Genomic DNA, 112596 nt, shown 5'->3' with positions numbered 1-112596 from the left:
CTATGACGCGATGAGCGAGGACCAGATCGTGCCGGTGGCCATGGACGGGAGCCACGAGGGGCCCTTCCTGCCCTCGTCCGAGTGGCGGATGCACCGCGACATCTACGCCGGTCATGCGGACGCGGGCGCGGTGGTGCACCTGCATTCGCCCCACGCCACGGCGCTGTCCTGCCTGCGCCGCGACATTCCGCCGTTCCACTACATGATCGCGGTCGCCGGCGGAACGACCATGCGCTGCGCGTCCTATGCCACGTTCGGCACGCAGGCTCTCTCCGAGGCGATGCTTCCCGCCCTGGAGAACCGCAAGGCCTGCCTGCTCGCCAATCACGGCATGATCTGCTTCGAGCGCACGCTCGACAAGGCGCTGTGGCTCGCTGGCGAGGTCGAGACGCTCTGCCGGCAGTACATTCTCGCCTGCCAGGCCGGAACGCCGGTGATCCTCTCCAACTCCGAGATGGCCGACGTGCTGGATCGCTTCGCGACCTATGGCCGGCAGCCGGCGCGCGAGAGCTGATTCCGGAAGACGGCCGACCGAGGGTCATCGCGGCGGTTTTCGCCCTAGCCGGCAAACAAATGCGCACTCAGCGCGCTTTTGTGGACAGCTCCCGCGTTTCGCGCTATCGGAAGTGCATGGACCACGACACGCCCCCTCGCGCCCGGAGCGCGACTTCTCCCGCCCGCGAGGTCGAGCTGAAGCTCGAGACCGACCGCACCGCTCTCCAGCGCCTGAAGAAGGCCGCCCCGCCCCCGGGCTTCACGGTCGCGCGCGCGGTGACCAAGCCGCTGCAGTCGATTTATTTCGACACGCCGGACCTTGCCCTCAAGACGGCCCGCTGGTCGCTGCGGGTGCGCAAGACGGGCGGCTCCTGGGTGCAGACGGTGAAGGCCGGGACCGGCGTGGTCGGCGGCCTTTCGACACCGCGTGAGCACGAAGTGCCCGTGGCCGGGCCGATGCCCGACCTTACCCGTATCGACGACGCGGACCTGCGCGAACGCCTCTGGCGGCTCCTCGACGGCGCCGTTCTGGATCCGGTGTTCGAGACCGCGATGACGCGCACGAAGCGGGTGTTTTCCGGTCCCGACGGAGCGGTGGTCGAATGCGCGCTGGACGCGGGCGAGATTCGCGCCGGCGAGCGCAGCCAGCCGCTTTTCGAGGCCGAACTGGAACTCAAGGACGGCTCGGTCGAGAGCCTCTTTGCCCTGGCGGAAGGGCTCGCCGGGCTTGGTTCGGCCCGCCTGTCGCGCTTCACCAAGGCCGAGAGGGGCTACCGTCTCGTGGCTGGTGAAAACGGCCCGGCCGAAGCCTTCAAGGCCGAAAAGGCCGGCGTCACGAGCCGCGATACGGTCGAGGACGCGTTCCGCGCCATCCTGCGGTCATGCCTTGTCCAGATCGCGGCCAACCGGGACGCGACGCTCGACAGCGATGCCCCGGAAGGCCCGCACCAGCTTCGCGTCGGCCTGCGGCGGCTGCGCAGCGCGCTCAAGGTCTACGGCAAGGCACTCGCGCCCGAGACCCGCGAGCGGCTCGACACCGACGCGCAGGATCTCGCCACCCGGGTTGGCGCCCTGCGCGACCTCGACGTGCTGGCCGCGGAGATCGTCGCTCCGGCCCTTGCCGCGGCCCCCGACGAACTGGCCGAGCCGGCGCGCGAGCGCCTGTCACGGGCCCTGGCCGCCCGCCGGCTTGCCACCCGCCGCGACCTGCGCGCCCACCTCGAGGGCCCGGCCGTCAACGCGCTGGTCTTTCATCTGGGACAGATCGCGGAAGGAGAGGCCTGGCGCGAGGCGGCCCGCGCCGCCCATGGCGTCGAGATCGACGCGGTATGGGACGCGCCGCTGGCGGGCTTTGCCGCGAAGGCCATGGCAAAACGCTGGAAGGCGGTCGCCCGGCTTGGGGCACGGCTCGACGAACTCGACCTCGAAGAGCGCCACGACATGCGCAAGGCGCTCAAGAAGCTGCGCTACACGCTGGAGTTCTTCCGTCCCGTCTTCGACCGCAAGACGCTGAAGCCCTTCCTGTCGCGGCTCAAGCGCCTGCAGGATGTCTTCGGCTATCTCAACGACGTGGTGATGGCCCACACGCTGGTGCGCCTCGTCGCCGAGGAGGCAGAAGGCGACACCGAGCCGACGCTTGCCGCCGGCTATGTGCTCGGCTGGCACGACGCGCGCGCCGCCCATGCCTGGCAGGACACCCGCGCCCTTTGGGACGACACCCGCGCCGCCGACCGTTTCTGGACGTCCTGACGCCCGAAAAGATGGGACGCGACGAGGGCGTCCGCGCCGCGCCCGTCAAGGGCTTTGCTGCGGCGCGTTCTGCTGCTGTTGCTGTTGTTGCTGCTGGCGCTTCCCGCCACCAAGACCGAAGGAGCCGAGGAATCCCTGCGGCAGGCCGAAGCCCTGTTCGACCGCGTCGAGCACCTGCTCGTCGTCGACCTCGCCCTGGATCACCTTTTCCACGTCGATGTGCGTATTGCCGCCGGTCGCCCGCTTCAGGGCATCGTTCGCCGCGCCGGTAAGCGCGTCCTCGACGGAACCGCCTCCGGCCTGGTCACGCGCCGCGCCAAGCGACTTCACCAGTCCGCCACCCAGCCCCTCGAGCTGTTTCAGCGCCGCCTGCGGGTTCTCCAGGATGCCCTTCACGTCCGGGTAGATCTGCGGCCGGTCCCAGGACCCGCGCACGATCACGGGAACGCCGAGCCCCTGCAGGTCGCGGCTTTCGCCCTTGCCGAGCGGCACCGGCGGCGCGCCGTCGAGCGTGGCCACCACGCGCGGTTCCAGCCGCCAGTCGAGCAGTTTCTCCGGAATGTCGATGCGGCCGGACCCGGTCATGCGCACCAGCGGTCCGACGAGCGCGAGATCGTCCGAGGTGGCGATGCCCCGCGCGACCTCGAAGCCCGCCCCCAGTGCGGAGAAGTCGGTCTTCTGCGCCGGGTTTTCCGACCAGCCCAGCAGCGTGTCGACCGTCAGGCCGCGCACCATGCGCGGAATGTTGATGCCCCGGATCGCGCCGTCGGCGAAATCGAAGCGGGCCGTGCCGGCAAGGCTCGACACGATCTCGAACATGCTCGTGCCGCGCGCCACCAGATCGCTTTCCAGCGCCAGCTTGCCCTGCAACCAGTCGAAGCCCGCAAGCGCCGACAGGAAGGGATGCGCGTTGACGCCGCCGATGCGGAAGGAGCCGGAGAGCTCGGGCACCGCACCGCCGCCATCGACGGTGAGACGCCCCTGCCCCGTGCCACCGTAAAGCGTCAGTTCGCCGAGATCCGCGGTCAGCTTGCCGCCGGCGATGGTCACGTTCAGACGGCTCGGGCCGATCTCCACCGCGCCGAAGGCGATCGAGCGGGCCGAAAGCGTCAGGTCCGCATCGAAGGCGGACAGGCCCGAAAGGTCGATCGGCGCCCGGCTCCAGCCGCGCGGCTCGCCACCCGGCACCCGCGGGGCCTCGGCGGTCGTCGCCGGTGCCCCGGCCGCATCGAGATAGGGATCGAGCCCCAGCCGCTCCAGCGACAGGCGGGCGGTCAGCTTCGGCTTGCCGGCCACCGACAGCGATCCCTCGCCCTCGCCGCGCGTGTCGTCGAGCAGGATCGAGGCGTTCGAGAAGGACACCGCGTCCTCGCCCGCCGACAGCTTGCCGGAGAAGGAGAACCGCTCAAGCCCCCCGCCGGGCGACAGCGGCGAGCCCAGCCAGGAGGCAAGCCCGCGCAGGTTCGCCGTCTCGATCACCACGTCGCCGTCAAGGCCGCCCGAGGTGCTGAAGGCTCCGTCATAGCCAAGCGTCACGCGACGGCTTGCCAGCCGGAGACGCGTGGGCGCGGGCATGCCCGCCGCCAGAAGCGCGGGCGTGAGCGAGCCTTCGATGCGGAAGGCCTCGTCGCGCCAGGTCAGTCCGCCCGTGAGCGTGACCGGCGTGTCCAGCCCGGAAAAGTCGACGGCAAGTGCCAGGCCACGGATGGTGCGCGCGCCCGCTTCCTCGCCAAGCGCGCCGGGCACGGGAAGGCCCGAGACCTCTCCGCCGGCCAGCGTCAGGCGACCGGACAGGTCCGCGCCCGCCAGAAGGGTCGCGGCGTCCGCGCCCCGGCCGGCAAAGCGCACCTGGCCGCCCAGGGTTCCGCTGGCCTGCTCGCCACGCCCGGCAATCGCCAGAATGTCGGCAAGCGGCACGCCGTCGAGCGTCAGGTCGCCGGAAACGGCCGGCACGTCACCGGAAAGATCCGCCGCGCCCGAGCCACGCAGCGAGGACGGCCCGAGGGCCGCCGTCAGCGTGTCGACACCGATGCGCTGCGGCGTGGTCGCAAGGTCCGCCGTCAGGCTGAAGGGACCGGGGTCGCGCGGCACGCTGGCCCCGAACGCCTGCAGCGTGCCGGCAAGCGTCTCGCCACCGGCGGACACCCTGAGGGTGCCCGGGCCGGTGAGCGAGGCGGTTCCGGCAACGCGGATTTCCGCGTCCGCGCCCGCAAGGCTCACGTCGAGCTCGCTGCTTCCGCCCTCGGCAAGCGCCAGCGGCGCGGCGATCTGGCCGGCGACCTCGAGCTCGACGCCCTGGCGCACGACCTGCCCCTCCAGGTCCATCGGACCGGTGAGCGAGGGAAGCGAGATATCGAGATCGATGCCCTCGAGCATCGGCGTGCCGTCGGCCTGCAGGAGGCGGCCATCGCGCACCGAAAGCCGGTCGACGCCGATGCGTGCCAGCGTCGCGGCACTGGCGCCGGCTCCGCCGTCGGCCTCGGAAGCCTCGGCGTTGGTCTCGGTGATCGCCTCCGTCGCGGCGCTCCAGCGGTCGGCGGGAAAGCCCGGTGAGGCCGGCGCGGTGGCGGCCTGCTGCACGGGCGCCTGGCCGCCGCCGCCGAGCGTCACCACGGGGCCCTCGAGGCTGATGTGGGTCAGTCGCGCGGTGCCGCCGAACAGGGTCGACCAGGCGAGACCGAAGTCGACCGCGTCGACACGAAGCATCTCCTGGCCGCCCGCCGAGGCGACGCCGACGTTTTCCGCGCTCAGCCCGAGCCCGGGCAGCAGCGACAGGCCGACCGGCCCGTCGAGACGCAGGCGCAGGCCCGTGCGGCTCTCGATCTGGGCGACGAGTTCGGCCCGGATGGCATCCTTTGGCAGGAACCACGGCACGACGACGGCCGCCGCCAGCACAAGAACCAGGACGGTGAAAACGAGACCGGCAAGACCGACCACCACGCGTTTCACGAAGAGGCACCCCTTTTTCGAATCACGGGCAGTATGGGCGATTTGCCCGGCCCGAACGACCGCAACGCGTGCAGACTTCCCCAAAAGCGTGTCCACAGAATGGCCGCGACGCACCCTGCACGGTTCGTCGGCATGGACTTTTTCCCTCCGATTGCCGATGTTTCCCGCTGACGGGATGCGCGATCGATCGCTGATCGCGCTCCGACCGGAATGAGGAGGGGCCATGTTTCCGGCGCTCAAGCGGTTTTTGAAAAGCGTTGTGACCGGCGAGGCCGACGAACGGACCTTTGCCGAGGACGATCACCGGCTCGCGGCGGCGGCGCTTCTGGTGCACATCATCGCGGTGGACGGCGTCGTCGACGACAGCGAGCGCGAGGCCCTGTCCGAGGTGCTGCGCATCAACTACCAGCTCACCCCGGACATGACGCGCGAGCTGATCGAGTCCGCGACGCGGCGCGATGCCGAGGCCGTCGACCTGTACGGCTTCACCTCGGTCCTCAAGCGCACGCTCGATCTCGACGGCCGGCTCAAGGTTCTGGAGATGATGTGGGAACTCGTCTACGCCGACGGCACGGTGCACGAGTTCGAGGACAACACCATCTGGCGTGTCGCCGAACTGCTCGGGATTTCCTCGCGCGACCGGCTGGCCCTGCGCCGCAAGGTCGCCGCCCATGCCGGCCCCGACGACACCTCCGGCGAGGAGGAGAACGGCTGACGGCCCGCCACGCGCCATTGCGGAAAGGGCCCCGCCAACCTGGCCACTCGACCGCGCCCCGGGCCCGCGCTAGAATAACGTCATGATCGTTGACCCGTCGCTTCCCGACCCGCGAGCGCAGGCTGATCGGCCCAAGGTTCTGATCGTCCTGCACCAGGAAACATCGACCCCCGGCCGCGTCGGCCAGGAACTGGTCAGGCGCGGCTTCGCGCTCGACATCCGCAGGCCACGCTTCGGCGACCTGCTGCCCGACACGATGGAAGACCACGCCGGCGCGGTCGTTTTCGGCGGCCCCATGAGCGCCAACGACACCGACGCCTTCGTCTCCCGCGAAATCGACTGGATCGGCGTGCCGCTGAAGGAGGAAAAGCCCTTTCTCGGCATCTGCCTCGGCGCGCAGATGATGGCCCGCCATCTCGGCGCCGGCGTCTCCAGCCACGACGACGGACTGGTGGAGATCGGCTATTACGACATCACCCCGACCGAGAGCGGCCGGAAGATGATGCGCTGGCCGAAGAAGGTCTACCAGTGGCACCGGGAAGGATTCGACCTGCCCGCCGGAGCGGAGCTTCTCGCCACCGGCGACACCTATCCGACCCAGGCGATCCGGGTCGGCCCCGCCGCCTACGGCATCCAGTTCCATCCCGAGCTCACCTACCAGATGATGGTGCGCTGGACGACACGCGGCGCACCGCGCATGGCGCTTCCCGGCGCGCGCCAGCGACGCGACCATTTCGCGGGGCGCTATGTCTTCGACCCCGGCCTCAAGGCGTGGCTCGACGATTTCCTCGATCTGTGGATCGGCCGCGCCGACGCCGGACGGCTCGCGGAGGCCGCCGAATAGGCCTTCCCGCCTGAGTTTCCCCCTGATCCCGCCGCCGCGCGCATCCCCCCAATGAGGGATGGACAGGGATGCGCGTCGCGGGCAGAAGGGGCGCGCTCCGCCGTGGCTGTTTCGGGGCGCACCATGAGACGAGGGCCGGCCCGCCGGCGTGAACGGAGCCTGACATGTGCGGCATTGCCGGGATATTCCGCCCCGAGGGCCTTGGCGAGGGCGCGACCGCCCTGCTCGACACCATGGGCGAGGCGATTGCCCATCGCGGTCCCGATGCGCACGCCACCTGGTCCGACGCGCCCGCCGGCATCGGCTTCGTCCACCGCCGCCTGTCGATCATCGACCTCACGGAGGCGGGCGCACAGCCCATGCACTCGCCCTGCGGCCGCTACACGCTGGCCTACAACGGCGAGATCTACAACTACCTCGACTTGCGCCGCACCCTCGAGGACGAGGGCGCCGCACCCGTCTGGCGCGGTCATTCCGACACCGAGGTTCTGCTGGCCGGCGTTGCCGCATGGGGCCTTGCCGAGACGCTGACCCGCTGCGTCGGCATGTTCGCCATCGCGCTGTGGGACCGTGAGACCCGCAGTCTCACGCTCGCGCGTGACCGGTTCGGCGAAAAGCCGCTCCATGTCGCGGTCCTCGACGGCGAGATAGCCTTCGCCTCCGAACTCAAGGCGCTCAAACGGCATCCGCGCTGGTCCGGCGAGATCGACCGTCAGGCCATCGCGCAGTGCCTGCGCCACGGTTACATTCCCGCTCCCAGGACCGCGTTCACGCAAGCCGTGAAGATCCGCCCCGGCGCCTGCGTCGAACTGAAGGCCGGCGCGCTTTCGCCCGGGACATGGCGCGAAAGCCTCTACTGGGACGCGATGGCGGAGGCCCAGGCGGCGCGCTCCGACCGCTTTGCCGGCACCGGGGAGGAAGCCGTCTCGCGGCTGGATTCGCTGCTGCGCGAATCCGTCTCGCGGCAGATGATCTCGGACGTTCCGCTCGGCGCGTTCCTGTCGGGTGGCATCGACAGTTCGACCATCGCGGCGATGATGCAGTCGCTCAGCACCAAGCCGGTGGAGACCTTCTCGCTCGGTTTCGAGGACAAGTCCGTCAGCGAGGCCGGGTTCGCCCGCGCCGTGGCGCATCATCTCGGCACCAGCCACAACGAGATCATGCTGTCCGGCGACGAGGCCCGTGACCTGGTCGCCACCATGCCGGACGTCTACGACGAACCCTTCACCGACCAGTCGCAACTGCCGACCTACCTGGTCTCGCGCTTCGCGCGCTCCAAGGTCACGGTCTCCTTGTCGGGTGATGCGGCGGATGAACTGTTTGCCGGCTACGGACGCCATCATTCGGTGGCGAAGCAATGGTCCGGCTCCCCCCTGGCGGGTCTTGGCCGGCAGGCGCGCAAGCTTGCCGCCTCCGCCCAGATCGCGGCCCTCGTCGCCCCGGCGGAAAAGCGGGGCCGCAGCCACGTCGGCAAGCGCTCGACGGCAAGTCTCCGCCTCCGTCTGGAAGAGCGAAAGGCACAATACGAGGCCGCCTCGGCCGTTGCCGCCTACGAGCGCAAGTTCACGCTGCTCGACACGGCCGAGCGCCTGGTGCCCGGCACGCATCGCGAGACCCATCCGCTGCTCGCCGAGGTCGAGGCGGAAACCGGGTGGAGCCCGCTCGAGCAGGCGAGCTTTCTCGACCTCACCCACTATCTGCCCGACGACATCCTGGTGAAGGTCGACCGCGCGGCCATGGCGCACAGCCTGGAAACGCGGGTTCCCTTCCTCGATCCGGCCGTCGTGCGCTTCGCGCTGTCGCTGCCCGATTCCGTGCGCCGCATGAACGGGCAGCGCAAGGGCGTGCTCAAGGCCGTGCTCGGCCGCTACCTGCCGACGGACCTCTGGGACCGGCCCAAGCGCGGCTTCGGCATTCCCTCCGCCACATGGCTCGACGGCCCCTTGCGTCCGCTCGCCGAGGACATGTTCTCGCCCGAGACGCTGGCGCGAACCGACATGCTCGATCCCGCGATGGTGCGCGTCTTCTGGGAAGACTTCCTCGCCGGGGACGAGCGCCGCGCCAACGTCGTCTGGGCCATGTTCATCGTCCAGCTCTTCCTGGAACGCCAGGGCCGGGACTGAGCGCCTCGGGCCTGGGCGGGTCGGCCCAATGCCCCCTTACGCCAGCGTGCCGAAAAGCCTCAGCCGGCTGATGCCGCCATCGGGGAAGATGTTGAGCCGCACATGGGTGACGGGGCCGATGTCGGCGAGACCGTCCGCGCCGATGTCGTGGATCGCGTCCGCCGAAAGCGGCGTGCGTGCGATCAGCTCCGGCCAGAACATGGAGGAGGTGACGACCGCCTGTTCCAGATTGTCGGAAAACCCGGTGAGATCAGCAGCCTGGATCGAGAAGCTCTCGGGGAAGTTGCCCTTGTAGAACGCCGTGTCGATGCTCGCCGTGGCAAGCGTCGCCCGGGCGCCCAGCTCCACGATGATCCAGTCGTTGCCGGGCTCGCGGCGCCGGCGCGTTTCCCAGCCGTCGCCCATGTTGACGCCGCGTCCCGGAGCCAGAAGCCGGTGATAGGAACCGTAGTGCGCGTCGGAGAAGGCGAGGATACGGGCACCGTTGAGCGCCGAGGCAAGGTCGAGCGTTTCGGAACCGGCACTGGCGACGAGTTCCGGCCGGCCATGCACGCGCAACCGGGCGACGCCGCCGTCGGGATGAATGTGCAGGCACACATGGGTGAAGCTTTCCGCCGCCTCGCAGGCGAAGAAGTGATGCGCGCTCGCCCCCAGCGCGCTCATCGGCAGCACCTCGACCCAGTCGCTCGCCGCGTCCGGCTCGCCCTCGCTGGCGCAGGCCTCGATGCGGCAGGCGGGGGGATAGTTTCCGGTGAAATGGGAGGTGTCGACGTCGAAGCCCGTGATGCGGCCCCGCGCGGCGAGCTTCACCACGGCACTGTCATGCCCGGGACCGCGCCGGCGGCGGGATTCCCAGCCGTCCATCCACTTCCCGTGATCGTCGTACTTGTCGGCGATGAAGACCGCGTCCGTGTCGGCGAGCATCCGCGACGCATCCGCGAAGAAGTCATCGGTGACGGACACGATCGATGCCCCGAGACCGCCCGAGGCGAGATTGACGTCACGGGTGAAGGCCGGGCGCTCAAGATGGGACTGCTGGATCATGACGGGCTCCTGAAAGAAAGGGAATCGGGGGATTGGGAAAGAAGGTCGGCGAGGCGGAGGCCGGCGATCCGCTCGACCTGGGCGCAGGCGGTGTCGAACTCGCTCGCCCGGTCGTTGGCGACCCGCTCCTCGAAGTTGGCGAGGATTTCCGCCTTTGTGTGCCCCTTGACCGCAAGGATGAACGGAAAGCCGAACCGCTCCTTGTAGGTCTCGTTGAGGTCCGTGAAGCGGGCGCGCTCGGCATCTGTCAGCGCGTCGAGCCCCGCCCCCGCCTGCTCCGCCGAGGACGCGGCGGTCAGACGCCTGGCCGCCGCGAGCTTGCCGGCGAGATCGGGATGGGCGCGCAGCACGGCGAGCCGTTCCTCGTCGCCGGCCGCGCGGAAGACCTCGCAAAGGATCGCATGAAGCCCCTCGGCGCTGTCGGCATCGGGACCAAGACCCTTGTCGAAGGCACGTTCGGCAATGAAGGGGGAGTGCTCGAAGACACCGCCGAAGCATGCAACGAAGCTCTCGCGATCCATGCGGCTCGGCCGCTTGTCCCCGTCCGCCACGGCGTGTCCCTCCTCTCGTGCGATCATGAACGTGTCCGCGTCCGGCGCGTGACCGATCTATTGATAATCCAAAATAATGACCCTGACTTTCAAAATATTCTTGAAAGAATTGTTGCCGTCCCGCGTGCCTCGCACGCACGGCCGGAGGTGGCGGGCCTGACTCGATTTTCCATCAATTTTCGCGCAATTCGACGTCGATTTAGGCACGAGATTGCACGAGCCTGCGTCACGCGCCGGCCGGATCCGGAAGCGGACGGCCCAGCGCGGCCCGGCACCGCTCCGCAACGAAATCGGCGAAGATCCGGATCTTCGGATCCTCGTAGCGCTTGTGCGGATAGAGACAGGCGAGACGCACGGGCAGCGGCGGCGTCTCGCGGCAGACCTCGACGAGCCGTCCGCTCGCCAGATGCTCGGCCACCTCGAAACGCGGCTTGTTGACGATGCCGGCGCCCGCCAGCGCCCAGTCGGTCAGAACGTCGCCGTCGTCGGATTCGAACGGTCCCGAAACCTCGTATCGCTTCGCGCCGCGCGGCCCGCCGAGCGTCCAGTGAAACTCGTTGGCACCAGGAAACCGCAGCAGGAGACAATGATGATGCTCGCGCACCAGGTCCGCCCCGCGCTCGGGGAAGCCGTGCTCCGCCAGATAGGCGGGGCTTGCACACAGCACGCGCTCGCAGTCGTGGATCGCGCGCATCCTGAGTTCCGAATCCGCCGGCGTGCCGAGGACAAACGCCAGATCCAGCCCCTCGCCCAGCACGTCCACCGTCCGGTCCGACAGGCGCAGGCGCACGTCCACCTCCGGATAGTCCTTCTTGAACAAGGGGATGAGCGGCGCGATCAGGCGCCTGCCGATCCCCAGCGGCGCGGCGGCGAAGATCGAGCCGCGCGGATTTCGCGACAGTGCCACGACCGCGCCTTCGGCCTCCTCGATCGCCTCCAGGATCTTGATCGCCCCCTTGTGGAACAACGTTCCGTGCTCCGTCGGCGCGAGCTTGCGGGTCGTGCGGTTGAACAGGCGCACCCCGAGATGCTTCTCCAGTTCCGCGATCCGGCTGGACACGACGGCCGGAGAAACGCGCTGGTCGCGCGCGGCCGCCGACATGGAGCCGAGATCGACCACACGCACGAAAACCTTGAGCATGTTCACATAGGACACTCGACGCTCCGGGGTTCTGGCGGCACCGGCCGCAAGGTCCCGCGAAGCCTGCGCCCGGGCCCGCGTGATTTTCAAGGGTGATTTGAGAGTGCTGGAAAAATTTCCGGGATTTTTTGTAAATCGTTCCTCTGCCACTCTGGCCCGACGATACGATGCGGGACCCGCTTGCGCGGGACGCGCCGGGGCCATGGAGATGGCATGAAACCTGCTGGGCCCGTGCGTGGGCACCGGCCGGGTCCATGCGCCGGCGCGGGCGGACAAGTGTGGGGAGCGACAAGGATATGACTTCGGCGATCATGTGGGACTGGCTGGCCTTCGGCGTGCGCTGGGTGCACGTCATCACGGCGATCGCCTGGATCGGTTCCTCCTTTTATTTCATTGCCCTGGACCTTGGCCTGCGCAAATCGCCGGATCTGCCCAGGGGCGTTCACGGCGAGGAATGGCAGGTCCACGGCGGCGGCTTCTACCATGTGCGCAAGTATCTGGTCGCACCGCCGGAGCTTCCCGAGCACCTGACCTGGTTCAAGTGGGAAAGCTACGCCACCTGGCTGTCCGGTTTCGCGATGCTCTGCGTCGTCTACTACGCCGGCGCCGACCTCTATCTGATCGACCCGAATGTGCTCGAGTTGCCGGTCTGGGGCGCCATCGCCCTCTCGCTTGCCTCCATCGCCTTCGGCTGGATCGTCTACGACCTTCTGTGCAAGTCGCCGGTCGGCAGGAGCACGACCGGGCTCATGATCGTGCTCTACGGCGTGCTGGTCGCCATGGCCTTCGGCTACACGCAGGTGTTCTCGGGCCGTGCGGCGCTGCTGCACCTGGGCGCCTTCACCGCGACGATCATGTCCGCCAACGTGTTCATGATCATCATTCCGAACCAGAAGAAGGTCGTGGCCGACCTTCTGGCGGGCCGCGCGCCGGACCCGGCCCTGGGCGCCCAGGCCAAGCAGCGTTCGCTTCACAACAACTATCTGACGCTGCCGGTCCTTTTCCTGATGCTGTCGAACCACTACCCGCTGGCCTTCGCCACGCCGTGGAACTGGGCGATCGCCTCGCTGGTCTTCCTGATGGGCGTCACGATCCGCCATTTCTTCAACGAGATGCACGCCGGACGCGGCAAGCCCTGGTGGACCTGGCTCCTGACGGCGGCCCTTTTCGCCGCCATCGTTTGGCTTTCCGTCCAGCCCGGCCCGGATGGCGTCCGGGTTCGGGAGGCCGATTACGATGCCCCGATGACCGCGCTTCAGGCCCGTTTCGCCGACGATCCTCACTTCGAGGGCGTCCGCGACACGGTGCTCGCGCGCTGCTCCATGTGCCACGCCCGCGAGCCGCTGTGGGAGGGCATCGCCGCCCCGCCGAAGGGCGTTCTTCTGGAGACCGACCGCGACATCGCCGCCCATGCACGCGAGATCTACCTGCAGGCCGGCATCACCCATGCCATGCCGCCGGCCAATGTGACCTTCGTGGAGCCTGCGGAACGCGCGCATCTGGCTGCCTGGTACGAGAGCGCGAGCCGCTGACGCGGATCGCGCCACACGGCGATGCACATGTGCAACAGCATGGCAAAAACGTCGAGACGTTAGGGTTTTCCGGTCCGGTTGACGCTATAAGGATCGCATGTGGCCCGCGCACGGGCCGTCTTTCGAATTCGGAGTGATCGGACCGCCATGCGCACCGCCCTCAAGACCAGCCTTCTTGCCGTCGCAACCCTGCTCGCGATGGGCGCCGGCGCCAGCGCGCAGGACAGCCTCACGCCGCCGGACGACATGCCGCTGCCCAAGCGCCAGTACGTGGTGGATCTCGGCATCGGCGCGCTTGCCCAGCCCAAGTACGAGGGCGCCGACAAGCTGATGGTCACGCCCATGCCGATCATCAGCTTCGCACGCTTCTACTTCCCCGGTTTCGGCCAGGTGAGCGATGGCGAGATCAAGAAGCGCGGCTTCTTCTTCTACCCGTCCTTCAACTACATCGGCGAGCGCAAGGCCTCCGACTCGGCCCATCTGACCGGCACCAACAAGGTCGACTGGGCGCTCGAACTCGGCGCGGGCGCAGGGTTCCGCTATGACTGGTTCCGTGCCTTCGTGGAGGTCCGCCAGGGCATCAACGGTCACACGGGCCAGGTCGGTCGCCTCGGCGCCGACGTGATCATGAACCCGATGGAGCGGCTGCAGCTTTCGCTCGGCCCCCGCGCCGACTTCGCCTCCGGCGACTACATGCGCACCTATTTCGGCGTCTCGGCCACCGAGGCCGCCGCGCCCGGCAGCGTGCTGTCGGCCTACCGCCCGAGCGGCGGCTTCAAGACGGTCGGCCTGCTCGGCCGTGCCAGCTACGCGGTGACCAACGAGACCTCGCTGCACCTGCAGGCGGGCTGGGACCGCTACGTCGGCGACGCCGCCAAGAGCCCGATCGTCAAGACCGGCGACAGGGACCGCTTCACCATCGGCGCGGGCGTGACCTACCGCTTCGCCTTCGACCTGTTCGACTGATACAGGCCGGGTTCGGGAGGACTTTCCTCCGGAAAGACACGAAAAGGGCGCCCGGACAGGATCCGCGGCGCCCTTTCATGCGTTTTCACCCCTGGCGACTACTTCAGGTCATCGCAGACCGGCAGCGTGATCCCGTAAGGAAGCGTCGTGCTCTCGTCGCCGCATGCGCCCACCATGCGGCTCTGGTCAAGCCCGGTCGCCCCGCGCAGGTTCGATCCGACAAGCCGTGTCCGGCGGAGAAGCGCGTCCTGAAAGTTGGCGCCGGAAAGATCCGCGCCCGAAAGATCGGCGCTGGAGAAATGACCGCCCGAGAAATCGGCATCGCGCGCATTGGCACCGGTCGCGTTGACGCGATCGAAATCACCATTCGGCATCCGCGCGCCGGACAGGTCCGCCCCGGACAGATTCGCCCGTTCGAAATTGGCGCCATCCATCTTCGCCCCCCGGAACGACGCCCCGCTGGCATCCATGCGGATCATCAGCGCGCCGCGCAGATCCGAGCCGTCGAGGCGCGCTCCGTCGAGCCGGGTCTCTATGAGGTCCGCGTCGCGCAGGTCCACCTCGCTCAGGTTGGCGCCGGAAAGGATCGCCTTTTCAAGGTCCACGCCACGCATCTGGGCGCCGGTGAAGTCGGCGCCGGAAAGGTCGGCCCGCTCAAGCTCCGTGCGCCGCAGGTCCGCCCGCCGCAGGTCCGCGCCGGGCAGCACGGCCTCCTTGAGGTCCGCCTCGCGCAGCACCGCACGCGAAAGCTGCGCCTTGTCGAGACTGAGGGCCCTGAGCTCCGACAGCCGCAAATCACAGCGCTCGCACATTCCCGTACGGCGAAGCTGCTCCTGCGGCGTCTCGTCGGCGGCGGCATGGGACACCGCCGCGAACGCGGCAAGCACGACAACTGCCAAGGGGCGGGAGATTTCGCCGATATGCGGGAGCGGCATCACACTCGGTCCTTCTTCGAAGCACGTCCCTGAAATCTAGGACGCCTGGCGCCCCATTTTAAGGGGGCGTGACCGGAAGCCGACCAGCCGTCACCAGGAATACGTACTTCCCGCAGGGGCAGCTTCACGCCATGATGGTCCTGAAAAAAGGCGCCCACGGGAGCCTGTGAACAGTATGGGGCCATCCGCGCTCCGGGGGGACAAGACATGAAACAGTTCAGCCTCGCCACGGTTGCGGTGCTAGCCTTCCTTGCCGCCTTCGCAGGTCCGGATCCGGTCGCGCGGGCGGCAAGCGTTCTCGCCCGCATCGACATTTCCGAACAGCGCATGACGGTCTTCGTGGACGGACGGCGCGCGGCGCGCTGGCCGGTGTCGACCGCGCGACGCGGCTACCGCACGCCGGTCGGGACCTTTCGCCCAGGGAGAATGTACAAACGCTACTTCTCGAAGAAATATCACGGCTCGCCGATGCCGTATTCGGTCTTCTTCTACGGCGGCTACGCCATCCATGGCACCAATGCGATCCGTTCGCTCGGCCGGCCGGCATCCCACGGCTGCATCCGCCTGCATCCCGACAACGCCCGGCAGCTCTTCACGATGATCGAACGTCACGGAAAACGGAATGCGCGAATCGTCATTACCCGGTAACCTTTACCGGCGATCGCCGTGAGCCGCCCCTTTTCGTGAGGGACCGTCTCGCCTAGATTGCGGGAAGAAAGTGCCTCGCCGGACGCTTCGCAGTCGCGAGCGTCGGCGCCAAGTCCCTCGGGACCATGCGCCATGCGAGAGTGCCTGGCGGGACGAAGGAAGACAGCGGGGTCGCATTTGCCGCCTTCCCTCGTCCGCCAATCGCTGACGACGCACAACCTGACTATCAGCGTGCCAATGATGCCGCAAAACCCTTGCCAAATCGTTGGCACGCTGAAGTTCAGGATCTGGTAGGCGAAAGCCCTTGAGACCACCAGATACAGCGCCCGTTAACCCCTCCAAAACCTCTTCCGCATTGCATTTCGCAAGCCCGTCCGCAAAGTCGGGAAAAGGGTAAATCCGCCCTTAACCCTTTTGCCGGTTTTGCCCGGCCCCCTCCCTTGGGCGGAGCGATGCGGGAGGGTGATTCGCGCCTCTGATTCGCATCCGGTTCAGCGCCCGCGAACCGGCGTCCCTTGCCGGCTCACATGAACTCGCCGCGCAGGTTGATTGTGGAGTGATGACCGACATCGTCATAATGGGCCGCCGCCCAGGCCTCCGCCGCACGACGCCCGATGTCGCGCAGATGGGTGAGGAACTCCCACTCCGCGTTCATCTTCGAGGACGCCTGCAACGGCTTGAGTTCGTCGGCGGCCACCCTGTGCAGGCGCACCTTCTGGTAAATTGAGTCATCCAGCTTGCCCTGTTCGATGAGCCGGGCAACGAACTCGATCGCGCGCATTTCCCGCAGAAGCGTCGAGTTGAAGGTGATCTCGTTGAGGCGGTTGAGAATCTCGCGCGCGGAGCGCGGCGTCTCCTCCCGCTCGACCGGATTGATCTGCACGAGGATCGTGTCCGGCGTCCCGGTGGTCCCGAACAGCGGAAACAGCGGCGGATTGCCCATGTAGCCGCCGTCCCAGTAGGGCACGCCGTCGATTTCCACCGCCTGGAACACATGCGGCAGGCAGGCCGAGGCCATCACCGAGTCGCAGGTGATCTCGTCGTTCTCGAAGACGCGGATCTTGCCGGTCTGCACGTTGGTCGCCGCCACGAACACCTTGAGATGATCGCAGGCACGCACAGCCTCGAAGTCGACATTCGCCTCGACGATCTCGCGCAGCGGGTTGAAGTTCAGGGGATTGAAATCATAGGGCGAGGAGAAATGGGTCGCCAGGTCCATCATCAAAAAGCCCGGCGACAGGTCGAGACTCCATTTGCCGAGCGCGATGTCGAGCGGCGAGCGGCGCACCGGGCTGAACCACGCGCCCCGGCTCACCGCCTTCCAGAACCTTGCAAGCGCCTCGCGCGCGCCCTCCTCGTTGCCCTTGTGCAGTCCATCGGCCAGCACAACGGCGTTCATTGCCCCGGCGGAGGTGCCGCTCAGGCCGCGGATGACGAATTTCTCGCTCTCCAGCAGCCAGTCGAGCACCCCCCAGGTGAAGGCGCCATGCGCGCCTCCGCCCTGGAGCGCCAGATTGACCGGCTTGGGCGCGCCGCTCATCGCGGGCCGCCCGTGCCGCGACGCAGGACGCGAACCGTCATTGGGCCACCCAGCCGCCGTCGAGCTGCATCATCGTTCCGGTGATGCAGGAGGCGGCGTCCGAGGTGAGGTAAAGCGCCATGCTGGCCACCTGATCGACGGTGACGAATTGCTTGGTCGGCTGGGCCGCGAGCAGGACATCGCGTTTCACCTGTTCTTCCGTCAGGCCGCGCGCCTTCATCGTGTCGGGAATCTGGCGCTCGACCAGCGGCGTCCAGACATAGCCCGGGCAGATGGCGTTGACGGTGATGCCTTCCTGGGCAACTTCGAGCGCGACCGTCTTGGTCAGGCCCGCGATGCCGTGCTTGGCCGCCACATAGGCGCTCTTGAAGGGCGAGGCGACCAGCGCATGGGCCGACGCCGTGTTGATGACGCGGCCCCAGCCCTTCTTCTTCATCGCCGGAAGCGCGGCACGGATCGTGTGGAAGGAGGAGGACAGGTTGATCGCGATGATCGCGTCCCACTTCTCGACCGGAAACTCGTCGACCGGCGACACATGCTGGATGCCGGCGTTGTTGACCAGGATGTCGACCATGCCGAACGTGTCCGCGGCCTCGGCCATCATGGCGGCGATCTCGTCGCCCTTCGTCATGTCGGCACCGTTGTAAAGGCACTTCACGCCGAACTCGCTCTCGATTCCCGAGCGCTCCTTCTCGATGGCGTTCGCCTCGCCGAAGCCGTTGATGACCACGTTGGCGCCATTGGCGGCCATGGTCCGGGCAATGGCGAGACCGATGCCGGAGGTCGATCCGGTCACGAGGGCGGTCTTTCCGGCAAGCGATTTCTCAGAAGCTGATGCGGTGGTCATTGCGAGTGTCTCCTGTCCAGCAGGCGGCGCGGACCTGCGGTCCGCGCACCGTCGGCCTCGGGCGGATTACGGCCCCGGGGAGCCCCGGGATCCGGCGGGAAAACGTCAGGTCCGGCACCCGGCGTAGCGGCCATGTGCGAAATCCGGAACGGGCGTCTCCATTCAACATGGGTTGGCGCTGCACTGCAACAAGACCGCGCGACGCCTCGACGCAGCAACGAAAAATTATGTCAGATCACATCCCATCACCCGCGTGCGCCCGCCGATGGAGCCCGCGGACAATGCGATTGTCCGCCGGAATTGAGAATGACGGTACAGGGCCACGGGCGCGGAATCGCCCGCTCCGCCCCCGGTACCCGGCGGTTCAGACGGAAGGCTGGGCCGGCATCTGGCGCTCGCGCAGGATGTAGTAACCGCCCGTCAGGATGCCGATCTGAAGCGCCGTTGCCGCGAGCTGCAGAGCGATGGACAGGATGGCGATCGCAACCGCGCCGACGACCGATCCTCCGCCCAGGGCCCCGGCGGCAAAGCCGAGCACATAGTCGATCGCGCCAACCAGAAGTGCCAGCAATACGCCCGCGATCGCCATGGGCAGCCCGAGCCCCTCGCTATCGTAAAACGCTTCCCCAAGGCCCAGCTTCTCGTCGAGCGCGGTGGCCGGCAGGATCAGCGACAGGCGCATCACCGGCGGCAGGACAAGAAAGACCGCGACCGCGCCAACGACCAAAAGACTGGCCCACGATGACGAACTGCCAGAGGTAACGAGCATCGCAACGAGCATGACGATCGCCGCCGGAATGATCACGATAAACATGATGAGAAATGTTTTGCCGATATAGCGCAGCTCACGCCCGCCGAACCGCAAATGCACCGGCCCGGGGCGTTCGCGCAGCAGCAGGTTGCGATGCCAGGCAACGGCGATCGACGCACTCGAGGCGAGCCAGATCAGGGCAATCGGAATGATTGCCGCGGGAACTCTCTCACCAAGCAGTATGATCGCGAGGACCGAAAGCACCGCGATCAGCAGATACCAGGCCCAGCAGATGCGGATAAAGGCATCGAAGTCGGAAAAGAGCGCCTTCAAGGCCCCGGTGAACAGTCGCGTCGTCGTCTGGAAGAACATGAGCCCCCACAATCCCTTCAATATGGTCCCCAGGCTCCGGTCTTAGCCCATTGCCTCACCGCGAACCACCGCGAAAACACAACCCTTGCGCGGAAAATTCAATCCCGTGTCCGGTCGCGCCCCAGACCGACGACCGAGGAAACGGCGCGCCGCGCGGCATGGATGCGGGCGCGCTCGCGGGCTGCCTCGGCACGCTCCACCTCCTGCCGGCGGAGCCCGACTTCCGTCACGAAACGCTCGCGCGCCAACGCATAGCTCGTGGCGTGCAACGAGGAGAAGAGCCAGGTCGCCAGCACCATGATGCCGGCGGGCAGCAGCGCGGAGCGCAAGATCCCGACCCCGCGAAGCGCCGACACCGCCGTCTGCGGCGACAGGAGTTCGGGAAGGAAGAGCCGTGCCAGTTCGCCCGTCAGGGCCACCGCGCCCCACCACAGGCCACAGGCGACAAGGACGGCGAAGGAGATGACAAGCGCGGCAAGCGCCACGGCGATGCCCATGCCGCGCGTAAGCCGCCAGGATGTGCCAAGCGTCATGGGATCGTCGAGCGCGGCCGCGGGGAGCACCAGCGAGAGGCGTTGCACCAGCATGAGCACCACGAAGGGGCTTGCGAAGAACACGAGCGCTCCGAGCGGCCCGGTGGCGGTCGCCAGAAGCGCCGAGCCGAGCATCATCGGAGCGAGCATCAGCACGCCGATGAGCGCCAGCAGGACGATCTTCCAGCCAACGCGAAGATTGCGCGCCCCGAAGGCCAGCACGAATTCGCGCCGTCCGAGCAGAACCCGGCGCAGGTAGGCGACCCCGATGGAAAACCCGGCGATCACGTTGGCGACAATCGCCAGCATCCTGAGCGCGGCCTCGCGCCGCCCCTCGTCGGACACATCCGTGATCGGCTCCGTCATGTAGGAGCCCGTCGTGAAGCCGGTATCGGGGAGAAGCCGCGCGCTGATCGCCACGTTGAGGGCAAGAAGCAGCAGCATGTAGCCCCAGCCGGAGGCGAACAGCGTGGGGAGCCGGTCGCGGGCCAGTTCCAGCGTCCGCCCAAGCACGATCAGGATCATCCGGACCTCCCCGCCACGTTGCCGCAACGCGGACGCTGGGTCCGCAAGCTGATCACAGACATGACGCCTCCACAGCGGCGGATCAAGCCTTCGCGGACCCGCATGGCCTTGCGCACAAGCCTGCCCCGCCCTATTCAATCGGCGAGGCACCCACGACGTGGCGCGCCCCGACGGCCCGAAGACGCCCCGGCGGCACGACCACCCACACGAGTTTGGCTGAACGCATCGTCGGCATGACGGACGGCCAGGGAGTTTTCGACGGCATGACGGGCATGAGCGACAGGGCTGCAAACGGCACGGATGCGGGCGGCACGGGCATGAGCGAGGACTTCGCTCCGGCGCGGCGCCGCGTGTCGGTTCCCGTCCGGGTGGGCCAGGTCACGGTCGGTGGCGGCGCCCCGATCGTCGTGCAGTCGATGACGAACACGGACACGGCCGACGTGGATGCGACCGTCGCGCAGGTTTCAGCACTGGCCCGGTCGGGTTCCGAGATCGTGCGCATCACCGTCGACCGCGACGAAGCGGCGGCCGCCGTCCCGCGCATTCGCGAAAGGCTGGAGCGCATCGGCGTCACCGTTCCCCTGGTCGGCGACTTTCACTACATCGGCCACAAGCTTCTGGCCGACCACCCGGCCTGCGCCGAGGCGCTGGAGAAATATCGCATCAACCCGGGCAACGTGGGCTTCAAGGACAAGAAGGACCGCCAGTTCTCGGAGATCATCGAGATCGCGCTCAGGCACGACAAGCCCGTGCGCATCGGCGTGAACTGGGGCTCCCTCGACCAGGAGCTTCTCACGCACCTGATGGACGAGAACGCGAAGAGCGCGGCCCCGGTTTCCGCTTCCGCCGTGATGCGCGAGGCAATCATTCGCTCCGGTCTTCTTTCGGCGGAACGCGCCGAGGAACTCGGCATGGGCCGCGACAAGATCATCCTGTCGGCCAAGGTCAGCCAGGTGCAGGACCTGATCGGCGTCTACGCCGACCTCGCGCGACGCTGCGACTATGCGCTTCACCTCGGCCTCACCGAGGCCGGCATGGGGACCAAGGGCATCGTCGCCTCGGCCGCCTCCATGGGTATCCTGCTGCAGCAGGGCATCGGCGACACGATCCGCGTTTCACTGACCCCCGAGCCCGGCGGGGACCGCACCCGCGAGGTGCAGGTGGCCCAGGAACTGCTTCAGGTCATGGGCTTCCGAGCCTTCGTTCCGGTCGTCGCCGCCTGCCCCGGGTGCGGACGCACCACCTCCACCGTCTTCCAGGAGCTGGCGCGCGACATCCAGGACAACATTCGCGACCAGATGCCGGTCTGGCGCGAGAAATATCCCGGCGTCGAGGCCCTGAACGTGGCCGTGATGGGCTGCATCGTGAACGGCCCCGGCGAAAGCAAGTTCGCCGACATCGGCATCTCGCTTCCCGGCACCGGCGAGAGCCCCGCCGCCCCCGTCTTCGTGGACGGCAAGAAGGTCACCACCCTGCGCGGTCCCTCCATCGCCGACGACTTCAAGGTCATGGTCGACGACTACATCCGCGCCCGCTTCGGCGGCACGCCGGCGGCCGGCGAATGACCTCCCACCCCGGCCAGCCGGCCCCCCGGCCAGACGTCCTCGTCGTCAACTCCCAGGTCGTTCGCGGCGCCGTCGGCGGACGTATCGGCGTGTTCGCGCTCGAGAGGCTCGGCCATCCGGTCTGGTTCCTGCCGACCGTTCTCCTGCCCTGGCATCCGGGCCAGGGCCGCGCCCACCGCGAGGTGATGCCGGACGAAAGCTTCGACGCGCTTGTCGACGATCTGGCGCGCTCCGACACGCTGGGACGGGTCGACGCCGTGGTCACCGGCTACCTCGGCAGTCCGGAGCAGGCACGCGCCATTGCCCGGCTGGTGAAAGCCGTACGCGAGGCAAATCCGGGAATGCTGCATGTCTGCGATCCCGTGAGCGGCGACGTCAACGGGCTGTACGTCGGAGAGGACACCGCGGCCGCGATCCGCGACCATCTTCTGCCGCTGGCCGATGTCGCCACCCCCAACCTTTTCGAGCTGCAGTGGATGAGCGGCCGCACCATCGAGAGCGAAGCCGAGGCCATCTCCGCCGCGCGCGCACTCGGTCCGGCGCGGGTTCTCGTCACTTCCTCCCCCGCGCTGCGGCGCAACGCCGTATGCAACCTGCTCGTCGGCCCGCGCGGGACCATCGCCGCCGAACACGGGCTGGTGCCCGACGCGCCGAACGGCACGGGCGACCTCATCGCGGCCCTGCTGGCGTCGAACCTGCTTGCGGGCCTCGACGACGAGACGGCCCTTCACAGGGCGGCCGCGGCCGTGTTCGAGCTCGTGGCGCGGTCGGTCAAGCGCGGCGCGCGCGATCTGCTGACCGCCGGCGAACAGGCCTCCCTCGTCCAGCCCATGGCACTCGTCTCCTGCCGGCGGGTGCATGAGGCACCACTGCGTGCCTGAAACGGCCCCCGTGTGGCGCGTGGCCGGCATCGACGGCTGCCGTGCCGGATGGGCCGTGGTCGTACGGGAGAGAACCAGCGACGGAACCCTGCGCCACGAATTCCGCCTCGTCCCGCGTTTCGCGGAAATTCTCGCCGACGAAAGCCTCGCCGTGCTTGCGCTCGACATGCCCATCGGTCTGCCGGATCGGGCCGGGCCGGGCGGACGTGGCCCGGAGCGGGCAGTGCGACCGCATCTGGGCGCGCGCCAGTCCTCGGTGTTTTCCGTCCCCTCGCGCGCCGCGGTGTTCGCCACAGACTACGCCGAGGCGTGCCGGCAGGCGCTGGCCACCTCCGATCCGCCGAGAAAGGTGTCACGGCAGGCGTTCAACCTGTTCGGGAAGATTCGGGAGATCGACGCCGTGATGACACCGGATCTTGAGGCACGCGTCTTCGAGGTGCACCCGGAGCTGGCCTTCTGGCGTCTGAATGGCGAGCGGCCCATGGCCCTGCCCAAGAAGGTGAAATCGGCCGCGCACGGTCCGGGCCTCGACGAACGTTCGGCCCTGCTGGCCACGTTCGGCATCGGGCCCGCTTTTCTCGACCGGAAGCGCCCTGCGGGCGTCGGGCGGGACGACCTCGTCGACGCCGCCGTCAACGCGGTGATCGCGGAGCGCATCTCGGCCGGCAGGGCGGTCTCCTTTCCCAGGATGCCGGAACGCGACGGGCGGGGACTGCGCATGGCGATCTGGGCCTGAAGCGGCACTTGCCGCCCGAGGCCGGAAAGATCAGGGCTTGGCCGCCGGACGCGGCGCATCGGGATCCGCGACACCCGACGGCGCGGCCGAGGCTTCCTTGTCGCCGGAAGAGAAAAACCGCCCGAAGAAGGACCCGGAGGATTTCTCGGGCGTTGCCGCGAACGCCTGCTCGCGCGCCGGAGCAACGGCGGGAACCGCGCTCATCGGAGCGCTTGCCGTAGCGGCCTCAGCGCCCGCCCCCGAACCGGTGGAGGCCGTCTGCGTGGCATCGCCGACGGCAGCCGCGTCATCCTTGTCCGTATCCGCGCCGAAGAAGGACGCGATCGCCTCCTCGCGGCGCTTGGAACGCGCTTCCGCCTCGGCGATGCGGGTGACCTCCGCCTCGTCCTTGAGCTGCTTCTTCTCGACCGCCCGCGCAACGCTTGCCGGAACCTCGAAGGCCGGGCACTTGGCCGTGGCGCGGAAAGGCACGCCCTCCACCAGCGGCACCGCGTCGAACACGTAGCGCTTCTCGCAGACGTCGATCTTCGGCGGGGTCTTGGTCACCTCGAAGTGATCGTAGCCGCGCTTGAGCATCTGCCAGAAGCCGTAGTTCTCGTCATCGCGGTGCTTGGCCATGTTTTCCGCCGTCATGTGGAACGGAAACGCCTGGACCTGGAACGACCGCTGGCCGCCCTTGAAGCTCTCGCGCGCCAGGGCGTAGATGTCCTGGACCTGCGCATCGGTCATGGCGTAGCAGCCGCGCGAGGAACATGCGCCATGCACCATGAGGTTCGATCCGGTGCGCCCGTAGGCGCGATCGAACTTGTTCGGATACCCGAGATTGAACGCCAGATGATAGCTGGAGTTGGGGTTCATGAGCGCGGGCGTGATCTCGTAGAAGCCTTCCGGCGCCTGCCGGTCGCCTTCCTTCTTCTTCGGCCCGAGTTTGCCCGACCACTTGCAGATCTCGAAGGTGTCGAGAAGCGCGTAGCGCCCGGAGCGGGTCTGCTTCCAGACCTCCAGCTCGCTCTCCTGCTTGTAGATCCGCAGCATAATGGGGCTGGAAAGGCTCATGTCGAGCTGGTCCAGCCGCGCCTTCACGTCGCTGCTGACCTGGCGCAGGTGCTTGGGGCCGTAGCCGAGTTCATCCGCCTGACAGCCGGCCAGCACGAGCGCGAGCGACCCCGCGACGATCGCCTTGCGCGATCCGCCACCGATCCGACCCGCCATTGCGGCAACACTCCTGGAAAAACCCATGTCGTTATCGCGCCCTTCGCGCCCCGTCGAACCATTCCGCGACGTGCCCGTCCCCACACATGCTCCCGCATGCGCGATCAGGCTCGACACCCCGGTCGCCCTCCCCTGCCCGAGGGGAAAGCCTGCCGGGTGAATGGTTACTGCAAGGTTACCGCAACCGCAGGGGAACCTTCCAGTCCCTGCCGATCAAATCCCGGATAGCGCTGCCTGACGATTCTGGCGTTTTGGCGGCAAACCGCCAGCCAGGCGTTCCCTAAAGGGTGCGGCCGATGCCGATGAACTTGTCCCGGCGCGCCGCGCGCACCTCGGCCGGATCTATTCCGTCGAACCGGGCAAGCGCCGTCTCGATCACGCCGCCGGCGCGGTCCACCACGATTTCACGCGCGCGATGGGCGCCGCCGAGCGGCTCCTCGACGATCTCGTCGATCACCTTGAACTGCAGCAGGTCCTGCGCCGTGATCTTCATGTTCGTCGCCGCGTCCTGCGCCCGCGCTCCGTCGCGCCACAGGATGGTCGCCGCCGCCTCGGGCGACGCAACGGAATAGATCGCGTGCTCCAGCATGGCCACATGGTTGGCCGTCGCGATGGCGATGGCACCACCCGAACCGCCCTCGCCGATGATGAGCGCGATGTTCGGCGTGCCCAGGGCCATGCAGGCGTCTGTCGAGCGCGCGATGGCTTCCGCCTGGCCGCGCTCCTCGGCACCGATGCCCGGATAGGCGCCCGCCGTGTCGACGAAGGAGATCACGGGCAGCCCGAAGCGCTCGGCCATGTCCATGATGCGCACCGCCTTGCGGTAGCCTTCCGGACGGGCCATGCCGAAATTGTGTTTGAGGCGGGACTGGGTGTCGTTGCCCTTCTCCTGGCCGAGAATGGCAACCGAGCGACCGCGAAAGCGGCCAATGCCGGCGATCACCGCAGCGTCCTCGCCGTAGTTGCGATCACCCGCGAGCGGCGTGAAGTCCTCGATCAGCCCCTTGACGTAATCGATGGCATGAGGCCGGTCCGGATGGCGCGCGACCAAGGTCTTCTGCCAGGGCGTGAGCCTGGCGTAGATTTCCTTGAGGGTCTGGTCGGCCTTCGCCTCGAGGCGCTCGATTTCCTCGTTGACCTGGACTTCCTCGCCGGAAGCCGCCACGGCGCGCAATTCATGGACCTTGCCCTGAAGATCGGCGACGGGCTTTTCAAACTCGAGGAAACTGTGCATCTGGGATCGGATCCGGGCGCTCTGGCTTCATTGTCCTGACGGGCGAAACGGCAACACGCCATGCCTGCCGCATCGCGGCGCGACACTGGCGAGGCCGGCACGTCCTGTCAAGCCGTCGGGGGAGACCTCAGCGCGCGGCCTGGTCCCGCCCCCCGTTGATATCGAGCTTGCGCGGCTCCACGACAAGGGTGCCGTTCTTGGTTCCCATCTCGACGCGGTAGGGAACGTAAACTCCGCCCGACCCAAGCGGGGCAAGCCAGGCTTCCATCTTGCGGTTCTTGGCCATGTACTTGACCGAGGCGACCGAAGGGCGGTGACCGGCGACCGGGATCCAGCGCGCGGAACACACGATCACCTTGCCGTCGTAGCCACGACCCTTCACATCGCGCATCTCCTTGTAGGAGAGCTGGATGTCGAACCGGGTCCAGCCGTCGAAGATCGGGATCTTGCGCTTGCACACGCTCTTGTCCTGGCCGCCCTTGCCCGGAACCGGCATCAGAATCGCGCTGAGGGGGTCAACCACATTGCGGCGGTGCTTCTTGGTGACCTTGATCCGCTCGGCGTTCGGCTTGAAGTGCGGCATGACCCGCATGGAGCGCACCCGCCCGGATCCCTGCTCGAGATCGACGAAGAAGTCGCGGTCCGCCGCCTTGGAGGCCATCTTGTAGCGCGAGGGCAGGACCGACCGTCCGGAAAGCCAGCCGGAGGCCTCCGCCCCGCCCTTGCCGGAGGAGAACAGCGTGCCGATGCCTGCCGGCTCCATGCCGACCTTCGCGGAATAGGCATTGCCCTGAACCACGAGCGACAGCGAGCCGCGCGCGATGGTCAGCCCCGAAACGGAAATATCGTAGACACCGCCCAGACGGTTGGTCTCGGCACTCGCGGCCGGCGCGACGGCCCCCACGGCGGCGACCCCGGCGAGCGCCAGGACAAGGGAGCGCGAGCGCATGCCCGGCGCGCCAGCGGCGCCTGCGAGTACCTGCTTGAACGGGTTGACCAGCTTGAACATCGGACCCTCTCGAAAGGCCGTGACCGCGAAGCGGCCGGACTCTTCAACACGCTTCCGGCCGCCGCGCGTGTGCACCCTGCGCCCCGCCGCGCCCGAACGGCAAAAGCCTTCTGGAGCGCGTCGGCGGACAGACCGGAACATCCGGGATTGTCCGATGTCACGGTAACCGCATGGTTAACGGACTGCAAATGAGGATCCTGGAATGATCGACCGGCACACCACATACACGCCCGCCCCGCATTTCCGGCGATCTTGTCTTGACGGGAACGGACAGGTTCCTTATAGCAAGCCGACTTTTCATCCAGAGCCGCGCGTCTTTCGCCGGACCGGACCCCGGGGTCCGCGGAGTGGAGTTCCTGTTTCAGCGGGAATTTTCTCCGCCGCTCCCAAACCGACCGGAGCGCAGTGACGCGGGTCCGGACGTTACGACAAGCGATCGGCAACGATCAGACGCAGACGAACAGACAAAGAAGGTGTTCCATGGCCCGCCGTTGCGAACTGACCGGCAAGGACGTGATGACCGGAAACAACGTCAGCCACGCCAACAACAAGTCCCGTCGCCGGTTCCTGCCGAACCTGTGCAACGTTTCGCTCATCTCCGACGCCCTCGGCGCGACGTACAAGCTGCGCATCTCCGCGCATGCCCTGCGTTCGGTCGAGCATCGCGGCGGTCTCGACGCCTTCCTGCTGAAGGCTTCCGAGAGCGATCTGTCGCCGAAGGCCCGCATCCTGCGGACCGAGATCAAGCGCCGCCTCGCCGAGGCCGCCTGATCCGGCATCTGTCGGGGCCGTCCCGTACGGCCTCGCGGGATCCTGTTCGAAAGCACTACGCTGGAGGCGCCCCAAAGCGCCTCCTTTTGGCGTTTTCAGGGCGTGATCGCCACTGAGATATTCGCGCGAAACCGCGCACTGACGGAGCTGGAAGTCCATGTCCGAGACACTTGCATCCGCCTTCACCGCGCGTCGCGCGCTGATCGCCGTCGCAGCAATGGCCGCCGTGGTCGTGGCCTCCAACATTCTGGTCCAGTATCCGGTCGAGGGTACGCTCGGCGCGCTGCAGCTCGCCGACCTTCTGACCTGGGGCGCCTTCACCTATCCGGCCGCCTTCCTCGTCACCGACCTGACCAATCGCCGTTTCGGCCCGGCCGCCGCGCGCAAGGTGGTCTACGTCGGCTTCGCGCTCGCCGTGATCCTGTCGATCTGGCTTGCCACGCCGCGCATCGCCGTCGCCTCGGGAACCGCCTTCCTCGTGGCCCAGCTTCTCGACGTGTCGATCTTCAACCGCCTGCGCCGCCTGTCCTGGTGGAAGGCGCCCGTCGCGTCGTCGCTGATCTCCTCGGTGCTCGACACGCTTCTCTTCTTCACCATCGCCTTTGCCATCGCGCTGACTCCCCTGCTCGGTTTCGGCGACGATTTCGCGACCGGGTCGGCCCCCTTCCTCGGCGTCTTCGCGCTTGAGGTTCCGCGCTGGATTTCCTGGGCCGCGGGCGATCTCACGGTGAAGCTTCTGGTCGCCACCCTCCTGCTCCTGCCCTACCGGCTGATGCTGGCATGGTTCGCCACGCTTCCCGCCGAGCCCAGGGGCGCCTGAGGCAAAGGACCTCCGACGGACGCGGATCCGCGACAACAATTCCGATCACACAAAAGGCCGACCCCAAGGGGCCGGCCTTTTTCGTATCGGGCACAGGATTTCTCCGCGCGACGCGGCGGCGCCACCGCTTTCACATGGCGGGCACGGAAAGGCCGCGCCGCCGGCAGGCCGCTGTCACCGTGTTGGCCAGAAGGCAGGCGATCGTCATCGGACCGACGCCTCCCGGCACCGGCGTGATGGCGCCGGCCACCTGCACCGCCTCGTCGAAGGCGACATCACCGACGAGCTTCGTCTTGCCCTCGCCCTTTTCCGGCGCGGGAACCCGGTTGATGCCGACGTCGATGACCGTGGCGCCCGGCTTGATCCAGTCGCCCTTCACCATCTCCGCGCGCCCGACGGCGGCGACCAGAAGGTCGGCGCGCCGGCACAGATCCGCAACGTCGCGCGAACGCGAATGCGCCATGGTGACGGTGCAGTTCTCGTTCTGCAGCAACAGCGCCACGGGCTTGCCGACCAGGATGGAGCGGCCGAGCACCACCGCCTCCAGCCCGGAGAGGTCGGGCCCGAGCGCCTCCTTGGCGAGCAGCACGCAGCCCTGCGGCGTACAGGCAACGAGACCGGTGCGGCCCAGCACGATGCGGCCTGCGTTTTGCGGGTGCAGACCGTCGACATCCTTGGCCGGATCGATGGCGAGAACCACCGCATCGGTGTCGATATGCGCGGGCAGCGGCATCTGGACCAGAATTCCGTCGACGCCATTGTCCGCGTTCAGCTTTCCGACCAGGTCGAGAAGCTCTTCCTGCGTCGTCTCGGCCGGCAGCCGGTGTTCGATGGAGCGCATGCCGCACTCCTCGGTCTGGCGAACCTTGTTGGAGACATAGACCTTGCTCGCCGGGTCTTCTCCGACAAGCACCACGGCAAGGCCGGGCTTCAGTCCGTGGTCCGCGCGCAGCGTCGCCACGGCGCTGCTCACGTCGTTTCGCAGCCGGGCCGCCCGGGCCTTGCCGTCAATGAGGGATGCGGTCATGGAACCTCCGAAGGATGGTCGTGTCGAACGCCGTGGCGCAAAAACCGACCTGCCGGCCCGCCACACAGTGGGGACCCTAGCCGATCGTGCCGGCCTGTTCGGCAAGCCGAGCGACAAGACGTTGCCGCTCCGCGTCATCCGCGGCCTCGAGACGAAACTGCTTGAGCCTCGCGGTGGCGCCGGACGTCAGGCGCACCGCTCGCTTGGCGAGCCCGAGTTCCCGCGCGAGCAATTCCGCGACGGCCGTGTTGGCCGCCCCCTTGTCGGGCACGGCCCGCACCCGGACCTTGAGGACGGCGCGGCCGTCGGCAAGCACCGCCAGACCGTCGATCCCGTCGCGCGCGGCGTTCGGCGTCGCCCGGACAGCGAGCCGCACTCCGTCGGCAACGCTTTCCCATGGCAGCGGATCGCCCACCTGGAACCTCAGAACACGTAGGGGTAGATGTAGTAGGCGATCAGGCGCTGCAGGAGGAAAATCCCGAGCAGGAGCACGATCGGCGACAGGTCCAGTCCACCCATGGCGGGAATGACCCGGCGGATCGGCCGCAGAAGCGGCTCGGTCAGATTGTAGAGCACCTGGCCGATCATCGACACGAACTGGTTGCGTGGATTGACCACGTTGAAGGCATAGAGCCATGAAAAGATCGCGCTGGCGATGATGACCCAGGTGTAGAGATTCAGGATCACGAAGACGACGTCGAGAATGGCGCGCATGAGGCGAAGGGCTCCGGCTCGGACGTGAATGGTCCGACCTGATGTAGCCGGGTGACCGCCCCGCCGCAAGACCGCAGGCACACGCTCATCACTCTCGTCCAGAACAAGGTTGATGGCAGGCGGCACCCGCACCGGAGGTCCCACCCTTGCGCGGGCGAACAGGGCATCTGCGCTCGGGGATCGCACCGGCTCGCCCGGCGTCCACAGCCGCGCCGTGCGAGAGGCCTTGACAGTCCCCCCGCCTCTCCCCTAAAAGCCGCTCACGCTCAAGGAGCGGGGCCGTAGCTCAGATGGGAGAGCGCTGCAATCGCACTGCAGAGGTCAGGGGTTCGATTCCCCTCGGCTCCACCAATTTTCCCTTCATCCAGAAAAATTCTTTTATATCAAACGACTAAGACGTATGGCCCACAGCCTGCGCACCCATGTTCGTACCCGCCTTGCGTACCCATGGCATACGAACGAGACGCACGCGCCTGCGCACGACAACGGGCAGGATTGCCAGCGCCCCGGAAAGCCCTTACGACTTCTGGTCGTTCTGTTTTTCGGTTTCCCGCATGGCTTCGACAAACTTCGATCACCTGAAGGACCTCAGCGGCGAGTTGCACCGGCTCGGCGTGCTTGCCGAGCGCTTCTTCTCCGAAGACGCGAACACGTCGCTGCTGAAAAGCAGGCAGTTCTCGGAGTTCATGGTCAAGGAGATCGCGGCGCTCTCTGGCGCGTATGATCCCAATTCCCGCGAGACCACCAACGACCTCCTGCGCAAGCTGGTTACGCAACAGATCATCCCGCGCGAGGTCGCCGATGTGTTCCATGCGCTTCGCCGACGCGGCAACGAGGCCGCCCACGCGTTTGTCGGATCTGCATCGGACGCGCTTTCGGCGCTGAAGTTCTGTCGCACGCTTGGGGTCTGGTATCGGCGCACCTATGGCCGCGACCCGGATTTCAAGCCGGGTCCCTTTGTGCCTCCAGCAAATCCGCATCAGGCCGATCAGCCACTTCGGCACGAGTTGGAGGACCTGCGCCGCCAGGTCCGGGACGCGGAAGGCCGACTGGCGTCCGCACATGCCTCGGCCGAGGAGCTTGCAAAGGCCAGACAGGCGGCCGAGGAACTCGCCCGGCAGGCCCGCGAGGACAGCGCGATCTGGGAAGAGGCCGCGCTCGAGAACGAGGCATCACGGGCCGCGCTGGAGGCACAGCTCCGCGATCTCCAGGCCAGGGCGGAGGCAGAGCCGGAGCAAGTCCGCCTTCAGGTGCGCCAAGCCGCCCGTCACGCCGCCGGCCGGATGGACCTCGACGAGGCCGATACCCGTCTCCTCATCGACGTGCAGCTCACGGACATGGGCTGGGAGGTCGACACCGAAACGCTGCGACACGCGAAGGGCACCCGTCCGGAGAAGGGGCGCAATCTCGCCATCGCCGAATGGCCGACCGACAGCGGGCCTGTCGACTATGCCTTGTTCGTCGGCCTGGTCTGCGTCGGCGTGATCGAGGCCAAGCGTGAAGCCCTTGACGTGCCCGGCGCGCTGGCCCAGTCCGAACGCTATGCGCGGTCGATCCTGCTCGAGCCCGAGAACCAGCCCGGGGACGCTCCCTGGGCGGATGGCCTGGAAGCCCCTTTTCGCGTCCCCTTCGTCTTCGCCACCAACGGCCGCCCTTTCGTGAAACAGTGGCTGACCCGCTCGGGCATCTGGCATCGCGATCTGCGCCGGCCTCAAAACCACGCCCAGGCCCTGCCGCAGTGGTTCGCACCGCGCGACCTCATGGCGAAGCTTGAAACGGACGTCGATGTGGCAGCGCAAGGGCTGGCCGATGAGGCCTTCGGCAAGGGGCGGCTTCGTCCCTATCAGGAGGAAGCCGTCGCCAGCATAGAAGCGGCGCTGGAGGCTGGCAGCCGGGAGATCCTCGTCTCGATGGCGACCGGAACCGGCAAGACCCGCACCAGCATCGCCCTCATGTACCGGCTGCTGAAGCACAAGCGCTTCCGCCGCATCCTCTTTCTCGTCGACCGGACGGCGCTCGGCAAGCAGACCCAGGACGCATTGGAGACGACCGAACTCGAAGGCATGTTGAACTTCGCGCAGATCTACAAGGTCGCCGGGCTCGACCAGCGCCTGCCCGGCCCGGACGATCAGGTACAGGTGGCGACCGTGCAGTCCCTGATCGCCCGCATTCTCAACGAGCCCGACCCGGCCCAGCGCCCCACGCCCGGCATGTATGACTGCATCATCGTCGACGAGGCCCATCGCGGCTACACACTCGACGCGGAACTGCGCGAGGACGACATCGGCTTTCGCAATCTTGCCGACTACCAGTCCGCCTATCGGCAGGTGCTCGACTATTTCGACGCCGTGAAGATCGCACTGACCGCGACGCCGGCGCTGCACACCCGCGAGATCTTCGGCCACCCGGTCTATCGCTACGGCTACCGTCAGGCCGTGGTCGAAGGCTACCTGATCGACCACCTGCCGCCCAAGCGCATCGTCACCGCATTGTCGGAAGCGGGCATCCATTTCAACGGCGGCGAGGAAGTCGAGATCATCGACCCGCGCAACGGTCAGATCGACCTCTTCAGCCTACCCGACGACGTCGCCCTCGACTACGATCTCGCCGCCTTCAACCGGCGGGTCTATCCGGAAGCCTTCAACCGGGTGGTCTGCCAGGCGATCGCCGCCGAGATCCCGCCGGACAGTCCCGGCAAGACGTTGATCTTCGCCGCCCGCGACAGCCATGCCGACGATGTGGTGCGCCTCCTGAAAGAGGCGCTGGCGGATGAATACGGCGCGGCGGTGGTGCCGGAGGCGATGGTGCAGAAGATCACCGGCCGGGTCGACAATGCGCAAGACCTGATCCTGAAGTTCCGCAACGACGGCTACCCGAAATACGTGGTGACGGTCGATCTGCTGACGACGGGTATCGACATTCCCTCCATCTGCAACCTCGTCTTCCTGCGCCGGGTCAGGAGCCGCATCCTCTACGAGCAGATGATCGGCCGGGCGACGCGGCTGTGTCCGGAGATCGGCAAGGAGCAGTTCCGCATCTTCGACGCGGTCGACCTCTACGCCAAGCTGCAGGACATGACCGACATGCGACCGGTCGTGGTGAAGCCGAACATCTCTCTGGCCCAGCTGGTGGCGGATCTGGAAGCCGCTCCAAGCGAGGAGGACCGCGACTGGGTCGCGGGCCAGGTGATCGTGCGCATGCGGTCGCTCGCCGCGCGGATCGACGAGGACACCCGCGAGGCCTTCATTCGCCACACGGGATCGCCGCCCGAACAGGCGATCCAGGATCTCGCCACGCGACCTGGCGCCGAGCTGAAGGCCTGGCTCGACGCCCACCCCCGGGCCGTGGAGCTGCTGGAACGCCCGGCGGAGCGGCACAAGACCGGTCCTGGACGGGGGAACGGCATCGTCATCGCGCCACATGAGGACGAGCTGCTGCGCATCGAGGAGATCTTCGGCGAGGGCACGACGCCGGAGGACTATATCGAGGGCTTCGAGAGCTTCGTGCGGGACAACATGAACACGCTCCCCGCGCTGGTGGCCGTGACCCAGCGCCCGCGCGAACTCACCCGCAAGGAGCTCGCCGAACTCGCCGGCATGCTGGAGGACCGGCACTTTTCCGAGCGCATGCTCCGCGCCGCCTATGGCCGGGCCCGCAACGCCGACATCGCCGCCCACATCATCGGCTTCGTGCGCCAGGCCGCCCTCGGTGATCCGCTCGTGCCCTATGCCGAGCGTGTGGAAGCGGCCATCCGGCGGCTGGAGGCGCAGCGCGACTGGACGCCGAAGCAGAAGGAATGGCTGCGTCGCATCGGCCGGGCGCTCAAGGACAAGCCCGTCGCCGATCCGTCCCTGCTCGACCAGGGCGCCTTCGCCGACAAGGGCGGTTTCCGCCGCATCGCCAGGGAGTTTGACGACAGGCTCGATGACGTGCTGAAGGATCTGAACGAAGCCATCTGGACCACGCCCGCGGCCTGAGCCACTGTGCCGCCGCGATACGACCACCCATCAGGAAAACGCCAAGCCCATGAACGCCAACGCCATCGTCCAGAAGCTCTGGCGCCTTTGCGCGGTCCTGCGAAAGGACGGCATCACCTACCAGCAATATGTCACCGAGCTGACCTACCTGCTGTTCCTCAAGATGATGGCCGAGCGCGACCGCGAGACCGGCAGCCTGCCGAAGGGGCTGCGCTGGGGCGACCTGGTCAAGGCCGACGGCCTCGCCAAGCTGGAGCTTTATCGCCACATGCTGGTGACGTTGGGCGCGACGAGCACGCGGCTCGGGCGCGACGACGCCCTGCTGCTGCCGCCGGCGGACAAGGCGTCCGACGAGGAGCGCAAGCGCTATGCCGATGCCCGCGCCCTGCCGCGCATGGTGCAGGCGATCTTCGACAATGCGGCGACCTTCATCCGCGAGCCGCAGAACCTGACGACGCTGGTCACCGCCATCGACGAGCTGGACTGGTTCTCTGAGGAACGCGACCAGTTCGGCGACCTCTACGAGGGCCTGCTGCAGAAGAACGCGGAAGAGACCAAGCGGGGTGCTGGCCAGTATTTCACCCCGCGCCCGCTGATCGAGCTGCTGGTGCGGCTGATGCAGCCGGCGCCCGGCGAAGTGATCCAGGACCCGGCCGCCGGCACGGGCGGCTTTCTCATCGCCGCCGACCGCTTCATGAAGGCGCGGACGGACGACTACTTTGCATTGCCGGACAGCGGAGCCTGGCAGAAGGCGAACGCCTTCCACGGAATGGAGAACGTCCCGGGCACGCTGCGCCTGCTGCTGATGAACCTTCACCTGCACGGGCTCGACAGCGAGCATGTCGATCTCGGCGACACGCTGTCGGACAAGGGCAAGGGCCTCGGCAAGGCCGACCTGATCCTGACCAACCCGCCCTTCGGGCCGGCGGGCGGGGCGCCGACCCGCGACGATCTCAGCGTGACGGCAAGCGTCTCCTCCTACCAGCTGCCCTTCGTCGAGCATTGCATCCGGGCGCTGAAGCCCGGCGGACGCGCGGCCATCGTCGTGCCCGACAACGTGCTGTTCGAGGACGGGCGTGGGCGCCGGCTGCGCGAGATGCTGATGGACTGGTGCGACCTGCACACGATCCTGCGCCTGCCGACCGGCATCTTCTATGCGCAAGGGGTGAAGACCAACGTCATCTTCCTCACGCGGGGCAAGACCGAGACCGGCAACACCGACGAGGTCTGGATCTACGACCTGCGCGCCCAGATGCCGAAGTTCGGCAAGACCAACCAGCTGACGGAAGCCCACTTCAAGGAGTTCGAGGCGGCCTTCGGCGCAAGCCCGCTCGGCCATGAGCGGGGGCCGGACCAGGGCGAGGAGGGCCGCTGGCGCTGCTTCACCCGCGAGGAGATCGCCGCCCGCGGCGACAATCTCGACATGTCCTGGCTGCGCGAGGCGGAGGACGAGGCCGAGGACGGCCTCACCGAGCCTGACGACATCGCCGCCGCGATCCTCGGCCACCTGCAGGCGGCCATGATCGAGATCGAGGCCCTCAGCGCCGAGCTGGAGGAGACGGCACCCGTCGAGACCCCGGAGGCAGCGGAATGAGCGAGCTGCCGACGGGTTGGGTTGAGGCTCCATTAGAAGACCTGTGCCTATCAGTCAGCGATGGTGACCATCAAGCGCCAGCTAAAGCAGCGTCCGGGATCCCATTTATTACTATTTCCGCTATAGGCAACGGAAAGATAAATCTCGCCGATGTTTCTAGATTCGTACCTGCGGCCTATCAACAGTCTCTCGATCAAAACCGTAAGCCCAAGAAGGGAGACATTCTTCTTTCTGTGACGGGATCAATAGGTCGGGCCGCGATTGTTGACGATCCAAATTTTGTATTTCAGCGTCACATAGCATTGATAAGGTCAAATTGGGTGACGGATAGGAAATACATCTATTATTTTTTACTAAACCCAGATACACAGTATCAACTCAAAGAATCAGCGACCGGAACAGCCCAAAAAACCCTGCCCTTAACGAAGCTGAGGTCAGTGAAAACTCCCCTTCCGCCGCTCACCGAGCAGAAGCGCATTGTCGCCAAGCTGGACGCCTTGGGCGCCCGGTCTTCCCGCGTCCGCAAGGAACTGGAGCGCATCGACGCCCTCGTCGCCCGCTACAAACAGGCGGTGCTCTCCAAGGCGTTTTCGGGGGAGCTGACGAAGGATTGGCGGGAAGATGGCGCTCAATGGCCTCGGCCTGTTCGCCTCGACTCAGTGGCCACATCTTTTTCCTATGGATCGTCGGCGAAGTCGGCAAAGACGGGAGAAATTCCGGTACTGCGAATGGGGAACATCCAATCCGGCAAGCTTGATTGGGCCGATTTGGTATTCACTGACGATGAAGAAGAAATCGCAAAATACGCATTGAGGGTTGGTGATGTTCTCTTTAATCGCACAAACAGTCCCGCGCTCGTGGGAAAAACAGCGATATTTCGTGGCGAGCGGAAAGCAATATATGCTGGGTATCTGATACGTATCCAAGCTGGGCCGAACTTAAATCCTGAGTACCTTAACTATGCGCTAAATAGTCCCGAAGGGCGTGCCTTCTCTTGGCGTGTCAAATCGGATGGCGTTAGCCAGTCCAATATTAGTGCTTCAAAGCTCAAGGGCTTTGAGTTCGCCGTTCCCCCCCTCCCCGAACAGCGCGAAATCGTTCGTCGGATCGAGAGCGCGTTCGACAAGATCGACCGGCTGGCGGGGGAGGCGAAACGGGCGCTGGCGCTGGTCGGGCGGCTGGATGAGGCGGTGCTTGCCAAGGCCTTTCGCGGCGAACTCGTGCCCCAGGCCCCGAACGACGAGCCGGCGAGCGCGCTGCTGGAACGCATCCGGGCGGAACGTGCCGCCACGCCGAAGCCGAAACGTGGTCGAAAGGCCGCGAGGACCGACTGACGCCGGCCGGGAGGGCCGGCATTAGACGCCCAAGGGGAGTTGGCCGCATGGGAGAGGAAACCTTGCGAGGACCCGCATCTGGACCCGGGTCCCTATCCGCCTTCGACCGCGATCCGCCGGATGTCTGGCTCACATCGGCCTGGGGCTTTGATCCGCATCTCTGGGGGTTTCTCGGCTTCACCGAGGAGAGCGACCGCGCCTGGTTCCGCAAGCAAGCCGGGGAAACCCCGATCGTTGCGATTTACGTCTCCGACAATGCGAAGGCACCGGAAGGGCAGCGCGGAAGGCTGGTGGGCATCCTGCGCCTCGGCTCCAGGATCGGCCTCAACAGCGACTTCATGCCGGCAGATCTCCATCACAGCGTCTCGTCAGATCCCGAGAGTGCCGGCCGCTGGACCCATGCCATCGAGACCCTGCAGGCCTGGAAGGTTCTGCCGGGCCACGAGCCACCCATCACCGAGCTTGCCCCGCTGACGCTTGGCCCCTCGACAGGCAAGGGCAACAACCGGCAGACGATTGGCCGGCGAGGGCGGCGCATGGAGCCCGACGAAGCCCGCAAGCTGCTCGATCTGCCCGTGGTCGAGGCGCCCGTCTATCGCGGTCGGCAGACCGAGGACACAGAGCCGGCACCGCTTTCCGTCAAGCTTGCGACCAGCCGCGCGGTTGCCCGGTCGACCAGTCCCTACACGGTCGACGAGGATGACGGCCCGAAGCATCTCTATATCCTGCGGCTCACGGGGCATCTCCCCCATTTCCTCGCCCGCACGGACGCGGAGCTTGACGGTCTCATAGTCGCAAAGGTCGGTTACTCGAAGGCTCCAGACCTGCGCTGTACGGCCTTCAACCGTGCGATGCCGGCCTGCGCCTTTCGCTGGGAGGTTTGGAAGAGCGAGTCCGGCGATCCGCCGCATCCCGACTGGAAAACCGCACAAGCCGGCGAAGACGCGATGAAGCAGCGCCTTGCGGAACTCCAGGCCGAACCATTGGGAGGGGAGTTTTTTCTGGCAACCGAGGCATCCCTGCTCGCCGCCTGGCGGGCCGGGCAGGCGACAGCCAGGGCGGCCGTCGGTCGAGAGTGAGGCGGGAGGAGGGGTCTTCCTGCAGCATACACGCGGCAAAGTCCTGCCTGCCCATTCTCCGAGGACTGATCCCGGAATGTCTGCCGCAAAAATCCGCGCGGTTGATCTGATCACCGGCTCGCGCAGCATCCCCCGGGTGGGGTGGTGAGCAGCTCTGAGAGCCTGTCGCGGGAAACTGGGCGCGGCACCCTGCCTTGGCAGTCGGCGCAGCCTTGGTCGACGACCTCGGTGGCACCGCGCCGCTGATCCCTGCAGGTCAGGCCCGGGGCCCTCGCCTCCGGCAAGCTCCGGCGGGGCGCAAGATGTTGTACGCGGCTGCCGACGTTACCCCTCCGTCTTGTAGTTGCATCATAGACACGAGAGCGGCGTTCGCGTGCCTAATTGGTGGCATCACTGACATAGGGACGGCCTTTCTCCCGTGTCATCGGCCAGCGCCCAGCGATCCTGGCTACATCACCCCAACCCCACACCTGTCCCGCCGATCCCGTCCGTGGCGCCCGTCGCCGCGCTCGAGACCCGTGCGGGCAACCGAGAAGGAACCACATGAACGAACCAACCGACAGCCCACCACCACCCGCCACGTCCGAGGCGCTGGACGATGCCCCTGATTTCGCGGAGGCGGTTGCCGAAGAGGGCAAGCGTCATCCTGACGACAAAGACCGGCCGCCCCTGGACCGCATTCCATTTCCGCCATGCGTGGAAGGCAGCCGCCCTCAAGGCCGGAATAGACGGTCTTCACTTCCACGACCTGCGAGGAACCGCCGTGACCCGGCTCGCCGAAGCCGGCTGCACGCTGCCGGAGATCGCGGCGCTCACCGGTCATTCGCTGCGGTCAGTCAACGCGATCATCGAGAAATATCTGTCCCGGACAAGGCACCTCGCCGACCAGGCAATCAGCCGACTTGAGAACGGACAGAGATCAGATTTTGCAAACACGTTGCAAAATCCGGCCAATCCCGTGAAAGGGAGAAAGTCTAAGTGACTGAAAAGTTTGGTGATCCCGACAGGATTCGAACCTGTGACCCTCAGATTAGGAATCTGATGCTCTATCCTGCTGAGCTACGGGACCATCCGGGCCACCGGCTTTTTGCCGGCGGACGATCATGCGCACCGCGCAGGCACGCGGTCGCCATGCTCGCTAGATAGCAAACAACGCGCGAAAATCAAATCCCGATCCATCGCTTCATCCCCGCGATCCCCACTGTCCGGGACATGCCGTCACAGTCCCTGAAACGGGCTGTTCGCGATTGTGTCGTAAGGTTAAGTTAACCTGCCTGAGACATTAGAATGCACGGCTCACGGCCATGTTTTAGATGCATTCCTCATTTCAAGTTTCCTCATGGTTCCCGCTGACCGGAACGACCTGACATCATGAACAAGCATTCCGAGCGGTTTTGGCAGGACATTGGCCTTTCGACCGACGACACGGTCCTGATCGCGGCGCTCGAGTGCCTCCCCCACCCCGCCTGGATCTTCGACCGTGACGGACGCTATGTCGCCCAGAGCCGCATCGACCGCGACACCCATGGCGACCTGGCAGGAAAACTGCCGACCGAGGCGCAGGTCGGCCCCGAGAACGGGCGCCGCTGGCTGTCGTTCCACCGTCGCGTGATCGACGGCGAGCATTTCCACCACATGCGGGAAATGATGACGCCCCGCGGCCTCATCCATTCCGAAACCGCCGTCTCGCCGCTCATGAAGGACGGGCAGATCATCGGCGGCATCGGTGTTTCCGTCGATCAGACGAAGCGCGTCGAGGCGGAGAACGCGCAGCGCAAGGCCCAGGATCGGTTGTTGGGATTCCTGCGCATTTCCTCCGACTGGGCCTGGGAAACGGACGACCAGCACCGCTTCACCCTCGTCTTCGGCAACAAGGAACGCCTGGGAATCGACTTCGATGCCTGGATAGGCCACACCCGCTGGGAGCTGGTCGGGGTCGATCCCGAAGCGGATCCCCTCTGGCGCAGCTACCTGCGGCTTGTCCAGGCACGCGAGCCGCTGGAGGACTTCGTCTACCGAACAATGGGCTGCGACGGCCAGGAGTTCGCCGTCGAGGTCAACGCCGTTCCCCTGTACGATGCCGACGGTCGTTTTCTGGGCTATCGCGGTGTCAGCCGGAACGTGACCGAGCGCGAGCGCCTGCACCAGATGCTGCGCCGGTCGGACGTGGTCATCCGCGCCACGGGAAACGTCATCCTCCTGACCGACGGGGACGGCCTGATCGAGTGGGCAAACCCTGCCTTTTCCCAGGTCACCGGATACTCGCTGGAGGAGGCGATCGGGCAGTCACCCTGCGACCTGCTCCTCTGCGAGGACACGTCGCCAGAAACGGTCGACAAGGTCCACGCGGCCATCGCAGCCGGGCGGGACATCCGCTCGCAGATCCTCTATCGAACCAAGTCCGGCGAGCGGCACTGGTTCGACATGCACCTGCGCGCGCTTCGCGACGAGGCCGGCAACATCACCGGCCACATTTCCCACCAGTCGGTGATCACCGACCTGGTCACGGCCGAGCAGCGCCTTCGGGCCACAGTAGACAGCGTAGCCGCAGGAATCCTGCGCTTCGACGCCTCCGGCGCCGTCGTGGAGTGCAACCCCGAAGCCTGCCGGCTGCTGTCCATGGACGAGGCCGACATCCTGCGCGCGACCGTCTCGGCGCCCACCTGGAGCATGGTCGACAGGAACGGCAGTCCCCACGCATGGGAGCGGACGCCCGCCGCCAGGGTCCTTGCGCACGGCGATCCCATCCGCGACGAGATCATCGGGGTGCGGCTGCCCGGCGACGGGATCCGCTGGCTGCGTGTCAACGCCAACCGCATCACGACGGGCACGCACACCGCGCCCGACGTGATCATGAGCTTCATCGACATCACCGGCGACGAGGTGCAGAAGCACGAACTGGACGCCGCCCGCCGGCTCCTGCACGACGTCATCGAAGCCATTCCCGACGCCATCGCGGCCTTCGACGGTGATGAACGGCTGATCCTGTGCAACGAAGCATACCGGGAGATGTATCCGCTTACCGCAGACGCGATCCGGATCGGGGCTTACTTTCCCGAACTTCTGGACCGGGGTCTCGCCGCTGGCCAGTTCGCAGACGCCGGGACCACGCCGGAACAACAGGCCAACTGGCGCTCCGCCCGGCTTTCCGCGTTTCGCGGCAACACGACGTCTCCATCCTTGCAACAGCTCTCCGACGGGCGCTGGCTCCAGATCCGCGAGCGAAAATCGGATTCAGGCGTAAGCGTCGGCGTGCGAAGCGACATCACCGCGCTCAAGAACGCGGAAATCGCCATCCGCCGGATGGCCGAAACGGATTCGCTGACGGGGCTGTCGGACCGATCGGTGATGATGCGCGAGATCGCCGAGACGCTGCACGCACATCGGGACCAGACCGGGCAGGCGCTTTACGTCATGCTCGACCTCGATCACTTCAAGTCGATCAACGACAGCCTGGGCCACGACGGCGGCGACCAGCTTCTCTGCGTGATCGCCAATCGCCTTCGGCGCGCCATCCGCAAGTCGGACATCGCCGCGCGCCTGGGAGGCGACGAATTCGCGCTGTTGCTCGCGCCTCGCACCGATACGCCAGACCCGGAAGCCGTTATCGCGCGGCTGCACAAGGCCCTGACCGCACGCGTGAGCATTGCCGGCCGGTCCTTCCGTCCGGGCGTTTCCATGGGCGTGACCCGCCTCCCCACGGACGGCCCGGCGCCGCGCGATCTCATCAAGAATGCCGACATCGCGCTCTACCGGACCAAGGAACGCGGCCGCAACGGCTGGACCTTCTTCGAACCCGGCCTTCGCGAGCGGTTCGAGCGCCGCCGGTCGCTTGCGGACCGGCTGCGCCGCGCCCTTTCAAACCGGCAGATGGAGCTGCATTTCGCCCCGCAGATGGCCCTGCGGAGCGGACAGGTCATCGGATTCGAGGCCTGGCCGGTCCTGCGCCACGACACGATGGAGCTTGACCAGGATGCGCTGACGGCCGCCGCCGAGGAAGCCGGCCTCGGCCTGCGGCTTGCGGAAAGCACGCTCGAGCAGGCCTGCGCCGCGCTTGCAATGAGCCGCGCGGCGGGCCGGGACACGGGAATCGTCGCGGTGAATCTCACGCGGGAACCCCTGCGTGAGCCCGGCTTTGCCGAAACCGTTCGCGCGACCCTGGCGCGCCATGACATCGCACCGGCGAGCCTGGCCTTCGAGATCGGCGAAACCGCCTTGTCAGACAGCGACCCGGAACCGGAGCTCGAGACGATGGCACGCCTCAACGCGCTCAGAGTGCGGCTGGTTCTGGACGAATTCGGCCGCTCGAGCGCCGCCCTGACGCACCTGAGGCGCATACCCGAGCTCAGCCGGATCAAGCTGCATCACGCCTTCACCGCAAGCCTGCTGGAGGGCGCGCGCGACAGGCGCGCCGACGCCTCCGCGGACACCGCGATCGCACGCGCCGTCATCGAGCTCGCACACGGGCTCGGCATCGAGATTTCGGCTGATGGCATCGATAGCAATGAGGCCGCCGCAACGTTGGCGGCACTCGGCTGCGACATCGTTCAAGGTGCTGCGGCCGGGCCGACCCGCAGGTCTCCCGACCTTCGGGCCTGAAGCCTACTTCACGCCTTCCAGATTGAGGCTCACGAGGCGGCCGGTGTCCTTCGCCATGTGCGGAAGATACGCCTGCGAATAGTCGTCGAGCCCGCTGTGCTCGGTCTTGCGCCAGTCCCAGCGGCGCACGGACGAAAAGCCCACCTCGAGCAGGGCTTCTGACAGCACTTTCTCGTCGAAGGCGACCTTGTGATAGTCGTACTGGTCACGCTGCCCGCCCACGATCAGACCGAGAACCTGCGGCAGGCCGATGCCGTTGTCGGGATCGACGTAAAGCTCCGCCGCGGCCTGAAAGTCGGGCACCGCCAGGCGCAGAACGCCTTCAGGCGCAAGCACGCGGCACCATTCCGCCAGCACGGACTTGAACTCGTTGCGGCCGAAATGCTCCAGCACGTGGCAGGCGTAGATCAGTTTGACCGTGTTGTCGGGAATGAAGGAAAGGTCCTCCACCGGCCCGATCCGGTCCACATGGGGATAGTCGAGCGCATCCACATGATAGAAGCCGGGAATGTGCTTCACGCCGCAGCCGAGATGGAGTTTTTCGATCGTCATCCGAAACTTGCCATGTTGGCCGGCTGTATGGCCGGCGGGGACAGTAAAGTCGGGTCAGGCCGCCGTCCGCGATGCCTTGTACCACGCAATCGTATCGCGAATGCCCTGCTCGAGCGAAATCTTCGGGCTCCAGCCGAGCGCTGAAAGCCGCGAGGAATCCATCAGTTTTCGGGGAGTACCGTCGGGTTTCGTCGCATCGAAGGCAAGCCGCCCCGAAAAGCCCGTCTCGCGCGCGATAAGCCGTGCCAGATCGCCGATCGAGATTTCCTGCCCCGACCCCACGTTGAGCGGCAGGTCCCCGTCATAGGTCTTCAGCAGGAAGACGATCGCGTCGGCGAGGTCGTCGACATGCATGAACTCACGCAGCGGCGTGCCGCTGCCCCAGACCTCGACCGTGTCGTCGCCGCGCTCCTCCGCCTCGATGAACTTGCGGATCAGCGCTGGCAGGACGTGGCTGGTGGCGAGGTCGAAATTGTCGTTCGGGCCATAGAGATTGGTCGGCATGGCCGAAACATAGGCAAGACCGTGCTGCTCGCGATAGGCCTGGCACAGGTAGACACCGGCAATCTTGGCGACAGCATACCACTGGTTCGTCGGCTCGAGCGGCGCCGTCATCAGCGCCTCTTCCCGGATCGGCTGCTCGGCGAACTTTGGGTAGATGCAGGACGATCCGAGGAAGACCAGGCGGCCGACGCCCGCATCCGCGGCCGCGCCGATGACATTGGTCTGGATCTCGAGATTATCGCGCAGGAAATCGACCGGCTGACGGGCGTTTGCAAGGATGCCGCCGACCCTTGCCGCGGCCACGACCACCGCATCGATCCGCTCGCCGGCGAAGAAGGCGCGCACGGCCGCCTGGTCGGAAAGGTCGAGTTCGGAGCGCGTCCGGGTAACCACCTCGGCCGCCTCCCGCTCAAGCCTGCGGCAGATTGCCGACCCGGCCATTCCGCGATGACCGGCAACGAAAATGCGCTTGCCCGCGCTCAGGATGCTTTCGCTCATGGCGCTTACTCGTCCCGCCCGTAGGCCCGTCGTGCCAGCCGCTCGACCCTGAGAAGCTCCAGGTCGGCATCGACCATGTCCTCGACAAGCGCCGCAAAACCCGTGGTGTGGGTCCAGCCCAGCTTCTCGCGCGCCTTGGTCGGGTCGCCAAGCAGGAGATCGACCTCGGTCGGGCGGAAGTAGGCCGGATCAACCGCGACCAGAAGCTTTCCGCTCTTGCGGTCGTGGCCCTTTTCCTCGACGCCCTCGCCGCTCCAGACCACGTCCCGTCCGACACGGGCGAACGCGCGCTCGACGAACTCGCGAACCGTGTGCGTCTCACCCGTCGCCAGGACATAGTCGTCGGGCGTGTCCTGCTGCAGAATGCGCCACATGCCCTCGGCATAGTCGCGTGCATGGCCCCAGTCGCGCTTCGCATCCAGATTGCCGAGATAGAGCTGTTCCTGCAGCCCCAGTTCAATGGCCGCCACCGCGCGGGTGATCTTGCGGGTGACGAAGGTCTCGCCACGCAGCGGGCTCTCGTGGTTGAACAGGATGCCGTTGCTGGCGTGAATGCCATAGGCCTCGCGATAGTTCACCGTCATCCAGTAGCCGTAAAGCTTCGCGGCGGCATAGGGCGAGCGCGGATAGAACGGCGTTGTCTCGCGCTGCGGCACTTCCTGCACCTTGCCGTAAAGCTCGGAGGTCGAGGCCTGATAGAAGCGGCAAGTCGACTCGAGCCCGAGGATGCGCACGGCTTCAAGGAGACGCAGCACGCCGATTGCATCGGCGTTGGCCGTGTACTCCGGCGTCTCGAAGCTGACCATGACATGGCTCTGGGCCGCGAGATTGTAGATCTCCGTCGGCCGGATTTCGCCGACCAGCCGGATAAGGTTGGAACTGTCGGTGAGATCGCCGTAGTGGAGAAAGAAACGCGCATCCCGCTCGTGCCGATCCTGCACGATCGGGTCGATACGGCCGGTGTTGAACGAGGAAGACCGGCGCTTCAGCCCGTGCACCTCATAGCCCTTGTCGAGAAGCAGGCGGGCGAGATAGGCGCCATCCTGACCGGTCACGCCGGTGATGAGGGCTTTGCGTGCGGACATCGGCAGTTCCTTGGGCGGCGGGGCGTCTGACTTGCGATCGGACGCCTTTCCTACTGCACTGCCGGAAAGGTGGCAACCGCCGGAAAGCCGGTGGTTGCCGCATCATGTGACGTCGCGTGCACCGGCATGGCGCCGTCGCCGTGCCGCCCCGGCTCAGCCGCTGTAGGCGATCTTGTCCGGCTGGACCTTGAGCAGCGCCTGGCGCAGCTTCTCCAGCGCCCGGTTCTCGATCTGGCGCACACGCTCCTTGGAGATGCCCAGCGTCTTGCCGAGCGCCTCCAGAGTCGCGCCCTCCTCGCTCAGGCGGCGTTCCCGCACGATCCTGAGTTCGCGTTCGCTCAGGACACCGAGGGCGCTCTCCAGCCAGCGATGACGCCGCTCGCCGTCGATCGCCCCGCCGACCATCTCCTCGGGCAGCGGATCATCCGAGACGAGGAAGTCTTGCCTGTCGGCGCTGGTGCCGTCCCCCTCAACCATGGGGGCGTTGAGCGACGTGTCGGGTCCGGAAAGGCGCGCGCTCATGGTTTCCACGTCGCCACGCTTGACACCCATGGTGGTCGCGATGCGGTCAACGAGTTCGCTCTCGCTGATCTGCGTGACCCCGCTCGACAGTTTCGCGCGCAGGCGGCGCAGGTTGAAGAACAGCGCCTTCTGCGTCGACGAGGTCCCGCCACGCACGATGGACCAGTTGCGCAGGATGTAATCCTGGATCGAGGCGCGGATCCACCAGGTGGCATAAGTCGAGAAACGCACCTCGCGCTCCGGCTCGAACCTTGCCGCCGCCTCCAGGAGCCCGATATGTCCCTCTTGGATGAGGTCGCTCATGGACAGGCCGAAGTTCCTGTATTTGGCCGCGACCGCGATGACGAGACGCATATGGGCGAGGCTGAGGCGTTCAAGCGCGGCCTCGTCGCCATCGCGACGCCAGGACACGGCGAGATCGCGTTCTTCCTCGCGGGAGAGATAGGGCGCGTTCATGGCCGCGCGAACGAGTTGACGTCGGTTACCGGACAGATAGCTCACGGTCGGATCCTCCGCGTCTTGCGAAACTGTACTTGAGTACGCAACGACACCGGTTTCGGTTCAGTCGCTTCCGGTCCGGCAAGCTCCCCCGGCACTCGGGCGGAGCGGCATGCCTGCTGGAGGCACGCCAGCCAAGGGTATCGCGTCACATGGAACAGACTGTGACGCCCCGGCTCACGCAGGGCCTCCATTGGAAACGCGGAACAGGACGGAACGGTTCCATCCGCCACGCACCGGCAAGCGACACTTGCCGTCAGAATGCAATCCGGACGCAATCAGCACCAATAGGACTTGCGATCATGGTCAATCAGATTTTCTGATAACCATTGCCATGAGCGTCCGAAAACAAGAAAGCCCGGCACGAGGCCGGGCTTTCCATTGTTCAGGATCGAAACGCCGAAGCAGCAATCACGCCGCCTCGGTCTGCTCCGTCTCGCCGTCATCCTCGCCGGGCGCCGCGGCGGGCTTGCGGCCGGCCGACTTGGCCAGGTTTTGCTCGATCTGACGGATCGCCTCGGTGTCCGAGCACTTCTGGACAGCCGCGATCTCGCGGGACATGCGGTCAAGCGCCGCCTCATAGAGCTGACGCTCGGAATAGGACTGCTCGGGCTGCGTGTCGGAGCGGAAAAGGTCGCGAACGACTTCGGAGATCGAGATCAGATCGCCGGAGTTGATCTTCGCCTCATACTCCTGGGCGCGGCGGCTCCACATCGTGCGCTTCACGCGCGGACGCCCGCGCACGGTCTCCAGAGCCTTCTTCACGGCGGCCGGATCGGCGAGCTTGCGCATGCCCACGGACGCGATCTTGGCCACGGGGACGCGGAGCGTCATCTTGTCCTGCTCGAAGTTGATTACAAGAAGCTCGAGTGCATAGCCTGCGACGTTCTGCTCCTCGATGGCCGTGATCTGGCCGACGCCATGAGCGGGATAGACGATGAACTCGCCCGTCTTGAACCCCTGTCGCTGCGAAGTCTTCTTCATCGTTGTTGCCATACGCCTATGCAACTCCTGCATTTCGGCCCCCTGCGGGCCTGGGGCGGAGATCCGCCCGTCCACGGAGAAACGCACGCCGACGCACCCGCCCGATCCGGGTCCATTGCCGTACGTTATTCGCTGATCAGTTATCCGAACATGAAACTCCAGTCGAAAAGGCGAGATGCCACGGGCAGTCGTGCGGAGACTGGGCCGCAACCATAAAAAAACCTCCGTCGGGAGGGCGAGACCGGACCATCGGTAACTGAGGGAAGTAGACTACCACAAAAACTTCAAAAATCAAAATACTGCGACATGCGAGCATTGCCGGCCCGCACGGAAGGCGGTCCGGCAATGAAATTTCACTTGCCTGTCCGACGCTTCGCGGGACCTGTGCCCGCGGCCCGCGAGGTCAGTCCCCGGAACCCGGTTCCGCCGAGAAATACGCCTCGTACTTGCCGGTCTTGCCGTCGAATTCCTCGGCCTCGGGCAACTGGTCCTTCTTGACCGTGATGTTCGGCCACTTGGTCGAATACTCTGTGTTGACCTCGAGCCACTTCTCCAGCCCGGGCTCCGTGTCCGGCCGGATCGCATCCGCAGGGCATTCCGGTTCGCAGACGCCGCAGTCGATGCACTCGTCCGGATTGATGACGAGCATGTTCTCGCCCTCGTAGAAACAGTCGACCGGGCAAACCTCGACACAGTCGGTGTACTTGCACTTGATGCAGTTGTCCGTGACGATATAGGTCATCGTTGTCCTCTTGCGGCGCAGGCCCGCGCGGTTGCCTCCCCTTGGGCGGCCTCGCCTGATCCCGCGCCTCGCAGCGCCCCGTCTCTCCCCTCCGGGGGCCACAAGGCAAAAACGGCACGGCTTCGCGCGCCATCGTTTCAGGCAATCTGCGTATCGGGTTTGCCGAAAGGCTTCAAGTTCGGAATATGTTGCCGGTCAGTGGCGAAAGAGAACGATTTTGCGAAGTTGCCCCGGACAACCTCTTAAGCCGCCATCGTTTCGATGAAACGCGCGGACGGTTTTCCCGAACGCGGGACCGATTGCCGCAGCGGACCTGCCCCGCTCACGACCAGTCGCCACGCAGCCTGTCGGTTGCCCGGCGATCCCGTTTCGTCGGACGTCCGCTTCCCCGCTCACGGCGCGCCGGATCCCGCCCCTGTGCAGCGAGCGGGCGTCCGGAGCCATCGTCCTTGACACTCCCCTCGTCGGCGCCGCCAGGGGCACCGGCCGCACCGGCTGGCAAGGGAGAGATCAGTTCGTAGAGTGTTCGGGCCTCGGGCGCCGGGCCGCGCCGGGTGCCCGGCAGAAGCACCTTCATCACGAGAATGCGCTCGGCAACGGCGACGGTCAGAACGTCTCCCGCGCGCACCGTCTTCGACGGCGTCGTCGTCTTGTCGCGATTGATGCGCACATGCCCGCCGGCCACAAGCTTCTGGGCCAGGCTGCGCGACTTGACCACCCGCGCGAACCACAGCCACTTGTCGACCCTTTGCGCCGGCGCCGAAGCGCCACCGCCCGTCTCGGTGGAAGATCCCACTCCTCGCTCCTCCCGTCCCGGCGCGTCGCCCGCTCGCTCCAAGGCATCATGGCCCGGGTCACGTCACAGGTCACCGGGCGGCGCGGATCAGGATTTCGGCTTCTTCTCCAGATCGGCCTTGAGAGCCGCCAGCTTCGCAAAGGGCGAATCCGGATCGATGGTCGCCGGACGGTCGTTGCGACCGCCGGGTTTTCCGCCGCGCGGCTTGCCGCCATCGGGACGCGGGCCGCCCCGGCCCGCACCGTCACCGCTGCGCGCGGGACGTCCACCCTTGTCGGAACCGAACTGGTTCACGGTCCTGGGCTTGCCGCGCGGCTTGCCGCCATCGCGACGACCGCCCTCGCCCTGTCCCTCGCCGCCACGGCCCTGATAGCCGCGACGCGCGCCCGCGCCGTCACGCGGACGACGGTCCCGGCGACCGGGCCGCCAGATCTCGATCGTGACCGTTTCAAGTTCGGGCTGGCCAAGCGGCAGCACGGGCGTCTCTCCGGCTTCCCCGGCGACACCATCCGCCGAAACCGAAACAGCGGGATCCACCTCGCTCACGGTCGAGGGAGAGGGGTCGACGGCAGCGGAGTCCCCGCTCTCGCCCATTGGCGCGCTCGCGGCCGCAGGCTGCGCGGCAACCTCGACCGTCGACGCGTCGTCGGCTGCGCCCGGCGTTTCGGCGGGACCCTCGCTTGCGGTCACGGCAGGAGCCGGGTCGCTGCCGTCATCGGCTGCCGGCTTGGGCACTTCGGCGCCGGCCGCCTCCGCCGGAGCGGCAACAACCGGGCGCTGGATCTCCCGCGTTTCCGACCGGTAACCGAGGGATTTCAGAACGGCGGAAAAGTCCTCGCCGGCGCAACCGAGCAGGGACGTCATGGCCACCGTCACGGTGAACCCGCCACCTTCCGCGATCGCCCCTTCCGGCGGCGACACGGCGGGGTCGAGCGGCTTCCACGCCAGAAGCGGCCGGATCAGGTCGGCAAGACGCTCGAGGATATCGATGCGGACGGCGCGCGGGCCGCATACCCGGAAGCCCACCACCTTGTAGAGCGCGGGCGAAATCTCCGGATCAACGGCAATCGAGGTGCGACCGGAGGCCGAAAGCTGCGGCAGTTCGTCAAGCCCCGGCATGTCGGGCGAGCCGTTCTTGAGCGCCCAGAGCTGCGCGATCAGACGGCTTGGCGCCGGCTTCAGGAGCGCCGGCACGAAGATATGATAGGCCCCGAAGCGAACCCCGAGCTTGCGAAGGCCGGCGCGCATGGTCTGGTCGAGCTGACGCACGTCCTCGGAAATCTCCGAGCGCTCCAGAATGCCGAGTGATTCGACCAGCCGGAAGGCAACACCGCGGGCAAGCCCTTCAAGGCCCTCGCCCTCCTCGAGATCCCGCAGCGGCTTCACGAGCGTATCGATATGGGCCTTGAGCCAGAGCTGCAGCCGGGCCTCCGCCTTTTCGCGATCCGCCGTCTCGAGCGTGTCGTCGGCGAGAAACATCAGCGCCGGGGCCAGTTCGCTTTCACCCGGAATAAGGCGGCCAACGACCTCGCCCTGCCAGCGCAGCGACCCGTCGGACGACAGCGCGAACGCCTCATTCGCGGCGCGCGACAAACGGTCGGCGCGTGCCGACAGCTCGCTTGCGAGCGCCTTCTGGGCCACTGCCCGCAGCGCTTTTCCGTCGCTGCCGTCGGCAGCCGGGTCCGGCGCGAAGCGGAAGCCTTGCAGCTTTCCGACATGCTGCCCCTCGACAAGCACGTCCCCTGCCGTGGTGATTTCCGCTTCAAGCATGGCGTTCTCTCTCAGCCGTCGCATCAATACGCTGGTCCGCCTGTCGACAAAGCGCTGCGTGAGCCTGTCGTGCAAAGCGTCCGATAAACGGTCTTCTACGCCGCGCGTGACCCCTTGCCAATGGGCAGGATCGGCAAGCCAGTCCGCCCTGTTGGCGACAAAGGTCCACGTGCGGATGTGTGCAATGCGGTTCGCGAGGGTGTCGATGTCGCCGTTGACCTTGTCGGCAAAGGCGACCTGACGCGCGAACCAGTCGTCCGGGATGGCCCCATCCCGGGTCATGTAGCCATAGATCCCGGCCACGAGATCGGCATGGTTCGCCGGCGCGATCTTGCGGTAATCGGGGACCTGGCAGACATCCCAAAGCAGTTCCACCCGATCCGCCGACGAAGCCACCCGGCGGATCGACTCGTCTCGCACCGCATGATCGAAGGCGGTCTCGTCCGCCGAGGGCGGCGCGCGGGTAAGTCCCTGCTCGCGCGGCGCTTCGTCGAGCGAATGGCGCAGGCTTTCGATTGAGGAAAAATCAAGTGCCCGGTTGCGCCACTGGAAAACCTTGAGTGCGTCGAAGCGGTGGCTTTCCAGCGCCTCGACGAGTTCGTCGTCGAAGGGATCGACCCGGCCGGTCACCCCGAAGGTTCCGTCACGCGTGTGTCGGCCCGCACGCCCGCCGATCTGGCCGATCTCGGACGGCGTCAGCATCCGGTACTGGTATCCGTCGAACTTTCGGATGCCCGCGAAGGCAATGTGATCGACGTCGAGATTGAGGCCCATGCCGATGGCGTCGGTCGCAATCAGGTGCTGGACGTCGCCGTTCTGGAAGAGCTCGACCTGGGCATTGCGGGTGCGCGGGCTGAGCGAGCCGAGCACCACCGCCGCGCCACCGTGCTGGCGGCGGATCAGTTCCGCGATCGCATAGACCTCGGATGAGGAAAAGGCGACGACCGCGGAACGCGGCGGCAGGCGCGTGATCTTCTTCTGCCCTGAGTAGGCCAGGATCGACATGCGCGGCCGGGTCACCACGTTGATGCCGGGTATCAGCCGTTCAAGCAGGGGGCGCGCGGTCGCCGCGCCGAGCAGGAGAGTTTCCTCGCGCCCACGCATGTTGAGCAGGCGGTCGGTGAACACATGGCCGCGCTCGAGATCGGAGGCGAGCTGCACCTCGTCGATGGCGACGAAATCGACCGACAGGTCGAGCGGCATCGCCTCGACGGTGGCGACCCAGAACGTCGCCTCCTTCGGCACGATCTTTTCCTCGCCCGTCACCAGCGCGACGCGGCTCTCGCCCACCCGCGAGACGATGCGTCCGTAGACCTCGCGCGCAAGAAGCCGCAGCGGCAGTCCGATCACGCCGGAACCACGCGCGATCATGCGCTCGATGGCAAGGTGGGTCTTGCCCGTATTGGTCGGCCCCAGCACCGCGGTCACGGTACGTGCGCGCACGCTCGCAGGAAGCTGCGCCCTGGGGGACTGCAAGAATGCGGATTGAACCATATCGTGCGACGACGCGAGGCGGCCTTCTGGCAACGGCGGTCGGGGCCGGCCGGGACGACGCCCGCGCACGACCCGATGAATTCGTGCGCCCGTTACCGGTCCTCCCCGTCGCGGGACCACGAGACACACGATGATCGTCCGACAATGGCAAAAAGCCGGGCGACCGTGTTTCGTCTGGTAGCATAGTCCGCGCGCGGCTGTCCTCACCTTTTCGCCGTCCGCAGGCGCCCGAAGCGTTGGGAGCGCCCCGGATTCTCCGACGGTCGAGAGCAGGAATATCGACATTTATGCCGATGAACAGAACGAGTCCGGAACAAAGCCGGACCGAATCGCTTCCTTCATCGGATTCATGGTTCGTTCTCCACAAGATCTTGCGATACAGCGCATCAGGCCCGCAAAATCGTGAATCAGACCATGCGTTTGCATCGCAACGATTCGGTTCGGGCGGGATTCCGTTTCCATCCGCCGCTTCTTGAAAAACCGTAAACCGGATCATGAAAATTTTCAGGAAATCCGAAACGTTTCGACGAAACCGGGAACGAAGCCTGTCCGAATCGCTGACCTGATGATGTTCCTGTTTTGGTCCACCCACATCCGGTAACCGCCGGGCACGCACACACCGGATGTGGTGAACACGCCGATCGCGCCGCAAGGAGTGCCGCCCATGACGTTAAGCATATCGTATCGAAACGGGACATTGCTCGACGAGCATGTCACGACCGCAGCCCTCCCGCGCCCCTGCCCGCCATAGGCGACGCCTATATGCACCGCAACACGCGCGCTTTCCAAGCAGGCCCACGGCTTGTAGAAACCATTCAACACCGTCAATCAGGAGGGGCAGACTTGGCCATTCGCAAGATACTCGTCGCCAACCGCTCGGAAATCGCGATCCGCATCTTCCGCGCGGCCAACGAGCTGGGAATGAAGACGGTCGCCGTTTTCGCCGAGCAGGACAAACTGGCCCTGCACCGGTTCAAGGCGGACGAGGCCTACCAGATCGGAAAGGGCCCGCACCTTGCGGAAACGATGGGCCCGATCGAGGCCTACCTGTCGATCCCCGAGATCCTGCGCGTGGCGAAAGCGGCCAACGTCGACGCCATCCATCCCGGCTACGGCTTCCTGTCGGAAAGCCCGGAGTTTGCTGAGGCGTGCGCCGAGGCCGGCATCATCTTCATCGGCCCGTCGCCGGAGACCATGCGCAAGCTCGGCAACAAGGTCGCCGCTCGCAATCTTGCCATTTCGGCCGGCGTGCCGGTCATGCCCGCGACCGATCCGCTGCCCGACGACATGGACGAGGTGCGCCGCCTTGCCGCCGAAATCGGCTATCCGGTCATGCTGAAGGCCTCCTGGGGCGGAGGCGGACGCGGCATGCGGGTCATCCGCGACGAGGAGGCCCTCATCCGCGACGTCGAGGCGGCCAAGCGCGAGGCGCGCGCCGCGTTCGGCAAGGACGAGGTCTATCTGGAAAAGCTCGTCGAGCGTGCCCGTCACGTCGAGGTGCAGATCCTGGGCGACAGTCACGGCAACCTGGTTCACCTGTTCGAGCGCGACTGTTCCATCCAGCGCCGGCACCAGAAGGTGGTCGAGCGTGCACCCGCCCCCTATCTGGACGACGCCCAGCGGCACGAGCTTGCCGGCTACGGCCTGAAGATCGGCGCAGCCGCCGATTATTGCGGCGCCGGCACGGTCGAATTCCTGATGGATTCCGATACCGGAGCCTTCTATTTCATCGAGGTCAACCCGCGCGTCCAGGTCGAACACACGGTCACCGAGGAGGTGACGGGCGTCGACATCGTCAAGGCTCAGATCCGCATCAGCTCCGGCGCCATGATCGGCGATCCCGCCTCGGGCGTTCCGCCCCAGGACGAGATCCACCTCAACGGCCACGCCCTCCAGTGCCGCATCACCACCGAGGACCCGGAGCAGAACTTCATTCCCGACTACGGCCGCATCACCGCCTATCGTGGCGCGACCGGCTTCGGCATCCGCCTTGACGGCGGCACGGCCTATTCCGGCGCCGTGATCACCCGCTACTATGATCCGCTGCTGGAAAAGGTGACCGCCTGGGCGCCATCCGCCGAGGAGGCGGCCCAGCGCATGGACCGCGCGCTGCGCGAATTCCGCATCCGCGGCGTCGCCACCAATCTCGTCTTCCTGGAAAACGTGATCGGCCACCCGGATTTCCGCGCCAACTCCTACACCACCCGCTTCATCGACGAGACACCGGCGCTTTTCGAGCAGGTGACCCGTCGCGACCGGGCGACCAAGCTGCTGACCTACATCGCGGATGTTTCCGTGAACGGGCATCCCGAAACCCGAGACCGACCACGCCCGCCCGCCGATGCACCGACTCCCGTCGCGCCGGTCTACGACGGTCCGGCACCCGAGGGCACGCGCCAGCTTCTCGACCGGCTCGGGCCGGACGGCTTCGCCCGCTGGATGAAGGAGGAGAAACGCGCGCTCGTCACCGACACGACCATGCGCGACGCCCACCAGTCCCTGCTGGCGACGCGGATGCGCACCTTCGACATCGCCGCCATCGCCGAGGCCTACTCCACCGGCCTGCCGCAGCTCTTCTCGCTGGAGTGCTGGGGCGGAGCGACCTTCGACGTCGCCATGCGCTTTCTCACCGAAGATCCCTGGGAGCGCCTGCGGCTGGTGCGCGAACGCGCGCCCAACATCCTGCTGCAGATGCTGCTGCGCGGCGCCAACGGCGTCGGCTACGCCAACTATCCCGACAATGTGGTGCGCGACTTCGTGCATCGCGCCGCCGAGGGCGGCATCGACCTGTTCCGCGTGTTCGACTGCCTCAACTGGGTGGAGAACATGCGGGTCTCGCTCGATGCGGTCCAGGAGACGGGCAAGTTGTGCGAGGGCGTCATCTGCTACACCGGCGACCTGGGCGACAGCGCGAGGCCGAAGTACGATCTCGCCTACTATGTCCGCCTGGCGAAGGAACTGGAAAAGGCCGGATGTCACATTCTGGGCGTCAAGGACATGGCCGGCCTGATGAAGCCCGCTGCGGCGAAGACGCTCTTCACCGCGCTGCGGCAGGAAGTCGGCATGCCGATCCACTTCCACACCCATGACACGTCAGGGATTTCGGCGGCGACGGTCCTTGCGGCCGTGGACGCCGGAGCGGACGCCTTCGATGCGGCCATGGACGCGCTCTCGGGGCTGACCTCCCAGCCGGCGCTCGGCTCGCTGGTCGCGGGCCTTGCCGGCCACGAGCGCGACACCGGCCTCGACAGCGCGACCATCCGCGAGATCTCCTTCTACTGGGAAGCGGTGCGCAACCAGTACCGTGCCTTCGAGAGCGACCTCAAGGCGCCGGCCTCCGAGGTCTACCTGCACGAGATGCCCGGCGGCCAGTTCACCAACCTCAAGGAACAGGCCCGCTCGCTGGGGCTGGAGATGCGCTGGCACGAGGTCGCCCAGGCCTATCACGACGTCAACATGCTCTTCGGCGACATCGTGAAGGTCACGCCCTCGTCCAAGGTCGTCGGCGACATGGCGCTCATGATGGTGAGCCAGGGCCTGACGGTCGCCGACGTCCTGTCGCCGGACAAGGACGTGGCCTTCCCCGACAGCGTGGTGCAGATGATGCGCGGCGATCTCGGACAGTCGCCCGGTGGCTGGCCGGAAGAGATCCAGAAGCGCGTTCTCAAGGGCGACACGCCGATCACCGTTCGCCCTGGCTCGCTTCTCGAGGATGACGATCTCGAAGCCCGCCGCAAGGAAGCGGAAGAGAAGACCGGCGAGAGCCTCTCGGACCAGGACCTCGCCTCCTACCTGATGTATCCGAAGGTCTTCACCGACTTCGCCGCCGCGCGCGAGATCTACGGCCCGGTGAGCGTCCTTCCCACGCCCGTCTATTTCTACGGCCTGGGCGTCGGCGACGAGAGCCTCATCGACCTGGAGCCGGGCAAGACCCTCGTGGTTCGCTGCCAGGCCATCGGCGAGACCGACGAGAACGGCGAGAAGAAGGTCTTCTTCGAGCTGAACGGCCAGCCGCGCATCATCAAGGTGCCGGACCGGGCCCACGGTTCGGCCGGAGCCGGTGCAAGGCGCAAGGTCGATCCGGGCAACACGGCCCATGTGGGCGCACCCATGCCGGGTGTTATCTCCACCGTGGCGGTGAAACCCGGCCAGCAGGTCGCCAACGGCGACGTGCTCGTCTCCATCGAGGCGATGAAGATGGAAACCGCGCTTCACGCCGACAGGGCCGGAACGATCGCCGAGGTGCTCGTGACACCCGGCCAGCAGGTCGATGCCAAGGATCTGCTCGTCGCGTTCGAGGCAAACGGAGACTGACCCCGGGGAGGGAGGACGACGTGACGCTGATCCTGGACGGAAAGGACCTCGCCCGCGCCTTCCTGCACCTTCAGGGCCTGACCGATCCGCCCGGACGGCGGATCGATCAGGCCGGGGTGGCCGGCCTGATCGACCGTCTCGGCTTCGTCCAGGTCGACAGCATCAACACCGTCACCCGCGCCCACCACCAGATCCTGTTCTCGCGCAATCAGACCTACCGCGAAGACCAGCTCACACGCCTGCTCGAGCGCGACCGCGCGCTGTTCGAGAACTGGACCCACGACGCGTCGGTCATTCCCGTTTCCTCCTGGCCCTACTGGCGCCACCGTTTCGCGCGGGAGCGCGAACGGCTGAAGGCACGCTGGACGAACTGGCATGGCGGCGACTTTCACGCGGAGATCGACAAGGTCCACGCGCACATCCGGGAGAACGGACCCTCACGCGCCCGCGATTTCGACTCGGATCGGGAACGCAAGGAGCCAGGCTGGTGGAACTGGCACCCGGGCAAGACGGCACTGGAATATCTCTGGCGATGCGGCGAGATCGCGGTGACCGCACGCGAGAATTTCGCCAAGATCTACGACCTGTCCGAAAGAGTCGTGCCTGACACACACTTCCACGATGAGGTGAGTCACGAGGACTTCGTCGACTGGTCCTGCCGTTCCGCGCTGGACCGGCTGGGAGCGGCCACACACGGCGAGATCGCGGCCTTCTACGATCTGGTGCGGCCGGACGAGGCAAAGGCGTGGTGTGAACGCGAGAGCGGACGCTCGATCCTGGCGGTGGAGATCGACCACGGTCCCGGCGAGCGCCGTCGCGCAGCCTATGCACGTCCCGACATAGAGGCAATCATCGCAAACGCCCCCGAACCGCCGGCGCGTGTCCGCACGCTAAGCCCGTTCGACCCGGTGCTGCGCGACCGCAAGCGCGCGGAGCGCCTGTTCGGCTTTTCCTACCGGATCGAGGTCTTCGTCCCCGCCCCGAAGCGGACCTACGGCTACTACGTCTATCCGCTCCTGGAGAAGGATCGCCTGATCGGACGCATCGACATGATCTGCCGCCGCGCGGAGGGGATTCTGGAGGTCACGGCCTTCTGGCCGGAAAAGGGCGTGCGTCTTGGCGACGGGCGGCTGGCACGCCTTGAGGCCGAACTTTCCCGCATGGCGCGTTTCACGGGAATGGAGCAGGTCCGCTTCGCCGACGGCTGGCGCCGCGCGCCAGCCGTGCAGGCCTGAGGCCGGACGCCGCTTCAGGTGCAGAGCACCTTCTCGATCTTGCCGGGCGGGTGACCGGTAAGCGTCTTGTCGACCTCCGCCACGATGCGGCTCGTCACCTCCTTGTGGAAGGCCTTGCGAAGATCGCCGAGCGTCACGGGGGGCGCGACGACCACGAGCTTGGAGAACTTGCCCTTGTGCGCGAGCGCGTAAAGCCGGTCCGCGATATCCTTGGCGAAGCGGTGCTTCTCGATCATGTGCCAGTCGGTGGGCTCCATGGCACTGCGGTGGGATCCCGGGCCGTCGGACTTGCGTCCCGGTGCGTCCGTGCCCTGTTCCGTGGTCGAGGGGTTGTCCTGCTCCAGCACTTCCAGAACCTGCAGGTTCGGGTAGTCCGCATCGCCCTCGTTGCGGAAGAAAAGAGCCTTCTCGCCGTCTCCGACAAGCACCCAGCTATCGTGTTCGATACGCAGACCGGTCATGGTTATCCTCCTGTTCCGGCTTGGCTTCGAATGGAACGGCATCGCCGCCCACAATTCTCAGGTAGGTGTCGAATTGTGGCTTTGCACGGGCAAATCGACCATTGGTCCGGCAAGCAAGCGCTCCTATCGGGCGGCCAGTTCGTCCAGAAGCCGCTCCGCCCCCCGGCTCAACATGTCGAAAACATCGTCGAACCCGCCCGGACCGCCATAGTAGGGGTCGGGAACATCGCGATCGAGAAAACGCCGCAGCCGGCCCGAAGCCTCCAACGCGGGCGCCCGTGCGCCCGCACGGCGGCGCAATTCGGCGAGATTGTCGCCGTCCATGGCAAGCACGAGATCGAAGCGCTCGAAGTCGGCGGGTCGGACCTGGCGCGCCCTGAGCGGGCTGATGTCGATGCCGTGCCGCGCTGCGACTTCCACCGAGCGCGGGTCGGGCGGATTGCCCACATGCCAGTTCCCCGTCCCGGCGGAATCGATCTCGAGATCGCCGGGCATACCCTTCTTGCCCGCCCGATCGCGCAGGATTCCCTCGCCGAGTGGCGACCGGCAGATGTTTCCAAGGCAGACGAAGAGAACGGAGCGCATCGAACCTCCCACGCGGCTTTCGAGGATCACAAGGACCGGTCCTGGCGTTTTCGCCGCTGACGCCTATCTTCGCAAGCAGGTGACGACATCACGTACACAACAGGGAAGGGACACGTCATGACGCAGACCCAGCGCAAGGATGACCAGACCGAGACCCTCGAGGACGCACTCCGCGGATTGTCCGGCTGGACACGCGACAAGGCGGGAACCGCGATCACCCGCAGCTTCACCTTCGCCGACTTCCGCAAGGCCTTCGCCTTCATGAGCGAGGTGGCGTTGATCGCCGAAAAGATGGACCATCACCCGGACTGGTCCAATGTCTACAATAAGGTGGAAATCACGCTCACAAGCCACGATTCGGGCGGCCTGACCCGACGCGACGTACGCCTGGCACGGGCCATCGATGCGATCACCGGCACCTGAGAATGCGGACGGTCAGGCTCCGCGCTCGATGAGAAAAACATGCAGGTCGTCTCCGCCACCGCGCTCGATCAGGCGGTGGCCGGCTTCCTGACAGTAGTGTGGAATGTCGATCACGGACATCGGGTCGCTGGAGGTGACCCTGACCCGCGCACCGGGAGACAGCCTCCCCATGGCCTTACGGGTCTTGAGCACCGGAAGCGGGCACTTCAGGCCCTTCAGATCCAGTTCGAGATCGATCCCGTCCGTTCCGCCCGAGGCATCCGATTCCGCCATGACCCTACTCGCATCCCCTCTGATGCCGCACCATGCGGCAGGCTTTCAGCCCTCTTTGACACCTGACAGGAGCATAGGCCCGCAATGACCGACGACAAGCCCGAGGCAACCGACATCCTCGATTTCTGGTGGACTGCCGGTCCGGCGAAATGGTTCGCGAAGGACGACGCCTTCGACGCGGAGATCCGCGGGCGCTTCCTGCAAAGGGTGGAACAGGCCGCGGCCGGAGAGCTCGACGCCTGGGCAGAAACGCCGCATGGCGCGCTCGCCCTTCTGATCCTGCTGGACCAGTTTCCGCGCAACCTCTATCGCGGGGACAAGCGTGCCTTTGCAGCCGACGGCCGGGCGCGCGAGATCGCGGCCCGCGCGCTCGACAACGGATTCGACCGGGCTTTTCCCGTCAACGCCCGCACGTTCTTCTATCTGCCGTTCGAGCACTCGGAAGACATCGCGGACCAGGAGCGCAGTGTCGACCTGTTCCGTCGCCTTGGCGACCAACAGACCTATTTCTACGCCTTGCTGCACCTGGACGTGATCCGGCGCTTCGGCCGCTTTCCCCACCGCAACGAGGCACTCGGGCGCGCGACCACCGCAGCCGAGGCGGCCTATCTGTCCGACGGCGGTTTCGGCGCCTGAAATGCGCGCCCGCCACGCACCGTGAGACAATGCCGGACAGGCGGCCCGCCGGAGCCGCCTGTCCGGCATTGCACAAGAAATAATCAATCCAAAAACCGCATTAAGCCTATAATTTAGGCAAACAAACAGAGTCCCCAACAGCCCCAAAGCCATCCTCCCGAGGGTCTGAACGCCCCTTCGCGGGACAATTCAACTTATTGATATCACTATATTTTACAGGTTTTCTCCCGAGATCTTCCCGCACCGCACCACGAGTTGGCACGCTCCTTGAAGATAAGGGGGTGGCGTCTGACGGACCCATGGCGCCCGAAAGGGATCCGGGTCCGAAGCACTCCACCTCATGGGAGCGACTGTCCCGAGGGGGGCACCAGTCCCTAGGGGAATGCGCAGCAGGGAAAGGAACGGAAGCGAGCATGAAAATCGTGATGGCCATCATAAAGCCGTTCAAGCTCGACGAGGTGCGCGACGCCCTCACGAGCATCGGCGTCCAGGGACTTACGGTGTCGGAAGTGAAGGGGTATGGCCGGCAGAAAGGCCACACCGAGATCTATCGCGGCACGGAATACGCCGTGAGCTTCCTGCCCAAGCTGAAGATCGAGGTCGCCGTGGCCTCCGACCTCGCCGACAAGGTCGTCGAGGCGATCGCCGGAGCGGCCAAGACCGGCCAGATCGGCGACGGCAAGATCTTCGTCTACGCGCTCGACCAGGTTCAGCGCATCCGCACCGGCGAAACCGACGCCGCCGCGCTCTGATCCATCCGACCGAAGGATACTCCGATGAAACTTCGCTTTGAAAAGGCCGGACTGGCTACGCTTGCGCTTCTCGCAGCGACCGGATCGGCGCTCGCACAGGATGCCGCCCCGGCGGCGGAGGCACCGCAGTTCGCTCTCGCCAGCGACACGGCCTTCATCTTCAACACGCTGCTGTTCCTGATGGGCGGCTTCCTGGTCATGTGGATGGCCGCCGGCTTCGCCATGCTCGAGGCCGGTCTCGTCCGCACCAAGAACGTCTCCATGCAGTGCCTGAAGAACATCGCGCTCTACTCGGTCGCCGGCATCATGTACCTGCTCGTCGGCTACAGCCTGATGTACACGGACGTGAACGGCGGCTACATGGGCACGCTCGCCATCTACGGCTGGCCGGCCGCGGGCACCGCCAACGAAGGTGACTACTCGGTCGCCTCCGACTGGTTCTTCCAGATGGTGTTCGTCGCCACCGCCGCCTCGATCGTCTCCGGCACGCTGGCCGAGCGCATCAAGCTGTGGCCCTTCCTCATCTTCACCGTCGTCCTGACCGGCTTCATCTACCCGATCGCCGGCTCCTGGCAGTGGGGCGCGGGCTGGCTCAGCGAGATGGGCTTCTCCGACTTCGCCGGCTCCACGCTCGTCCACTCGGTCGGCGGCTGGGCCGCGCTCACCGGCGCCATCATCCTCGGCGCACGTCGTGGCAAGTATTCCGAGGGCCGCGTGATCCCGATGCCGGGTTCGTCCATGCCGCTCGCGACGCTGGGCACCTTCATCCTGTGGCTCGGCTGGTTCGGTTTCAACGGCGCCTCGCAGCTCGCCATGGGCTCCAACTCCGACGTGTCCGACATCTCGCGCATCTTCGCGAACACCAACCTGGCCGCCGCCGGTGGCGTGGTCGCCGCGATCATCCTGACGCAGGTGCTCTACAAGAAGGTCGACGTGACCATGGCGCTCAACGGCGCGCTGGCCGGCCTGGTCGCCATCACCGCCGAGCCGCTGATGCCCTCGCCGATCCTGTCGATCCTCATCGGCGCCGTCGGCGGCGCGATCGTGGTCTTCACCGTGCCGCTGCTCGACAAGCTCAAGATCGACGACGTGGTCGGCGCGATCCCGGTCCACCTCCTGTGTGGCATCTGGGGCACGCTCGTCGTCCCGGTCTCCAATGCCGACACGTCCTTCGGCACCCAGTTCATCGGCGTGGTCGCCTACGGCGTCTTCACGGTCGTGACCAGCGCCATCGTCTGGTACGTGCTGAAGCTCACCATGGGCATCCGCGTGTCGGCCGAGGAAGAGGCCATGGGTCTCGACAAGGCCGAGGTCGGTGTCGAGGCCTACCCGGAGTTCGGTCAGGGCAGCCAGCGCGTCTGATCCCGACCACACTTCTCCCGAGACGGTCTTCCACCAGAAGACCGCACCTCACGGGCCCGGAGCTTCGTGCTTCGGGCCCTTTTTCGTGGCCCAAGGCCCCGCCTTCGGAGCCTCCGGCCTCTGCCCCCTTGTCGTGGCCTGGCGCAGCCCGCATTGTGCCGCCGAGCCGATTCCCGTCCCGCCACACGCAGTCGGCGGGCACCGACCGACGAGGAGAACCGGAATGCCGGTGTTCGTTTCCATCCCGCTGACCGTCGCCCCGCTTCTCGTCTACAACCTGCTCGCGTTCTCGCTGCTCGGCGACACCGGGGGCGATCCCTGGCAGGCCCCGATCCTGACGATGGAACTCGTCTCGGGGGCGCGCTTCACCCTTGTCGTCGGAGACCTGATGATCCTCTCGGGCCTCGTGCTGCTCTTCATCGAACTGCTGAAGGCAACGCGCACGGGTGTCTCCGCGCTGACCGACCACATTCTCTCGACGCTGGTCTTCATCGCCTATCTGGTCGAATTCCTGACCGTAAGGGCGGCGGCGACGTCCGTGTTCTTCACCCTGATGGCGATCTCGCTCGTCGACGTCATCGCCGGCTTCTCGATCACCATCACGGGCGCCCGGCGCGACTTTGGTGTCTCGCCCCACGACGGCTCCCGATAGAGGCCGAAACAGCCGGTCGACGCATTCCCCTAGGGAAAAAGTTAACAAAGGGTTATCGACTGGCACGTCGCTTGCGCTACATTTCCCGGCAATACCGCCAGTGTCTCAAATCGACACGCCGGGAGAGCGTTGATGAGAATATTCGCGGGAAATCGTTCAGCCACGGGACGCGGGCGTGCCGGACACGCCGCCCGAACCCAGGCCGGGACAACAGGCGCAGGCGCGCGCGCGGCCCAGACCGAGGCCCGGTCGAACGCGCTTGTCGTCACCGCGGTCGAACCGGTCGCGAAGCTCGACACCAACCGCTTCGCCAGGCTCTATCGCCCCAACGCCGGGCTGATCGCCCAACTCGTTGCGCTGCGTGACAACATGCACCAGCAGCGCGCGCGCCGCCGCGCCGAGCCGGCCGAGGCGGTCAACGCCTACCGGACGGTCGAGCGCCAGCCGCGCACGCCCCAGCAGGGCAGGGTGCTCAGCGTGAGCCGCTGAGGGGCCCCACGCCTCGATTCCCAGTCCACCTCAATTGCCAGTCCTCGACGAAAACGGCCGGTGCAATGCACCGGCCGTTTGCATGTCTGGCGGAAGACCGCGGTCCTCAGTATCCGATCGCAAGTCCGTCCTTGCGCGGATCCGACCCGCCGACGAGCATGTTCCGCTCCCGATCGAAGAGGATCGCCTGTGCGCCGCCGATGGGCTCCTCGACCATCGTGATCTCGTGGCCGCGCGCGCGCAGTCCGGCAAGCGTCGCCTCTGGAATGCCGCGCTCCGCCTGCAGCACATGGGTCTTTTCGTTGAAGAACATGCGGGGCTGGTCGATGGCCACCTGGGGGTCCATGCCGAAGTCGACCATGTTCGTCAGCACATGCGCATGGCCGCAGGGCTGGTAACCGCCGCCCATCACGCCGAAAACGAGATGCGGCAAGCCGTTCTTCAGGGCCATCGCCGGGATGATCGTATGAAGCGGCCGCTTGCCGCCATCAATGCAGTTGGGATGTCCCGGTTCGAGACGGAAGCACGCGCCACGGTTCTGAAGCAGGACGCCGCTCTTCGGCGCGCAGATACCGGACCCGAATCCCTTGTAGACCGAGTTGATGAGCGAAACGCCCAGCCCCGTTTCGTCGACGACGCACAGATACACCGTATCGGAACCCGGCCCGAGCAGGGCCGGGGGAATGTCGTCCATTCGCCGCTCGGGAGAAATCCGCGCCGCCAGCCGGTCGAGATAGCCTTCACTCAGGAAGGTCTCGGGTCCGTGTGGCATGAAGGCCGGATCGGCGAGATAGAGATCACGAACCGAATAGGCGAGACGCCCCGCCTCGAGTTCCAGATGGAACCGCTCCGGACCGAGCGGATCGAGGCGGGAAAGGTCAAAGCGCTCAAGAATGCCGAGCATCACGAGAGCAATGAAGCCCTGGCCGTTCGGCGGCAGCTCCACCATCTCGAGATCCCGGTAGGGATGGCGCACCGGCGGCATGTCGAGAACCGTCATGCCCGCGAGGTCCTCGAGCGTCATCAGCCCGCCCTTCGCGGCGAGCGTGGCGACGATATCCTCGGCAACCGGGCCTTCGTAGAACCCCTTTGCACCCTCCTTCGCGATGCGCTCCAGCGTATCGGCAAGCGCCGGGTTGCGCATGGTGGCGCCGGCCTCGGGCGCCTTGCCGTCCACGAGAAAGGCGGCGGCCGCCCCGGGGTCGGCGGCAAGCTTGTCGCGATTGCGCGCCCAGTCGAAGGCAACTCGCGGCGCGACCGCATACCCCTTGCGCGCATAGCCGACGGCGCGCGTCAGAAGGGCACCGAGCGGGCGGCTTCCGTGAGCCTCGACCAGCGTCTCCCAGAGCCGAACGACACCTGGAACGGTGACCGAATGGGGACCGCGGTCGTCGATTTCGCTGACGCCGAGGTCCGCGAGGCGACCGGGCGTTGCCGCGAGCGGTGCCGGCCCCGAGCCGTTGAAGCCGCTGAGCTGGCCGTCTGGCTTTGCCAGGATCGCGAAACCGTCTCCGCCGATACCGGTCATCTGCGGCTCGACCACGGCGAGCACAGCAGCTGCGGCAATCGCGGCATCCACGGCGTTGCCCCCGTCCTGGAGCACCTCGAGCGCGGCGGCACTGGCAAGCGGATGCGAGGTGGCGACCATGGCGTTCGGCGCATGGACGGCCGAGCGGCCCGGAAGGTGAAGATCGCGTGTCACGATGGGGTCCTCTGATTGTTCTGGAGCCTCGTCTCGTCCGGCTTAGGGCAGGACGACGTCCGCCGCCATTTTTGCCGGCAGAGTAAGGGTGCTTGTTCGTTTTGTCCGTTGGTCGTCAACTGGCGGGCTGGTAGCGATTGGTCGAGATTACACCGGAACGGTAGCGGAGATTGTCGCCAATGGGAAAACTTACTCTTTCGCTTTGTGAAAAGATCATCGGGGAGGCGTTCGCCAAGGGCGCGGAACTCGGATTGAAGCCGCTCACGGTCGTCGTGCTCGACGCGGGCGGCCACACCATCGCCCTGATGCGCCAGGACGGAAGCTCAATCATGCGTCCGCAGATCGCCAGCGGAAAGGCGTTCGGCGCGCTTGCGGTCGGCCAGGGGTCGCGCTGGCTGGACAATGACGCCCGCAACCGTCCGCATTTCATCCAGGCGCTGAACGGCGCGGCCGGCGGCAACATCGTTCCCGTGGCAGGCGGCGTTCTGGTGCGTGACGGGGAAGGTGGCGAGATCATCGGTGCGGTCGGCATCACCGGCGACACCTCCGACAACGACGAGGCCTGCGCGATCGCCGGCATCACCGCGGCCGGCTTCGTCGCCGACGGCGGCTGAGACGGAACACACCGGGCGGCGCCTTTGGTGCCGCCCGCGTCCCTCAAAATGAACGCCAGCGCGTCACTCCTTGTCGGACGAAAGCGAATCCAGCCGCTTCTGCATCTCGAAAAGCTGCTTCTTCAGGTCGTCGAGATCCTCGGCGCTCGCGGCCGGCGAGGCGGGGGTGTTGCTTCCGCCCTGTGCCGGTGACGACTGCCCCTGACCCTCCTGCGCGCCGGGCTGGCCGGTCTTGCCACCCCCGAACGGCAGGAACATGCGCATCGCCCTGTCGAAGATCTCCGCATTGCGCTTCACCTGATCCTCAAGGGCATCGAACCCGAACGCCCCCGACATCTGCTCGCGCAGGCGATCCTGGTCCTTGGTGAGCGAGCTCATCGAGAAGTCGAGGTAGCTCGGCACGACGTTCTGCATGCTGTCGCCATAGAAGCGAATAAGCTGGCGCAGGAACGTGATGGGCAGAAGATTCTGCCCCTTGTTCTCCTGCTCGAAGATGATCTGGGTCAGCACGGAGCGGGTGATCTCTTCTCCCGACTTCGCGTCGAAGACCACGAAATCCTCTTCTCCCTTCACCATCTGCGCCAGGTCCTCGAGCGTCACATAGGTGCTCGTGCCGGTGTTGTAGAGGCGTCGATTGGCGTATTTCTTGATGATCGTCGGCTCGGTCGTCTTGGCCATGTTGTCTTCCGGACTCGCGGCTGTGCGCCGGTCCGTTTCGCGCACCGGCGCCTCCCCCTCGGCGGACCTGTTCCTGACGGGGTCCACCCTCCAACTGCTTCGCACGATAAGCCAATTCCGGGCGCCGACACCACCGTTTTGTCTAAGACGCTCGCCCGCCCCCGCTTTTGGGAGTACGACCAATTCATGATCGCGCCGGGCGCCGGCTTGCCGCATGGATACGGGGAGTTGCGGTTGACTACACCCGTCCGGGCGGCTCTAGTTGGCGCAAAGCGCGCAAGACAAAACGAGAGGGGCGCGCTTCCCCGGGAGGTCCGGATTTCGGAGGCATCATCATGAGCGCAAACACCGACGTCGTCATTGTCAGCGCCACGCGCACCCCTGTCGGATCCTTCAATGGATCCTTCGCCAACACCCCCGCACACGAACTCGGCGCCACCGTCATCAAGGCGGCGATGGAGCGTGCCGGCGTCGCCGCGAACGAAGTGGACGAGGTCGTTTTCGGCCAGGTTCTCACGGCCGGCCAGGGACAGAACCCGGCCCGCCAGGCGGCGATCCTGGCCGGCATCGACCAGGGCGCAACCGCCTGGGTTCTCAACCAGGTCTGCGGTTCGGGGCTTCGGACCGTCGCCATCGGCATGCAGCAGATCCTGGCCGGGGACGCCTCGATCATCGTTGCCGGCGGTCAGGAAAACATGTCGCTCTCGCCGCACTGCGCCCACATGCGCGCCGGCTACAAGATGGGCGACTACAAGATGATCGACACGATGATCAAGGACGGTCTGTGGGACGCCTTCAACGGCTACCACATGGGTCAGACGGCCGAGAACGTCGCCGAGAAGTGGCAGATCTCCCGTGACGATCAGGACGCCTTCGCGGTGGCCTCGCAGAACAAGGCGGAAGCGGCCCAGAAAGCCGGCCGCTTCAAGGACGAGATCACGCCGGTTACCATCAAGGAACGCAAGGGCGAGCGCGTCATCGAGGATGACGAGTACATTCGCCACGGCGCCACCCTCGAGGGAATGGCCAAGCTGCGCCCGGCCTTCGCCAAGGACGGCAGCGTGACCGCGGGCAACGCGTCGGGCATCAACGACGGCGCCGCCGCGCTCGTGGTGATGAGCGCCGCCGAGGCCCAGCGTCGCGGCCTGACCCCGCTGGCCCGCATCGCCTCCTGGGCGACCGCCGGCGTCGACCCGGCCGTGATGGGCTCCGGCCCGATCCCCGCCTCACGCAAGGCGCTGGAGAAGGCCGGCTGGAAGGCGGAGGACCTCGATCTGGTCGAAGCCAACGAAGCCTTCGCCGCCCAGGCCTGCGCGGTGAACAAGGATATGGGCTGGAACCCCGACATCGTGAACGTCAATGGCGGCGCCATCGCCATCGGCCACCCGATCGGGGCGTCGGGCGCGCGCGTTCTCGTCACCCTGCTGCACGAGATGGGCCGCCGTGACGCGAAGAAGGGTCTCGCCACGCTATGCATCGGCGGCGGCATGGGCGTTGCGCTCTGCGTCGAGCGCTGAGAAATCCGTGTCGGGTCGGTTCGCCGTCAGGCAATGTCGGCCCGACACACCGCATGACGCGCAGGTCGACCGAGAAACAATCAGAAATTGACAAGAATCATGGCGTCCGCGGAACGCGGGTGCCATGACGGCCGCAGCCAGGAGTGAAGTCTGAGTTTCCGGCAATCACCATAATCGCTTGTCTTGAACGGCATGAGGAGAGGACGTCCATGAGCAATGTGGCAATCGTGACGGGAGGAACGCGGGGTATCGGCGCCGCGATCGCGAAGGCACTGAAGGCGGCCGGTTACACGGTGGCGGCGACCTACGCGGGCAACACCGAAAAGGCCGAGGCCTTCAAGGCCGAAACCGGCATTCATGTCTACAAGTGGGACGTTTCCGACGCCGAGGCCTGCCGGGAAGGCGTGGCCCAGGTGACCTCGGAGCTCGGTGCGGTCGAGGTGCTGGTCAACAATGCCGGCATCACGCGTGACGGATGGTTCCACAAGATGGATTACGAGCAGTGGTCGGCGGTGATCCGCACCAACCTCGATTCCATGTTCACCATGAGCCGTCCGGTCATCGACGGAATGCGCGAGCGCAACCACGGCCGCATCATCAACATTTCCTCGATCAACGGCCAGAAGGGCCAGCTCGGCCAGACGAACTACTCCGCGGCGAAGGCCGGCGTGATCGGTTTCACCAAGGCGCTGGCCTCCGAGACGGCCCGCAAGGGCATCACCGTCAACGCGATCTGCCCCGGCTATGTTGACACCGACATGGTCGCAGCCGTGCCGGAGAAGGTGCTCGAGGGCATCATCTCGGGCATCCCGGTCGGACGTCTCGGCAAGCCCGAGGAGATCGCGGCGGCCGTCGTCTATCTCGCCTCGAAGGAGGCCGCCTTCATGACCGGCGCGGTGATGACCGTCAACGGCGGCCAGTATTTCGCCAACGGCTGACCGGCCCATCCGGCAGGAGCTGCCGGCACAGAGCGATCACTAGGGCCCCCGTCGCGCGACAGCCGTGGCGGGGGCCTTTTCATGCGTGGGATCGGCGCATGAAAAAGGGACCGGCGCCGCAACGCCGATCCCTTTGTCAAACGCGCAAACCCCGGCCGCATGGCCGGGGTGAAGTACTTGCCGGATCGACGGCGGCTTGCACCGCCTCAGCCGGAAAGTCGGATCAGACGCCGTCCTTCGGCGCCAGAACCTGACGACCACGGTACATACCGGTCTTCAGGTCGACATGATGCGGGCGGCGCAGCTCGCCGGAATCCTTGTCCTCGACATAGGACGGCTGCCGCAAGGCGTCGGCGGAGCGACGCTGACCGCGCTTCATGCGCGAGGTTTTTCTCTTCGGAACGGCCATTGTTCTTCTCTCCGTCGTGCAATATCCCGCGAACCCGGACCGGGTTAGCCCGGGGCGTGGGTCCACGCGGTGTGCAGGAATGGCGGGCTTATAACGAAACTCGCGGGCTTTTGCCAGCCCGAAAGCGCTATTTTTTTGCCCCGGCCTGCGTCAATTGCTCCCCGGAAAACCGGGAAGACACTCCAGATGCGGATCAATCGCCGCCGCCCGCCCGCGATTGATCCGCGCGAGGCGCGCGTGACCCGGTTTGGGACGGGCCGGATTGCGCGCGATTGGGTTCGGCAGGGCGGTCGCGAGCCGTGCGGCCTGCTCACGCGTGAGATCCGCCGCCGGACGACCGAACCAGGCCTGCGCCGCCGCTTCCGCACCAAAGACCCCCTCGCCCCATTCGGCGATGTTGAGATAGATCTCGAGGATCCTGCGCTTGGACAGCATTGCGTCGAGCATCAGCGCGAGCGGAAGCTCCAGGCCCTTTCGCACATAGCTTCTTCCGTTCCACAGGAACAGGTTCTTGGCCACCTGCATGGTGATCGTCGAGGCGCCACGGACATCCTCGCCCTCGCCCAGCGCATCGATCTGCCTGTCGAGCGCCTCCCAGTCGATGCCGCCATGCAGGCAGAAGCGTGCATCCTCCGAGGCGATCACCGAACGCACGAGATGCGGCGAGATTTCCTCAAGAGGGACATAGGTGCGGTCGACCCAAAGCCCCTGGACCACCCGTGCCAGCATCAGCGTGCTGACGGGCGGGGCCACGGTATAGAGCAGCGTCAGAACCGGCGGCAGCGCGAGAAGCAGCAGGAACAGGCGAAGCACAAGCCGCATGCCCCTGCGGCGCATCGGCCGCCGACGCGAAGCCGTCTCGCCCGCTTCATCCCTGCGTTTGCGCCGGAAAATCACCCGCCCACCCCGCTCTCAGCCCGTTTCAACCGGTTCTTTCCCAACGGCGCAGGCCGAGGCCGGTTCCTCGCCGCTTGTAACAAACCCGCGCAAGGCGGCCGCCAGCGCACGCGCGTCCGCGCCATGGGCGGAACGCCTGCGCCATACGATCGCAAGTTCCCGCTGTGCCCCGGCCTCCTCGATCGGCACGATCGAAAGCCGTGTGCCGCGCGCGATCCCCGCCTCCACGGCTATGCGCGGCACCAGGGTCACGCCCAGGCCATTGTCCACCATCTGCACCAGTGTCGTCATCGACGAAGCGCGAATATCCTCGCTTTCGCGCGGCGCTTTCCCCGCGAAAGCCATCAGGACGTGTTCACGCAGGCAATGTCCATCCTCCAGAAGCAGGAGCGGCTCGCGCTGAAGGCGGGCAAGCGAGACCCGCGCGTCCTGCCCGAGAGGATGCCCCTGCGGGACGGCGACGAACAGCGGATCGACGCCGATCACCTCGCAGGCGAAGTCTCCCGTGTCGTGCGGAAGCGCGATGAGCGCCACGTCAAGACGTCCGTCTCGAAGGTCCTGCAACAACACCCGTGTCAGCTCCTCGCGAAGGACGAGACGCAGTTGCGGCTGCGCGGCGCGCAGGGCGGGCAAGGCCTGCGGCAGCAGGAAGGGCGCAATCGAGGGAATGACGCCGAGGCGCAACCGGCCCGACAGCGGCGCCGCCGCGATGCGCGCATGTGCCGCCATGTCCTCGGTCTCGCGCAGGATCGCGCTTGCCCGGACCAGCACGCTCTCGCCCGCCTCGGTCAGCGACAGGACCTTGCCGGAGCGGTCGACGAGTTCCGCGCCCAGGCACGCCTCGAACTGTCGAATCGCTCCAGACAGCGTCGACTGGGTCACGTGACACGCCCGCGCCGCACGCCCGAAGGAGCGGTGCTCGGCGAGTGCGACAAAATACTGCATCTGCCTCAGGGTGGGGAGCATCCGGCGAAAAGCACTCAGAACGTTGGGGCAGGTCGGCATGGACCGGAAGGGCCAGCGCGTCTTCGGAAAAACCGATTTCTGCAATCGGATTTATCGGTTTGACCGATACGCGCAAGCTTTGCATACCCGCTCTCATTGCACCGCACAACAAGCGTGTGCAAGCCGTATTCCAGGCGACCGGCCTCCTCCCTCCGGCCGGGCCAGACAGCAGGAGATCATGATGATCGGTATTGGCGACAAGCTTCCCGAGTTCGAGATCGTCGGCGTGAAGCCGGGCTTCAACCAGCACGAGGAGAACGGCGAAAGCGCGTTCGAGACGCTCACCGAGAAGAGCTTCGAGGGCAAGTGGAAGGTCATCTTCTTCTACCCGAAGGACTTTACCTTCGTGTGCCCGACCGAGATCGCCGAGTTCGCCCGCCTTGCCGGTGACTTCGAGGATCGCGACTGCGTCGTCCTCGGTGGTTCGACCGACAACGAGTTCTGCAAGCTCGCATGGCGCCGCGACCATCCGGACCTGAACAAGCTTCCGATCTGGTCGTTCGCCGACACCAACGGCTCGCTGGTCGATGGCCTCGGCGTGCGCTCGCCGGACGGCGTCGCCTACCGCTACACGTTCATCGTCGACAACGAGAACACCATCCAGCACGTCTATGCGACCAACCTCAACGTCGGCCGCAACCCGAAGGACACGCTGCGGGTTCTCGACGCGCTTCAGACGGACGAGCTCTGCCCGTGCAACCGCGAGGTCGGTGGCGAGACGCTCGCCGCCTGAGGGCCTCGCCCTCACGACCTTCATCGAGACGGACGGCGGAGCCCTGGCTCCGCCGTTTTCCCGTTCATGCCCTCGAAACGCGCCTCGCGCAAAAGCCGGGTTCGCCACGGAGACCGATCATGTCGATTGACGCCCTGAAGGCCGCATTGCCGGACTTCGCCAAGGACACGCGCCTCAACCTCTCCTCGCTTGCCAGCGACGAGACCTTCACCGACCAGCAGAAATTCGGCCTCATGGTCGCCTGCGGCATTGCCAGCCGCAACCCGACCGTACGCGCCGAACTGCTGGACGAGGCCGCGCCGCATCTTTCCGCCGAGGCGCTTGGCGCGGCAAAGGCCGCCGCCACGATCATGGCGCAGAACAACGTCTACTACCGTTTCGTACACCTCGCCTCGAACGCGACCTACAAGACGATGCCGGCAAAGCTGCGCATGAACGTCATCGGCAAACCGGGCGTCGACAAGGCCGACTTCGAGCTCTGGTCGCTGGCGGTCTCCGCCATCAACGGGTGCGGCATGTGCATCGATGCCCACGAGGACGTGCTGCGGAAAGCCGGCATGTCGAGCGAGCAGATCCAGACCGCGATCCGCTACGCGGCCATCATCCAGTCGGCCGCCGTCGCGCTCGAGGCGGAGATCGCCGCCTGAGCCGCGCCGGCGCGGTTGACCTTTGGCGCGTTTCGCGACACTGAGATTACGAGACATGACCACGGGCGGTGCGGTCTCCGATCGTACCGCCCGCAGCATTTTCGCTCCGGCACGGAGGGGCCCCGCGCAGGCGGGACCGTGCCAGCGGAAACCAGCAAGCGGAGGCAGTGCTTGACCCATCAGGATGCGTCCGACGGCGATCCCGTCCGCCTGCTCGCCGGTTGCGCCCGGCGTGTCGAGGCAGCACTCGACAATGCCCTTGCGACGTCAGCTCTTGCCGGCGAGCACGCCCGTCCGGAACGCCTTGTCGCGGCCATGCGCCATGCGGCGCTCGGTGGCGGCAAGCGGCTTCGCCCGGGCCTCGTCCTGGCCTCGGCACGACTTTTCGGCCGTGACGACGAGGGAGTGATCCTGGCCGGCGCGGCACTGGAATGCATCCATTGCTATTCGCTGGTGCACGACGACCTGCCTGCCATGGACGACGACGATATGCGTCGCGGCCGCCCGACCGTGCACAAGGCCTATGACGAGGCGACCGCCATCCTGGCCGGCGACGCCCTGCTCACGCTCGCCTTCGACCTGATCGCGGATCCGGCCGTGCACGCGTCCGCCTCCGTGCGCCTTGAGGCATCGCGCGAACTCGCCCGGGCCGCCGGTCATGGCGGCATGGCGGGCGGCCAGATGCTGGATCTAGCCTCCGAGCACCGCGACCGCAGCGAGCAGGAGGTCCGCCTTCTCCAGGCCATGAAAACCGGCGCGCTGATCCGCTATGCGGCACGCACGGGCGCGCGTCTTGCCGATGCGACTGAAGCCGACCTCGAACGCATGACACGCTTCGGGGAGATCATCGGACTTGCCTTCCAGCTTGCCGACGACCTTCTGGACGTGGAAGGCGACGCCGCCCGCCTGGGCAAGGCCGCCGGCAAGGATGCGGATGCGGGCAAGGCGACGCTCGTCGCACTCAAGGGCACGGCAGAAACACGGGCCGAACTCGAGGGACTTGTTGCGGAAGCTGAAGCCCTTCTCGCGCCTTTCGGGGAAAGGTCGCTTGAACTTGTGGCGCTTGCCCGCTTCGTGGCCGACCGCGACAGCTAGTCAGGCAGGCGCGGCGTGACCATGACGACGCTTCTCGATGTCTGGAGGCATACGGTCACCGCGACCGGTCCCGATCTCGTCCTGCCCGACGGGTGCCGCGACCTGATCGTGGTCTGCGTGCCCGGCGCGGCGCCCACGGCCTTCGTCAGCGAATTGCACAGCGCGCCGGTTCTGGCCACGGGCTTTCCGCCCGGAACGCGGCTGACCGGTTACCGTCTTGCGCCGGGCATGCGGGTAGAGACCGGGCCTCTTCTGTCGAGGGTCGTCCACATGGCGGAAGACCCCGGCTCACACCTTTCGCTGATCGAGGAACATTGCTCGCGCGACGCGGGCATCATCGAGGCTTTCGCCGGTATCGAGGCGGCCCCCGTCACGACGGCGGCGGACCTTGCGCGGCGCCTGTCCCTCACGCCCCGGACCCTGCAGCGGCTGTTTTCGGCAAACCGCCTGCCCGCGCCCGGCTTCTGGTTGCGCCTCGCCCGTGCAAGGCGCGCGGCGCTGGGACTGAGGGGCGGCGCCTGCCTCGCGGAGATCGCCGCCGACGCCGGGTACGCGGACCAGGCGCATATGACACGCGACTTCCGCAACTGGTTCGGAGCGACACCGGCACGGCTGAAATCGGATCCGTACCGGCTTTCGCTGCTGGCTCAGTCCGGGCTCGCGGTGCCGGCGACAGGCGAGCAGATCTCGACAAGATAGCCGTCGGGATCGGACACATAGGCTGTCGTCTGGCCCCAGTCCTCCTCCCGCGCATCCTGAACCAGGCGTGCACCCGCCGCACGGGCCGTTGCAAGCGCGCCCGCGACATCGTTGGTCTCGAGCGCGATCTCGAAGACGGGCGCCTCCGGGACGGCCCGCGACGGCGCCTTGCCAAGCTGCGTCATCAATGCGTGCGAGGAAAACGCCAGCCTGGTTCCACCCGTCGCGAGTTCGCCGTAGGCACCGCTTTCATGCAGGAACCCGGTCTTCAGGCCGAAGGCACTCTCGTAGAATGCCAGCGAGCGGGCGACATCCTCCACATAGAGGATCGTGTAGCGAAATTTCATGAGGGAGACCTCCTGTTCGACTGTTCCCGCATCCGGATACAGCGCCTCGGCAAGCCCGTCTTGAAGATTTGCGACACGCCCCGAGGCAGACCCTAGAACGCCGCACCCAGAAAGCTGCGCATGTGAAAGGCGGCCTCGTCATATCCTTGAGCGTGATCGCGTCCGAAGGGGCAGGCGCGTCGCGCCAGACACCCGCGATGACAGTCGGCGGAGGGGTTCGCTGCAAGCCATGACAGGCAGCGGGGCACATCATACCCTCTGGAGGAGAGCGCCCCGGCGGGACAGGCGGAGATGCACGGCGTGTCGGCGCATGTGGGACACGGACCGTCACGACCGTCTCCGGTCACCGGCAGGACCTCCCGGGCAAGAAACGCCGCACGCAGGCCCAGCCACGGGCCATGAGGCTCATCGGCGAGCACACCCATGGGCGAGCGCGAAAACCCGCCGGTGCGCAATGCCCAGCGCTGGAACGGATGGTATGGCGGCCCGTCAAACGGAAAGACCACACCGAGCCGCGCGCCGTCCGCAAGCACGGTGAGTGCCGCGCGCGTATAGCGGTCGAGCGGATCGGGGGCACCATCGCGCCACTCGGCCCGTTCTTTCAGGATCGGAAGAAGCGTGTTCGACAGGCTGCCGACGACGAGAACGGTGGCGGCGGGCGCACCGTCCGGCAAGGCGGGAACGTCGTCATCGGGTCCGGGGCGAAAACCGCCCGCGACAAGAAACCCGGCGCGGGCGAGGCGCTCGCCGAAGTCGGCAAGCCATGCCCCGTCCCGCGCCGGGCCGGTCATCACTTCACGCGGTCGCGCTTGGCAAGCGTGCGAAGGCGCAGGGCGTTCAGCCGGATGAAGCCGGCCGCGTCCTTCTGGTCGTAGGCGCCGTGATCGTCCTCGAAGGTGACGAGCTCTTCCGAGTAGAGCGAATACGGCGACCGGCGACCGACCACGATCACATTGCCCTTGTAGAGCTTCAGGCGAACGTCACCGGTGACCTTCTCCTGGCTCTTGTCGATGGCGGCCTGCAGCATCTCGCGCTCGGGCGAGAACCAGAAGCCGTTGTAGATGAGCTCCGCGTAACGCGGCATCAGCTCGTCCTTGAGATGCGCCGCACCGCGATCGAGCGTGATCGACTCGATCGCGCGATGCGCCTCCAGCAGCACGGTGCCGCCAGGCGTCTCGTAGACGCCGCGCGACTTCATACCCACGAAGCGGTTCTCGACCAAGTCGATCCGGCCGATGCCGTTGTCGCGACCGTAGTCGTTGAGCTTCGCGAAGAGCGCGGCCGGCGACATGGCCTCGCCATTGAGCGAAACCGCGTCTCCCTTCTCGAAACCGATGGTGATCTCGGTGGCCACGTCCGGCGCGTCCATCGGCGACACGGTGCGCTGGTGGACGTACTCCGGCGGCTCCTCCCACGGATCCTCGAGCACCTTACCTTCCGACGAGGAATGCAGCATGTTGGCGTCGACCGAGAAGGGCGACTCGCCACGCTTGTCCTTGGGCACCGGGATCTGGTGCTTCTCCGCAAAGTCGATCAGGTCGGTCCGTGACTTGAAGGTCCAGTCACGCCAGGGCGCGATCACCTTGATGTCCGGATCCAGCGCATAGGCGGAAAGCTCGAAGCGAACCTGATCGTTGCCCTTGCCGGTCGCGCCATGGGCGATGGCGTCGGCGCCGGTCTCGTGCGCGATCTCGATCAGGCGCTTGGAAATCAGCGGCCGTGCGATCGAGGTGCCGAGCAGGTAGGTCCCCTCGTAGACGGTGTTCGCGCGGAACATCGGGAAGACGAAGTCGCGGATGAACTCCTCGCGCAGGTCGTCGATGTGGATTTCCTTGATGCCGAGCAGTTCGGCCTTCTTGCGCGCCGGCTCGAGTTCCTCGCCCTGGCCGAGATCGGCGGTGAAGGTCACCACCTCGCAGCCGTACTCGGTCTGCAGCCACTTCAGGATGATCGAGGTATCGAGGCCGCCTGAATAGGCGAGCACCACCTTCTTGATGTCTTTGTGAGCCATGGGGTCCGTTGTCCAGTCCTGGGCGGGGTTGCGGCGATCCGGCGGGCCGTCTCACGGCGCGCGGGTCTGCCGGCGGATGAAATCCGGCCGCACTGTAGCTTCTGCGCGCGCGAGCGCAAGCCGGGAAAGCCCTGTATCCGGCGTCCCGCTCACCCGCGAGAGCCGGGCTCCCAGCCTTCCGGCGCCATCTCGAAGCCGGCAAACTCGAAGCCCGGAGCCACGGTGCATCCAACCAGCGTCCACGCGCCCAGGCTCTCCGCCGCCTGCCATGCATCGGCAGGCACCACGCCCTGCGGCCGCTCACCAACGCCGAGGTCCGGCCCGAGCGTCAACGTGCGAGCATCCTCGCCATCCTCGGAAATCCTGAGGGCAAGCGGCGCGCCCGCGTGCCAGTGCCAGGTCTCCACCGCGTCGACCCGGTGCCAGGCCGAGCATTCCCCCGCCTGCAGCAGGAAATAGATCGCCGTCGAACGCGCGCGGCCGTCTCCGTCCGTCAGCGGATCGCGGAAGGTCTCGACGTAGTGGCCGCCTTCCGGGTGCGGCGTCATGTCGAGCAGATCGATGATCTGCGCGGCGGTCATGGCGGTGTCTTGCATCTTCATCCTTCCGGTCAGGCATTGTCCTTGCGGCGGCGGATCTCCGCGAAGACCTCCGCGTCGCTCGCGTCCTCAAGGCCGAGCCTTGCGCGAATGGCCGGGTCGGCCGCCCGAAGGAACGGGTTGGTGGCCAGTTCCTGCGCCATCGTGGTCGGCAGTGTCGCACGCCCGTCCGCACGCAGGCTCTCCACCTCCCGCGCCCGCTCCACGAGCCTGGCATTGTCCGGATCGATCGTGAGCGCGAAACGGGCATTGGCGAGCGTGTATTCGTGGCCGCAATGGATCGCCGTTTCCCCCGGAAGACGCTCGACGAGACGCGCCAGGGACTCCCACATCATCGTCATGTCGCCTTCGAACACGCGCCCGCAGCCAAGCGAGAAAAGCGTGTCGCCCGTATGGGCGAACTTGAGCGCCGGCGCATGCCAGGAAATCTGGTCGAGCGTGTGCCCCGGCGTCTCGATCGCGTCAAAGGCGATCCCGCCGATGGTGACCGTGTCGCCGTCGCCGACGCCCTCGTCGAGCCCGGCGATCCTGTCGCGCGACATTTCCGGTCCAACGGCCCGCGCGCCGGTTTGCGCCTTCAGCGCCTCCAGCCCCTGCACATGGTCGAAGTGGTGGTGCGTGATCAAGATGTCGGTGAGCGTCCAGCCCGTATCGGCAAGCGCCTTGAGATAGGGAGCAGCCTCGGGAACATCGAACGCAATCGTGCGCCCGCTTTCCGGCAGATGCACGAGAACGCCGAAATTGTCCTGCAGGCACGAAAACTGCCGGATCCGCGCCATTTCGTCTGTGGTGCCCATGCTGGAACTCCTTGTGGTTCGAGCCGGGGTCAGACTGCACGCCCGCTCCCGCGCGCACAAGACCCGGCGCGGTGGCATCCAGGCGAATGTCCGAACGGGTTGCATCCCGGTCCCGGGAAGGGTTCAATCGCACCCCGGCCGGCGATGCAAGCGGCCGACACCGTTCTCCCGAGGGACGCCGTCGCCTGCCCATGTATCTCGACGCCAGACACCAGCGAACATTCTACGACCTACCGCTCGGGCGCATGCTCCGCGTGCTCGTGGGCGCGCGCGTGCGTGCCTTCTGGCCCGGGCTCTCGGGTCAGCGGATGATCGGCATCGGTTATGCCGGCCCCTACATGCGCCCCTATCTCGACGAGGCCGAGTGTTGCGTCGCGGCCATGCCGGCCCAGCAGGGCGTGGTCGCCTGGCCGCGCGGAGGGCGTAACTCGGCCACCCTGGTGGATGACGACGACTTGCCGTTTCCCGACCATGTGTTCGACAACGCCCTGGTTGTTCATGCGCTCGACCATGCCCGCGACCCCGAGGCCGTGCTGCGCGAGGTCTGGCGGGTTCTCGTGCCCGGCGGACGGATCCTGGTCGTGGTGCCCAACCGGCGCGGCCTCTGGGCGCGGTCCGAGATCTCGCCCTTCGGATACGGACGCCCCTACTCCCGCCGGCAGATAGAGGCGCTTCTGCGCGACTGCCAGTTCGAGCCACGCGGTAGCGGCGAGGCGCTGTTCATGCCGCCCACGCGCTCCCGGCTGCTCCTGCGCGGCGCCCGGACGTGGGAGGGCATCGGCCGGCGGCTCTGGCCGGCCTTTGCCGGGCTTCTCGTCGTGGAAGCGGAAAAACAGGTCTATCGCGGCAATCTGGTGCGCGAGGAACGCGTGACGCGCTCCTTCCGTCCGCTGTTCATCCCCGACGGAGCCACGACCGGTCTGTCGGGGCACGGGCTCGGCAGCGGCGCGACGCGGCGGGTCAGCGCTTCAGGAGAAACAGGGCCTGCTCGCCGATCAGGTTCCACACCCACCACGGCGCGGTGAAGCCCACCGGTTCCCCTCGCGCATTGAGCGCCATGGCCTTCTCCATCTTCGCATCCACCTCATCGCACATGAGCACGAAGTCACGAATGGTGCAGAAGTGGATGTTCGGCGTGTCGTACCAGCTGTAGGGCAGGTAGTCGGTTACCGGCATGCGCCCCTCGAACATGAGCTGCAACCGGTTGCGCCAATGCCCGAAATTGGGGAACGACACGATCACGTTGGCGCCGATGCGCAGGAGCTCGCGCAGGACCTGGCGCGGTGCATAGGTCGCCTGCAGCGTCTGACTGAGGATCACGAAGTCGAAGGCATCGTCGGGATAGTCGGCGAGATCGCGGTCCGCGTCGCCCTGCACGACGGACAGGCCGCGTGCCACGCAGGCGTTCACGCCCGCCTGGGAAAGCTCCATGCCGCGCCCGTCGACTTGCCTCTCTCGCACCAGAAGGTCGAGAAGTGCGCCGTCGCCGCAGCCGATATCCAGCACCCGCGCGCCCGGGGTCACGAGATCGCAGACGAGCCGATGGTCTCCACGTTCGATCACGTTCGTGGTCGTGTGGTTCATGCTCCTGCCTCCGCGGATGCCTCGAGCGGAGCGGGAATGCCGCGCGCATGGGCGGCACCGGTGAGGAAGCCCAGCACGGTTCGGAACATTTCCGGCTCGTCGAGCAGGAAGGCGTCGTGTCCGCGATCGCTCTCCACCTCGACGAAGGAGACATTGGCCGCCGCCGCATTGAGCGCACGCACCACCGCCTTGCTTTCGGCGGTCGGGAACAGCCAGTCGGAGGTGAAGGACATCACGCAGAAGCGGGTCGGCGAATGCAGGAACGCACGCGCGAGCGACCCGCCGTAGTCGGCGGCAAGGTCGAAATAGTCCATCGCCCGCGTCACATAGAGATAGGAGTTCGGATCGAACCGGTCGACGAAGGTCATGCCCTGGTGCCGCAGGTAGCTCTCGATCTGGAAATCGGCCTCGAACCCGAAGGTGATCTCCTCGCGGTCCTGCAGGTTGCGGCCGAACTTCCGGTGCAGCGCCGGATCCGAAAGATAGGTGATATGCGCGGCCATGCGCGCCACCGCCAGTCCCTTGGAGGGGCGCACGCCGCGCTCGAAATACCGGCCGCCGCACCAGTTCGGGTCCGCCATGACGGCCTGCCGGCCGACCTCGTGGAACGCGATGTTCTGCGAGGAATGACGCGCCGCCGAGGCGATCGGCAGGGCGGTGAAGACCCGCTGCGGATAGCTCGCCGCCCATTGCAGCACCTGCATACCGCCCATGGAGCCACCGACCACCGCGAACAGCGTCTCGATGCCGAGGTGGTCGAGAAGCACGGCCTGCGCGTTGACCATGTCGCGGATGGTGACGAGCGGAAGGTCCAGTCCCCACCGCTGCCCCGTGGCCGGATTGGTGGAAGCCGGCCCCGTGGTCCCGAGGCAACCGCCAAGCACATTGGCGCAGATGACGAAATAATGGTTCGTGTCGACCGGGCGTCCCGGACCGACCAGCATCGACCACCAGCCCGGCTTGCCCGTCAGCGGGTTCTGCGAGGCCACATACTGGTCGCCGGTCAGCGCGTGGCAGACGAGGACCGCGTTCGAGCGGTCGGCATTGAGCGTGCCATAGGTCTCATAGGCGATCTGCCAAGGGTCGAGAACCGGCCCTGAATCGAGCTTGAGCGCCTTGTCTCCGGAAAAGCGCACGACCTGGCTCGTCGGCGTGTCCGCCTCGCTTGCCGGCGAGGCACGCAGGGTCGAGCCTCCTCTGTCGTGGTCCTGCCCGCTGGTATCGTCCCTCATCGCGCCCTGGCGCTCCTGCTGCATTTGCTCCGTGCGACTGCGCCCCAACGGTCGACCTTTTCGCCGAAACGGCGCGCCGGGGGCGCAGGCAGTCGGGAGGTTCGAGAGGTAGGAGCCCGATCTTGCAAGGTCAATGTTTTCTTTTGCCAACACCCGGTCAACTGCCTATGAATGGCGCGGTTCCGCTCGCGTCCTGGTGACAGTCGCCATGGACCGCACGGACAGCGTTCCCACCCGCATGAACCGGTCGAGACACATGCAGCCGACGACTTCCGCCACCAGCGCCGACACCGTTTCCTCCAGCCGCCCGATGCCGCGTCCCGGCGTGATGGAGATCGCGCCCTATGTGCCCGGGCGCACCAAGTCGACCGGCGGCGGCAAGCTGTACAAGCTGTCCTCGAACGAGACGCCGCTCGGCGCCAGCCCGGCAGCCATCGAGGCCTATCGGGGCGAGGCCGCGCACCTGGAGCTTTACCCCGACGGTGGCTCCTTGATGCTGCGCGAGGCGATCGCGGACGTGCATGGCCTCAATGCGGACTGCATCATCTGCGGCAACGGGTCCGACGAGATCCTCGAGCTGGTCGCGCGCGCCTACATCGGCCCCGGAGACGAGGCCGTCTACAGCGAATACGGCTTCCTGGTCTACAAGATCGCCATTCTCGCCGCCGGCGGCACGCCTGTCGTCGCCGCCGAGAAGGACATGACCACGGACGTCGACGCGATGCTTGCCTGCGTCACGGACAAGACCCGCGTCGTCTTCCTCGCCAATCCGAATAATCCCACGGGCACCTACCTGCCGTTCGACGAGATCCGCCGCCTCCACGCCGGATTGCCGCCGCATGTACTGCTCGTGCTCGACGCGGCCTATGCGGAATACGTTCGCCGCAACGACTACGAGGCGGGCATCGAACTGGCGGCAACCGCCGACAACGTTCTGATGACGCGCACCTTTTCCAAGATCTACGGCCTTGCGGCCCTGCGCATCGGCTGGGCCTACGGGCCCGCGCATGTCATCGATGCGCTGAACCGCATTCGCGGCCCCTTCAACGTCTCCGCGGCCTCGCAGGCCGCCGGCAGCGCGGCGATCCGCGACCGGGCCTTCCTCGACGCCGCCGTCGACCACAACGACACGTGGCTGCCCTGGGTGACGAAGGAGATGGAAGCGCTCGGCCTCACGGTGACGCCGAGCGTGGGCAACTTCGTGCTGCTGCATTTCCCCCGCGACACGGGCAAGACTGCGAGCGACGCGGACCGATATCTGAGCGACCGTGGATGCGTGCTGCGCCTGGTCGGGGCCTATGGCCTTCCGGACGCACTGCGCATGTCGATCGGCTCCGAGGAGGCCAATCGCACTGTTGTCGCCGTGTTGAAGGAATTTCTCGCGGCGTGACCTTTCAGGACGCGGAACGTCGAACCGCTCCGCTCTCAAAGTCAAAGCCTGCACCATGTCCAAACCGAAGTTTCGCCGCCTCGCCCTGATCGGCATTGGCCTGATCGGCTCCTCGATCGCCCTCGCCGCCCGCCGCGAGGGGCTGGCCGATGAAATCGTGATTTCCACGCGCTCCGAGCACACGCTGAGACGCGCGGAGGAGCTGAACCTGGGCGACCGCTACTGCCTCGACGCGGCGGACGCCGTGGCCGGGGCGGATCTCGTCATCCTCTGCGTGCCGGTCGGCGCCAGCGAGGCGATCGCCAAATGGATCGCGCCGGCACTGGCGCCGGGCGCGATCATTTCCGACGTGGGCTCGACCAAGAGCTCCGTCGTGCGCCAGATGCAGCCGCACCTGCCAGCGAACGTGCATTTCATTCCGGGCCACCCGATCGCCGGCACGGAGGAATCCGGCCCCGACGCCGGCTTCCCGGAGCTGTTCCGGAACCGCTGGTGCATTCTGACCCCGGTCGAGGGAACGGACGAGGACGCGCTCGCGCGCCTCTCCGGGTTCTGGGAGGCCCTGGGCTCGATGGTCGAGGTGATGGACCACGAGCATCATGACCTGGTGCTCGCCATCGTGTCCCACGTACCGCATATCATCGCCTACAACATCGTCGGCACGGCGGACGACCTGGAGGCGGTCACCAAGTCGGAAGTCATCAAGTACTCCGCTTCGGGCTTTCGCGACTTCACCCGTATCGCCGCCTCCGACCCGACCATGTGGCGGGACGTGTGCCTGCACAACAAGGACGCCATCCTGGAGATGTTGTCGCGGTTCTCGGAAGATCTGGCGGCGCTTCAGCGCGCGATCCGCTGGAGCGACGGCGCCGCGCTCTTCGAGCTGTTCTCGCGCACCCGAGACATCCGTCGCTCGATCATCGAGGCCGGCCAGGATACCGCCGTGCCGAACTTCGGCCGCGATACCAAGGATGCTGCGGAGGCATCCGACGCAAACTGACGGTGAAGCGGGAGGGGAACCACCCCTCCCCTCAATCGTCGAGCAGCACGATCTCGTCCCGCCCGGCGCAGGTGGCCAGCGCCTCGCGCACGCTGCGTCCGTCGCCAATCGGCGCCTCGGGCCAGATCTCGGCAAGCGGCACGAGCACGAATGCGCGCTCGCCCATGCGCGGATGGGGAACGGTAAGCCCTTCCTCGTCCACCTTCGCCTCGCCGTAGAGGAGCAGGTCGATGTCGATGGTCCTCGGCCCCCAGCGCACGTCGCGCACGCGGCCCAGTTCCTTCTCGACCTCAAGACACCGCGCCAGCAGGTCCGCCGGCGCCAGATCCGTCTCGATCACCACGCAGGCGTTGCGGTAGTCGTCCTGCGGCACCGGCCCCCAGGGCGGGGTCCGGTAGTCGGACGAGCGCGCGACGATGTCGATGCCGGGCGTCGCCGAAAGCCTGGCCAACGCCTCCGCCAGGTTGGCGCTTGTGTCCCCGAGGTTGGACCCGAGTCCCAGTGCCGCGCGTACGCGCGTGCCGCCGCTCATGCCAGCCCCTCCTGCAGGGTCGCGGTCACGATGCGTGCCGCATCCGCATGAGGCTGGACGTTGTGGACACGCACCATGGACGCTCCCTTCATCATCGCGATCGTGTGCAGGGCGAGCGATCCGTAAAGCCGGTCGTCGGTCTCGACCGACAGGACGGCGCCGATCATGCGCTTGCGCGATGCCCCGACCATCAGCGCGCGACCGTGCCGGGCGAAATGCTCCAGCCGGTTGATGATCGAGAAGTTCTGTTCCAGCGTCTTTCCGAACCCGATGCCGGGATCGAGCATCTGCCGCTCAGCCGGGATGTTCGCACGTTCGGCGATTTCCATCGACCGCTCGAAGAAGCGGTCGATGTCGGCGAAAATGTCCGCCTGCGGATCGGCCTTTTCCCGGTTGTGCATCATGATGATGCCGGCCTGCGCCTCCGCCACGACGTCGGCCATGGCCGGATCGTGTTGCAGCCCCCAGACGTCGTTCACGATCGCCGCCCCGCGCGCGCAGGCGCGCCGCGCGATTTCCGCCTTGTAGGTGTCGATGGAAACCGGGGTGCCAAGGGCGATCACGTCGCCGATCGCAGGCTCGAGACGGCGCCATTCCTCGTCGAAGGAAACGGGCGTCGCGCCCGGCCTCGTGCTTTCCGCCCCCACGTCGATCACATCGGCGCCATGGGCGATCATCTTGCGTGCGCTGGCGACCGCGTCATCGGGATCGAGGAACCGCCCGCCATCCGAAAAGGAATCCGGCGTCACGTTGACGATGCCCATCACCAGCGGCCGCTTCAGGGAAAGCCCGGTTCCACGAAAGCGAAACTCTGAGGGTGCCGAGACAGGGGCCATGGGTGCGATCCGTCGTTCACGGCACGTCGCCGCCGCTAGAGAAACTTCCGCCATCGCAGCCCCCGATGCGCGAACGGGTGGGCCGGACAACGATCGGCCGCCAGCGGTTTACCGCCGGGTCGGCGAGGTCTTGCGCGCTTTGCTACCGCACGTCAAGCGCCGATCATGCGGGCCGGGCAGCGGCAAGTCGGCCAAACAACATGTATGACCCGACGGCGATCGCGGCCATGCACGGCGGCACGATCGCGATGCTGAGAAGCGGATCGCCAATCGCGGCCGCGACAAGGCTCCCGAGGAGGCCTGCGCCGAACTGCAGGAAGCCCATGAGGGCGGAGGCCGCGCCCGCGATCTGCGGAAAGCCCTGCAAGGCCGCCGTCGTCGGCCCCGGCAGCGAGATCGCCAGGCTGAAGGCATAAAGGCCGACGGGAAGCATGGTGCCGAGGAAGCTCGGATCGCCAGAGGTGGCCTCGATCACCATGGCCAGGCTGGCAAGCAGCAGCCCGCACATGGAGTACGGCAGAAGCCGGGATGCATCCATGCGGCGCAGGAGCTGGCTGGTCAGGATCGTTCCGGAAATGAAGGAGCCCGACTGCACCATCATGCCGAAACCGAACTGCGTCGGCGACAGGCCGACCCGGTCGATGATGACGAAAGGCAGGATCGAGGCGAGCGTGTAGATCGTGCCGATCCCGAAGCCGACCATCAGGCTCGGCTGCAGGAAACGCGGATCCCGGATCAACCGCGCATAGTTGGAGAAGAAGCGGCGGGGCGCCATGTGCCCGCGATCGATGAAGGCGTTGGTCTCGTGCTGCAGCCAGATCACGACCGCGAGCAGGACAAAGCCGTAGATCAGCATGGCCCAGAAGATCTCGCGCCATCCGAACAGCTCCAGCGTGATCGCTCCGATCGTCGGCGCGAGCGCCGGGCCAAGCGCGAGCATCATCGCGATGGTGTTCATGATCCTGGCGGACGCCTGTCCCGTGAACTGGTCGCGCACGATGGCGCGCGAGGCCGCGACGCCGACGGACGCGCCGATGCCCTGAAGCGTGCGCGCGATCAGCATCCACTCGATGCTCGGTGCCCATGTCGCGACGATGGTCGAGGCCAGATACAGAAAGAGGAACCCGATGGTCACCGGCTTGCGGCCGAAGGCATCCGTCAGCGGACCGCACAGGAGCTGCGTCAGCGCGAAGCCGGTGAAATAGGCCGTCAGCGTCAGCTTGATCATCGACTGCGACGTCGAGAACGCTTCCGCAAGCACCGGCATCGCCGGCGTGTAGAGCGCCATGGTGATCGGCCCGATGGCGACCAGCGCCGCGCCGATAACGGCGGTGCGCCGTTCCCCCATCAGCGGACCGGGATGCGCAGTGGTCCCGACGACGCTTGCCGGGGACGCTGCCGCGCCTGTAGAACAGGTAGGGGGAGGTGTCATTTGCGCTCGGGTTCCGAAACTGAGGAAAGGTTGTCGTGGATCCGTGCAAGCAATGCATAGGCAAGCTTGCCTTCCTCGTCGCTCATGCCGTCGAGAGCGGCGGCGCGAATGCCGATCGCAACCTCGTGAATGCGTTCAAGCACCCCCTGCGCCGCATCGGTAAGGACCACGCATTTGGCCCGGCGGTCGCCCGGGTCGGGCCGCCGCTCCACATAGCCGGCGGCCTCCAACCGGTCCAGAACGCCGCTCAACGTCATCGGCTCGACACCCAGACGCTCCGCAAGCGCGCCCTGGCGGAAGTGCGGATAATGCTCGATGAAGGCAAGCGTCCGCGCCTCCGATGCCGTTAGGCCGGTGTCGGTCTGGGCGAGGGCCCTCTCGAAACGGCGTCGCAGCAAGCGCGCGATATCGCCGACAAGAAAACCGACCGGGCGCGAGAGGATGTCCGGATCCATAAGTCATCCATATTTTATGGGTTCCTTATCATCTAGGCGGCGTGCGGGTCCGTGTCAAGGCGCATGCGGGTCCGCAACGGCAATGCTGCATTGCAAGAGTGCGCCCCCCGGTTTATAGAAGGCCGCGAAAAGCCGCGGGTCCAAGCACCCGCGGCAACTGTTTTTGGAGCACTCACCACATGGATTTGCGCAACATCGCCATCATCGCGCACGTCGATCATGGCAAGACGACCCTGATTGACGTGCTCTTGAAGCAGTCCGGCTCCTTCCGCGACAATCAGCGTACGGAAGAGCGCATGATGGACTCCAACGATCTGGAGCGTGAGCGCGGCATTACCATTCTCGCGAAGGTGACCTCGCTCACCCATGGCGACACGCGCATCAACATCGTCGACACACCCGGCCACGCCGACTTCGGCGGCGAGGTGGAGCGCATCCTGCACATGGTCGACGGCGTCGTGCTTCTGGTCGATGCCGCCGAGGGTCCGATGCCGCAGACCAAGTTCGTGCTCGGCAAGGCCCTGAAGCTCGGCCTGCGCCCGATCGTGGCGATCAACAAGATCGACAAGCCCGACCAGCGTGCGGAGGAAGTGCTCGACGAGGTGTTCGACCTCTTCGCCGCACTCGACGCCGATGAGGACCAGCTCGACTTCCCGGTCCTCTACGGTTCGGCCAAGCAGGGCTGGATGGCGACGGACCCCTCGGGCCCGCAGGATTCGATGGACCCGCTCTTCGACCTCGTGCGCACCCACGTGAACCCGCCCGTCGCCGAAGAGGGCGCGTTCCGGATGCTCGCGACCACGGTGCAGTCGAACCCGTTCCTGGGCCGCATTCTCACGGGACGCATCGTCTCGGGCGAGGCGCTCCCCAACATGGCCGTGAAGGCGCTGTCGCGTGACGGCAAGGTCGTCGAGACCGGCCGCATCTCCAAGGTGCTGGCGTTCCGCGGCCTCGAGCGCCAGCCGATCGAGAAGGGCGAGGCGGGCGATATCGTCTCGCTGGCAGGCCTGTCCGAGGCAACGGTTTCCGACACGATCTGCGCTCCCGAGGTCGCCGGGCCGATCGAGGCCCAGCCGATCGATCCTCCGACGCTCTCCATGACCTTCCGCGTCAACGACGGGCCGCTTGCCGGAACCGAGGGCGACAAGGTCCAGTCCCGTGTCATCCGCAAGCGCCTGATGGATGAGGCCGAAGGCAACGTCGCGCTCAAGATCGAGGATGCGGAAGACGCCGATGCCTTCATCGTCGCCGGTCGTGGCGAGCTTCAGCTCGCCATCCTCATCGAGAACATGCGCCGCGAGGGCTTCGAGCTTTGCGTCGGACGTCCGCGCGTGGTCTTCCAGACCGGCGAGAACGGCGAGCGCCTCGAGCCCATCGAGGAAGTCATCATCGACGTGGACGAGGAGCACTCGGGCATCGTCGTGCAGAAGCTCTCCGAGCGGAAGGCCGACCTCCTCGAGATGCGTCCGTCCGGCGCCGGCCGCACCCGGCTGGTGTTCCATGCCCCGACGCGCGGCCTGATCGGCTATCAGTCGGAGCTCCTGTCGGACACGCGCGGCACGGCGATCTTCAACCGCCTGTTCCATGCCTACGCTCCGCACAAGGGCGAGATCCCCGGCCGCCACACTGGCGTCCTGATCTCCAACGGCGACGGCGAGTCGGTGGCCTACGCGCTCTTCAACCTCGAAGACCGTGGCCCCATGCTCATCGATCCGGGCGTCAAGGTGTACAAGGGCATGCTGATCGGCGAGCACATGCGCGGCAATGACCTTGAGGTCAACGTTCTCAAGGGCAAGCAGCTCACCAACGTGCGCGCCGCAGGCAAGGACGAGACCGTTCGCCTGACCCCGCCGATCCGTCTGTCGCTGGAGGCCGCGCTCTCCTACATCAACGACGACGAACTGGTGGAAGTCACGCCGAAGAACATCCGCCTGCGCAAGGCGCTGCTGGATCCGCATGACCGCAAGCGCGCCGAGCGCGCGGCGAACAAGCAGTCCTGACCGGCGCCTCGAGCATCGGCATGAGCAACAGGAAAGGGCCGGGAGATCACCTCCCGGCCCTTTTTCATATTCCGGCAAAGCCAGGCCTTCGTGTCAGCCGCGTGCGTCGGAGACCTGCAGCAGCAGGACAAGGCCGACCGCGAAGAAGACGAGGATCACCGCCATTCCGGCGGCCTGGCTGGCCGTTACCGCCGTGACGACGCCGACAAGCGCCGGCGCCATAAAGCTCGTCACCTTGCCCGACAGGGCGAACAGGCCGAAGTAACGGGTAAGCGCGGCCGGCGGCGCCACGTGAACGAGAAGCGTGCGCGAGGCTGCCTGAAGCGGACCGGCCGCCGCGCCCAGAACCCCGCCGAGCACCAGGAACACCTTTTCCGGAAGGCTGGAGAACAACCCCGCTCCCGGTGTCGCCGGATCGGTCTCGATCACGAAGAACATGGTGTCCCGATCGACGGAGACCAGGCCGAGGCCACAAATGATCAGGACCACCAGCGCGCCCGCGATCACCCGTTTCGGTCCCAGCCGGTCGTCCAGCCGCCCGCCGATGAACGCGCCGAGCGTTCCGGTGATCGTCAGCAGGATGCCGAAGGTGCCGATCTCGAGGCTCGACCAGCCGAGAACGCCCGCAGCATAGATGCCACCGAAGGCGAAGAGCGCCACCAGCCCGTCCTTGTAGATCATGTTGGCGATCAGAAAGACCGCCACGCCCCGGCTGGCGCGCGCCTCGCGCAACGTGTTCGCCAGATCGCGAAGCCCGTCGCGCGCGGCATGCGCAAACGAAACGGCCCGGCGCGGCACGTCCGGCACGAAGAGAAACAGCGGCAGCACGAAAACCAAGTACCAGATGGCGGAGAACGGTCCCGAGGCCCGGTCACCGGCGCGCGTGGCCGCATCCAGGCCGAACACCGGCTCGAGCCCCAGCAGCGTGCGGCCGGTCTCCGGGTTCGCGGCCATGAGGCCGAGCACGAGCACCAGCGAGAGAAGACCGCCGAGATAGCCGACCGCCCACCCGCTTCCCGACAGCCGCCCGAGTTTCCGGCGCGGCACGAGATCGGGCATCATCGCGTTGGTGAACACCGTCGCGAACTCCACGCCGAGCGTTGCCATCGCAAAGCCGCAAAGCGCGATCCAGAGCGAATACTCGCCCCCCGGAACCGCCCAGTCGAGCATCCAGGCTCCGGTCAGGAACGGCAAGGAGAACGCCAGGATCCACGGCTTACGCGCCCCGGTCCGGTCGGCGATCGCCCCGAGCACCGGCGCCAGCACGGCGATCGCCAGCCCGGCCGCCGCGGTCGCATAGCCCCAAAGGGCCTGCCCCTGTGCCGGCGTCGAAGCGACCGCCGAGGCGAAATAAGGCGCGAAAACGAAGGTCGTGACCAGCGTGAAGAACGGCTGAGCGGCCCAGTCGAAGAAGAGCCAGCTCCAGATCGCCCGGCGACCGGCCCCTTCGTCCGGCACCTGGCCGGGGTGAAGCGCCGCGCCGCCGCCGGCAAGCGGCTCAAGTCCGACACCGGCGCGGATCGGTCCCTCGACCGCATCCGGGGAGGAGGCATCCCCCTCCCCGCACTGCGGTTCCCTCATCGCGCGAGCTCGGCAAGAAGCCCCGCCGCCACCGAGAACTTGGAGACCGACAGGTCGCCCTCGATGATCTCCCCGGCGGCACGCGCGGTGCGTCCCACCCGGGCCTCGTTGGCATCGAGCCAGGTCTCGAAGCCACCCGAGGAGAGCGCGTCGATGGTGACCTCGCGGTGTGCAAGATCCAGCGTCGCCTTGGCCCGGTCGAGCGCAAGCCCGTCGTAGTAGTCGGTGATGCGCAACTCGCGTGCCTTGGCTTCCATGACGCCGAGGCGGAAGTGCCCGGCGACCTTGAAGAAGACCTCGGCCACTTCATCGAGCTTGCGCCCGCTGCGCTCGGCGATGAGGATGATGTCCGGGATTTCCGTTTCCACCGGCAGCCGGGCGATGCGCGCGGCAAGCGGATCGGGAACCCCGCCGGCCGCAAGCCGTTGCTGCTCGCCCTCGATTTCCGCCCGGGCCGCGTCCGCCACGGCCGAGACAATGCTCGGCGACAGGCCGTCGATGCCTTCCCGGAAGCGAGTCACGACGCTTTCCAGTCCGGCGTCGAAGTCGACGTTGCGCAGGAACCAGACCGTCTGCTCCAGCACAAGGTCCTGCACCGCCTTGTAGAGGTCGATCTGCAGGGCGCCATTGATACGCGTGTCCAGCGCGTCGATCTCTCCGTTGAGCGCGGTGAGCCCGTAGGCATCGCGCACCGCCGCGAAGGCCTGGGCCACATGCACCGGATCCGCGCCCGTCTGGTCGACGATACGCGTCGGGAAGGTCGGCCCGCCCCGGTTGATCATCGAGTTGGCGAGCATGGTGGCGATGATCTCGCGGCGCAGCCTGTGGCCGCGGATCTCGTCCGCGTAGGTTTCCTGCATCTGCGGCGGGAAATAGCGGAACAGCTCGCGGGCCAGATACGCGTCGTCGGGAACCGCACTGGCGAGCAGCCGGTCGAACAGCGTGATCTTCGCGTAGGCAAGCAGCACGCCGATCTCCGCACGCGTCAGCCCGCTTTCCGCCGCCGCCAGCTCGTCGAGCGCGGCCTCGTCGGGAAGCTGTTCAACCACCCGGTCGAGCAGGCCTTCCTGCTCGAGCCGGCGCATCATCCGCCGCTGGTAGCCGAAGTCCTCCATGCCCCGGCTTTCCGACAGGCTGATCGCCAGCGTCTGCAGATAGTTGTTGCGAAGCACGAGCCCCGCGACCTCGTCCGTCATCTCCGCAAGAAGGACATTGCGGTCGGCAACGCTCAGCCGGTTGCCGCGCACCGCCGCGCCCAGCGCGATCTTGATGTTCACCTCCATGTCCGACGAGTTCACGCCGGCGGAGTTGTCGATCGCATCGGAGTTGCTGCGCCCGCCACAACGGTTGAACTCGATGCGCGCAAGCTGGGTCATGCCGAGGTTCGCGCCCTCGCCCACCACCTTGGCGCCGAGTTCCCTGGCCGTGACGCGGATCGCGTCGTTGGCGCGGTCTCCGGCATCCGCGTCGCTTTCGCTGGTCGCGCGCACATAGGTGCCGATGCCGCCGAACCAGAGAAGGTCGACCTGCATCTTCAGGATCGCGTTCATCACCTCCTGCGGCGTCGCCTTGGGCTTGGCGATGGACAGCAGGTCCTGCAGGCGCGGCGACAGCGGGATCGATTTCGACTGGCGCGAGAAGATGCCGCCGCCCTCCGAAATCAGGCTGGCGTCATAGTCGTTCCAGGACGAGCGGCCCAGATCGAAGACGCGCTTGCGCTCCGCCCATGTCGCCTCCGGATCGGGGTCCGGGTCGAGGAAGATGTCCCGGTGATCGAAGGCCGCGACCAGACGGATCGCCTTCGACAGCAGCATTCCGTTTCCGAACACGTCGCCGGACATGTCGCCGACACCGGCAACGGTGAAGGGCTCGCTCTGGATATCCCGGTTCATCTCGCGGAAATGCCGCTTCACGGCCTCCCACGCTCCCCGGGCCGTGATGCCCATCTTCTTGTGGTCGTACCCCGCCGAACCGCCCGAGGCGAAGGCATCGCCGAGCCAGAAGTTGCGGCTTTCGGAGATGGCGTTCGCCGTATCGGAGAAGGTCGCCGTGCCCTTGTCGGCGGCGACGACCAGATACGGGTCGTCCTCGTCATGGCGCACGACGCGCTCCGGCGGCCACACCTTGTCGCCGGAGAGGTTGTCGGTCACGTCGAGCAGCGAGGAGACGAAGATCTTGTAGGCCTTGGTGCCTTCCGCAAAGATCTCGTCGCGGCTGCCGCCTGCCGGCAGCGCCTTGGGCAGGAAGCCGCCCTTGGCGCCGACGGGCACGATCACGGCGTTCTTCACCTGCTGCGCCTTGACGAGACCCAGCACCTCGGTGCGGAAGTCCTGGGCGCGATCGGACCAGCGCAGACCGCCGCGCGCCACCTTGCCGAAACGCAGGTGCACGCCTTCGACCAGCGGGCTGTAGACGAAGATCTCGCGGAACGGACGCGGACGCGGCAGCTCCTCGATGCGCTGGGAATCGAACTTGAAGGCAAACGTCTGCTTCGGTTTTCCGTGCGCGTCGAGCTGGAAGAAGTTCGTTCGCAGCATCGCCTCGATAACGTCGCCGAAGCCCCGCAGGATCCGGTCGTCGTCAAGGCTCTCGACCTTGTCGAGGCTCGTGGCGAGGTCGCTTTCCACGCGCGCGGCTCCGAGCGAGCGATCGTTCCCCTCCAGATCCGGATTGAAGCGCAGGTGGAACAGTTCCACCAGCCGCGCCGCCACGTCGTGGTAGCGGTTCAGCGTGCGCCACATGTAGTCCTCGGAGAAGCGGATGCCCGCCTGGCGGAGATACTTGGACAGCGCCCGCAGCATGGCGATGTCACGCCAGGCAAGACCCGCGTTGATCGCCAGGGCATTGTAGCCGTCGGACTCCGCATCGCCGCGCCAGATAGCCAGCGACAGTGCCTCGAGGCGTGCCTTGAGATCGTCGGTGAGCTCTATTTCCTCGCCGCCGGTCGGCTCGATGGTGATGTCGTGCAGATAGGCGAGCGGGCGGTCGACCGGCGTGATCCGGTAGGTCCGCTCGTTGATGACGCGGAAGCCCATGTTCTCCAGGATCGGCACGCGCGCGGACAGCGGAATCGGCCGCAGGTGGTGGTAGACCTTGAGGCCGAGCCTGTTGGCCGGATCCTGCTCGCGATGCGCGAAGCTGAGCGCCGTGTTGGCCGTCTCGCTCAGGGTCTCGACGATCCGGATGTCGGCAAGAGCCGCATCCGCGTCATAGACCTCCCGGTAACCGGCCTGGAAGGCATCCGCATAGCGCGTCGCCACCTCCAGCGCCTTGTTGCCTCCGTAGGCGACCCGGAGCGCCTCGCGGAAGCCGTCCGCCCAGGTGCGCACGATGCCCGCGACGGCCTGCTCCAGGATCTCCTGCACGGGATCGGGTGTTTCACCCTGATCGCGGCCGATGATGAAGTGGACGCGCGCGAGAGGGCCTTCCGGATAGGCCACGTACCAGGCGGACAGGCGCCCGTCGAAAACCTCGGCGAGATAGGCGCCGATGCGCAGGCGCACCTCGGTGGTGTAGCGGTCGCGCGGCACATAGCACAGGATCGACACGAAGCGGTCGAACTTGTCCCGGCGCGCCAGCACACGCACCCTCGGGCGCTCGTCGAGCTGCAGGATCGCCATGGCGAACTCGTAGAGCAGCGACGGCTCGATCTGGAACAGTTCGTCGCGCGGGTAGCTCTCCATCACGTTGAGCAACGCACGCCCGGAGTGGCTGTCGGGGTCGTAGCCGGCGCGCTCGACGACGGAGGCAACCTTTCGCCGCAAGAACGGAATGTGCTCGCTCGACAGGGTGTAGGCCGTCGCGGTGAACAGGCCCACGACGCGCAGCTCACCCGCCAGTTCCCCTTCCTCGTCAAAGAGCTTGATGCCGACGTAGTCCATGTGGACCCGCCGGTGAACTCGGCTCTTCACGTTCGCCTTGGAGACGATCAGCGGCTCCGGCTTCATCAGGAAGTCGCGGATTTCCGGCGTGATGACCACGAATTCGGATCCACGCCGCAACACCCGCACCTCCGGGTCGGCGAGGATGCCGAGCCCCGTGCCCTTGCGGTGGGAAAGCTCGCCCGTCGCGACACCGCCCTCGAAGTAGTATTCCCGCATCCCGAGAAGGATGAAGTTGTCCGCCTCGATCCATTCCAGGAACTGGACCGCCTCCGCGAGTTCGTCGACCGGCACGGGGGGCGGCGTGTCCTTGTAGGTGCCGATCGCCGTTCCCAGGCGCTCGCGCATCGCGCGCCAGTCACGCACTGCGGACCCGACGTCCGCCATCACCAACTCGAGGCTCTCGCGGAGCTGGCTGCGCTCGATGTCCGCGTCGATCCGCGCCACGTGAATGTGGATCAGGCTCTCGCGCCTGGCCCCCTCGACCCCCGACTTGCCCGTGCCGTGGCAGGCGATGAGCTTACCCTTGTCATCACGCTCCACCGTGAGGATGGGATGAAGGACAAGACGCGCCTCGCAGCCGCTTGCCTGCAATTCCGCCATGACCGAGTCGACCAGGAACGGCATGTTGTCGTTCAGGATCTCGACAACGGTGACATCGCCCACCCGGCTTCCCTCGCCGGTGGCGGCCGGATTGTAGACGTGGATGCGATAGCTGCCCGGCTCGTGGGAGGACAGCTGCGACCAGGCCTCGCCGGCAATGGCGGTCAGGTCCGCGGCCGTGTAGCCGACCAGGTCTTCGGCCGCGCCGCGCGCAAAGACATCCCGCGCGAATGCGCCGACGTCCGGTTCGAGTCCGTCCGCCACCGCCTGGATCAGCCGGGTTTTCGCTTGCTCTCGTGCTTCGGGCATTGTTCCCTCGCCTGCCAGGACCGGTGAGGGCCGGTCCGGCACTCCTGTGGTTCTTGCGTGCAACCGGCGCGGATCCGGAGTGTCGGAACCGAACGGTCGCCACCATGCTAGGACGATATGATTGAAGAAGAAATGACCAGCCATGCAGGTGTTCGCGAATGAACCGTGAACGCGACGCCATGGCGGATCGTGAAAAATGCAGGAGGAAATCGGCATGAATGACCGCGCAACCGCAGGTTCCGGCGTTCCCGAAGGGGTTGTCGCGCTGAAGCTGGATCAGGAAACACCCCTGTCCGAACGCACCGAGGCGTATTTTGAAAAGTGCCGGGAAAAGCTCGGCATGGTTCCCAACGTGCTGGCCGCCTACGCCTTCAACGAGGAAAAGCTGAACGCTTTCACCGGCATGTACAATGACCTCATGCTGGCCGACAGCGGACTGTCGAAGCTCGAGCGCGAGATGATCGCCGTCGCGGTCTCGTCCGTGAACCGCTGCTTCTACTGCCTGACCGCCCACGGCGCGGCGGTGCGCCAGCTCTCCGGGGACCCTGAACTCGGGGAACTCATGGTCATGAACTACCGCGTCGCCGATCTTTCGCCACGCCAGCGTGCCATGCTCGATTTCGCCGTGAAGCTGACGGAACGGCCGCACGAAATCCTGGAAGCGGACCGCCAGGGCCTGCGCGATGCCGGGTTCTCGGACCGCGACATCTGGGACATTGCCTCCGTCGCCGCGTTCTTCAACATGACGAACCGGGTCGCCGCCGCAACGGACATGCGCCCGAACGCGGAGTACCACGGCCAGGCCCGTTGACGGGCGGCCGAAAACGGAAGCCGCCCTGTCCCGCAAGGGAGACATGACAAGGACCGCCGCTTCGGTGTAGAACGCGGTCCTTGCCGGGGCGGATCCCCGGCCCTTTAACGAAATTCGGAGATGGAGCCATGGTCGCGAAAGTGTTCATCGACGGCGAAGCCGGCACGACGGGTCTGCAGATCCGCGAGCGCCTCGGCCGTCGTCGCGACATCGAGCTTCTCACGGTTCCCTCCAAGCTGCGCAAGGATCTCGGCGCACGGGCCGAGCGGCTCAATGCCGCCGACGTGGCGATCCTGTGCCTGCCGGACGACGCGGCCCGCGAGAGCGTTTCGCTCATCGAGAGCACGACCACACGCGTGATCGACGCCTCCAGCGCACACCGGACCGCCCCGGACTGGGATTACGGCTTTCCGGAGATGACGCCGGAGCAGGCGGACCGCATCGCCGCGTCCAGACGCGTGAGCAATCCCGGCTGCTATCCGCAGGGCGTGATCGCCTGCGTGCGCCCGCTGATCGAGGCAGGCCTTCTGCCGGCCGACTTCCCGGTCACGGTGAATGCGATTTCCGGCTATTCCGGCGGCGGACGGCAGCTTATCGAGACCTATGAGGCAGACGGCGCGCAGAACCCGGCCTTCCTGCCCTATGCGCTCGGCTTCCGTCACAAGCACCTGCCGGAGATGACGCGCTATTCCGGCGTGTCGTCGACGCCGATCTTCGTTCCGGCGGTCGGCAACTACGCCCAGGGCATGGTGACGATGGTGCCGCTGCGCCTGGAGGGACTCGAGCGCGCGCCGAGCGGCGAGGAGATCCACGCCTGCCTCACCGAACGCTATGCGTCGATGAAGGGCTCCTTCGTGGACGTGGCCCCCTTCGTTCATGCCGACCGCGTTCCCGAGCTCGACCCGGAGACCTTCAACGGCACCAACCGGATGCGGCTGCACGTCTTCGCCAGCCAGGACCGCGCGCAGGCGGTGCTGGTCGCCGTCTACGACAATCTCGGCAAGGGCGCTTCGGGCGCCGCCGTCCAGAACCTCAATCTGATGCTTGGCGTCGACGCGGCCGAAAGCCTCGCCGCCTGAGCGCCCTCACGTCCGCAGGAGACCGGAAAGACATGGAGAAATTCGACAAGCTGACGGGTGTTGCCGCGCCGCTGCCGTTCATCAACATCGACACGGACATGATCATCCCGAAGCAGTTCCTGAAGACGATCAAGCGCACGGGCCTCGGCACCGCGCTGTTCCACGAGATGCGCACGCTCGACGACGGCTCCGAGAACCCCGACTTCGTTCTCAACCAGCCGGCCTACCGCAACGCGCAGATCCTCGTCGCGGGCGACAACTTCGGTTGCGGCTCCAGCCGCGAGCACGCCCCTTGGGCACTGCTCGATTTCGGCGTGCGCTGCGTGATTTCAACCAGCTTCGCCGACATCTTCTACAACAACTGCTTCAAGAACGGCATCCTGCCGATCGTCGTCTCTGAGGACGAACTCGAAAAGCTGATGGACGATGCGCGCCGTGGCGCCAATGCGACGCTCACCGTCGATCTCGAGGCCCAGGAGATCCATGGACCGGATGGCGGCGTCATCACCTTCGACATCGATCCGTTCCGCAAACACTGCCTGCTGAACGGCCTCGACGATATCGGCCTGACCATGGAAAAGGCCCCGATGATCGACGGCTACGAGCAGAAGCTCGGCGAAAACCGCCCCTGGGCGTGACGGAACAAGGGCCGGCGGTTTCGCCGGCCTTTTTCTTTTGCGTGGCGGCTTGCACACGCAATCTCACCAAGGGTTGATCGGCCGTTTGGAGACAGTCGCGCGGTGCGCGCCTATGTCTTGCCCGTGCGGGGCAACGACGGAGTGACGATGACGGCCACGATCATGGGCACACTGGGCGCACTCGCCCCCTGGCGGGAGCGCAACGGGCGTTTCTCCCCCTTGCGCCTTTGCGTGTTCCTCCTGCTGCTGGCGCCCGGCGTCTGGCTCGCGGCAAGCCTTGCCGCCGGAACGCTCGGCGCCAAGCCGGTGACCGAGGCCATTCACCAGAGCGGAAGCTGGGCGATCCGGTTCCTCGTTCTCTCGCTGCTTGTCACGCCCTTGCGCAGGATAACCGGCTGGGGCCGGATCATCGGCCTGCGCCGCATGATCGGTCTGGCGGCGGCGGGGTATGCCGTGATCCATTTCGCCCTCTACTCCCTCGACCAGGGCTTCGACCTTGCCGTGATCGCGCGCGAGATCGTCCTGCGGATCTATCTGGCCATCGGCTTCGTGGCGCTCGCGGGCCTTGCCGTGCTCTCCGCGACATCGACCGACGGCGCGATCCGTCGCATGGGGCCGGCCTGGCACCGGCTGCACCGGATCGTCTATCCGCTGACCCTGCTTGCCTGCCTGCACTTCTTCATGCAGTCGAAGGCGGATGTGAGCGAGGCCACGCTCATGGCCGGAGCCTTCACGGTCCTCATGCTGTGCCGGGGCGCAACAAGGGTGGGGCTGCCCCTCGCCTCGCCTCTCGTGATCGCGGGCGTTGCCGTGGTGTCGGGCCTCGCGACGGCGGGTATCGAGTATCTGTGGTACGCGCTGGCAACCGGCGTGCCGGCGGACCGCGTCCTCGCCGCGAACCTGGATTTCAGCTATTCGATCCGGCCCGCATGGTGGATCTTCGGCGGGACCATGGCATTTGCCCTGCTCGCCGCCGTGTCGAGGCTGGTCGACCGGTTCAGGAACCCTCGCCGGATGCAGGTGCGCCGGGAACCGCAATCAGCGCGGTCCTGAGCGCCTCGAGGTCTTCCTTCAGCCGCGAAAGCGGGACGCCCGCGCCGTCACAGGCCTCCATGATGCGATGCGGCACCTCCAGCGCCCGTTGCCGCAGGCTCCAGCCTTGCGCGGTGGGCGCCACCAGCACGCGACGCTCGTCCGCCTCGTCCCGCCGACGCCCCACCAGACCGGCCTGCTCCAGGCGCTTGAGGAGCGGCGTCAGCGTTCCGCTGTCGAGGATCAGCGCCGCGCCAAGATCCTTCACCGAAACCCGCTCCCGCTCCCAGAGAACCAGCATCGCCAGATACTGGGTGTAGGTCAGTCCCAGTGGCGCGAGCACGCGCTGGTACACCCGCCCGAGAGCGAGCGTGGTGGAGTGCAGGGCGAAACAAAGCTGGTTCGACAGGAAAAGGGCTTCCTCCCCGTCGATGTCCCGATCTTCGCCTTGCTCCGTCATTTCGCCCATTCTCCGTTGGCCCGCCGTCAGGCAGCCTGCTTCGCTCCCGTATGCCGCGCTGTCAAGCATATCCGGATTTTATATTGCACACAATTTAATTGTACACTATCTATATGGATATCGGCCCGCCGCGGTCTCCTCCGGGAGACGTGGCGCGGTCGCATCACCGCAGCAATGGAGTCACTCATGTCCGTTCTCTACACCGCACACGCCACCGCCACCGGCGGACGCACCGGCAACGCCAGTTCCGACGACGGCCGCCTCGAGGTCACGCTCTCCACGCCGAAGGAACTCGGCGGCGACGGCGGCCAGGGCACTAACCCCGAGCAACTTTTCGCCGCCGGCTACTCGGCCTGCTTTCTCGGTGCGATGAAGTTCGTGGCCGGCAAGGAGAAGATCGACCTTCCCGCCGACGTGTCGATCACGGCGGATGTGGGCATCGGTCCGCGCGAGGACGGCACCGGCTTCGGCATCGAGGTGACGTTGAACGTTTCACTGCCGGGAATGGACGGCGAGACCGCACGCGGCCTCGTCGACAAGGCGCACATCGTGTGCCCCTATTCCCATGCGACGCGCGGCAACATTCCTGTCGAGCTGAAGCTGGCCTGACACCTCACGGGGCGTCCCACGCACCTAGTCCTCCGGCGCCTCGCGCCGGAGGCTTGCACGCAATTCCGCGCTTTCCCGGTCGATCTGCTCAAGCACATTGCCAACGCGCGAAAGCGCGCCGACCGTGCTGCGGAACTCCGCCGCACGCACGTCGAACAGCCGGCGGGCGATGTCGGGAAACTCCTGCAACATGCGCTTGAACAGCGCGCGACGGATGCGAATGACCTCGCTCGCCCCGCTGGCCACGGCACGCGCGGGGCGCCGGGTCTCGACCAGAAGCGCGGTCTCGCCGACCAGGCTGCCCGGACCGAAAGTCACGGGCTTGGCCGATCCGTCCTCAAGCTCCAGCGTGATCGCGCCGCTTGCCACGACAAGTCCCGCATCCGCGCGCTCGCCGGCGCTGAACAGGACCTCACCGTCACGGTAGGTGACATTCTCGGCCGAGAAGGCGAGCAGGCGCAGCTGCTCATCCGGGAATTCGGAGAGCAAGGGCACCTGTCGAAGCAGTTCCATATCCCGGGCGAGACTCATGCTTCGAGACTTACGATGAAGCCGCGAGCCTCACAAGAGCGATGTGGCACGGCTCAATCGCGCCCTTCGCCCTTGAGCCAGTCCCGCCACTGGGAGCGCGTTCCATAGAACACGTTGCGGTCCACGTTCCCGTCGACGCCATCGACCCGCCCCGTGGCCGTGTACTGCCAGAAAACCCAGTTTCCGCGACGTTCGTACTTGCGGTCCGGATGGCTCGCCACCGAGCGGAGCCAGAAGTCGTAGTGGTGCTTGGCGCCCACCAGCCGATCCCGGTGGAAATCCACGGAGGAATAGATCACCGGCTCCTTGCCGTAGTGCGCTTCGACCGCCTCGAGGAACTTGCGCATGTCGCGGATGACCTGGTCGCGCGGCGGGCGCTCGCGGCAAGTCTTGGAGTGGGCGTTCCACTCCATGTCCAGCACCGGTGGCAGCGCGGTCGGGTCGACGGGGACATTCTGGATGAACCAGGAGATCTGCTCCTCCACCGGACGGCAGAAGTAGTAGAAGTGATAGGCACCGCGCGGAACGCCGGCGGCGCGCGCCTGGTTCCAGTTCTCCATGAACTTCGGATCGACGTAGTCACCGCCCTCGGTCGCCTTGATCCAGGCGAACTCCGTGCCGGCGCGCTTCACGCGCCGCCAGTCGATGTCGCCCTGATAGCGGGAGACGTCGATGCCGTGAATCGCGAAGTCGTCCGGCGTCGGATCCGGAAACTCGAATGCCGCGCAGGCGGACAGCAACAAGGCACAGATCAGGCTCAACACGCGCGTGGACATCACTCTCTCTCGGTCCGGGCCCCTCAACCAGAACCCGGACAATTAAAGGCAAACCCTTAAGGAACCGCTTACCAATGGGAGTGAGTCGCTCCCGGTCACGGACGGTCCATGCGCCTGCCCCGTTCCCGCCAAAACCTAGGGCACAGGTCGAATAACGCAACGGCAGGGGCGAATCGCGGACCTCCATTGGACCTCGTGCCCCGCCACCTTGCATCGAACGGCGCTTTGCTGGCATGTGATCGGCACCATTTCAGTCACGCTGCGAGAGGCCCATGACCGACAGTCCCAAGGATCGCCTGACGATCGCCACCTGGAACATCAACTCGGTTCGGCTCCGCCTGCCGATCGTCGAGAAGCTGATCCTCGAACACGCGCCCGACGTTATCTGCCTGCAGGAAACCAAGTGCCCGAATGGCAACTTTCCGCTCTCCGCACTGACCAAGCTGGGCTACTCGCACATCGCGCTGAACGGCCAGAAGGGCTACCACGGCGTCGCGACCATCTCCCGCCGCCCCTTCCTCGACGAGGATCGCGTCGACTATTGCGCCAAGGGCGACAGCCGGCACGTCGTGACGGGCATCGAGTTCGCCGGCTCCCGCTTCGCCCTGCACAACTTCTATGTTCCCGCCGGCGGTGACGAGCCGGATCCGGAGATCAACGACAAGTTCGCCCACAAGCTTGCCTTCCTGGACGAGATGGAATCCCGCCTGGGAGACGAAAACGGCGCGCGGATCGTCGTCGGCGATCTCAATGTCGCGCCGTATGAGCACGACGTGTGGTCGCACAAGAAGCTGCTCAAGGTGGTCAGCCACACGCCCATCGAGTGCGAAAAGCTGGAAGCCGTGCGCGGCGGAGCCGGGCTGGAGGACGTCATGCGCCGCTTCGTGCCTTCGGAGGAAAAGCTCTACACCTGGTGGAGCTACCGCGCGAAGGACTGGTCGGCCGCGGACAAGGGCCGCCGCCTCGACCACGTCTGGGCCACACCCGATCTCGCGGGCGCGGTCACGCGCATGGACGTGCTTCGCGACGCGCGCGGCTGGGAGAAGCCCTCGGACCACGCACCGGTGATCGTGCGCCTGGAGGCGTGAGGCGAAAGGGCGCTCAAGGCCGGATCATCCGCCCCCACGCGATCAGGGGCGGATGATCACCTTGCCGCGGGCCTTGCGCTCGGCAAGGCGCCTGAGCGCCAAGGGCGTCTCCTCCAGAGGATAGATCCCGTCCACATGCGGCACGATTGTGCCGGACGCGACCCAGTCGAGGAGCTGGGCCATGCTGTCGCGATGCTCGTCCGGCTCACGCACGATGGCATCGCCCCAGAACACGCCCAGCACGTCGCAGCCCTTCAGCATGACGAGATTGAGCGGCAGTTTCGGGATGTCGCCAGCGGCGAAACCGACAACGAGATAGCGCCCGCGCCAGCCGGTCGCCCGAAGCGCCTGCTCCGTGTAGCGGCCGCCGACCGGGTCGTAGACCACGTCGACGCCGGCGCCATGGGTCAGTTCCTTGAGCCTGAGCTTCAGGTCTTCCTCGTCGTAGTTCACCAGTTCGTCGGCGCCATGCTCACGCGCGAGCGCCAGCTTTTCCGCGCTCGAGGCGCAGGCGATCACCCGCGCGCCCATGGCCTTGGCGATCTCCACCGCCGCGAGGCCGACACCGCCGGACGCACCGAGCACAGCCACGGTCTCACCTTCCGCAAGCCCCGCACGGTCGCGATAGGCGTGAAGTGTGGTGCCATAGGTGACAGAAAGACCGGCGGCGGCTTCAAGCGGCACCGCGTCCGGCACCGGAACGAGGTCGTCTTCCGAGGCGATCACCGCCTCGCGCACCGCGCCCCAGCGCACGTAGCCCATCACCCGGTCTCCGGGTTCGAACAGCTCCACGCCCTCGCCAACGGCAATGACGGTGCCCGCAAACTCGGCGCCCGGCGAGAACGGCAGCTCCGGACGGAACTGGTACCTGCCTTCGATGATGAGCGTGTCGAAGAAATTGAGGGCGGCGGCGGCAACGCTCACCAGCACCTCTCCGGGACCGGGCTCCGGCCGAGCAATTTCGGCGATAACGAGCGTTTCCGGTCCGCCAAGACGTTCACAAAGAACCGCCTTCACGTCGTCCCCCCAAGTTGCCGGCCGGACCGGCCGGCGTCCCAACCCTTGCACGAATTCGGTAGCACACCAGAGATATGGTTAAAAGTAACTATACGTTGCGTGACTTGCCACAGGCGCCACGGACCGCTATCCCCGCCGCAGGCGCCCGTTCGCGCCCTTTCACGATCCGTCACGAAACAAGGCAGGACACATGCGCGGTTATTTCGCCGTGGGCGCGGAAGGCATATCCAAGCCGATGAACCTCGGCAACCTGATGCGCTCGGCGCACGCCTTCGGCGCGAACTTCTTCTTCACGATCGATGCGCACAGCCGCATCCGCAAGGCGCCGCCGTCCGATACATCCAAGAGCTCCGGCCATCTGCCGCTCTTCCACTGGCCCGATATCGACTCCATGGATCTTCCCCATGGCTGCCAACTCGTCGGCGTGGAACTGACGGATGACGCCGTGGACCTGCCGAGCTTCATGCACCCGCTGCAGGCGGCCTATGTGCTCGGGCCCGAGCGCGGCTCCCTGTCTCCAGAGATGCAGGCGCGCTGCGCGCACATCATCAAGATCCCGACCAAGTTCTGCCTGAACATCGCGATCGCCGGAGCCATCGTCCTCTACGACCGGCACCGGGTGCACGGCCAGTATGCGGAACGCGCCATCTCCAGCGTCGGGCCCCGCACCACGCGTCCCAAGCATCTGCATGGCGGCCCGATCCTGCGCCATGGAAAGAAGACCGTGAGCGATCCCGACAAGGCCAAGGCCGCCGGGCCAAAGGCCTGAACGTCAGCGCCGCGCCGAACGCCCCCGCGCGCGGGCCACGCGCGCCAGGGTCAGGAAAACGTCGCTGACCAGTGCCGTGGACAGGGCCGGCGACTGGCGCGCATCTGCCACGACCCTTGCAAGCCGCTCACCGGCCCGCGCCAGATCGGGGCTCGACCACAGGCCGAGCTGCCGCGTGACCAGGTCCTTGCGCTTGTAGAAGATCGGCGGCCTCGCGCCGTCCACCACCTGCGAGGGCGAGACACCCCGGTCCACGACCGCGCGCGCCCGCGCGAGAAACTGGAAGTGGCGCAACGCGGCACCCGCGATCACGTCCGGCCGCTGCCCCGTCGCCTCGAGCCGCTCCAGCCCGTGATCGAGCGTGTCGATGCGTCCGAGCGCCGTCGCGTCGATCAGTTCGTCCACCGCGAAGGCGGACGCCTCGCCGATGATGGCCTCCACGTCCGCCGTCTCGATACGCTCCCGGCCATGGGCATAAAGACAAAGCTTGCGTACCTCGCCCCGGCTCGCGAGCCGGTCCGCGCCCAACAACCCGAGCAGCGCCTGGCGGGCCTCGCGCGAGATCGACAGGCCTGCGCCGGTGACCTCCTGGTCGATCATCCGGTCGAGATCGCGTTCCGCATCCGCATAGCAGGCGATGGCGACCGCCTGGCGGTCTCCCTCGATCTTCTTGCGAAGGCCGGTCCCCTTCTTCAGGTCGCCCGCCTCGATCACGACGAAGGCAGTGGCGGGGTCGATCTGCCCCAGCAACGGCTCGACGGCCGGCGACAGGTTCCGCCCGGCACCGTCACGCACCCAGACCACCCTCCGTCCGCCGAACAGCGGCACCGTCATCACCTCGTCGATGAGACGCGCCGGGTCGGAGGCGACATCGCCGCCATCGAGCTTGACGAGGGAAAACGGGTCGTCGACGCCACCCGAGGCAACGGCGGCAAGCGTTGCCGCACGCTCACTCACGAGACCCACATCGGGGCCGAACACGAGAACCAGCGGCACGTCTGCCGGCGGCGCGGCGACGAAGCGCTCGACCTCGCCGGCCTTCAGCGCCACCATGACCGGCTCAGCTCCGCGACGCGAAGAAGCCGGCGAGCCGCGTCTGCAGGTCCCGCGCGACCATCTTCGCCGCGCGATCCTCCGCGTCCCGCTGGGCACGCACGTTGGCAAAGCGCTGGCTCGAGAAGTCGAACGAGGCGACGCCGAAGACCTTGCCCGTGGTCAGCGTCTGCCCGGTGGCGATGTCGCTGAGCACGTAGGAGGCGTTCACCGTCACCGTGTAGGCGGAGGGAACGTCGGCGAGACGCTCGACACCCACTTCATTGAGCGGCCGGTCGATCAGCATCTTGAGCCGGTAACGCGGCGCGGCGGCCGTGCGACCTCCGGTAAAGCCGAAGATCAGCTCGTTGCGCAGCACCTGCCCGATCCGGTCGAGGTCCTCGTCCGAGGCGGTCTGGACCGTGTCGATGTCGATGGCCGACAGCTCCTGCGTGAGCGCGGGAGAGCCGGCCGGTGTCGAGAGCGTCCCGTAAAGGGGACGGACCTGACAGCCGCCGAGCGCCAGGGCGCCGGCAAGAACCGCCGCCAGGGCGACGAAGCGCCCCGAGCGAGGGAAGGCAAGGTCAGACGACGACATTCACGATCCTCTGCGGCACGACGATGATCTTGCGCACGGGCTTGCCCTCGAGGGCGCGCTGCACGGCCTCCAGGGCGAGCGTAGCCGCTTCGACCTCCTCTTTGGAAGCCTCGCGTGCAATCGTCAGGTCCGCGCGCTTCTTGCCGTTGATCTGGACCGGCAGCGTGATGCTCGCCTCGACGAGCAGGTCCGGATCGACCTCGGGCCAGGCCGCCGTCGCCAGCAGCCCGTCCTTGCCGAGAGTGCGCCAGCACTCCTCGGCGAGATGCGGCGCCATCGGCGCCATCATGGTCACCAGATAGGAGGCGCACTCGCGCACGGCAAAGCGCATGTCGTCCCCTTCGGCACCCGACTGGTGGGCCTTGGAGAGCGCGTTGACCAGTTCGTAGAGACGCGCGACGGCCCTGTTGAACGCCAGCCCCTCGATATCGGCGGAAATCGCCGCGCAGGTCTTGTGCGTGACGCGGCGCAGCGCCAGCGCGTCCTCGCCGAAGCTGTCCGGGCGTGCCGTCTCGGCAACGCCCTCGGAGATTTCCGAGACCACGCGCCAGACGCGCTGCATGAACCGCCAGGCGCCCTGCACGCCATCCTCGGTCCACTGCACGTCACGCTCGGGCGGGCTGTCGGAGAGCATGAACCAGCGCGCAGTATCGGCGCCATAGGTCTCGATGATGTCCGTCGGGTCGACCGTGTTGCGCTTCGACTTGGACATCTTCTCCACCGAGCCGATCGTCACCTCGGTGCCGTCGCTGGCAAGATACGCCTTGCGGGCCTCGCCCTCGCTTTCGATCCGGATCTCGGCCGGCGAAACCCATCCCCCCGCCGGCGCGCGGTAGGTCTCGTGGGTCACCATGCCCTGGGTGAACAGCCCCTTGAAGGGCTCCTTCACGCCCAGATGCCCCGTCTCGCACATGGCGCGCGCGAAGAAGCGCGAGTAGAGCAGGTGCAGGATCGCATGCTCGATGCCGCCGATGTACTGGTCCACCGGCAGCCAGTCGTCCGCCACCGCCTTGGTGGTCGGCGTCGACGCCCTCGGGTCGGTGAAGCGCGCGAAATACCAGGACGAATCCACGAAGGTGTCCATGGTATCCGTCTCGCGCCGGGCCTCGCCCCCGCAGTTCGGACAGGCGACGTGACGCCACGTCGGATGCCGGTCGAGCGGATTGCCCGGCTTCTCGAAGTCGATGTCGTCGGGCAGCTTCACCGGCAGGTCGGCAACGGGAACCGGCACCACGCCGCAGGCATCGCAATGAATGACCGGGATCGGACAGCCCCAGTAGCGCTGGCGCGAGATGCCCCAGTCGCGCAGGCGGTAGTTGACCTGACGCGCGCCCTGCGGCTGGCCGTCGACCTGCTGTGCCTCGAGGCGGCTTGCGACCGCATCCTTGGCATCCGCGATGGACATGCCGTCGAGGAAGCCGGAATTGAAGATCGCCCCCTCGCCCGTATAGGCCTCGTCCGCGATGGCGAAGCTTTCCGGGTCGGCATCGGCCGGCAGCACGACGGGCCGCACCGGCAGGCCGTATTTGCGCGCGAAATCCAGATCGCGCTGGTCATGACCGGGACAGCCGAAGATGGCGCCAGTGCCGTAGTCCATCAGGATGAAGTTGGCGATATAGACGGGCAGCTCGATGGACGGATCGAGCGGATGCGTCACGCGCAGCCCGGTCTCGACACCGGCCTTTTCCGCCGTTTCGATCGCCTCGGCCGAGGTGCCGATGCGACGACACTCCTCGATGAAGGCTGCGATCTTGGGATCGCTCTCCGCAAGGCGCTCCGAGATCGGGTGATCCGGCGACAGCCCCATGAAGGAGGCACCGAACAGCGTGTCCGGGCGGGTGGTGAAGATCTCAAGATGCGTGTCGCCGGTCGGCGCCGCCTCCTTGAAGGCGAAGCGCACGCGCAGTCCCTCGGACCGGCCGATCCAGTTCTTCTGCATCAGCCGGACCTTCTCCGGCCAGCGATCAAGCGTGTCGAGCGCGGACAGAAGCTCGTCCGACCACTCGGAGATCTTGAAGAACCACTGGGTCAGCTCGCGCTGCTCCACCACGGCGCCGGAACGCCAGCCCCGGCCGTCGATCACCTGCTCGTTGGCGAGCACGGTCATGTCGACCGGATCCCAGTTGACCTTGGAGTTCTTGCGGTAGGCGAGGCCGGCCTCGAGCATGTCGAGGAACAGGCGCTGCTGCTGGGTGTAATATTCGACGTCGCAGGTCGCGAACTCGCGCGCCCAGTCGAGCGACAGGCCCATGATCTTGAGCTGCCCGCGCATGGTGGCGATGTTCTCGTAGGTCCAGTCGCGCGGATGAACCTTGTTCTGCATCGCCGCATTCTCGGCCGGCATTCCGAAGGCGTCCCAGCCCATCGGATGCAGGACGTTGAAGCCCCGTGCCCGCTTGTAGCGCGCAACGACATCGCCCATGGCGTAGTTGCGGACGTGGCCCATGTGGATGCGTCCCGACGGATAGGGGAACATCTCGAGCACGTAATATTTCGGGCGCGGATCGTCGTTCGCCGTCGCGAAAACTCCTGCCTCGTCCCAGACCTTTTGCCAGCGGCTTTCCGCCTCGCGGGCGTTGTAGCGCTCCGTCGCCATGATTGTGGGTGCTTTTCTCGTGATCATTGCGGGATTGTCGTGGTCGGACAGTCACCAGAAATCCGCGTCGCGGTCAACCTGCTAGCGCCTCCGCCACGATGGGGAACCCCGCGCCCGCGCGCTCAAGCCCTCACCGGACCACCTCGCCCTCTTGCCCCGCGCCCGCATCCGGCGCTATCGGATGGACGGTGTTTCGTATCGCCGCTTCTCCCAACCGACCAAGGTGCCCCGCATGACCGACCGCGCCCATGAAGACACTGCCGCCGCCAACCTCGCCGGGATCCGGGACACCATCGCCAGGGCGGAGCGGGCGGCAGGGCGCGCGAGCGGTGAGGTGACGCTGGTCGCCGTGTCCAAGACCTTCGACGCGGATGCGATCCGCCCGGTGCTTGAAGCGGGCCAGCGCGTGTTCGGCGAAAACCGCGTGCAGGAGGCCCAGGGCAAGTGGCCGGGGCTGCGGGAGGAGTTTTCAGGCGTCGAACTGCACCTGATCGGGCCGCTGCAATCGAACAAGGCGAAGGAGGCGGTCGCACTCTTCGACGTCATCCATTCGATCGACCGCGAGAAGATCGCACGCGCACTGAAGGCGGAATGCGAGGCCCAGGGGCGCAACCTGCGTTTCTTCATCCAGGTGAACACCGGCGAGGAGCCCCAGAAGGCTGGCATCGCCCCGCAGGAGGCGGACGCGTTCATCGCGCTCTGCCGCGAGGAACTCGGCCTCGACATCGCGGGACTGATGTGCATCCCGCCGGTGGACGAGGTCCCCGCGCCCCATTTCGCGCTGCTGGCCAGGATCGCGGCGCGCAACGGCCTGTCGGGCCTCTCCATGGGCATGTCGTCGGACTTCGAAAGCGCCATCGCCATGGGGGCGACCCATGTGCGGGTCGGATCGGCGATCTTCGGAACCCGCCCCAGACCCTGACCGCCCGCCGCAGGCCTTGACCGGAAGGGCCGTCGCGGCGCGCCTCAGCGCTCCGCCCAGAAGTCCGGCGTCAGCAGGATGATGCCGGACAGGATCTCCAGCCGCCCCAGGATCATCTGCACCGAGAGCAGGACCTTCACCGCTTCCGGCAGCGACTGGAACGTGCCGGACGGGCCGATGATCTCGCCCACCCCCGGCCCCACGTTGGCGAGTGCGGTGATCGAGGCGCTCAGCGACGTCTCGAGATCCAGCCCGAAGCCCGCGTAGACCAGCGCGAAGATGGCGAAGGTCCCGGCGTAGAGCAGGCCGAAGATGAGCACGCCCTCGACGATGGTCGGGCTCACCGGACGCCCGTCGTAGCGGGCCTCGACGACCCGGTGCGGCCTGAGCATTCCCTTGAGCAGCGAACGGATGAAATTGAGAAGCAGCAACACGCGGAACGCCTTGAAACCGCCGGAGGTCGAACCGCTGCATCCGCCGAGAAACGTCAGCAGGAAGAACAGGGCGATCGCCAGATTGCCCCACTTCAGATAGTCGCCCGCCGCATAGCCCGTGGTCGTGATGATCGAGACCACGTGAAACACGGACAGCGTGAGCTGGCGAAACGGCGTACTCGTGTCATGCAGGTGCAGGGCCACGAAGGCCCCGATGCTGAACCCGCCGACCAGTCCGAGGAAGAACACCACCTGCCGCAGGTCGCGCAGGTCATGGAGATCGCGCCCCTCGACAAGCTTGATGAGAAACAGGAATGGCAGCCCCGACAGGATCATGAAGACGCTTGAGATCCAGTAGATCGTCAGGCTGTCGAACTGGCCCATGGAGCTGTCGGAGGTCGAGAACCCGCCGGTCGACACCGTCGTCATGGAGTGGTTCACCGCCTGGAAGAAGGTCATTCCGGCCAGGTAGTAGAGCAGCGTGCTGGTGACCGTGAGCATCCCATAGAGGCTGAGCAGGCGGATCATGAACGGCTCGAAACGCCCGTAGGGCTTGGAACTGGTTTCCGAGGACTCGATCGAGAACAGCTGGGAGCCACCGACCCTGAGACCGGGCAGCAGCCAGACGCCCAGGACGACGATGCCGATTCCGCCGATCCACTGGAGCAGCGAGCGCCACAGCAGGATCCCCGGCGGCATGGTGTCGAGCCCGCTCAGCACGGTTGCCCCGGTCGTCGTCAGGCCCGAGGTCGCCTCGAAGAACGCGTCCACGAAGGTGATGTTCAGGCCGCTCAGCCACAGCGGCAGCGCGCCCGCCAGGCCGAAGGTGATCCAGGCCGCATTCACGAAGATCAGCGTCTCGCGGGTGTTGAAACGCACCTTGGCGCTCAGGAAGGCCGCCGTCGCCACCCCCCCGATGCAGCCGACGACGAGCGCCGAGGCACTGAACACGATCCAGTCCGGATTGTCGGACATGAGGTCCGCACCCGCCGGGATGAGCATGAACAGGGCAATGAGGATCATCAGGCGCCCGATGGGCAGCGCGACGGCTCTCAGGTCCATGATGACTTCCCGGGTCTTTCGCTTGGGCCGGATCTTTCCCTTGGGGACGCAGCGGATCCTGCCGGTTCCCGCGACACTGTGCGAGCCATGCCGGCCCGCCGTCGGGTGCGCGCATCTTCTCCGTTTTGCCGCCGATTTCAAGCGGAATGCAGTGAGCCGCCGCGTTCCGCCTGGCGTTCAGGGACGCATCCCGTGCCCGCCACCGGTCCCCGCGCGCCCTTCCCGCCCCGCCCGGATGCCGGTTTTCCTTGACTTCCGGAGCCGATTGGATCATTTCCGTGCCAACTTCGAAAGAGTGACGACAATCGAAACCGCCGACCGGGACCCGAAAAGGTCTAAAGAGATCCCGGAGGTCAACACCCGACAGCGCGATGCGCCCTCGGGTGCCGCGATGCTTTGAGCCGACCGCAACGGAAAGATCCCGTTCGCGCCGGCCGGGGGTCGAGGGGCCGGCGGTCACGGACGCAAGCCACCTTTCGGAACCGGAAACCGGGCGCCAGCCGGCGCTGCACGACACGCGACAAGGGTCAGGGACACGCGACATGTTCGAAAGTCTGTCAGATCGCCTCAGCGGCATTCTCGACAAGCTGACGCGCCGTGGCGCGCTGTCGGAGGCCGACGTTTCCGAGGCCATGCGCGAGGTGCGCCGCGCGCTGATCGAGGCAGACGTCGCGCTGCCGATCGTCAAGTCCTTCACCGACAAGGTGCGCTCGCGCGCGGTCGGCCAGGAAGTGCTCAAGTCGGTCACGCCGGGCCAGCAGGTCGTCAAGATCGTCCACGACCAGCTCGTCGAGATGCTCGGCTCCGAGGCGGAGCCGATCGACCTCAACGCGCCGGCCCCCTTCGCCATCATGATGGTCGGCCTTCAGGGCTCGGGCAAGACGACCTCCACCGCCAAGATCGCGCTGCGCCTGACGAAGAACGACCGGCGCAAGGTCCTGATGGCCTCGCTCGACACCCGCCGCCCCGCCGCCCAGGAGCAGCTCAAGGTTCTGGGCGAGCAGAACGGCATCGACACGCTGCCGATCGTCGCCGGCCAGGATCCGGTGCAGATCGCCAACCGCGCCATGACGGCCGCGCGCCTCGGCGGCTACGACGTGGTTCTGCTCGACACCGCCGGCCGCACGCATATCGACGAGCCGCTCATGGTCGAGATGGCCGAGATCCGCGCGGCGACCAGCCCGCATGAGATCCTGCTCGTCGCCGACAGCCTCACGGGCCAGGACGCGGTCAACCTCGCGACCTCCTTCGACGAGCGCGTGGGCATCACCGGCATCGTGCTGACGCGAATGGACGGCGACGGCCGTGGCGGCGCCGCGCTCTCCATGCGCGCGGTAACCGGCAAGCCCGTCAAGCTCGTGGGCACGGGCGAGAAGTCCGACGCGATGGAGGAATTCCATCCCGGCCGGATCGCCGACCGCATTCTGGGCATGGGCGACATCGTCTCGCTGGTGGAAAAGGCCGCCCGCGAGATCGATCAGGCCGAAACGGCCCGCATGGCGGAGAAGATGCAGAAGGGCATCTTCGACCTCCAGGACCTCGCCGACCAGCTCAGGCAGATGGAAAAGCTCGGCGGCATGTCCGGCATCATGGGCATGATGCCGGGTGTCGGAAAGCTCAAGAAGCAGATGAGCTCGGCCAATCTCGACGACAAGGTCATCAAGCGTCAGGTGGCGATCATCCAGTCCATGACGCCGCAGGAGCGCCGCAAGCCCGAGCTCCTCAAGGCCAGCCGCAAGAAGCGCATTGCCGCCGGTTCCGGCGTTGACGTGTCCGACGTCAACAAGCTTCTCAAGATGCACCGCCAGATGGCCGACATGATGAAGCAGGTAGGCAAGGGCAAGGGGCTTCTGGGCAAGATGATGGGCGGCATGGGAATGCCGGGAGCGGGTGCGCCCGGTGCCGGAATGCCGGGCGGCGGCATGCCCCAGCTCGACCCCAAGGAACTCGAGAAGATGGCGCGTTCCGGTCAGCTTCCCGGCGGCATGCCGGGCCTGCCCGGCGGGCTCGGTTCCGGCTTTCCCGGCGGCCCCGGGCCCAAGCTGCCGGGCATGGGCGGTCTTCCGGGCCTTGGACGGGGGAAGAAGAAATGAGCGACGGCGCCGAGAACCTTCTCGACCAGGACACCGATGCGATCGCCGAGCTTCAGCGCCTGCGTAACTCGATCGACAACATTGACG

At 66.4% G+C, this 112596-nt stretch carries 99 protein-coding genes, 2 tRNA genes and 1 pseudogene (2 of these 102 cut by a window edge); 49 read left to right on the top strand and 53 right to left on the bottom strand.

Translation table 11 applies throughout. The annotated features are described in order from the left end of the window. Both ACYX4S_RS19400 and ACYX4S_RS19395 read left to right on the top strand, forming a co-directional pair. Positions 1–514, top strand: partial view of a class II aldolase/adducin family protein gene (locus ACYX4S_RS19400; protein ID WP_476361380.1) — the 3' portion only. It extends 131 nt beyond the left edge of the window; 514 of the gene's 645 nt are visible here — the last part of the coding sequence; the start codon falls outside the window, past its left edge; it ends in the stop codon at positions 512–514. 116 nt (positions 515–630) lie between these two features. Further along, positions 631–2244 (top strand): CYTH and CHAD domain-containing protein, encoded by a 1614-nt coding sequence (locus ACYX4S_RS19395; protein ID WP_476361379.1) that lies wholly within the window; start codon positions 631–633, stop codon positions 2242–2244. Between the two features lie 45 nt (positions 2245–2289). Here the strand turns inward: ACYX4S_RS19395 and ACYX4S_RS19390 are convergent, their stop codons facing one another. Continuing rightward, the gene (locus tag ACYX4S_RS19390) at positions 2290–5193 is read right to left on the bottom strand and encodes an AsmA family protein (RefSeq protein WP_476361378.1); all 2904 of its coding nucleotides are present in this window, start codon (positions 5191–5193) and stop codon (positions 2290–2292) included. A gap of 223 nt (positions 5194–5416) precedes the next feature. Between ACYX4S_RS19390 and ACYX4S_RS19385 the strand changes: the two genes are divergently transcribed. From ACYX4S_RS19385 to asnB, 3 genes are all read left to right on the top strand, one after another. Continuing rightward, positions 5417–5908, top strand: coding sequence for a tellurite resistance TerB family protein (locus ACYX4S_RS19385; RefSeq protein ID WP_476361377.1), 492 nt, complete (start codon positions 5417–5419; stop codon positions 5906–5908). An 82-nt stretch (positions 5909–5990) separates the two neighbouring features. Continuing rightward, positions 5991–6752 (top strand): glutamine amidotransferase, encoded by a 762-nt coding sequence (locus ACYX4S_RS19380; protein ID WP_476361376.1) that lies wholly within the window; start codon positions 5991–5993, stop codon positions 6750–6752. Positions 6753–6916: 164 nt separating this feature from the next. Further along, entirely contained in the window at positions 6917–8875 is a 1959-nt protein-coding gene (asnB, locus tag ACYX4S_RS19375) for an asparagine synthase (glutamine-hydrolyzing) (RefSeq protein ID WP_476361375.1), read from the top strand. A 36-nt stretch (positions 8876–8911) separates the two neighbouring features. Here the strand turns inward: asnB and alc are convergent, their stop codons facing one another. The 3 genes and pseudogenes from alc to ACYX4S_RS19360 form a co-directional block, all read right to left on the bottom strand. Beyond that, positions 8912–9919: an allantoicase gene (alc, locus tag ACYX4S_RS19370; RefSeq protein ID WP_476361374.1), complete on the bottom strand. Its 1008-nt coding sequence runs from the start codon at positions 9917–9919 to the stop codon at positions 8912–8914. Beyond that, positions 9916–10458, bottom strand: a pseudogene (uraD, locus tag ACYX4S_RS19365) (2-oxo-4-hydroxy-4-carboxy-5-ureidoimidazoline decarboxylase); the annotation flags it as partial. The pseudogene uraD and the gene alc, both read right to left, overlap by 4 nt. A gap of 238 nt (positions 10459–10696) precedes the next feature. After that, complete coding sequence (locus ACYX4S_RS19360; protein WP_476361373.1) at positions 10697–11626, bottom strand: LysR family transcriptional regulator; 930 nt, start codon at positions 11624–11626, stop codon at positions 10697–10699. Between the two features lie 281 nt (positions 11627–11907). Here ACYX4S_RS19360 and ACYX4S_RS19355 point away from each other — a divergent pair, with 281 nt between their 5' ends. Both ACYX4S_RS19355 and ACYX4S_RS19350 read left to right on the top strand, forming a co-directional pair. Continuing rightward, positions 11908–13143 (top strand): urate hydroxylase PuuD, encoded by a 1236-nt coding sequence (locus tag ACYX4S_RS19355; protein WP_476361372.1) that lies wholly within the window; start codon positions 11908–11910, stop codon positions 13141–13143. Positions 13144–13290: 147 nt separating this feature from the next. Further along, entirely contained in the window at positions 13291–14109 is an 819-nt protein-coding gene (locus ACYX4S_RS19350) for a MipA/OmpV family protein (protein WP_293722335.1), read from the top strand. Positions 14110–14207: 98 nt separating this feature from the next. On the opposite strand, the gene ACYX4S_RS19345 is transcribed toward ACYX4S_RS19350, so the two are convergent. Next, on the bottom strand, positions 14208–15044 hold the full coding sequence (locus tag ACYX4S_RS19345) for a pentapeptide repeat-containing protein (RefSeq protein WP_476361371.1): 837 nt from the start codon (positions 15042–15044) through the stop codon (positions 14208–14210). A gap of 207 nt (positions 15045–15251) precedes the next feature. Here ACYX4S_RS19345 and ACYX4S_RS19340 point away from each other — a divergent pair, with 207 nt between their 5' ends. Then, a complete protein-coding gene (locus tag ACYX4S_RS19340; RefSeq protein ID WP_476361370.1) occupies positions 15252–15692 on the top strand; it encodes a L,D-transpeptidase in 441 nt (146 codons plus the stop codon). 523 nt (positions 15693–16215) lie between these two features. Here the strand turns inward: ACYX4S_RS19340 and ACYX4S_RS19335 are convergent. The 4 genes from ACYX4S_RS19335 to ACYX4S_RS19320 all read right to left on the bottom strand — a co-directional run bounded on the left by ACYX4S_RS19335 (position 16216) and on the right by ACYX4S_RS19320 (position 20260). Beyond that, complete coding sequence (locus tag ACYX4S_RS19335; RefSeq protein ID WP_476361369.1) at positions 16216–17232, bottom strand: patatin-like phospholipase family protein; 1017 nt, start codon at positions 17230–17232, stop codon at positions 16216–16218. Positions 17233–17269: 37 nt separating this feature from the next. Further along, entirely contained in the window at positions 17270–18079 is an 810-nt protein-coding gene (locus ACYX4S_RS19330; RefSeq protein ID WP_476361368.1) for a 3-hydroxybutyrate dehydrogenase, read from the bottom strand. A gap of 364 nt (positions 18080–18443) precedes the next feature. Beyond that, a complete protein-coding gene (locus tag ACYX4S_RS19325) occupies positions 18444–19202 on the bottom strand; it encodes a hypothetical protein (protein ID WP_476361367.1) in 759 nt (252 codons plus the stop codon). Positions 19203–19300: 98 nt separating this feature from the next. Next, on the bottom strand, positions 19301–20260 hold the full coding sequence (locus ACYX4S_RS19320) for a 4-hydroxy-3-methylbut-2-en-1-yl diphosphate synthase (RefSeq protein WP_476361366.1): 960 nt from the start codon (positions 20258–20260) through the stop codon (positions 19301–19303). A 317-nt stretch (positions 20261–20577) separates the two neighbouring features. Here ACYX4S_RS19320 and ispG point away from each other — a divergent pair, with 317 nt between their 5' ends. Genes ispG through ACYX4S_RS19305 form a run of 3 tightly spaced genes read left to right on the top strand, consistent with a single transcriptional unit; the run spans position 20578 to position 23442 of the window. Then, a complete protein-coding gene (ispG, locus tag ACYX4S_RS19315) occupies positions 20578–21825 on the top strand; it encodes a flavodoxin-dependent (E)-4-hydroxy-3-methylbut-2-enyl-diphosphate synthase (protein WP_293722365.1) in 1248 nt (415 codons plus the stop codon). Next, positions 21822–22706, top strand: coding sequence for a pyridoxal kinase (gene pdxY, locus ACYX4S_RS19310; protein WP_476361365.1), 885 nt, complete (start codon positions 21822–21824; stop codon positions 22704–22706). Before ispG ends, pdxY begins: the two co-directional genes overlap by 4 nt. Then, a complete protein-coding gene (locus ACYX4S_RS19305) occupies positions 22699–23442 on the top strand; it encodes a DUF429 domain-containing protein (protein ID WP_476361364.1) in 744 nt (247 codons plus the stop codon). The genes pdxY and ACYX4S_RS19305 overlap by 8 nt, the downstream gene beginning before the upstream one ends. Positions 23443–23472: 30 nt before the next feature. On the opposite strand, the gene ACYX4S_RS19300 is transcribed toward ACYX4S_RS19305, so the two are convergent. The 3 genes from ACYX4S_RS19300 to ACYX4S_RS19290 all read right to left on the bottom strand — a co-directional run bounded on the left by ACYX4S_RS19300 (position 23473) and on the right by ACYX4S_RS19290 (position 26897). Next, positions 23473–24654 carry a L,D-transpeptidase family protein gene (locus tag ACYX4S_RS19300; protein WP_476361363.1) on the bottom strand — a complete coding sequence of 394 codons (1182 nt, stop codon included), beginning with the start codon at positions 24652–24654 and terminating at the stop codon, positions 23473–23475. A gap of 280 nt (positions 24655–24934) precedes the next feature. After that, entirely contained in the window at positions 24935–25888 is a 954-nt protein-coding gene (locus tag ACYX4S_RS19295) for an acetyl-CoA carboxylase carboxyltransferase subunit alpha (RefSeq protein WP_476361362.1), read from the bottom strand. Positions 25889–26015: 127 nt separating this feature from the next. Next, positions 26016–26897: a DUF3108 domain-containing protein gene (locus ACYX4S_RS19290; protein ID WP_476361361.1), complete on the bottom strand. Its 882-nt coding sequence runs from the start codon at positions 26895–26897 to the stop codon at positions 26016–26018. Positions 26898–27377: 480 nt separating this feature from the next. Between ACYX4S_RS19290 and rpmB the strand changes: the two genes are divergently transcribed. After that, complete coding sequence (gene rpmB / locus ACYX4S_RS19285) at positions 27378–27668, top strand: 50S ribosomal protein L28 (RefSeq protein ID WP_422067403.1); 291 nt, start codon at positions 27378–27380, stop codon at positions 27666–27668. 157 nt (positions 27669–27825) lie between these two features. Beyond that, positions 27826–28488 (top strand): queuosine precursor transporter, encoded by a 663-nt coding sequence (locus ACYX4S_RS19280; protein WP_476361360.1) that lies wholly within the window; start codon positions 27826–27828, stop codon positions 28486–28488. 130 nt (positions 28489–28618) lie between these two features. Here ACYX4S_RS19280 and folD read toward each other — a convergent pair whose 3' ends face one another. The 3 genes from folD to ACYX4S_RS19265 all read right to left on the bottom strand — a co-directional run bounded on the left by folD (position 28619) and on the right by ACYX4S_RS19265 (position 30229). Beyond that, positions 28619–29515 (bottom strand): bifunctional methylenetetrahydrofolate dehydrogenase/methenyltetrahydrofolate cyclohydrolase FolD, encoded by an 897-nt coding sequence (gene folD, locus ACYX4S_RS19275; RefSeq protein ID WP_476361359.1) that lies wholly within the window; start codon positions 29513–29515, stop codon positions 28619–28621. Between the two features lie 76 nt (positions 29516–29591). After that, positions 29592–29930: a DUF167 family protein gene (locus tag ACYX4S_RS19270; protein ID WP_476361358.1), complete on the bottom strand. Its 339-nt coding sequence runs from the start codon at positions 29928–29930 to the stop codon at positions 29592–29594. Positions 29931–29938: 8 nt separating this feature from the next. Then, complete coding sequence (locus tag ACYX4S_RS19265) at positions 29939–30229, bottom strand: YggT family protein (RefSeq protein WP_293722354.1); 291 nt, start codon at positions 30227–30229, stop codon at positions 29939–29941. Between the two features lie 275 nt (positions 30230–30504). On the opposite strand from ACYX4S_RS19265, the gene ACYX4S_RS19260 reads away from it, so the two are divergent. The 6 genes from ACYX4S_RS19260 (at position 30505) to ACYX4S_RS19235 (ending at position 39195) form a co-directional block, all read left to right on the top strand. Beyond that, positions 30505–30580: transfer RNA gene (locus ACYX4S_RS19260), tRNA-Ala, on the top strand. A gap of 203 nt (positions 30581–30783) precedes the next feature. Continuing rightward, a complete protein-coding gene (hsdR, locus tag ACYX4S_RS19255; RefSeq protein ID WP_476361357.1) occupies positions 30784–34206 on the top strand; it encodes a type I restriction-modification system endonuclease in 3423 nt (1140 codons plus the stop codon). Positions 34207–34255: 49 nt separating this feature from the next. Continuing rightward, a complete protein-coding gene (locus tag ACYX4S_RS19250) occupies positions 34256–35800 on the top strand; it encodes a class I SAM-dependent DNA methyltransferase (protein WP_476361356.1) in 1545 nt (514 codons plus the stop codon). After that, a complete protein-coding gene (locus tag ACYX4S_RS19245; RefSeq protein WP_476361355.1) occupies positions 35797–37134 on the top strand; it encodes a restriction endonuclease subunit S in 1338 nt (445 codons plus the stop codon). The genes ACYX4S_RS19250 and ACYX4S_RS19245 overlap by 4 nt, the downstream gene beginning before the upstream one ends. A 47-nt stretch (positions 37135–37181) precedes the next feature. Next, positions 37182–38213: a hypothetical protein gene (locus ACYX4S_RS19240; RefSeq protein WP_476361354.1), complete on the top strand. Its 1032-nt coding sequence runs from the start codon at positions 37182–37184 to the stop codon at positions 38211–38213. Between the two features lie 598 nt (positions 38214–38811). Further along, entirely contained in the window at positions 38812–39195 is a 384-nt protein-coding gene (locus tag ACYX4S_RS19235; protein WP_476361353.1) for a tyrosine-type recombinase/integrase, read from the top strand. Positions 39196–39205: 10 nt separating this feature from the next. Here the strand turns inward: ACYX4S_RS19235 and ACYX4S_RS19230 are convergent. Next, positions 39206–39282: transfer RNA gene (locus ACYX4S_RS19230), tRNA-Arg, on the bottom strand. Positions 39283–39584: 302 nt separating this feature from the next. Here ACYX4S_RS19230 and ACYX4S_RS19225 point away from each other — a divergent pair. After that, complete coding sequence (locus ACYX4S_RS19225; protein WP_476361352.1) at positions 39585–42812, top strand: sensor domain-containing protein; 3228 nt, start codon at positions 39585–39587, stop codon at positions 42810–42812. A gap of 3 nt (positions 42813–42815) precedes the next feature. On the opposite strand, the gene ACYX4S_RS19220 is transcribed toward ACYX4S_RS19225, so the two are convergent. From ACYX4S_RS19220 to ACYX4S_RS19185, 8 genes are all read right to left on the bottom strand, one after another. Continuing rightward, a complete protein-coding gene (locus tag ACYX4S_RS19220; protein ID WP_293720857.1) occupies positions 42816–43364 on the bottom strand; it encodes a class I SAM-dependent methyltransferase in 549 nt (182 codons plus the stop codon). 54 nt (positions 43365–43418) lie between these two features. Beyond that, a complete protein-coding gene (locus ACYX4S_RS19215) occupies positions 43419–44366 on the bottom strand; it encodes a GDP-L-fucose synthase family protein (protein WP_476361351.1) in 948 nt (315 codons plus the stop codon). 5 nt (positions 44367–44371) lie between these two features. Next, positions 44372–45451: a GDP-mannose 4,6-dehydratase gene (gene gmd / locus ACYX4S_RS19210; protein ID WP_476361350.1), complete on the bottom strand. Its 1080-nt coding sequence runs from the start codon at positions 45449–45451 to the stop codon at positions 44372–44374. Between the two features lie 153 nt (positions 45452–45604). Then, positions 45605–46474 (bottom strand): RNA polymerase factor sigma-32, encoded by an 870-nt coding sequence (locus ACYX4S_RS19205; RefSeq protein ID WP_476361349.1) that lies wholly within the window; start codon positions 46472–46474, stop codon positions 45605–45607. Positions 46475–46882: 408 nt separating this feature from the next. Further along, entirely contained in the window at positions 46883–47467 is a 585-nt protein-coding gene (locus tag ACYX4S_RS19200; RefSeq protein WP_293720853.1) for a CarD family transcriptional regulator, read from the bottom strand. 391 nt (positions 47468–47858) lie between these two features. Continuing rightward, entirely contained in the window at positions 47859–48197 is a 339-nt protein-coding gene (fdxA, locus tag ACYX4S_RS19195) for a ferredoxin FdxA (protein WP_422067385.1), read from the bottom strand. Between the two features lie 322 nt (positions 48198–48519). Continuing rightward, positions 48520–48993 carry an RNA-binding S4 domain-containing protein gene (locus ACYX4S_RS19190; RefSeq protein ID WP_476361348.1) on the bottom strand — a complete coding sequence of 158 codons (474 nt, stop codon included), beginning with the start codon at positions 48991–48993 and terminating at the stop codon, positions 48520–48522. Positions 48994–49080: 87 nt separating this feature from the next. Continuing rightward, positions 49081–52257, bottom strand: a complete 3177-nt coding sequence (locus ACYX4S_RS19185) for a helicase-related protein (RefSeq protein WP_476361347.1) — start codon at positions 52255–52257, stop codon at positions 49081–49083. 843 nt (positions 52258–53100) lie between these two features. Here ACYX4S_RS19185 and pyc point away from each other — a divergent pair. Then, on the top strand, positions 53101–56571 hold the full coding sequence (gene pyc, locus ACYX4S_RS19180; RefSeq protein ID WP_476361346.1) for a pyruvate carboxylase: 3471 nt from the start codon (positions 53101–53103) through the stop codon (positions 56569–56571). A gap of 20 nt (positions 56572–56591) precedes the next feature. Beyond that, a complete protein-coding gene (locus ACYX4S_RS19175; RefSeq protein ID WP_476361345.1) occupies positions 56592–57806 on the top strand; it encodes a winged helix-turn-helix domain-containing protein in 1215 nt (404 codons plus the stop codon). 14 nt (positions 57807–57820) lie between these two features. On the opposite strand, the gene ACYX4S_RS19170 is transcribed toward ACYX4S_RS19175, so the two are convergent. Further along, positions 57821–58267 (bottom strand): baeRF12 domain-containing protein, encoded by a 447-nt coding sequence (locus ACYX4S_RS19170; RefSeq protein WP_476361344.1) that lies wholly within the window; start codon positions 58265–58267, stop codon positions 57821–57823. A 123-nt stretch (positions 58268–58390) separates the two neighbouring features. After that, the gene (locus ACYX4S_RS19165) at positions 58391–58852 is read right to left on the bottom strand and encodes a low molecular weight protein-tyrosine-phosphatase (RefSeq protein WP_476361343.1); all 462 of its coding nucleotides are present in this window, start codon (positions 58850–58852) and stop codon (positions 58391–58393) included. Positions 58853–58969: 117 nt separating this feature from the next. On the opposite strand from ACYX4S_RS19165, the gene ACYX4S_RS19160 reads away from it, so the two are divergent. After that, entirely contained in the window at positions 58970–59275 is a 306-nt protein-coding gene (locus tag ACYX4S_RS19160; protein ID WP_476361342.1) for a 4a-hydroxytetrahydrobiopterin dehydratase, read from the top strand. A gap of 12 nt (positions 59276–59287) precedes the next feature. Here ACYX4S_RS19160 and ACYX4S_RS19155 read toward each other — a convergent pair whose 3' ends face one another. Next, complete coding sequence (locus ACYX4S_RS19155; RefSeq protein ID WP_293720845.1) at positions 59288–59548, bottom strand: sulfurtransferase TusA family protein; 261 nt, start codon at positions 59546–59548, stop codon at positions 59288–59290. Positions 59549–59632: 84 nt separating this feature from the next. Between ACYX4S_RS19155 and ACYX4S_RS19150 the strand changes: the two genes are divergently transcribed. From ACYX4S_RS19150 to ACYX4S_RS19130, 5 genes are all read left to right on the top strand, one after another. Further along, on the top strand, positions 59633–60184 hold the full coding sequence (locus tag ACYX4S_RS19150) for a DUF924 family protein (RefSeq protein WP_476361341.1): 552 nt from the start codon (positions 59633–59635) through the stop codon (positions 60182–60184). A gap of 413 nt (positions 60185–60597) precedes the next feature. After that, entirely contained in the window at positions 60598–60936 is a 339-nt protein-coding gene (locus tag ACYX4S_RS19145; protein ID WP_293720843.1) for a P-II family nitrogen regulator, read from the top strand. 24 nt (positions 60937–60960) lie between these two features. Continuing rightward, the gene (locus tag ACYX4S_RS19140; protein ID WP_293720842.1) at positions 60961–62298 is read left to right on the top strand and encodes an ammonium transporter; all 1338 of its coding nucleotides are present in this window, start codon (positions 60961–60963) and stop codon (positions 62296–62298) included. Between the two features lie 223 nt (positions 62299–62521). Further along, entirely contained in the window at positions 62522–62950 is a 429-nt protein-coding gene (locus tag ACYX4S_RS19135) for a hypothetical protein (protein WP_422067377.1), read from the top strand. A gap of 132 nt (positions 62951–63082) precedes the next feature. Next, the gene (locus tag ACYX4S_RS19130) at positions 63083–63439 is read left to right on the top strand and encodes a hypothetical protein (RefSeq protein ID WP_293720840.1); all 357 of its coding nucleotides are present in this window, start codon (positions 63083–63085) and stop codon (positions 63437–63439) included. A gap of 106 nt (positions 63440–63545) precedes the next feature. Here ACYX4S_RS19130 and ggt read toward each other — a convergent pair whose 3' ends face one another. Next, positions 63546–65087, bottom strand: a complete 1542-nt coding sequence (gene ggt, locus ACYX4S_RS19125) for a gamma-glutamyltransferase (RefSeq protein WP_476362894.1) — start codon at positions 65085–65087, stop codon at positions 63546–63548. A 233-nt stretch (positions 65088–65320) separates the two neighbouring features. Between ggt and ACYX4S_RS19120 the strand changes: the two genes are divergently transcribed. Then, positions 65321–65755 carry a GlcG/HbpS family heme-binding protein gene (locus tag ACYX4S_RS19120; protein ID WP_293720839.1) on the top strand — a complete coding sequence of 145 codons (435 nt, stop codon included), beginning with the start codon at positions 65321–65323 and terminating at the stop codon, positions 65753–65755. Between the two features lie 63 nt (positions 65756–65818). Here the strand turns inward: ACYX4S_RS19120 and phaR are convergent, their stop codons facing one another. Beyond that, positions 65819–66433 (bottom strand): polyhydroxyalkanoate synthesis repressor PhaR, encoded by a 615-nt coding sequence (gene phaR / locus ACYX4S_RS19115; protein WP_476361340.1) that lies wholly within the window; start codon positions 66431–66433, stop codon positions 65819–65821. Positions 66434–66768: 335 nt separating this feature from the next. Here phaR and ACYX4S_RS19110 point away from each other — a divergent pair, with 335 nt between their 5' ends. Together ACYX4S_RS19110 and phbB are read left to right on the top strand one after the other, a co-directional pair. Beyond that, on the top strand, positions 66769–67950 hold the full coding sequence (locus ACYX4S_RS19110) for an acetyl-CoA C-acetyltransferase (RefSeq protein ID WP_422067375.1): 1182 nt from the start codon (positions 66769–66771) through the stop codon (positions 67948–67950). 209 nt (positions 67951–68159) lie between these two features. After that, entirely contained in the window at positions 68160–68888 is a 729-nt protein-coding gene (phbB, locus tag ACYX4S_RS19105; protein WP_293720836.1) for an acetoacetyl-CoA reductase, read from the top strand. A gap of 223 nt (positions 68889–69111) precedes the next feature. Here the strand turns inward: phbB and rpmF are convergent, their stop codons facing one another. The 3 genes from rpmF to ACYX4S_RS19090 all read right to left on the bottom strand — a co-directional run bounded on the left by rpmF (position 69112) and on the right by ACYX4S_RS19090 (position 71139). Continuing rightward, positions 69112–69297: a 50S ribosomal protein L32 gene (rpmF, locus tag ACYX4S_RS19100; RefSeq protein WP_422067374.1), complete on the bottom strand. Its 186-nt coding sequence runs from the start codon at positions 69295–69297 to the stop codon at positions 69112–69114. Positions 69298–69447: 150 nt separating this feature from the next. Beyond that, positions 69448–70119 carry a monofunctional biosynthetic peptidoglycan transglycosylase gene (gene mtgA / locus ACYX4S_RS19095; protein ID WP_293720834.1) on the bottom strand — a complete coding sequence of 224 codons (672 nt, stop codon included), beginning with the start codon at positions 70117–70119 and terminating at the stop codon, positions 69448–69450. 90 nt (positions 70120–70209) lie between these two features. Further along, positions 70210–71139: a hydrogen peroxide-inducible genes activator gene (locus ACYX4S_RS19090; RefSeq protein ID WP_476361339.1), complete on the bottom strand. Its 930-nt coding sequence runs from the start codon at positions 71137–71139 to the stop codon at positions 70210–70212. Between the two features lie 241 nt (positions 71140–71380). Between ACYX4S_RS19090 and ACYX4S_RS19085 the strand changes: the two genes are divergently transcribed. From ACYX4S_RS19085 to ACYX4S_RS19070, 4 genes are all read left to right on the top strand, one after another. Next, positions 71381–71932 (top strand): peroxiredoxin, encoded by a 552-nt coding sequence (locus ACYX4S_RS19085; RefSeq protein ID WP_293720877.1) that lies wholly within the window; start codon positions 71381–71383, stop codon positions 71930–71932. 119 nt (positions 71933–72051) lie between these two features. Then, positions 72052–72579 carry an alkylhydroperoxidase, AhpD family gene (gene ahpD, locus ACYX4S_RS19080; RefSeq protein WP_476361338.1) on the top strand — a complete coding sequence of 176 codons (528 nt, stop codon included), beginning with the start codon at positions 72052–72054 and terminating at the stop codon, positions 72577–72579. Between the two features lie 171 nt (positions 72580–72750). After that, entirely contained in the window at positions 72751–73674 is a 924-nt protein-coding gene (locus tag ACYX4S_RS19075) for a polyprenyl synthetase family protein (protein ID WP_476361337.1), read from the top strand. A gap of 21 nt (positions 73675–73695) precedes the next feature. Then, positions 73696–74373 carry an AraC family transcriptional regulator gene (locus ACYX4S_RS19070; protein WP_476362893.1) on the top strand — a complete coding sequence of 226 codons (678 nt, stop codon included), beginning with the start codon at positions 73696–73698 and terminating at the stop codon, positions 74371–74373. Here the strand turns inward: ACYX4S_RS19070 and ACYX4S_RS19065 are convergent. From ACYX4S_RS19065 to gloB, 5 genes are all read right to left on the bottom strand, one after another. Then, positions 74322–74720, bottom strand: coding sequence for a VOC family protein (locus tag ACYX4S_RS19065; RefSeq protein WP_476361336.1), 399 nt, complete (start codon positions 74718–74720; stop codon positions 74322–74324). The genes ACYX4S_RS19070 and ACYX4S_RS19065 overlap by 52 nt on opposite strands. A 92-nt stretch (positions 74721–74812) precedes the next feature. Then, positions 74813–75511: a hypothetical protein gene (locus ACYX4S_RS19060; protein WP_476361335.1), complete on the bottom strand. Its 699-nt coding sequence runs from the start codon at positions 75509–75511 to the stop codon at positions 74813–74815. Next, positions 75511–76731, bottom strand: a complete 1221-nt coding sequence (locus tag ACYX4S_RS19055) for an argininosuccinate synthase (RefSeq protein WP_476361334.1) — start codon at positions 76729–76731, stop codon at positions 75511–75513. Before ACYX4S_RS19055 ends, ACYX4S_RS19060 begins: the two co-directional genes overlap by 1 nt. 149 nt (positions 76732–76880) lie before the next feature. Beyond that, positions 76881–77327 (bottom strand): cupin domain-containing protein, encoded by a 447-nt coding sequence (locus ACYX4S_RS19050; RefSeq protein WP_422067368.1) that lies wholly within the window; start codon positions 77325–77327, stop codon positions 76881–76883. Between the two features lie 14 nt (positions 77328–77341). Next, positions 77342–78127, bottom strand: a complete 786-nt coding sequence (gene gloB, locus ACYX4S_RS19045; RefSeq protein WP_476361333.1) for a hydroxyacylglutathione hydrolase — start codon at positions 78125–78127, stop codon at positions 77342–77344. 86 nt (positions 78128–78213) lie between these two features. Here gloB and ACYX4S_RS19040 point away from each other — a divergent pair, with 86 nt between their 5' ends. Next, complete coding sequence (locus ACYX4S_RS19040; RefSeq protein WP_476361332.1) at positions 78214–79152, top strand: class I SAM-dependent methyltransferase; 939 nt, start codon at positions 78214–78216, stop codon at positions 79150–79152. Here ACYX4S_RS19040 and metW read toward each other — a convergent pair. After that, positions 79088–79711 carry a methionine biosynthesis protein MetW gene (metW, locus tag ACYX4S_RS19035; protein ID WP_422067365.1) on the bottom strand — a complete coding sequence of 208 codons (624 nt, stop codon included), beginning with the start codon at positions 79709–79711 and terminating at the stop codon, positions 79088–79090. The two genes, ACYX4S_RS19040 and metW, sit on opposite strands and share 65 nt — an antisense overlap. Next, on the bottom strand, positions 79708–80943 hold the full coding sequence (gene metX, locus ACYX4S_RS19030) for a homoserine O-acetyltransferase MetX (RefSeq protein ID WP_476361331.1): 1236 nt from the start codon (positions 80941–80943) through the stop codon (positions 79708–79710). Before metX ends, metW begins: the two co-directional genes overlap by 4 nt. A gap of 256 nt (positions 80944–81199) precedes the next feature. On the opposite strand from metX, the gene hisC reads away from it, so the two are divergent. Further along, positions 81200–82333, top strand: a complete 1134-nt coding sequence (hisC, locus tag ACYX4S_RS19025) for a histidinol-phosphate transaminase (protein WP_476362892.1) — start codon at positions 81200–81202, stop codon at positions 82331–82333. A 55-nt stretch (positions 82334–82388) separates the two neighbouring features. Further along, positions 82389–83333: a prephenate/arogenate dehydrogenase family protein gene (locus ACYX4S_RS19020; protein WP_293720822.1), complete on the top strand. Its 945-nt coding sequence runs from the start codon at positions 82389–82391 to the stop codon at positions 83331–83333. Between the two features lie 31 nt (positions 83334–83364). On the opposite strand, the gene folK is transcribed toward ACYX4S_RS19020, so the two are convergent. The 4 genes from folK to ACYX4S_RS19000 all read right to left on the bottom strand — a co-directional run bounded on the left by folK (position 83365) and on the right by ACYX4S_RS19000 (position 86588). Beyond that, positions 83365–83865, bottom strand: coding sequence for a 2-amino-4-hydroxy-6-hydroxymethyldihydropteridine diphosphokinase (gene folK / locus ACYX4S_RS19015; protein WP_476361330.1), 501 nt, complete (start codon positions 83863–83865; stop codon positions 83365–83367). Continuing rightward, positions 83862–84701: a dihydropteroate synthase gene (gene folP / locus ACYX4S_RS19010; protein WP_476361329.1), complete on the bottom strand. Its 840-nt coding sequence runs from the start codon at positions 84699–84701 to the stop codon at positions 83862–83864. Before folP ends, folK begins: the two co-directional genes overlap by 4 nt. A 163-nt stretch (positions 84702–84864) precedes the next feature. Beyond that, entirely contained in the window at positions 84865–86049 is a 1185-nt protein-coding gene (locus ACYX4S_RS19005) for a multidrug effflux MFS transporter (RefSeq protein ID WP_476361328.1), read from the bottom strand. Between the two features lie 80 nt (positions 86050–86129). Further along, positions 86130–86588, bottom strand: a complete 459-nt coding sequence (locus ACYX4S_RS19000) for a MarR family winged helix-turn-helix transcriptional regulator (RefSeq protein WP_293720818.1) — start codon at positions 86586–86588, stop codon at positions 86130–86132. 179 nt (positions 86589–86767) lie between these two features. Between ACYX4S_RS19000 and typA the strand changes: the two genes are divergently transcribed. Beyond that, a complete protein-coding gene (gene typA / locus ACYX4S_RS18995) occupies positions 86768–88588 on the top strand; it encodes a translational GTPase TypA (RefSeq protein ID WP_293720817.1) in 1821 nt (606 codons plus the stop codon). A gap of 93 nt (positions 88589–88681) precedes the next feature. Here typA and ACYX4S_RS18990 read toward each other — a convergent pair whose 3' ends face one another. Next, on the bottom strand, positions 88682–90169 hold the full coding sequence (locus tag ACYX4S_RS18990) for an MFS transporter (RefSeq protein WP_476361327.1): 1488 nt from the start codon (positions 90167–90169) through the stop codon (positions 88682–88684). Next, a complete protein-coding gene (locus tag ACYX4S_RS18985; protein WP_476361326.1) occupies positions 90166–94962 on the bottom strand; it encodes an NAD-glutamate dehydrogenase in 4797 nt (1598 codons plus the stop codon). The genes ACYX4S_RS18990 and ACYX4S_RS18985 overlap by 4 nt, the downstream gene beginning before the upstream one ends. Before the next feature lie 214 nt (positions 94963–95176). Between ACYX4S_RS18985 and ACYX4S_RS18980 the strand changes: the two genes are divergently transcribed. From ACYX4S_RS18980 to ACYX4S_RS18965, 4 genes are all read left to right on the top strand, one after another. Next, entirely contained in the window at positions 95177–95773 is a 597-nt protein-coding gene (locus tag ACYX4S_RS18980; RefSeq protein WP_476361325.1) for a peroxidase-related enzyme, read from the top strand. Positions 95774–95901: 128 nt separating this feature from the next. Next, positions 95902–96852, top strand: a complete 951-nt coding sequence (argC, locus tag ACYX4S_RS18975; RefSeq protein WP_476361324.1) for an N-acetyl-gamma-glutamyl-phosphate reductase — start codon at positions 95902–95904, stop codon at positions 96850–96852. Positions 96853–96884: 32 nt separating this feature from the next. Then, positions 96885–97490, top strand: coding sequence for a 3-isopropylmalate dehydratase small subunit (gene leuD, locus ACYX4S_RS18970; RefSeq protein WP_422067356.1), 606 nt, complete (start codon positions 96885–96887; stop codon positions 97488–97490). 147 nt (positions 97491–97637) lie between these two features. After that, a complete protein-coding gene (locus ACYX4S_RS18965; RefSeq protein WP_476361323.1) occupies positions 97638–98543 on the top strand; it encodes a protein-methionine-sulfoxide reductase heme-binding subunit MsrQ in 906 nt (301 codons plus the stop codon). Here ACYX4S_RS18965 and ACYX4S_RS18960 read toward each other — a convergent pair. Then, on the bottom strand, positions 98488–98982 hold the full coding sequence (locus ACYX4S_RS18960) for a MarR family winged helix-turn-helix transcriptional regulator (RefSeq protein ID WP_476361322.1): 495 nt from the start codon (positions 98980–98982) through the stop codon (positions 98488–98490). The two genes, ACYX4S_RS18965 and ACYX4S_RS18960, sit on opposite strands and share 56 nt — an antisense overlap. 186 nt (positions 98983–99168) lie before the next feature. On the opposite strand from ACYX4S_RS18960, the gene ACYX4S_RS18955 reads away from it, so the two are divergent. Beyond that, on the top strand, positions 99169–99591 hold the full coding sequence (locus ACYX4S_RS18955) for an organic hydroperoxide resistance protein (protein ID WP_476361321.1): 423 nt from the start codon (positions 99169–99171) through the stop codon (positions 99589–99591). A gap of 24 nt (positions 99592–99615) precedes the next feature. Here ACYX4S_RS18955 and ACYX4S_RS18950 read toward each other — a convergent pair whose 3' ends face one another. Beyond that, positions 99616–100104, bottom strand: coding sequence for a cyclic nucleotide-binding domain-containing protein (locus ACYX4S_RS18950; RefSeq protein WP_476361320.1), 489 nt, complete (start codon positions 100102–100104; stop codon positions 99616–99618). A 71-nt stretch (positions 100105–100175) separates the two neighbouring features. Next, positions 100176–100898, bottom strand: a complete 723-nt coding sequence (locus ACYX4S_RS18945) for a glycoside hydrolase family 25 protein (RefSeq protein WP_293720805.1) — start codon at positions 100896–100898, stop codon at positions 100176–100178. A 272-nt stretch (positions 100899–101170) separates the two neighbouring features. Between ACYX4S_RS18945 and ACYX4S_RS18940 the strand changes: the two genes are divergently transcribed. Beyond that, complete coding sequence (locus ACYX4S_RS18940) at positions 101171–101986, top strand: exodeoxyribonuclease III (protein ID WP_476361319.1); 816 nt, start codon at positions 101171–101173, stop codon at positions 101984–101986. Positions 101987–102028: 42 nt separating this feature from the next. Here ACYX4S_RS18940 and ACYX4S_RS18935 read toward each other — a convergent pair whose 3' ends face one another. Further along, entirely contained in the window at positions 102029–103003 is a 975-nt protein-coding gene (locus ACYX4S_RS18935; protein ID WP_476361318.1) for an NADPH:quinone oxidoreductase family protein, read from the bottom strand. A gap of 190 nt (positions 103004–103193) precedes the next feature. On the opposite strand from ACYX4S_RS18935, the gene ACYX4S_RS18930 reads away from it, so the two are divergent. Continuing rightward, positions 103194–103772 carry an RNA methyltransferase gene (locus ACYX4S_RS18930; RefSeq protein ID WP_293720802.1) on the top strand — a complete coding sequence of 193 codons (579 nt, stop codon included), beginning with the start codon at positions 103194–103196 and terminating at the stop codon, positions 103770–103772. A gap of 3 nt (positions 103773–103775) precedes the next feature. Here the strand turns inward: ACYX4S_RS18930 and holA are convergent, their stop codons facing one another. From holA to leuS, 3 genes are read right to left on the bottom strand one after another with little or no spacing between them, the layout of a single operon-like run. Beyond that, entirely contained in the window at positions 103776–104825 is a 1050-nt protein-coding gene (gene holA, locus ACYX4S_RS18925) for a DNA polymerase III subunit delta (protein ID WP_476361317.1), read from the bottom strand. Between the two features lie 7 nt (positions 104826–104832). Beyond that, positions 104833–105402 (bottom strand): LPS assembly lipoprotein LptE, encoded by a 570-nt coding sequence (lptE, locus tag ACYX4S_RS18920; RefSeq protein WP_476361316.1) that lies wholly within the window; start codon positions 105400–105402, stop codon positions 104833–104835. Then, complete coding sequence (leuS, locus tag ACYX4S_RS18915) at positions 105389–107998, bottom strand: leucine--tRNA ligase (protein ID WP_476362891.1); 2610 nt, start codon at positions 107996–107998, stop codon at positions 105389–105391. Before leuS ends, lptE begins: the two co-directional genes overlap by 14 nt. A gap of 232 nt (positions 107999–108230) precedes the next feature. Between leuS and ACYX4S_RS18910 the strand changes: the two genes are divergently transcribed. Beyond that, complete coding sequence (locus ACYX4S_RS18910; protein WP_476361315.1) at positions 108231–108920, top strand: YggS family pyridoxal phosphate-dependent enzyme; 690 nt, start codon at positions 108231–108233, stop codon at positions 108918–108920. Between the two features lie 44 nt (positions 108921–108964). Here ACYX4S_RS18910 and ACYX4S_RS18905 read toward each other — a convergent pair whose 3' ends face one another. Then, positions 108965–110416 carry a TrkH family potassium uptake protein gene (locus ACYX4S_RS18905; protein WP_476361314.1) on the bottom strand — a complete coding sequence of 484 codons (1452 nt, stop codon included), beginning with the start codon at positions 110414–110416 and terminating at the stop codon, positions 108965–108967. Positions 110417–110958: 542 nt separating this feature from the next. Between ACYX4S_RS18905 and ffh the strand changes: the two genes are divergently transcribed. Both ffh and ACYX4S_RS18895 read left to right on the top strand, forming a co-directional pair. Next, positions 110959–112509 carry a signal recognition particle protein gene (ffh, locus tag ACYX4S_RS18900; RefSeq protein ID WP_293720795.1) on the top strand — a complete coding sequence of 517 codons (1551 nt, stop codon included), beginning with the start codon at positions 110959–110961 and terminating at the stop codon, positions 112507–112509. Beyond that, on the top strand, positions 112506–112596 hold the 5' portion of the coding sequence (locus ACYX4S_RS18895) for a chorismate mutase (protein WP_293720794.1). 227 nt of this gene lie beyond the right edge of the window; 91 of the gene's 318 nt are visible here — the first part of the coding sequence; the start codon lies at positions 112506–112508; its stop codon lies off the right edge, out of view. Before ffh ends, ACYX4S_RS18895 begins: the two co-directional genes overlap by 4 nt.

This window comes from Stappia sp. ABD4_338, assembly GCF_056312175.1.
The sequence above is the reverse complement of the archived record's forward strand: the minus strand, read 5'-3'. Positions and strand labels throughout refer to the sequence as shown.

Excerpts from the sequence above, each read along its gene's own strand:
- ACYX4S_RS19395 (WP_476361379.1), top strand. The coding sequence starts at position 631 with ATGGACCACGACACGCCCCCTCGCGCCCGGAGCGCGACTTCTCCCGCC.
- ACYX4S_RS19385 (WP_476361377.1), top strand. The coding sequence starts at position 5,417 with ATGTTTCCGGCGCTCAAGCGGTTTTTGAAAAGCGTTGTGACCGGCGAG.
- ACYX4S_RS19380 (WP_476361376.1), top strand. The coding sequence starts at position 5,991 with ATGATCGTTGACCCGTCGCTTCCCGACCCGCGAGCGCAGGCTGATCGG.
- asnB (WP_476361375.1), top strand. The coding sequence starts at position 6,917 with ATGTGCGGCATTGCCGGGATATTCCGCCCCGAGGGCCTTGGCGAGGGC.
- alc (WP_476361374.1), bottom strand. The coding sequence starts at position 9,919 with ATGATCCAGCAGTCCCATCTTGAGCGCCCGGCCTTCACCCGTGACGTC.
- ACYX4S_RS19355 (WP_476361372.1), top strand. The coding sequence starts at position 11,908 with ATGACTTCGGCGATCATGTGGGACTGGCTGGCCTTCGGCGTGCGCTGG.
- ACYX4S_RS19350 (WP_293722335.1), top strand. The coding sequence starts at position 13,291 with ATGCGCACCGCCCTCAAGACCAGCCTTCTTGCCGTCGCAACCCTGCTC.
- ACYX4S_RS19345 (WP_476361371.1), bottom strand. The coding sequence starts at position 15,044 with ATGCCGCTCCCGCATATCGGCGAAATCTCCCGCCCCTTGGCAGTTGTC.
- ACYX4S_RS19340 (WP_476361370.1), top strand. The coding sequence starts at position 15,252 with ATGAAACAGTTCAGCCTCGCCACGGTTGCGGTGCTAGCCTTCCTTGCC.
- ACYX4S_RS19335 (WP_476361369.1), bottom strand. The coding sequence starts at position 17,232 with ATGAGCGGCGCGCCCAAGCCGGTCAATCTGGCGCTCCAGGGCGGAGGC.
- ACYX4S_RS19330 (WP_476361368.1), bottom strand. The coding sequence starts at position 18,079 with ATGACCACCGCATCAGCTTCTGAGAAATCGCTTGCCGGAAAGACCGCC.
- ACYX4S_RS19325 (WP_476361367.1), bottom strand. The coding sequence starts at position 19,202 with ATGTTCTTCCAGACGACGACGCGACTGTTCACCGGGGCCTTGAAGGCG.
- ACYX4S_RS19320 (WP_476361366.1), bottom strand. The coding sequence starts at position 20,260 with ATGATCCTGATCGTGCTTGGGCGGACGCTGGAACTGGCCCGCGACCGG.
- ispG (WP_293722365.1), top strand. The coding sequence starts at position 20,578 with ATGAGCGAGGACTTCGCTCCGGCGCGGCGCCGCGTGTCGGTTCCCGTC.
- pdxY (WP_476361365.1), top strand. The coding sequence starts at position 21,822 with ATGACCTCCCACCCCGGCCAGCCGGCCCCCCGGCCAGACGTCCTCGTC.
- ACYX4S_RS19300 (WP_476361363.1), bottom strand. The coding sequence starts at position 24,654 with ATGGCGGGTCGGATCGGTGGCGGATCGCGCAAGGCGATCGTCGCGGGG.
- ACYX4S_RS19295 (WP_476361362.1), bottom strand. The coding sequence starts at position 25,888 with ATGCACAGTTTCCTCGAGTTTGAAAAGCCCGTCGCCGATCTTCAGGGC.
- ACYX4S_RS19290 (WP_476361361.1), bottom strand. The coding sequence starts at position 26,897 with ATGTTCAAGCTGGTCAACCCGTTCAAGCAGGTACTCGCAGGCGCCGCT.
- rpmB (WP_422067403.1), top strand. The coding sequence starts at position 27,378 with ATGGCCCGCCGTTGCGAACTGACCGGCAAGGACGTGATGACCGGAAAC.
- ACYX4S_RS19280 (WP_476361360.1), top strand. The coding sequence starts at position 27,826 with ATGTCCGAGACACTTGCATCCGCCTTCACCGCGCGTCGCGCGCTGATC.
- folD (WP_476361359.1), bottom strand. The coding sequence starts at position 29,515 with ATGACCGCATCCCTCATTGACGGCAAGGCCCGGGCGGCCCGGCTGCGA.
- ACYX4S_RS19265 (WP_293722354.1), bottom strand. The coding sequence starts at position 30,229 with ATGCGCGCCATTCTCGACGTCGTCTTCGTGATCCTGAATCTCTACACC.
- hsdR (WP_476361357.1), top strand. The coding sequence starts at position 30,784 with ATGGCTTCGACAAACTTCGATCACCTGAAGGACCTCAGCGGCGAGTTG.
- ACYX4S_RS19250 (WP_476361356.1), top strand. The coding sequence starts at position 34,256 with ATGAACGCCAACGCCATCGTCCAGAAGCTCTGGCGCCTTTGCGCGGTC.
- ACYX4S_RS19245 (WP_476361355.1), top strand. The coding sequence starts at position 35,797 with ATGAGCGAGCTGCCGACGGGTTGGGTTGAGGCTCCATTAGAAGACCTG.
- ACYX4S_RS19240 (WP_476361354.1), top strand. The coding sequence starts at position 37,182 with ATGGGAGAGGAAACCTTGCGAGGACCCGCATCTGGACCCGGGTCCCTA.
- ACYX4S_RS19235 (WP_476361353.1), top strand. The coding sequence starts at position 38,812 with ATGCCCCTGATTTCGCGGAGGCGGTTGCCGAAGAGGGCAAGCGTCATC.
- ACYX4S_RS19225 (WP_476361352.1), top strand. The coding sequence starts at position 39,585 with ATGAACAAGCATTCCGAGCGGTTTTGGCAGGACATTGGCCTTTCGACC.
- ACYX4S_RS19220 (WP_293720857.1), bottom strand. The coding sequence starts at position 43,364 with ATGACGATCGAAAAACTCCATCTCGGCTGCGGCGTGAAGCACATTCCC.
- ACYX4S_RS19215 (WP_476361351.1), bottom strand. The coding sequence starts at position 44,366 with ATGAGCGAAAGCATCCTGAGCGCGGGCAAGCGCATTTTCGTTGCCGGT.
- gmd (WP_476361350.1), bottom strand. The coding sequence starts at position 45,451 with ATGTCCGCACGCAAAGCCCTCATCACCGGCGTGACCGGTCAGGATGGC.
- ACYX4S_RS19200 (WP_293720853.1), bottom strand. The coding sequence starts at position 47,467 with ATGGCAACAACGATGAAGAAGACTTCGCAGCGACAGGGGTTCAAGACG.
- fdxA (WP_422067385.1), bottom strand. The coding sequence starts at position 48,197 with ATGACCTATATCGTCACGGACAACTGCATCAAGTGCAAGTACACCGAC.
- ACYX4S_RS19185 (WP_476361347.1), bottom strand. The coding sequence starts at position 52,257 with ATGGTTCAATCCGCATTCTTGCAGTCCCCCAGGGCGCAGCTTCCTGCG.
- ACYX4S_RS19170 (WP_476361344.1), bottom strand. The coding sequence starts at position 58,267 with ATGACCGGTCTGCGTATCGAACACGATAGCTGGGTGCTTGTCGGAGAC.
- ACYX4S_RS19165 (WP_476361343.1), bottom strand. The coding sequence starts at position 58,852 with ATGCGCTCCGTTCTCTTCGTCTGCCTTGGAAACATCTGCCGGTCGCCA.
- ACYX4S_RS19160 (WP_476361342.1), top strand. The coding sequence starts at position 58,970 with ATGACGCAGACCCAGCGCAAGGATGACCAGACCGAGACCCTCGAGGAC.
- ACYX4S_RS19155 (WP_293720845.1), bottom strand. The coding sequence starts at position 59,548 with ATGGCGGAATCGGATGCCTCGGGCGGAACGGACGGGATCGATCTCGAA.
- ACYX4S_RS19150 (WP_476361341.1), top strand. The coding sequence starts at position 59,633 with ATGACCGACGACAAGCCCGAGGCAACCGACATCCTCGATTTCTGGTGG.
- ACYX4S_RS19145 (WP_293720843.1), top strand. The coding sequence starts at position 60,598 with ATGAAAATCGTGATGGCCATCATAAAGCCGTTCAAGCTCGACGAGGTG.
- ACYX4S_RS19140 (WP_293720842.1), top strand. The coding sequence starts at position 60,961 with ATGAAACTTCGCTTTGAAAAGGCCGGACTGGCTACGCTTGCGCTTCTC.
- ACYX4S_RS19135 (WP_422067377.1), top strand. The coding sequence starts at position 62,522 with ATGCCGGTGTTCGTTTCCATCCCGCTGACCGTCGCCCCGCTTCTCGTC.
- ACYX4S_RS19130 (WP_293720840.1), top strand. The coding sequence starts at position 63,083 with ATGAGAATATTCGCGGGAAATCGTTCAGCCACGGGACGCGGGCGTGCC.
- ggt (WP_476362894.1), bottom strand. The coding sequence starts at position 65,087 with ATGGTCGCCACCTCGCATCCGCTTGCCAGTGCCGCCGCGCTCGAGGTG.
- ACYX4S_RS19120 (WP_293720839.1), top strand. The coding sequence starts at position 65,321 with ATGGGAAAACTTACTCTTTCGCTTTGTGAAAAGATCATCGGGGAGGCG.
- phaR (WP_476361340.1), bottom strand. The coding sequence starts at position 66,433 with ATGGCCAAGACGACCGAGCCGACGATCATCAAGAAATACGCCAATCGA.
- ACYX4S_RS19110 (WP_422067375.1), top strand. The coding sequence starts at position 66,769 with ATGAGCGCAAACACCGACGTCGTCATTGTCAGCGCCACGCGCACCCCT.
- phbB (WP_293720836.1), top strand. The coding sequence starts at position 68,160 with ATGAGCAATGTGGCAATCGTGACGGGAGGAACGCGGGGTATCGGCGCC.
- rpmF (WP_422067374.1), bottom strand. The coding sequence starts at position 69,297 with ATGGCCGTTCCGAAGAGAAAAACCTCGCGCATGAAGCGCGGTCAGCGT.
- mtgA (WP_293720834.1), bottom strand. The coding sequence starts at position 70,119 with ATGCGGCTTGTGCTTCGCCTGTTCCTGCTGCTTCTCGCGCTGCCGCCG.
- ACYX4S_RS19090 (WP_476361339.1), bottom strand. The coding sequence starts at position 71,139 with ATGCAGTATTTTGTCGCACTCGCCGAGCACCGCTCCTTCGGGCGTGCG.
- ACYX4S_RS19085 (WP_293720877.1), top strand. The coding sequence starts at position 71,381 with ATGATCGGTATTGGCGACAAGCTTCCCGAGTTCGAGATCGTCGGCGTG.
- ahpD (WP_476361338.1), top strand. The coding sequence starts at position 72,052 with ATGTCGATTGACGCCCTGAAGGCCGCATTGCCGGACTTCGCCAAGGAC.
- ACYX4S_RS19070 (WP_476362893.1), top strand. The coding sequence starts at position 73,696 with ATGACGACGCTTCTCGATGTCTGGAGGCATACGGTCACCGCGACCGGT.
- ACYX4S_RS19065 (WP_476361336.1), bottom strand. The coding sequence starts at position 74,720 with ATGAAATTTCGCTACACGATCCTCTATGTGGAGGATGTCGCCCGCTCG.
- ACYX4S_RS19060 (WP_476361335.1), bottom strand. The coding sequence starts at position 75,511 with ATGACCGGCCCGGCGCGGGACGGGGCATGGCTTGCCGACTTCGGCGAG.
- ACYX4S_RS19055 (WP_476361334.1), bottom strand. The coding sequence starts at position 76,731 with ATGGCTCACAAAGACATCAAGAAGGTGGTGCTCGCCTATTCAGGCGGC.
- ACYX4S_RS19050 (WP_422067368.1), bottom strand. The coding sequence starts at position 77,327 with ATGCAAGACACCGCCATGACCGCCGCGCAGATCATCGATCTGCTCGAC.
- gloB (WP_476361333.1), bottom strand. The coding sequence starts at position 78,127 with ATGGGCACCACAGACGAAATGGCGCGGATCCGGCAGTTTTCGTGCCTG.
- ACYX4S_RS19040 (WP_476361332.1), top strand. The coding sequence starts at position 78,214 with ATGTCCGAACGGGTTGCATCCCGGTCCCGGGAAGGGTTCAATCGCACC.
- metW (WP_422067365.1), bottom strand. The coding sequence starts at position 79,711 with ATGAACCACACGACCACGAACGTGATCGAACGTGGAGACCATCGGCTC.
- metX (WP_476361331.1), bottom strand. The coding sequence starts at position 80,943 with ATGAGGGACGATACCAGCGGGCAGGACCACGACAGAGGAGGCTCGACC.
- hisC (WP_476362892.1), top strand. The coding sequence starts at position 81,200 with ATGCAGCCGACGACTTCCGCCACCAGCGCCGACACCGTTTCCTCCAGC.
- ACYX4S_RS19020 (WP_293720822.1), top strand. The coding sequence starts at position 82,389 with ATGTCCAAACCGAAGTTTCGCCGCCTCGCCCTGATCGGCATTGGCCTG.
- folK (WP_476361330.1), bottom strand. The coding sequence starts at position 83,865 with ATGAGCGGCGGCACGCGCGTACGCGCGGCACTGGGACTCGGGTCCAAC.
- folP (WP_476361329.1), bottom strand. The coding sequence starts at position 84,701 with ATGGCCCCTGTCTCGGCACCCTCAGAGTTTCGCTTTCGTGGAACCGGG.
- ACYX4S_RS19005 (WP_476361328.1), bottom strand. The coding sequence starts at position 86,049 with ATGGGGGAACGGCGCACCGCCGTTATCGGCGCGGCGCTGGTCGCCATC.
- ACYX4S_RS19000 (WP_293720818.1), bottom strand. The coding sequence starts at position 86,588 with ATGGATCCGGACATCCTCTCGCGCCCGGTCGGTTTTCTTGTCGGCGAT.
- typA (WP_293720817.1), top strand. The coding sequence starts at position 86,768 with ATGGATTTGCGCAACATCGCCATCATCGCGCACGTCGATCATGGCAAG.
- ACYX4S_RS18990 (WP_476361327.1), bottom strand. The coding sequence starts at position 90,169 with ATGAGGGAACCGCAGTGCGGGGAGGGGGATGCCTCCTCCCCGGATGCG.
- ACYX4S_RS18985 (WP_476361326.1), bottom strand. The coding sequence starts at position 94,962 with ATGCCCGAAGCACGAGAGCAAGCGAAAACCCGGCTGATCCAGGCGGTG.
- ACYX4S_RS18980 (WP_476361325.1), top strand. The coding sequence starts at position 95,177 with ATGAATGACCGCGCAACCGCAGGTTCCGGCGTTCCCGAAGGGGTTGTC.
- argC (WP_476361324.1), top strand. The coding sequence starts at position 95,902 with ATGGTCGCGAAAGTGTTCATCGACGGCGAAGCCGGCACGACGGGTCTG.
- leuD (WP_422067356.1), top strand. The coding sequence starts at position 96,885 with ATGGAGAAATTCGACAAGCTGACGGGTGTTGCCGCGCCGCTGCCGTTC.
- ACYX4S_RS18965 (WP_476361323.1), top strand. The coding sequence starts at position 97,638 with ATGACGGCCACGATCATGGGCACACTGGGCGCACTCGCCCCCTGGCGG.
- ACYX4S_RS18960 (WP_476361322.1), bottom strand. The coding sequence starts at position 98,982 with ATGACGGAGCAAGGCGAAGATCGGGACATCGACGGGGAGGAAGCCCTT.
- ACYX4S_RS18955 (WP_476361321.1), top strand. The coding sequence starts at position 99,169 with ATGTCCGTTCTCTACACCGCACACGCCACCGCCACCGGCGGACGCACC.
- ACYX4S_RS18950 (WP_476361320.1), bottom strand. The coding sequence starts at position 100,104 with ATGGAACTGCTTCGACAGGTGCCCTTGCTCTCCGAATTCCCGGATGAG.
- ACYX4S_RS18945 (WP_293720805.1), bottom strand. The coding sequence starts at position 100,898 with ATGTCCACGCGCGTGTTGAGCCTGATCTGTGCCTTGTTGCTGTCCGCC.
- ACYX4S_RS18940 (WP_476361319.1), top strand. The coding sequence starts at position 101,171 with ATGACCGACAGTCCCAAGGATCGCCTGACGATCGCCACCTGGAACATC.
- ACYX4S_RS18930 (WP_293720802.1), top strand. The coding sequence starts at position 103,194 with ATGCGCGGTTATTTCGCCGTGGGCGCGGAAGGCATATCCAAGCCGATG.
- holA (WP_476361317.1), bottom strand. The coding sequence starts at position 104,825 with ATGGTGGCGCTGAAGGCCGGCGAGGTCGAGCGCTTCGTCGCCGCGCCG.
- lptE (WP_476361316.1), bottom strand. The coding sequence starts at position 105,402 with ATGTCGTCGTCTGACCTTGCCTTCCCTCGCTCGGGGCGCTTCGTCGCC.
- leuS (WP_476362891.1), bottom strand. The coding sequence starts at position 107,998 with ATGGCGACGGAGCGCTACAACGCCCGCGAGGCGGAAAGCCGCTGGCAA.
- ACYX4S_RS18910 (WP_476361315.1), top strand. The coding sequence starts at position 108,231 with ATGACCGACCGCGCCCATGAAGACACTGCCGCCGCCAACCTCGCCGGG.
- ACYX4S_RS18905 (WP_476361314.1), bottom strand. The coding sequence starts at position 110,416 with ATGGACCTGAGAGCCGTCGCGCTGCCCATCGGGCGCCTGATGATCCTC.
- ffh (WP_293720795.1), top strand. The coding sequence starts at position 110,959 with ATGTTCGAAAGTCTGTCAGATCGCCTCAGCGGCATTCTCGACAAGCTG.